The sequence below is a fragment of the uncultured Chitinophaga sp. genome, assembly GCF_937898475.1.
GTDB lineage: Bacteria > Bacteroidota > Bacteroidia > Chitinophagales > Chitinophagaceae > Chitinophaga.
Map to the genome: position 1 here is coordinate 1 of NZ_CALEJS010000016.1, position 113,104 is coordinate 113,104.

Genomic DNA, 113,104 nt, shown 5'->3' on the forward strand with positions numbered 1-113,104 from the left:
ACTGTGTTAAAGGTCTTAATTTTTTAACCTTTGACACAGTTTATTTTACAGTCTCGGCAGATGTGCGCTATGTGGTGAAGAATTGACTCCCGTTTGCTCTACCTACCCTGAAAATCGTACATTCATCATCCCTAAATAACCCTTATGTCCAAAATCTCCTTTCTTAAGAAACTCCATATCTGGTATCGCGAAAGATACTTCTGGCACTTAAAGAAGAAATCCCTGGAAGCCATCTTCTCCAATGTCTACCAGAACAACGAATGGGGCGGACAACCAGGCACCTTCTATTCAGGAGATGGCACCCACTCCCCTGCAGCAGTAACCTATATTGAAAACGTTGCGGAATTTATCAACGATCATAATATAAAATCCGTTTTAGATATTGGCTGTGGTGATTTCACCATCATGCAAAAAGTACTGGAGAAAACAAACGTACATTACACAGGCGCAGATGTAGTACCAGCACTCATAAAACACCATCAAAAGACATATACCAATGAGCAAACCTTCTTTGTCACTCTAAACGCCGTTGATGATGATCTTCCCCCTGCAGACCTGGTAACCATCAGGCAGGTACTGCAGCATCTCAGCAACGCCCATATACAAAAGATCCTTAACAAGCTGTCTGCATTTAAATATGTGCTTATTACAGAGCATATGCTGCTTGGCGATGCGGTGATACCCAACCTGGACAAAATTCCAGGGTCACATATAAGAACAAGAGTGTTTTCGAGCGTTTTTATCAACCTCCCTCCTTTCAATATATTGAATGCTAAAGTATTATTTGAAAGCAGGTCAGATGAAAAAGTGAAGTCAAAAGTATTTCCTGCTGTGCTGAGGACTTATCTGATTACCGGGAATTCAATTCATGATTCATGAATCGTGAATTGGCATTTAAACCGCCTTCCCCCCTCCCCCAACAAAAAAGCCGGCTCATTCGAACCGGCTTCTTTGCGTTATAGATCATTTACCTATTTAATTCCACTTAATAGCCTTCATTCTGTGTAAATATCTCCGTAGCATCCAGGGTAGACTGCGGGATCGGGAAGATCCTGCGGACAGGCTGTGATACGGGTTTGGCAGTACAAGCGGCTTCAAACTTACCAAAGCGGATAGCTGCCTTTCTCCTGTACATTTCCCAATACAGTTCAAAACCTGTTTCGTTGTACAGCGTTTGTGCCGTCAGCGGACCAGCAATAGCGGCGCCGGGCGCATTGTTGTACAGGGCTTCACGGGTTCTGGTAGTGCGCAGCTTGTTGATATCTGCCAACGCCAGGTCAGCCTGGCCTTTGCGGAAGTAAGCTTCAGCGCGCATGCAATAAATGCCACCCAGGCGGTACAGCGGAATGTCTACATTGCTGCTGCCATTATCCTTCTCAGGATCGAACTCGTACTTAAAGGGACGCACACCACGGTTGATCTGGTCTTGTGTGAACACCGCCTGGCTGGGATTGTCAAAATTCAGCTCAGGTGTAAAGTTCATCTCCAAAGTAGTGTTCTTTTCGCAGTAAAGCTTTACCACCTTGATACGTCCGTCAGGCGTACGTTCAAAGGTGTTGGTGGCTGAGATCAGGTTGGGACCGTATTGCTGACCCACCTGCATACCACGGTTAAAATGGAACCATACCTGGTTGTTACCGCCCACTACATTGCTGCTGGCGGGCACGCTCACATCCGTACCATCGTTCTTGAACCAGGTACCGTCATCATACTGGTAGCAACGCTGAAAACGGGGATCTTCGTGATTACCCTCCCAGGTCTGGTAGAACTCAGGCGTAATACAGGAGGCGTTGGTACCGCGGTTCAGCGGTGATGGCTTCTGGTTACGTTCCATCGGCATATAAACGAAGTCGTTATCGCTGCCGCGCAGGTTGTTGATGTCCTGTGAAACCACGAAGATCAGTTCGGGCCTTCCGTTGTTATCGATATCGAAGTTCCGGAAATAGTTTGTTTCCAAACTGAAGCGGCCGGAGTTGATCAGCTCTGTGGTGTAGAAGATCACCTTATCCATATCCGTGCCGTTGTTGTCTACCGCCGGTTCGGTGAAATTGAAGGTGGCGGCGTAACGGTTTTTGAGCACGGCGCGATTCAGGTACATATCTGCCAGGAAAGCCTGCGCAGCCTGTTTGGTGAAACGTCCGTTATGGGTGCGGCCCTGCCCCAGGTCAGCCAGATCGGGAAGCACTGTTTCTACGTCTTTGATCAGTTCATCAATAGCGGTAGCTGCCTGACGCGCCTCCAGCGGAGCGTTTAGCGTCAGCGGATCGCGGTAAGGCGCCTGGCCAAAAAGGTCCAGCGTGTGGTACGTATAGAATGCCAGCATGGCTTTGGCTTCTGCCATCAGCTGCGCCTTATCGGGCGAATCTCCGCTGTTGCTGATGGTGGTGATGGCTGTCAGCGATTTGGTGATACCGGCGTTCAGCTGGTTCCAGGTGGTGGTAAGCACCGCGTTGTCTGGCGCCCAGGTAAATTCGTGGATGGCACGCCATTTACCGCCGTCGCCCCAGTCGCTGCCACGGGTGGGCAGCAGGGCTTCGTCTGTCGTATATTCCTGCAGGGCAAATACGCTGCCGTGATCCACAAAGGTGCCGTCTCCCATTTGTCCGTAGGCGGCCGCCAGCGCGTTTTCCGGGTTAGCGTTGTTGTTACCCAGCACTTCGTCTATTACCTCTTCATTCAGGTCTGTACAGCTCACCATAGCGAGGGTGAGGAAAGCACATGTTATTTTATGCAGTTGTGTTGTCTTCATTCTCATAGCTCAATGGATTAAAATTTAACGGTTGCGCCCAGCAGGAATGTTTTTGCAGCCGGATAAGTGGCGTAGTCAACACCCAGCGACTGGTTGCCGCCCACTGTTTTGGTGGTATTTACCAGCGGATCGTAACCGGAGTAGCCAGTCAGCGTAACCAGGTTCTGCGCACTTACATATATGTTGAAAGACTGCATCCAGGGTACCTGGCGGATGGAGAAAGTGTATCCCAGCCGAACGTTGTTCAGGCGGACAAAGTCAGATTTCTCCAGGTACAGTGATGACAGCTGCACCGCATTGGCAATGTTGGCGCCATCTTCGTAATATTTCCGCAGCACGTTACGGTCTGATGCAAGGCTGTTGATATTCAGATCCAGCGCAGTGTTGTTTACCAGGTAACCGCCGGTTTGACCGATAACGGCAACAGACAGGTCAAAATTCCTGAAACGTACCTGGCTGTTGAAACCGAAGTTAAACTTAGGCAGCGCGCTCTCGAAGATCTGGCGATCGTCTGCATTGATCAGTCCATCACCGGTTTTGTCTTCAAAAATGTCTTTACCGTCTTTATCGTAACCCAGGTGTTTCAGCATGAAGAAAGAACCTGCTGCATAACCGTTCTTATAGATGTTGGCATTCACATCGCTCAGACCCGGACCTGAGATACTGCCTGAATACAGTTCAGAAACCGGCAGATCTGAGATCTTGTTAGACAGCGTAGAACCGTTCACGTCAACAGACCAGGTAAGGTCTTTGGTGTTGATGATGCGGGATCCCAGCATGAATTCAAAACCTTTGTTGATGATGCGCGCGTCCACATTCCTCCACACGGTAGTAGTAGGGCTCAGCGGTTCTGAAGGAATGTTCAGGATCGGATCTTTGGTGGTCTTGTTATAATATTCCAGTGAACCGTAGAGTTTACTGCTCCAGAAGTCGAAGTCTACACCAATGTTATACTGCTCTACCAGCTCCCATTTCAGATCGGGATTGGCGGTACGGTTTACGGTAACGCCGTTTACCAGGGTGTGATCATCATACAGGTAATAACCTGACCCGGTGGATAATGAATAACTGGCCTGTGTGATCTTATTGGGCACTTCCTGGTTACCGGTTTGTCCCCAGCTGGCGCGCAGTTTCAGATCGCTGACAGCCGTGATGTTCTTCATGAAATCTTCGCGGGAGAGGGTCCAGCCCAATGCGAAAGACGGGAAGTAACCATACTTGTTGTTCTTACCGAAACGGGTAGAACCGTCTGCACGGAGAGACGCGGTCAGCAGGTATTTATTGTCGTAGTTATAGTTTACGCGGCCAAAGTAAGACTGCAGCTCATTCTCCTGTGCATAACCGCTGGGAGAGCTGGAGGTTCCGGAATAACCCGGGTTGTATTCAGGCGCTACACCTGTACCCTGTGCGGCAATCCCCTGTACACCGAAAGCAGTACCGGAGAAGGAAAATTTCTGGTAAGAGAAACCTCCCAACACTTCAAACTGGTGTTTGTTGATGGACTTATTGTAAGTAAGATAATGATCCAGCAAGGTGGTTAAAGACGACAGGTTGTTCTGCACATAAGCGCCCAGCGGCGTACGGTCTGTAATGTTGGGATAGATAGTGGAGTTACGTTCGGAAGTAGATTTATCTATACCGTAGTTAAAGCGGTAGGTCAGTCCGGGCAGTAACCGCAGGGTAGCTTCGATATTACCCAATACGCGGAAGGTATTGGTCTTATCGTCATAAATGCTCAACAGGTAAGCGGGATTGTAGTGCGCGTTCATGTTGAAGTTGGTATACTTACCCGTAGAATCAAATACAGACCTGGTAGGATTTGCCATCAGGGCATGGATGATGAGCTGACCATCTGAACCTGCGGTATTACCGTTGGGGATGGATGTTTCCTGGATATCGCTGGCGGTCAGGTTCATTTTAACTACCAGGCGTTTGTTGTCGAAGAAAGATTCTTCGGCGTTCAGCCTGGCAGTGGTTCTTTTGAAGCTGCTTTTTTCCACGATACCATCCTGGTCAAGACGGGAAATAGAAGCCATGTAGTTACCGGTGTTGGTAGATTTGGCGAAAGACAGGTTGTGGTTCTGTACAAAGCCGTTACGGTAGATCACATCCTGCCAATCGGTGTTACCACCATGGTCATAGGCCTGGTTCTTTATCGCATTGCGATATTCGTCTGCACCCAGTACGTCCATTTTCTTAATAACGGATGATGTACCTACGTACATATCATATGTAAGGGTAGCATCCCCTTTCTTACCGCGTTTGGTGGTGATCAGCACCACACCGTTAGAGCCGCGCGCACCGTAGATAGCGGCGGCAGAGGCGTCTTTCAGGATGGTGATGGTCTCAATATCGCTGGTATTGAGGAAGTTGAGCGGGTTCTTGGGTTCAGAGCTGCCGAGACCGAAGTTGGGACCGCCGGCGCTCACATTCTCGTTGCTCAGGGGCACCCCGTCTACTACGAAGAGCGGCGTGCTTCCGCTGCGGATAGAACCTACACCGCGGATGAAAACATCCACCCCGGCGCCTGGCTCACCGCTGGATTGGGCAATACGTACGCCGGATACCTTGCCTTGCAGCATGTTATCCACGGAGATATTGACCCCCTGTTTTATGTTATCTGCTTTCAGCTGGGTCAAAGCCCCGGTTACGTCTGCTTTGGTCTGGCTGCCGTAACCTACCACTACCACCTCACCCAGCTGGCTGCTGCTTTCTAACAGGGTGATGCGCAGGGAGGAGCCGCTAACGGTTACCTGCTGCTGGTCGTACCCGATAAATGAGATAGCCAGTTTTTCGCCCCTGGCCGCCTCGATGGTGAACTCACCACGCTCGTTGGTAGTCGCTACCCGTTTGGAGGACAGCGACCTGACGGTGGCGCCGGGAATGGGATTGCCGTCTTTACCGACAACAACGCCCTTAACAGGCCCCTGTTGGGTAGCCTGGTCATAAGTGCTGTGATATGGCGCATTAGCCATGGAGGGGCTAACTACAGAAAGCCACACAGCTACCATAAAGAGTGAACGAACGTTCATAGGCAAATTCAATTTTTCTTTGTAAAAAAATCTTTGTGCATAAAAATGATGACGTGATAACGTAAAAGGCCCAGGACATTTATTCCATGTCATTATTCCCCACACATAGTTTTGACAGAACCGGGCAGCTTCCGCTACCAACGCTTACGAAATTGGGCGCAATGATAATGTGTATTTTTGATTTTGGCTATTAATTTAAAGTTATGTTTCCCTGGTGAAGGGTCTATACTTCATCTAACAATCTTCTGTGATAATTGATCTGTCCGAGATGATAACTGAGATGCATTGCCAGGTGGGTCAGGAAAAACCCGGTGGTAGTGGATGGCCGTTCAAGAACGGGCTGCGGGTACTCTTTTTCCATATCCTGCTCTGTAAGTTGGCCCAGCACCTTATCTACCATGGCGGTTGTTTCCTCCACCATCTGCAGCAGCTTTTGTTGTGGAATATTTCTGGCGGAAAATTCAAGCGGCCTGTCCCTTACGTAGCCGGTATTACCCAATGCGGCGCCGATATAGGCATTGAGGTTACCAACAAGGTGCAGGCAGAGTGTACCGCCGGAGTTGGCGATGTTTTTTTCTATGTACCAAAGTTTTTGTTCATTCCGGTAAGCCCCTATCTCCTGTTTCAGTTTGCCAAGGTCCCTGTGGAATAGTTCTTTAAGTACCAGTTTTAGCATAAGTGGTGGATAATCTTCACCAAATATAGCAAGGTATTTATTATTCTGAGCGCAAACTTTTAATTGGATTCATCACAGCGGCCCGGATAGCCTGTGTACTTACGGTGGCGAGGGCTATAATAACAGCAAAGACGCCTGCTATTATAAAGATCCATGCACTGATACTCACCTGGTAAGCAAAGGCGCCCAGCCAGCGGTGCATGAAATACCAGGCCAGCGGACTGGCAATGAGCAGGGCGATGATCACCAATCTGACAAAATCTTTGGACAGCATAGCGGTGATATTCACAACAGAAGCCCCCAGCACTTTGCGGATACCGATCTCGCGGGTACGCTGCTGAGCCGCAAAAGCGGAAAGGCCAAACAGACCCAGGCAGGAGATGAATATGGAAATGCCGGTAAACCAGCTCACGATGGCCGCCGTACGCGATTCTGCATAGTAGTTACGCTGGAAGTCCTCATCCAGGAAAGTATATTCAAAAGGCTCGTTGGGGCAAAGGTTGTTCCATTGTTTGCTGAGAAAGCTCAGCGCTTTATCCATATTAGCCGTGTTCACATGCACAATAAGGTAGTTATAATAATCGCCGGCGCCCAGGAAAAAGGTAAAGGGCTGGATAGGATGATGCAGGTCCTGGAAATGAAAATCCTTTACAACACCCACGATCTCAAATATTCCCACTTGCTGATCCTGACCGGGGCGGTTCCAGAGCAGTTTATGACCAATGGCTTTATCCAGGGGAATCTCCAGTTTCTTCAGGGTGGTTTCGTTCACCACCATCCTGTTGGCAGTATCGCCCATGAACTGCGCGGAAAACAGGCGGCCTGCCTTCAGCTCAAAGCCCATCATCTGCAGGAAGCCGGGAGACACCCAGTTGGTCTTTACGGTTTGACCTTCTTCCACGGTTTTATCGGGCCGGTGCAGCGAGAAGTCAGACGCATTGAAAATGCCGGGGTAATAGCCGGCGCCCTCGGCGCCCAGCACCAGGTTACTCCGCAATATTTCCTGTTGTAATGCCGCATATGCATTATGAGATTCGTTGCTGCGAAGGGGGATTACCACCTGCTGATCTTTATTAAATCCGAGGGGACGGGTACGGAGGTACTCCATCTGCTGCTGGATGATGAGGGTAGCGAGTACCAGGCCTATAGATACTACGAACTGGCATACCACCAGGCCTTTGCGTAAGGCGGTAGCAGCAATGGAATTTACGAAGCGGCCCTTTAATACTTCTACCGGTTTGAAAACAGAGAGATAAAAGGCAGGATAGCCGCCTGCCAGTAAGCCGGTAAGCAGTGCCAGTACGATGAATGCGCCGATGATGCCAGGCTCCAGCAAGGCGCCTGCAGCCAGCGATTTGCCGGTAAGCCGGTTGAATAAGGGCAGGGCCACGGCTACCAGTACTAAAGCCAGCACCAGTGAGATCATGGACAGGATAACGGACTCTCCTAGGAACTGTCTTACCAGGGCGCCTTTTTCTGCGCCCATAACCTTCCGGATACCTACTTCTGCAGCGCGCCTGGCAGAACGTGCGGTGGCCAGGTTCATAAAATTGATGCAGGCAATGAGCAGGATGAATGTGGCAACGCTGCCAAGTATATAGAGATAGGTTTTACTGCTGGTGGGGGTTACAATGATGCTTACTTTATCGTACAGGTGAATATCTGCCAGGGGTAAGAGGGAGATGGTTTTGCGATAACCCAAAGCCGCCAGGTCTTTGTTGGCGTATTGCTCCATGAATGCGGGAAATTTGCGCTCCAGCCGCCCGGGATCTGTGCCGGGACGCAGGCGGAGGTAGGTCACAAACATGTTGTTGAAGGAGAAATTAAGCGAGGCATTGCGCAGGAAGCCGCCTACCCATCCGGCGAACATCGGCACAATAAAACGGGCGTCTATATGTGAGCGGGCGCTTTCATCCTTGTATACGCCGCTTACTTTAAACACTTCGTCACCACCCGTGTTGCCACCTACGAAAATGGTTTTGTTCAGCGCCGGAGCATTACCAAACAGCTTACGGGCCACCGGTTCAGACAGCACAATGGCATTGGGTTCACGGAGGGCGGTAGCCGCACTGCCTTCAATGAACTGGTAGGTAAAGACATTGAAGAAATTGGAGTCTGCCTGGAAAGCGCGGGTTTCATAAAAAGAGCGGATAGGTTTTCCCGGCTCGCGCACCTGCAGGAGGGTTTTGGAATCTACCACGTTTTCCCAGATCCGGGTGGCTTCCAGCACTTCGGGAAAAGCAGCATTCAGGGCCGGGGCATAGGGCGCCGAGATGGTTATGAAATTGCGCTTATCGCCCCCGGAAGAAGAGGTTTGGGTGCTTTTGAGCAAATAGAGGTCAGCTGCCTGCTGATGGTGTTTATCAAACATCAGCTCACTGCGGATATATAACAGGAGCAACATGCAGCATGTAAGACCAATGGCCAGGCCGAATATATTGATAGCGGAAAAGAGCTTGTTCCTAAGCAGATTCCGCAAGGCAATACGGAGGTAGTTCTGGAGCATAGTACAGGTGCTTACTAAGGAAATGCCAGAATAGTATGGTTTTGATAATCAAAACAGTATGCATGAGTGTTAGCGGTGCAACTGTCCGCTTTCGCACAAGCGGTGTCCGTTTTTGGCGCCCAGGCTTTCAGGGCTGCTTTCTTCGGTTCACACCCGGTTCGTACCCGGTAAGAAGCCGGGGATGTTATGTAGATGTTATGTACATGTTATGTACATGTTATGTCTCTTAAAAGATACATAACATGTACAAAAATCTTAGATAAATACAACAGCAATAGTAGCCATGCTGAAAGACGTTTCCTCAAATATGGACTGCCTCCGGGATGTACCTTACTTCCGGGGGCAGTCCGGTTTTACCGAAGTTACTTCACAACCGGGAAATTGCCGCCATCAATAATAAGATTGGCGCCGGTGATAAAGGAGGCGGCGGGCGAAACCAGGAAGTAGACCAGTTCAGCCGTTTCTTCGGGCGCCGCCATTCTTCCCAGGGGTACGCCCCCAAGTCTCCGGAAAAGGTTTTCCGTCATTTCTTCCACCGTAATACCCCCCTGTTTTGCATAGTCTTCCAGGAAGGCGGTCATCGCCTCCGTTTTGTTTAAACCGGGCGATACGGTTACTACCCTGATGCCTTTATCGGCTACTTCTGTAGCCAATGCCTTACTATAGGTGTTCAATGCGGCTTTTGCGGCACTGTAGGCCATAGTAGACTCCCAGATGGGAAACTGGCTGCTGGTAGTGGAAATATGAATGATCACACCGTTTTTTCGTTGCAGCATGTTGGGTAGTAATGCCCTATCCAGGCGTACAGATGAAAGCAGGTTGACCTGCAGGGCATTGATCCAGTGCTCATCCGTGAGGGTACTGAATCCACCGCCCGGGTAGGTGTTTGCACCCATGTTATTGATCAGTATGTCTATGTGCCCGAATTGCCCGTTAATGATGCCGGTTACTTTGTTCACTTCTTCAGCCTGTGATAAGTCTGCAGCGATGAAGGTATAAGCAGCATCCTGTTCCTCCGGCTGGTTGCGAGCGGTGACGATAACCGTTGCTCCCGCCTGCTGTAATTTTTTCACAATTGCTTTTCCGATCCCTTTTGTTCCGCCTGTTACGAGGGCTATTTTACCGTGTAATGCTCCATTAGTTGTCTGGTTAGTTTCCATGCGCGATGTTTTTACTTCGTGATATTCGTTTACCGAAAAAATAGATTTACTTTAGTTTCGTAAAGTAACCAAAACTGTTGCCTGGGATCATTATCACAGCGCCAATAAGCGGTAACGTTTATGTAACTAACAGTCAAATACTGGTAACATCCATGTAACCATGAAGAAGTTCAAAGCACACCCATCTGCCTGCCCGATTGTTCATACGATGACCTATATTGGTGGGAAGTGGAAGCCCATTATCCTGGGACGGCTGATAAACGGGGCGGTCCGGTTTGGAAAGCTGGCGGTACAAATACCGGATATATCGCGTAAGATATTGACCGAGCAACTGAAGGAGCTGGAGGAGGACGGATTGATCATCCGGCATAGTTATAACGAGAAGCCGCCCCGTGTTGAATATGAGCTAAGCGAGATTGGCCGTACGGCCATTCCTGTTTTGATGGCGATGACGGAACTGGGCGACAAAATGCACGAAGCCATTACCAGGCATAAGCGGGGTGTTACGCAGGCTCAGTGACGGATGGTGGATTACCGCCCTGGTTTAGCGGAAGCCCGGATAAAGAAGGACATTTAACTATAAAATCAAAAAAGGCCGCCTCTTGCTGAGACGGCCTTTCCTGATTTTATTCACTTGTATTAATCAATGCGTTCTATTAGTCCGGCGATGCCTTGTCCGCCACCCACGCAGGCTGTCACCAACCCATATTTCTTATTCAGCCGTTTAAGATCGCTCAGGATCTGCACGGTAAGCTTTGCCCCTGTACAGCCGAGAGGATGTCCCAGGGCGATGGCGCCACCGTTGATGTTCACGATATCGGGGTCGATGCCCAGTTCGCGGATCACCGCGACTGACTGAGAGGCGAAGGCTTCGTTAAGCTCTACCAGGCCAACATCCTGCAGGGATTTACCTGCTATTTTCAGCGCTTTGGGTACGGCGGCTACGGGACCGATGCCCATGATGCGGGGGTGTACCCCTGCAGAGGCGCAGGCTACCAGGCGGCCGATGGGCTTGAGGCCCAGTTCTTTCACCATGGTTTCGCTCATGACGATCACGAAGGCGGCGCCGTCTGATGTCTGGGAAGAGTTACCTGCGGTAACGGAACCTCCGGCAGCGAATACCGGTTTCAATTTGGCGAGGGCCTGGGCGGAGGTGTCTGCGCGGGGGCCTTCGTCGGTATCTACGGTGTAGGTACGTTTCTGTTTTTTGCCTTTCTCGTCAACGTAAACTTCTTCTACGTTGATGGGGAGTATGCCTTCTTTAAAGTAGCCGTTCTTGATCGCTTCGATGGCCCGCTGGTGAGAGCGGAGGGCGAAAGCGTCCTGGTCTTCACGGGAAACGTTGAATTCCTTTGCTACGGCTTCGGCGGTGAGGCCCATACCCAGGTAGTAATCCGGTGTGGTGCTGGCTACGGTGAAGTTAGGGACGGTTTTCCAGCCTGCGGTGGGCACCAGGCTCATACTTTCGGTGCCGCCGGCGATGATGCAGTGGGCCATGCCCGACTGTATTTTGGCGGTGGCGATGGCGATGGTTTCGAGTCCGGAGGCGCAGTAGCGGTTCACGGTCATACCGGGCACTCCTTCGCCGAGGGCCCTGACGGATATCATGCGGCCTATTTGCAGGCCTTGTTCGGCTTCGGGTACGGCGTTGCCTACGATCAGGTCGTCTACACGATGTGGTTCCAGCTGTGGAACACTTTTCAGGAGTCCGGTGATGACGTCTACGGCCAGGTCGTCCGGGCGGTAAAAGCGGAATCCGCCGCGTTTGGCTTTACCGACGGCGGTACGGTATCCGGCAACTATATATGCTGTTTCCATGCTTTAAGCTCCTTTTTCCAGAAAAAAGTCCGGTTTTTTTATTTAAGTTAAATAACTTTTGTGAATTTTAGATCAACGCATTAAATTTGCAACCCTGTTTGAATGGGAACAGGAGATAATGACTCCGTAGCTCAGTTGGTAGAGCAGCTGACTCTTAATCAGCGGGTCTAGGGTTCGAGTCCCTACGGGGTCACCTGATGGGACAAGTCTAAAATTGATAGGCTTGTCCCATTTTCTTTTTCTACAAAAGCCTTATCCATGCTATATATTAGCTGAACCGCATAATTTACTCTGGCGGTTCGATATGCGTCACCAGTGAATACCAGTTTTTCGGGGAATATCGAACCAATGATCTTCCGCTGCGTTTCTACCTCTCCACTGTCGTACAAAATATCAAGTTGGGACAAGTTTCTCATGCCCTTTTCGAGAATACCCTCAATATTGTAATTCTTCTTCGGAATCTCAGAGAGGCGATCTTCCAGCTTTGTAATGGACAATTCATATTCCTCTTTACTTTCCTTGAAGTCCTCCGGAGTGATTTTTTGTTGAAACAACAGTTTCCGAGCCTCCCTTATCAAATCTGTATAAGCGTCGATTTGAGTGAGCAGGCTATCTCTTTCTTCGGTGGTACTTTTAGTTTGAGCCTTAAAATAGTATTCCAATGCAGGGCGAAAAATATCACGGAATGGAGATTGTGGCACAAATTTGCGTAGTTCTTTTGAAAACAGTTGATTGGCCCGTTCTGCCGGGAAACGGCAACCGCATGAAGTGATACAGTGGTAATAATGATAATGCCTGTTTCTGCCTCTTGATGCGCTGCCGGTTAGAACTCTGCCGCAACGTGGGCAGATGAGGAAGCCGCGTAAAGGCAAGCTATTATCAACTACTATCTTTGTACGCTGTTTTTTACGCCGTCCATCCAGAATCTCCTGCACAAGATAGAATAACGTAGATGAAATGATTGCCTCATGTTTACCCTGGACAAAAATGCTTTCTTCATCTTTGAATTTGGGAACGTGTATTTTTCCGCAGTAGACAGGGTTGCGTATTGCCACCCAAAAATTGTTCTTACTGCATTTCAGACCACGGTTGCGGGCCATGTGTAGAATTTGCTCAGTATTGAAACGACAAGCCGCAATTTCTTCAAAGACCCATTTCATTATGCTTGCCTCTGGCTCATTCGGGCATATATATTTAACCTTACCGGTTTCGTCGGTTCTGTTCTGATAGCCTATTGGAGCTGTACCCATCCACCGCCCTTCCTTGCGGGCGCGACGCATACCATAAAATACGTTGAGTGCGCGACGGTCGTTTTCGACTTCGGGAGTTGCCAGATACACGGCCATCATAATCTTACTTTCCGGTACTGTCATGTCGAGGGGCTGTTCAATCGCCTGCGGCTCAATTCCAAGTTTTCTGATGGTGCTTATCATTTGATAAGCATCCCCTGCATTGCGGCTGAATCTATCCCATTTTGTGAACAGCACGAAGTCAACCTGATGCTTTTTCTTCCGCCAGTCAAATAACAGTTTATTCCATTGCGGACGATTGAAAGTTTTGGCGCTGTGATCCTCAAAAATGACCTGACGAATTTGGATAAAATTGTGATCGCAGTATTTACGCAGAACTTCTTCCTGATTTCGTTGGGAGAAACCTTTGTCACGCTGGTCGTCTGTACTCACTCTGATATATAAATCTGCTACTAACATAAAAAAATTGATTTCAAATAAAAAACTAAAAGTAACATGCGTCGAATAGCCATCGCCGCATAAAAGATGTTCTAGGAGCTAGGATTTTGATACTTTTCTCTACCAATCGGACGGTTGTTCAATAGCTCGAACTCGTTATGCTGTACTTGTAAAACGAGTATTTCTATTAATCGCTCCATCGTTATTTCAAAGACATTTGTTAATGCCATCAATTCTAGCAGTCTAAATTGTTGCGGATCTTCTACTCTTGACCAAACTGTATCTGTGTTCGAATGGAAAAACGAACCGAATAAGGCCGGGCCGAGAATAATTACAACATTGTATAATGTATCGTTGGCTGTGTGATTTTTCAAAAAAAATTTAGCGGCTAAAATTTTTGCTTGCTGGCCGCCAGTTAATCCCTTCTTCATTGTATAAAGTTGTTAAAGCTCCTTGCTTCGCCATGTTCTGATTGCTGCTTCTAAGAAAATGTTTGTCTTAATCGCTTTAGCGGTTATCTGCATTCTATCAAGATTGGATTTCACAATAAGGAAATTTTCTAAATTTCTTGTGAACCTATCCCATGTAGTAAATAATATCAAGTCCGGCCAAACGGTTGAGGAAACAAGCCGATCATAATATTCCGACCAACCGGGTCTATCAAAGTTTCCGGCAGAACAGTTGTCAATTACTTTTGCCCTTATTTTAATGTTGTTGGCGATGCAGTATTCTTCAAGTTCTTTTTCCTGTAGTTGTTCCATTAACTTTTGGCGTGCAGGGTCATCGCACCTTGCACGGATATATAAATCAGCAATCTTCATGACTTAAAATTTCTGTGATTGTAATTTCTGCAAACTGGTAGATAATGTCGAGAATAGCTGCGGCTTCTTCAAGAGATACCGTAATGCCTTGTTCACTCAGTATTTTCACTGCTGTTTCAGGCTTCATTTTTTTGTCCATAACACACTCATGTTCATACTTCACAATTCCAAGTGCTATGCGGGATAATACAAATTTACAAATGAATATGCTTCATTTTAATGTCCCGCATAATGCCAGAACATCGAGAGTGGCTACTGATAAAAGCAAGATGTATCTATGTGCGACAAAAGTTTAAAATTTAGAAAGCATTCAAAAAAAAGGCAATTGGTTTAAAATTCAGTCAGGGATTTTAAGGTGGTTCAGGTGGGCGGCGTTTTGCTTTCTCTCTAAGTGCTACAACGTCTTGAATATCTTTTACGATTCCTTTATCGAAAAGGACTTTCATACCTGGGTGATCTTTGATAAGGGTCTTTTTTTCTTTTTCCATGAGGATATTATATAAATGTTCATAGAACGCGAAGTAATATCCAACCTGATAAATGAGAAGCTGCCGTTTGAACTTTTGCATAAGCGTTTTTTTTCTTACGGAATTGTAAGAGCCGATACGCTTGCCGAGATCATAGATGTGTTGCGCCATACCCTTCAATTGCTGGCGAAGCTGCTGTGAAGTCAACTTTTTATATCGGTTGCCGGGAAATAAATGAGGAAAATCTGCCATAGTCTTAAAGCTGTAATAGAAAAATACACTAAGTCCCGGATTTACAGGAATTTGTAGCTGTTGACTTTTACCACAACAAGGTTGATTTTTACCAGCGTGGGAAATGTACTGCGATAGAATTGCAGTATGCTGTTGAAGTAATAACTTCGCTGCTCCAACCAGACGTACCTCCGCGATGTTATGTATGCGTGCATTGATGCCTATATATACATATACACATACACGCACCCGTCACACAATCATGATTGCGTGACCCCGAAAAAAGATAAATGTTTACATCTAATTAACATTTGGAATTTGAATGTAACGTATTTTACATCATTCGTCATCTTAAACTAGCTATGAGTAACGCTGAAAAAACAATCGCAGAAGAATTAAAAGTTCTTGAAACAAATGTGGAGCAGGTAAAAAAGGCTTCACGTAATCCCATCGCGCAGCCTCCTGCGTTGCTGAGTATAAATGGGCAGCCGCTATTTCGCCCTTATACCATCAATGCAATACAAGGAAAAGAAGGGAGCCATAAGAGCCGATTGGCTGAGATAATCTGTACCGCTGCAATTGTGGGGAAAAATACAGTGGGGAAACCCGGCGGGAATTACCTGAATATCGTTGCAAACCCTGATATGCCCTGCCATGTTCTGTATGTTGATACCGAACGGAACATGCAAGACGAGTTTCCGACTTCGATACAATCGTTAAACAGAAATGCTGGACACAAAGCCAATACTATTTCCGCCCGTTTTACCCCGGTTCCAATATTGAATATTTCCCGTGATAATAGGCTCGAAGTTTTAAAAACATACGTAGAGAAATTACGGAAGAAAGTAAAGCAACATATGCTGGTTGTTCTCGATGTTTCTACTGATTGTATCGACGATTTCAATTCCTCCACAAGTGCAAATAAGATCCACGACTGGATGAACGTAATGCGAACTGAGTTCGATATGACATTTTTTTTATTGATCCATGAAAATTTAAGTGGTAATGACAAGGCACGGGGACACGTCGGAACGGAGCTTACTTTGAAGGCTTCGACGCAATTGCAGATACGCCGGGTGAGTGATAAAGAGGACAAGGACATATTTCAGTTGGTGTTCAAAAAAATGCGGTTCAAAAGACGCTATGCGCCTATATACATCGCATACGATGAAGAATTAGAAACATTGGTAGAGGTTGAGTATAATGATGATGGTAAAGGCGAAAAAGAAAGCTCCAGCGCAGGAAACGAACTTCATGCTGCCCTGGCTGAAGCCTTCAGCCAACAGAGGGAGTATTCTCGCGCAGCTCTAGCGTCCCTCGTTGCTAAAAAGATGAATGGAGAGTTTAACGAGAATACGATTGCGCGTAAGCTGGCCGACCTAAGCCGTGAAGATCAGTTTATATTAAACATTAACGGCGGCGGAAAATTTGCGGCAGAAAAACGTGGTCGTGAAACCTTCTACGTATTTCAACCAACAGCCGAACCGGAAGCAGAACATGCGCCAGTTGCAAACTAGATTATGCAGAGTTTTTATTTTTTTACTATTAGCCCCTCCTGCGAAGGGTCGTTTAAAACCGACTGTAAAACAGCCTCAACAATATCCTGCACGTCCTGTTTAATGATGGCATAATTGTCCATTATATCCTTACGGGTTACCGCTTTAACTATCGGAACGGGCAGATAGGTTTCTTTTTCAATTTTCAAGGCACTGTTATCAACCTTCACATGAGCATGAAACCGTTTCAATTCAATGGGCTGATCGGGTGTATCGGCAGTGATGCCTACAAACTCCCCCGAAGAAAGATTGGAAATCGTACTCACGGGCACGGCCATTTCCAGTTGTTTACTTCTGGAAATAGACGTGTCACCGCTGTTGATAGAAATGCTTTCACGGTCTTGCATTGTTTTACCGAGCCTTTCGGAAACTTGCTTTGCAAGTTCTCCGCTGGTCTGCCCGATCATAATATTTCCGCAAATATTTAGCACTACATCTGCCCACTCTTTGCCATATTGCAAACGCAATTGATGATCCGATTGCATTGCCAAGATGGTAGATATAAGGTGGCTCCTTGCACTTGCGATTTGTGTTGAGAGTTCCAAAAATGTCAGGGTGGGAAATTCATCCAGTATCACCGCCGATTTGATTTTGCCCGGTTGGTTCATGATCTTACTGATACGGGTCATGAAAAGGCTTAATAGTGGCCCATACACTTCTTGCTTCTGCGGATTATTTGCTAAACAAAGAATCTTCGGGGATGCCGGGTTATTAATGTCCAAAGTGAAATCATTACCACTAAGCAGATAGTAGATCGTAGGCGAGGAAAGTCTTGCAAGACCGATCTTTGCTGCGTCTAACTGACCTTCGAGTTGTTCCATCGTATTTTCAACGAATGCAGAAATGAAGGGTGAAATGAAGGCGGAAATTTCCGGCTCCGTTTGAAGCACCGTAAAGAGCTTATCCATTTTGACCTGCATAAACTCAATTATGTGGGGCAATGTGCAATACCGTCCATCCTCATACTTCCGCAAAAACCAAATGACTGATATAGTAAAATTGATTGCCGATTCGACAAAAAAATCCCCTTGCTTACGCAACCAGCTTTTGTTGGTTCCTAGCATTAGGATTCGCGCTGCCTCAACAGCATCGGATATGTCGTGCATCATTTCCGGATAGAGTGGATTACACCGGTTGCTGTGTGGTAGGTCGTCAAAATTTATTACATGAAATGAGGGCTTGCGCGGATAGTTCTTTCGATTCTTTAGATAGTGATTGTACGCTATGATTGTTAAATCGGGGTACTTAAAATCATATAAAACCATTGCATGATTCTTAGCCAGTAGTTGGCGGATTGCTGGCTCAATAAGGTATCTGGATTTTCCAGCTCCGGGCGAGGCCACGCAGAGCAGGCCACGAGCTGGCGATACATAATTCAGCCATGAATCCCGCTTCGCACCTTTGTAGAAATAGTATGCGGGAAGGTTTATTGAAAATTCATTCTCTAGTAGTTTCTCCTGCTGCGGGAACGTTTCGTTTTCTTTATTGAATATATCGCCGCTCAGTCTTTTTTTTAAAGACCTGGCTATTATACTACCGCCAGTAATAAGGAGTACGAATGCGAGTGCGTTTAATAGAATGTAGGTTGCTGCAACAGCCTGCGCGGGCAGTCCGTCTACCAATAAAATCAAACCACTTACAAAGTAAATAATGAGGCCGGAGAATAGCAGTGCAACGCCTGCACGCGCATCTGCTTTTTCATCCTTTCTGCCCCGCACTCCAAGCAACGAAATAAATAATAATAGGAGTGCAATTATTTTACTTTTAAAGTACCCTGTTAATAGACCGGTTTTGACGATATTTTTTAATAGCTGGTCGGATATATTGCTAGTCCATCCGATTTGCTTAAAAGCATAGTAGCAATTGTAATAGCAATGAAGAAGTAGAATAACTATTGCTATCATTCTTGTGAGGTCAATGATCTTCTTCAACCCCTGTTCGTTCTCACCTGTTCGCATTGACATAACACAAAATTTGAAAGTAAAGAGTATCTATCGGCAATCCGAGAATACCTCGCAGCTAGTGCCACCTACGGCATCTATGTCGTCGGTATCATCGAATGATAGTGTTGCTTGCTTTGTATATGCCCTGCTCTCATCCCTGATGATGGGGTTGGCAGATTGGGCCATTTGTAGAATCTCTTTGGCCGATAAGTGATTCCTGAAAAATGTAATTGGAAAGGGAATTGACTTGCCATCCTGCAATAGTTTCGCGGATCGGCTATCCGGTATAAAGTTCCCATACAGTTCCTCCATACGCTGAGGAAAGTCAAAAGCAAAAGGGGTATCTTTTGCTATACGCAGCAGCTTTCTTTTTGATTTTTTCCAGCACCATTTGCAGTTTCCTTCATAGCCTTTCAGGTTCAATCTAAACGGCATCTTTGACCAATACAGGTTAACATCGGGCTTCATGATGCCTGGAAGGAAAGTTTTGGATATTAGAGGATAAATGAGCTTCTTCTTTTGAGCAAAAGGAGATATGCGATCAACTTCGTCTGAACGGATACCGATGGCGGTATAATATGGCTTGCCAAAACGGTTTTTTGAAAATGCAGATATAGGTACTTCCTTTAGTTCACGCGAACAATGCGGCAGTGCAATATTCGGAATCCCATATTTTCGGATTACTTTTTCAAACGGTTCTCCATGCCTGGAAGCAGTTTTAAAATCAACAGACCTATATTTTTCCTTGCATCCGGGTTCGCATTCTATCCAGTTCACGGCAAACCCGAAATAGTCGCTGCAATGTTGTACAAATTCCAGTGTTTCTTCTCTTTCCTCGCCGGTATTAGCGAATACAAAAAGCATTTCATAATCGTCGGTTCTATTCTGCCATAGCCACTGCGACATAAAAGCTGAAGTTTCGCCTCCACTAAACGACACGATCAATTTCTTCTTCATACGAAACAAGGTTTAATGAAACAATCTTTTCCTTTTTTTCTTTTTTCTTTCGTCAAATTCAGCCTGTGGTGACGTTTCCTTTTCAATGTCAAACACTGATTCTACAGCACTTTTCACGGCATCCGATGGTGTTTGCTCATTCTTTTGAGAATTGGTTGTATGCTGTTTCATCATTGGCGCTTCTGGGCGCATCACGGGGATCTGCTGGATGCGTTGTTGCATTTGGTTCGAGCTGTAGGGTTTACCGAGATCAGAACCATTAAAAACTGATTGCGTTTTATGATCAACGTAGGTTAAACCGTAAACAATGCCATCCGCGTTTTGCCGTACCACAAGCGAAATCCTTTCCTTCTGTAAGTAGTTTTGTAATTCTGTTAAGGTGATGCGTCCTTTTGTTGCGATGATGTAGTCCACAGCATTGCGAACCCGCTGCATATGCGGGCGGCGTTGTACCTGATTTTTCACGAAGTTTTTCTCTAAATTTTTAAGAGTTGGTTTGTTATAGATGTGACTGGCAGGTATCGGGACACCAACCTTTTGGCCGTTCGCACCAAGCACTCTGTAGACCAGTCCGCCGGACTTATAGATGCGGGATTCCTTGTTGCCCTGGTCAGCAACAATATTGTATTGTCGGAGAACAGCATTTAACTCTGGCAATGAGGTGTATTTGTACTTCGGTAACACCGTGTCGAGTACATTTGCGATGGCCCGTTTGGTACCGGAGGCAGCATTCTTTCCATATAAAAATTTCTCAGCGTTAACTGGCTTTACTTCATATACCTGTTGCCGCTGCTTAGAATCAGCACGAACTAGGTTAAAATCCTTTTCAATTTGTTTTCGGGCTTTTTCAGACTGATTTTTTCCGATGTTGTGGAGTGCAATTCTTTTCCCGTTTCGTTTGATGTTGGTGGTAACGATGTGGATGTGGGGATGGCTTGCATCTTCATGCTTGTAAACGAGATATGGCTGATCTCCAAAGCCAATTTTTTGCAAGTATGAATCGGCTATCCGTTGAAGGGTTTCGTCGTCCAGTTTCTCTGATGGATCAAAGTTCAACGAGATATGAACGCTGTTCACTTTTGTGCGCTCATTGCGGGCAGCTAAGTTCTGAAGTGTTCCCAATTTATCGTTAATGCCGAGCTGTTGGGTGTCCTTTGCAAAATTTCTGGAATGGATAAGCACAGCGGTGGACTGCCGCACCTTATTTTCATTATAGTGCAGCGCATTTCTCAGGGATTTACTAGCGTTTACTCTTGCAACCATTTTTCGCTGATTTGAGAAATTTTGTCTTTGATTTCAGTTACTTTTTCATGCAATGCTTTACGGCCAATTTCATTGAGCGATAACCATCCGGAGAGGTCAGATTTGTCGTTGAGCATGTGCAGTTTTTTGACAACCTGGTTGTAGTTATTGGCGATGGCATTCAACTCATCTTTGAGCAGGATCAGGACTGCCATTAGGTCATCGATGGATTGATTTCTGTGATACATTTTTATCGGTTTATCCAATAGGATTTTCCGAATATGCTCGCTGAGTTTCTGACTGGAAGAAGTGGTGAATTGCTTGAATAGCTTTTGGTATTCTTCCGGGGTAAGCCGAACATGGAGATGCTTGTCACGATTGATTTTTTGCCCTTTCATTTGATAAAATTTTAATGGCTTAAAATGGATCTTTTGTCGCCTGTGGCGATTTCCGGCCCCGACTTCGGAGGAAGGCCGGCCAGATTCGGTTGAGGCTTGTGCCACAACCGTACATCTGGCCGATCATGGCGCAGCAGATGATCTCAGATTTTGTCATGGTGAACAAAATGGATATGCAGCGCTGGATGCTGTAATCGCAGATGTCAGTCATGGCCCGAAGCCCTGGAGAGCAGGAAGCCTGTGCCCGGATAGGCTACGGGCTTCGGCGTTGTTGTTGTTGGTGCTGGTGCTGCTGTTGTGGACGATTGTTCAGCATCCATTCGTTGAGGTCTTTTGATGGCGCATACAACTTGCGTTCATCGCTGAACTTATGGCAGTTTATGGCTAATGCCTGCTTGGTAAACTTGTCGCCGGACTTATCGTTGTCGAGGTATAATTTGACACGATCATGGGCTGTCATGCGGGAAATATTATTGTCGAAAAAAGAGAGAGAATTAAGCACCAAAAAATTACTTGCTGGCTGCTGTTTATTGCGTTTGATCGCTTGGTGCGAAAGGAAGTTAAAGAAGCCCTCAAATACCGCGAGTTCACGAGATTTATTATCTATAAAAGTGGAAGTTTTGGGCGAACTGCTGGCTTTGATATACTTATTGCGAAGCTCATAACCACCTGCATCATTCTTGAAGCCGAGGGCGTAATAGTTTTTGCCTTTGAGGTTGTAATGAACCTCCTTCAAATAGCGTTCTGCTGTATCTAGTGGAATACCACGCTGTCGCACATACTGAATCAGAGGAATTGAGGTTATGGGCTTTACCCGGCTGATGCTAATCTCGCCGTCTGCCCGGCTGGAAGAATCCTGCTGCGCGGAAGGTCTGAACATTGGTGTATTCACGTCCAGTTTTTGCAGAAAATCCTTCACAGAACATTTGTGAAACTGGATGCCAAAATCTATCAGATTGCCGCTGTCACCGCTTCCCCAATCCTTCCATTTGTTCATCTTGCGATTGATCTTGAAGGAGGGCGTTTTTTCCTCTGGACGCAATGGAGAGATATACCAGTAATGAGGTTCGTTGATCGTCTTCGGCTGGAAACCAATTTTGGTAAGATAATCCACCATGTCCAGCTCTTTAGCTTGCTCTATTGTCATAACTCACATTTTTCAATTCCACAAATCAATATTGCAGATACAAAAGTAGAGATGTGACACAGGCGAGAACATACCACTGCAAAGAAGGAAGTGGGTGAAGTATCAATGTGACGATGGAAGCAAATATTTTTATGGAGAAAATATTTACTCACAAAAAACAAAAGCGTATGTTAAGTGCGAAAGATGTTGTTGTAGTTTTTGAAACATTACTTGCAAGCCCTGGAATGGGCGATGCGGTGAAGGTGAGCGTTAACCAACCACGGAAGTTAATCTTGCTTCTGGTGAAGGTGATCGATTCCGGTTTAAAGAACCGCGAAGATGGACTACTTGCCGGGATGGATGAAAGCACCGCAGATGCGATTAAAAGTATCTCAGATGAATTGCTTAAAAAAGCAGGTTTAACCGAACTAAACGAGAAAATTTCTTTGTTAACGCAGAAATGATTGAGGTATGGAAAACAATGTGCTGGCGTGGGGAAAAGCCTCGCAAATGGGGCTGCGTCCAAAGGACTATCCGTATGAAAAGAAACTGGTTCCTACAGGAATGGTGGTTGCCCGATTAGATTTTAAAATTTGGGCAAAGAAGGTCATGGGGATAAATGGCTACTTCTCTCAGGAAGGAGGATTAAGATTTCAGTTAACTGTTTTCCTGAATAAGCGGTTGCGAAACTACAAGCTGAATAGTGAAGCCATAGACTTCGCCTTTTGCCCTGTTGATTGCCGATATGAATTGAAGATAGGGATAAGGAAAGACAGACCCTTTTTGGAGAGTATACGATGTTTGGAAGCATAGATTAATTTTCATTGGGCAGTGCGAAGCTGCCGCTGTGCGTCGCTGGTTAGCGATGTTGAAAAGCATGGCGGCAGCTTTTTCGCATTTAATACAATCCTTTCTTCCACATATCGAAAAGCTCTTTTTCTGCATCTTCAATAGTGGAGAAAATCGGGTGCATATATTCTGTAAGTACTTGGTATTTCACTTCTCCTCTATGAGTGATTTCGATAAAGAAATATCCATCGAGGTACACATGAAATGCGAGAACATCACCTTCTTCCATAAGATCAGGAGCGTAAGGGTATTGCTCAGGATCTGCGACTGCATCCTATGCCGTAACCCGGTTAGCTGACCGACAAAATACATTGTAGGCATTTTTTCTTTTACGTATTGACATAAGGTGTTTTTTTGGGAGTGAGAAAATGGCGGCGCCGGGAAGGACGCCGCAGGTGGGCAGTTATTTGTCGTCGTGTTCAGCCTGATAAAGTCCGGCTACCATGTAAGCATGATTTACCGCACTGTTGCTGATGAATTGTTGCCAGGCGTTACCCTCTGATCGGGAGAAGCGGAAACCACGCCCGCGGAGCCGCTTTCTTATTTCTTCACCGGGAATCTGAGGAAAGAATAATTGAACACGGTTTGCCTCTGTATTAATCACGACGCGCACCCCGTTGATGGTTTTCTCAGAAGTTTTAACCTGTTCCATCGCTTCCAGTTGTTCAATGCGGTGCTTTATTCGCCGGATATTGGCGTTGTTATTTTTGAGGGAGTAGTGAGCAAAGCCGATTGTATTCATACAATCCGGGGTTGTGATTTCCTGCCAGATTTTTTCCGATGCGTGGGGCAGTTTCATAAATGCCTCCTTATTACCGGATTTTACGCATTTGTTTGCTTCCTTCATGAAGTTCTGCGCACTCTGCAAAGAAGCCAGTTTGTTCCTGAGTTTCACGAGCGCCTGCGGGTCGTCTGATGATATGGCATCGTTGGCCTCTATCGTATCGGCCTTGCTCTCATAATACGCTGCTTTGTCACTGGCTGCAAAAGCCTTTCCGTAGGTGTTGTGTATTTTCTCACGGTAATTACGATCTCTCTTTTCTGAGTGATGGCCCACAAGAATAGGCTGCCCCATTGGTATGGCTGATGCCATGTTTTTAGCCTGATCATAAAGCTGGTTAGATTCCTTTTGCAATTTGACCGCTTTTTGTTTCGCATAATCGATGCGGTTTTGTTTTCGTTCTTCATAATTGTGTTTCATAATGATGCGAGTTTGTAGCCTGCCCTCCATGTTGTCGAAGGGCAGACCGGTTAAAAAAATGTATTAGGAAAGAAGTGTGTAAGCCGCGATTATCTTCTTACTCATGGCTTCGGCTTCAGTGAGCCGGTGTTGATTAGTATCAGGGTGCCACTGACGAATTAGTTGGCGGAATGCTTTCTTAATTTCTGCGGCGGACGCTCCCTGTTTTATTCCGAGTACCTCATGCGGAGTTTGTACAGCATCGTTAATTATTCGGGTTGCATCTTCCTTGCTCATACGTTGAGTAAAGGCATCCCGCCAGCTTTGAGGACTGCCGTAACCGCTGGCCGTGTCGTATGTTTTGTAACCATCGAGAAAACCTTTCTTTGCCATAGCTTACTCGTTTATCAGGTTTACTTCATACGGTGTGCATTTGCCGGGTAGTCCGAGGACGGAAAGGTGTTTGCAGGTACGGTGCGCTTTCCATCCCGGACAGGAGCAGGCCCAATGCCTGCCCTTTTTGTTTTGTGAGATAACATAAAGACGGTTGGAGCTTTCGCTCTTTACGTTGAATCGGTGTTGCCATTGGTCATTGTCGGGCAATGCCATATCAGGCCGTACATAAATTGTCGGTTTCATTTCGTTTGTATTTAAGCGTGAGTTAAAAAATGAGCTGATAGGCGAGTTTAAACTTCTCGTTAGTGGTCTTGTGTTCTACGTACTGTTGCAGGCAGTGACAGGTATATAAGGCTATCATGCCATCAAAAAGCTGATCTGCAAAAACCTTTGGAGATTTAGCTAATTTTTTCCCGTACTGCGTAATGATTTGGCTAGTTTCAGCGGCGTAACTCAGCCATTGATCCGGGCCGATAATTGGATTTATTTTCCACTGTTTACGGAGTTCATCAGGAGCGGCAGTAATGCCATCAGAAAAAGATTTTGCGAAGTCAAGAAAGCCGGGGATTTCTTCGGGTAAAAGTTCGCAGATTAACTTCGCCTTGTGAACGTTGTACATTTGATTAAGTGCAGGCATGTGATAAGATTTTAAAGTGAGAGAATGAGCGCAGATTGCTCCGCGCTGGTTATTATTTCAGGAAACCTTGTTGTTGGATATTTTGGAGCCAGAAGTTGGCAAAAATGCAGTGCTGATGTTGGTAGCCCGGCCAGAATGCTTTTACTGTATTGTTTTCAATCTCCATGCTTTCCTCATGTAACCCGCGATTGTCTTGCTGGTACATCTGCGGGCATATGTGGAGATTTTTATAATCTGTCGGCTCCTTCCGGCAATCAACCACTAAAAAGCACATTTCAGGATCACGCATTAGATCACCGTTTAGCTCGTAATAATGGCAAAGGCTATAGAGTGTGCCTTCTCCGGCTGCTGTAGTTATATATCTGTTCAGCAATTCCACAGTTAAAGGCATGAATCCGGAGGATTCAAGTTTTATATGGGATCGTGTACCCAACTTTTCTAAGATTTGGCTAAATACTTTCGTCGCCTGTTGATTTATCTTTTTCATGATTTAAAATTTTAAGTGAGAAAAGAAAATGAAACGGAGCGGCGGTTGTACCGCTCCGTTAGATTCATGCTTCGTTAAGTTCTTTTTTGTATTTTCCTTGCACGGTCTGAGAGCCGTATTTCGCACGGATTTTTTCAAGGGGTGCGCCGTTGCCACGCACTTTAAAGGCTTCATTTCTGTAGAACCATGCAACCTTTTTTGAGGCGAAAATGAAACGGGCATCTTTCAGGGATTCCTTTACCGGCTTGGTATCACCTGTTACCCATATCCAGTTGCCCACTAGCTCAATGGTGATACCGGGCAGGTGTATAATTTTTTCAATGACGGCGCGGTATTCTTCGGATAGTTTCAGTTCTTGGTCTACCTGTTCATCAGTCATGCCGGAACCCTTTGCAATGAATGCACAGGCAAACGCATACTCTTTGTTGATCTCCTGCATAGTGGCAGTATCTCCGCCCATGTCCGGGTGATTTTCTTTTGCGAGTTCCCGGTAGAGGGTTTTAACTTCTTCCAGCGTTTTACAGTTATTGAAGTATTTCATGACGCAATATTTTAGAAAGTGAAAAGGGAGTAATTAGCAACGGGAGCAGGTTTGCTATTTCGGGTGCTGTGCTTTTCGCGCAGGTAGCCTACGGCCACATCATCATTTTTAAAAATCACCCACGCAGACAACAGGGCTTTAGATCGGTCAGTATGACGGCGGCGCTGTATCTCCCATGACATGCGCATCAAGCGGCTAAGTGTTGTACTTTTCATGTTTAATATTTTTGATAGTGAGGAATAAGGCCGGGGGCTGTTTTCCCCCGGCGGTGGGCTTATTGATTGGTGTTTTTCAGCAGATCATTTAATTTCTGTTTCACTGCTTTTGCGGTTTCGCCCTTCCACGAATGAGCATTGCCGAGGAAGTAACAAACAATGCTGCGGGCGCTATCTTCAAAAAAATGATCGTTGATACTGTCCAGCGTTTCCATTGCTGACAGATAAGGTTTCGCGGTGTAGTGTATGTTCTTCCAGTCCGCGCGGATGATCTTTGCGATCTCTGATAAATTGTTAGGAATTTGCATAACGAAAAAGTTTTGAGTTAAACATTGCGGCTTACTATGTGCGCCGCTTTCTTCTTTTTCGCACGCAAAGCGTATTAGTGTTTTCAGGATGCCAGAGAACTGCCCGCCAGAAAAAATTTTCTACCTGAGTCCCGTAACAATAAAAGCCAACGAGGGGAGAAAAATTTTTCCAGGGCTGTTCGGCGGCATCCTGAAAACAGTACATCTATTGTCAACTTTATGGAATGGAGTGATAATCGTGTGTGCGTGGACGTTGTTGTAAAGTGGTATGGAATCCTATGCAAAAGGAGAATCTGGACATGGACATGGTGAGTAGGCTAACATGACGTACAAGAGTGCGACGCAACGGGGGGTTAATTGATGTTCCAATGCCGACTACCCAAAAACCATTAACGATTACCGGGAGTGTCCATTATCAATAAAAAAGTTTACAATTATTTATGAATTACTGTGAAATCCAATGCCACACTAGATAAATATGTGAAGGATTGTTGCAGAGCTGTATATAATTAAATGAGAGGAGTTTAGTAAATTTATAGAGGGGCAACATAACCGGACAATAACCCCATTATTCAGTAACCATTTAAAAACACGCAAGAAATGCCAGCAACTCATTAACAGGAAACCATTAATCATTTAAACCCACCCTATATGTTTACCTTATCCGAACGGACAAAGGGAATAGTTAGCTTTATGCCAAATAATCCCCAAGAATTGCCTCAGTCCTACATTCCCGGTAGCCTCGCATTCCAGTCCACCAACAATTTTGGCGATTTTTATTATCAGGAAGTGCAGCAGAAAAACTTCACCATCTGGCGAAGTTCTTATCATCCACATGAAGATGTTTCTTTGCGGGTGAAAAGAAACATGGAATGGCTCGGTTTTCGGCTCATGCTGAAGAAACACATTGCCCATGTGTTCCTGGGCAAGCCAATTGGGATCATGCAGGGCCAGATGCACTTTGCCTATTCCCCGCTGACAGATGTTGAGCTGCTCTTAAAAGGAAATGAAATTTATGAGGTAGTGGACATGCAGGTATCGCCGGCACTATTCAGTCAGATAAAACTACGGGGCCGGACGTTTGATGCCTTTTCTTCCATGATCGGTTCAGACAAGCCGGTGTGGATTTCAGAGAAGCCTGCATGGAGTGACTATACAGTATTGGAGGGAATGGAAGAACTATTACAAGATCCTACAAAGGAAGATATAGCTAAGGAAATAGTGCAACAGGTAGTGCATACGCTTATCAAAAACAACGGGCATGATAAGAAGATAACGTATGACCAGGTGGAAAATTTGTACCTCGTAAGGGAGATGATAAGAAAAAGATACCCGGAGGCAATGACATTGCAGCAATGGGCGAAGGAGACGCGGATGAACACTACAGACTTCAAATATAAGTTTCGTCAGGTGTTCGGCATTACACCCTATCGATACCTGATGTATGAAAGAATAAAAGCAGCAAAGCAGATAATGCTTTCAGACCCACAGTTACCACTAAGCGAAGTAGCAAGGCAATGTGGATTCCGTACATACAATAATCTTCGGCGGGCATTCTATCCGATGGAGAAAACAAAGTTGTCCGTATGGCGGGACAAGAATTTAGGAATGGCGTTTCAATTGCTCGTTGAGTTAATGCTGTTCGATTTGTTGTAAAAACGGCTATGTGTCAAAAAGGCAATTTTTTACATCAAAAAGGAAATTTCACTATTACCGTATTGTTATCAATGGAACAGCTTATTACCTTTAGTACAGATTTAGCAGACAAACTGGAATATTGTAGCCCGCAGCTTTAGACAATCGCAAGGAACTTTTAATTACCAACAAAAGATTAGATCAAATAAAATAAGGATCAACCTTATCAGGCATTGCTTTGCCTAAACCGAAAAATGGATATCCACAAAACATACCGCCCATCACTAACCGAAAGAACAAATTGGACATTGACCGTCGAAGCAATAGCAGCAGGGCTAATGTTCCTGTTTCTATTTACGAGCATCGATAAATTGTATAATTATAGACAGTTTAGAGATGCGTTGAGTAAGTCACCGGTATTGGCGAATGTGGCGGGCTTGGTGGCGTGGTCAGTACCAGTAGCTGAAATTTTGATAGCGACGGCACTTTTTATCCCGACTATGAGAAAGACGGGATTAAAAGCCACGATTCTTTTACTGGCGGTATTCACTATTTACCTGAGCTATATGATGGCATTTGCACCGAAGTTGCCGTGCATGTGTGCAGGGTTGCTGGAATCATTGTCCTGGAAGTCGCACATCATTTTCAATGCTGTCATGATCGTATTGGCAATTATAGGAATTGTTGCCAGCGGTAAAAGCTCCAGTGCAGGAAGTCGTGCGCCACCTACGTAACGTGGGTTTTATGTCCGGTTTGATCTAAACAATATTTATAACAGCTAAAATTTCATGTCATGAAGAAGTATTTGTTCGGCATACTTGCCGTAGTGGTAGCCTTTACAGGCGTTGCTTTCAAAGAAGCAAAAAGTTCCAAGCGTGCAGATATGTACGTGTTTGAGTTCAAAAGCTCCCAACCCTATACACAAGGTAATGTACAAAATACCTCGAACGCATATTGGGAATACAAGGGGCTGAATCTGAGTGGCTGCGCCAACATTAACCAAAAAGCCTGCCGCGTGCTGGTGAGCGCCGACTATGTAGATGATCCGGATAGCCCAACGCAGCTATCCGGCGTTTCGATCACAGCAACGCAAAGCGGAACTACGGCACACGTAACCGGAATTTCCGGTGGCGGAAATCTGTATTCCAATCAGGCAGACTGATTAATTTATGAGCAGGAAAAAAGGCTACCTTCTACAAAGGAGGTAGCCTTTTTGTCATGAGTAAGAATATTCGTATAACTGTTGTTCAGTGCGGATTTGAAGCGGATAAAATCAGTAAATTGCATACAAATAATTATAAGAACATGCGAACTACTTTCTATGCACTGATTGCACTATTGCTGGTGTCCTGCGGCTCTCAGCAGTTGACGAAGGAGAAAGCCGCAGAGATCATTTCTAAGAAGTACCCGAAAACTATCGGTTGGGAAGTATTCACCGCTGACCCGAAGCACGCAGCTCGCGCCCTGGAATCAAAGCTGGAAGATGAAGGGTATATTAAAATAACGAAAACGCAATCACTTGCCGACGCTGGAAAGCCCTTTATCAGCTTCACAGAAAGAGCAGGGCCGTACTTACTACCTGTCACAGATAAGGATAAAGAATACAGTATCCAGCGGGTTAAGGTTAGTGAGCTGCACTTCAAAGAGATCACGAACGTTATGGAGCAAGCTGACGGAAAACAAGCTGTCGTCGAGTACAGCGTAGAACATCGCCATACTACGCCATTTGCTCAACTTTCTCATTATAAATTAGAGGGTGTGAAGATGGAGCAGGCTAAATTAGCCTTAACGGATGAAGGGTGGAAAATGGTTGAGAAAAAATAATTACATAAATGAAAGGCTACTGGTCGGTAGCCCTTCTCATTAAAAGAAGAATGCTATTAAAGCGTTAAGAGGGCGGCTTTGGAGCCGCCCTCTTTGGCACTATAGCCGTATTATTCCGTATTCTTATTTCTAAGTGTAAACTGGTAACTTTTTTTACAATGCAGGTCAGCGTGCTATCTTTCAGCCAGTTTGCGTTTTAGAGCATATTCTACAGCCATTACACCTGGGTTGGTTTCAAGTACCTCTAACGGTTTTCGCCCCGACAAATCCCTACACGGCGTTCTAAGCCACAAAGTTGCTTGCTGATGAAAGGGAATAGCATTGTATAGTAAACTAAATACTTCTACATATTGAATGAACCGGTCGGCATAACAGTCTGCCAGTTTATGGTTGTCACGCCAAAGGTGCAAAGTCCGGTGAGATACTGCCAGTAAGACTGCAAGTTCTTCCCAGTTTAGTTGAACTAATTCCTTTAAAGTTGATAACTGTATCTTGCGAATGCCCTGATGCAAAATGCTCTCTTTTTCTCTCCATGACAAATTGCGAAAGCCTACTAACGTGGAGTAGTTTTGTTTCGCATTTATTTCTTCTAAGAATCTCGTCATTGTAAACCTTTTTCCTGCGATTATGGATTCTGAGGTACTCTATCACTTACTATGTCTTTAGGAAGTGGCAATGCAAAGTACCGGTCGTTCGGATTCAATTTGTAGCTGGTTCCATTCACGGTACGTTGTAGGGTAATATTCCCTCTTTCCTTGTTAAGTCGTTTTATATCCATCCATCGTACCCCGCGCATATAAAGTTCTCTGCGACGTTCTTCGAGAACCATTTGAAGTGCTTCTTGGCTGTCAGCAGGTGTAATTACCGGTGGATCGCTCGATTCATCCCAACGGGCGGTCAGTAAGACACGAAGGTCGGATACTGTCTGTTCTACCTGCCCGGTTCTGGCCGCTCCTTCAGCCCGTATTAGATATAGTTCATCAGTGGCAATGCCGGTGAAGTATTGCCATTCATTACCAGTGTAACTGCCTTTGAAGTGGTAAATGCTATCCTCTTTCATGTAGAAAGCTACAAGGCGGAGATCCTGCGGCTTATATAACTTTATGAGATTGGAATCAACGGCTATGCTGGAAGGATTGATAATGTAATTGGTGGTCGTCATTTCCGAATAGAATAATATTTCTTTGTTGAACATACGGAAAGGAACTTGCTCGTTGATGCTACCGTTTATGTCGGTATCCCCGTTGAAATTCATAAGGTCGTCTTTTATGCGAAGCGCTGCATCGGCATAGAAATAGGCGCTGTCATAGATGCGCATGGAAAGATATGTCCGGGCCAGCAGACCATATGCAGCCGCTTTCGATGGGCGCATTGGGAGCGATGGCAAGTCAGGTAGAAGTGCGGCTGCTTCTTTTGCATCTTGTAGCACCTGATCATACGACTGTTGTACATTCGCCCGTCCACTGGGATCATTAAAGTCTGAGGTTTTGCGCAATACTATGCCAAAATCGTTTGCTGCCGTGGATGCGTCATAAGCTGGTGCGAAAGTCCAGAGTAATTGCTGATAGTAGAAACTGCGAAAGAACAGGGCAGCGCCCTTTATTTGGTTCCACGCTGGCGCGTTGCCGGACGAAGGGATTTCTTGTAGCTGTTCCAGACAGAGATTAGCGATAAAGATCGGCTCGTATGCTATAGACCAATCATTTTGAAAGACGTACTCCTTTACCTTCCATGTGTAGATGCGTTGCAGCTCCACTTCAATATTGTCGAATTGTGCGCCGGGCAGAAAGTAATCATCACTGGATGCTTCACCGAAATTGGGAGTTCGTTGCATGTTCATGCGATTGGAATTGTCCAGCAGCGCCTGAAGGTCAGTTAGGCTTTTCGGAACAGTCAGCGTATCATCAGGCTGAACCTCTAAATATTTGCTGCATCCGAGAAGGCCACCTAAAAAGGCAATGAGAAATATTTGTGCAATAATTTTCATGATTATATGTTTTTTAAAATGAGGCACGGATGCCTGCGGAGAATGTTTTAGGTGTCGGTAACCCATTGGGAAAATCAGGATCAAGGTCATGGTCATTTGCTCGCCACAAGATGCCCAGGTTAGCGACATTGATGTAAAGCTGTATTTGTTTCATAGTAGAGATCCCGAAGGGTCGCACCGGTGTATACGTCAGGTTGATGTACTGTAACCTGATATGGTCGCCTTTAAGCGCGTTGATAGTGCTGTAAGCATAGAACATATCACGGGTTCCATCTGCCGGATAATTAAAAGCAGGTACAGTGGTACGGCTTTCATCGCCGGGAAGCTGCCATCGATCTGCATACTCTTTATTGCCCATCGATCCGGCAACGATACCGGAATAGGAAATAGCCGGTTTACGAAAATAGTAGCCGAGTTTGTACGCGATATTTACCGCTAATTCCAAATTGGCGTAAGAGAAGGTGTTAATCAAACTGCCGGTAGATGTTGGTATGGACGAGCCTACATAAACTATACTTGGCTGATCTCCATCTTTCCCGGAGGACGATGCCAGCATCGCTGCATAATCGGTGCTTAATGCACCATTCAAATAGCCCTGCGGGTTTCCTTCTCCGTTAAGCCCCGCCCACTGGAAGGCTGCTATTGCATACAATGGCTTTCCGATCACCGGAGTGATACTTCTGCCTCCGCTCAACAAGGTATTGACCGTTTGAGCAGATTCATCAAAGTATTTTGTCGTTTTATTACTGACGTAGTTGTATATCGCTGTGGTATTCCATTTCAGCTTTCCTTTGAGGTTATTGCTGTTCAGTATCACATCAATACCATTACCTCGCATGTCTGCGACGTTAGCGATAATGAAATTCGACGCGCCCCACGCAGTGTAATCGTATGGCATCGGCCCGTACAGATCAGAACCATGTTTGCGGTAGTAATCGATGCTGCCAGACAGGAAGTTGTTAGAAAATTGTACACCGATATTCAGTTGTTTAATGGTTTCCCAACGCAGTCGCGGGTTGTTCAACGTGGAAATCGCGGCAATGGGCAGGTTTGTGAGAGGATCAACTGAATATACGGCGACCGGCAATGCAGTGCGTGTAAGGTCAACATTACCTGATGTTCCATAGGTGGCCCTGAGTTTCAACTGTGGGAGCCACTGAAGCCTATAAAACCCTTCCTGAGAAATATCCCACCCAAAGCCCGCAGACCATAATGGTTTCCACCGATCATTTGTTTTCACTCCAAAAGCATTGCTTCCATCGCGCCGGGTACTAAGGGAGAGGCTGTATTTTGCTTGGTAGGAATAGTTCAGGTTGGCGAAAAGAGAAGCAAAGCGATTCCTTGTACTGCTCGGCAGCCCTGCATCAGAAATAATTTGGTTTCGACCTGTAATGAAAGTAGGGTACGGATTGATGAAATCCATTTTTGCGTATGATAAGGGCTGCGCGTTATATCCGTAATAGATGTTTTTGTAACTGTCTGCTTCAATATCCTGAATCTCAGCTCCGGCAAGTGCAACAATGCTGTGATCTTTCCAGCTCCGGTTGAAATCAATTTGACCACGCAGGTTTTGGCTGCTTCGGTTGGAGAAGGTTGTACGGAGAATATCGCCGACAGGTACAATATGGGTTACTTCGCCTGTGGATCGGTTGACCTGGCTAAATAGATTTATGGTGTTTCTTGCATCAAAACTATTAACCCCTGAAAGGCATTGCAGGTCGGTGCGCTGCCGCTGGTACTGATATAAGATGCTGCCCTGCAGAAATGGTAGTATTTTGTAGGTGGCTGTGATATTTGCGATTATCTCGTCTGTTCTTGTTGTAGCCCTGCGTTGGCGGTATTCATCCAGCGGGTAATATTTCCAGTCGAGTAAGTGACCTGCTCCTGCCGTATCTACATAGCTATCCCGATAGTATTTCGGAACAGACAATGATTTGCCTGCTGCATCAGCAAATGAAAGATATGGAGCATATCTTCCATTTACACTTGCTACTGTGCTGAAGCTCTCTTTGCTGCTGGTCGCCTTGCTATTTGTGTAGTAGGCGTTCACATCGACCTGTATTTTTGGGGAGAGTTTCATCGAATTGGATAGATGCAGGTTTACTTTGTCATAAGCGGCGCTCAGGTTATCGATATTTCGGTCATATGCTCCGGCGAGTAACCATGTCATACTACTGCTACCTCCTGAAAGGCTCAGTGAATATTGTTGAGTGACGGCGGGGCTGTAAAAGTGTTCTTGATACTGAGCTTTACTGTCTTGTGCTTGCAATGCTGAAACCTGCGCCGCGCTATCCGCAGCAGAGATCAATCTGCTTTTCCGCTTCTGTAGCACTTCGATTAGTGGTGGAACTGGTACGTACCGGCGAGTCAATGCAGTGTTGAAGTAGTTTTTCCCGAATAGGAATGCTTCAAGCCCCATGTAGTCTTGTATGCTCATATCCCGGAGGGTAGAAAGATCGGGCTTATCCTGAACGATCAGGCCAGAAGAAAGGGAAATGGTTGGTTTTTGATTATAGCGTCCTTTCTTGGTAGTAATGACGATCACACCATTCCCGGCCCTAGCTCCCCATATGGAAGCGGCAGCGGCATCTTTAAGAACAGTGATATTTTCAATGTCGTTCGGATTGATATTTGAAATATCACCCTGAAAAACGAAATTATCCAATACAATCAACGGGTCTAATGATCCGTTGATTGTGCTCAATCCACGGATATTTATTCCGGTTTTATTGTTGTTGCTATTGGCATTGCCGTAGCCGGGGTTAAAGTTGAGGCCCGGTGTAACATTCTGTAGCCTGTTAAGGATGTTGGTTCCGGTTTGCTGGTTCAGTACCTTGTTGTTGATAACGGCAAAAGAACCGTTGACCTGGTTGGGCTTTACTCGCTGGTAACCTGTACTGATCGTAACCTGCGAAAGCTCTGTGGCATTAACGTTCATTACAATATCTACAGATTCGCCCGGCTTTGTAATGGGCATCCGAAGTGGGCTGTAGCCGATATGTGTAAAGGTCAAGGTATCGGGTATCTGTGATATGGAGAGGCTGAAAGTACCATCGTTTAGTGTGGTGGTTCTGGCGCCGCTTTTCTGTGCCGATACCGAAATACCGGCCAGTGGCAGTTGTTCGTTTGAATAAACTCGCCCCCTGATCTCTACACGGGCTGTCGGCTGTGCCGATGCCACTACGGTAAATAAAAATAAAAATCCTACTAAAATCAATCTCATTGAAAATTGTGTTTTGGTGAAAAATGGGGTGGTGTCAGTTATCCCTGTCGTACCTGTCGCCTTTAATCGGCTCTTTTAGTATTTGTCCGTTCAGTGCTTTTCGTATGTTGGTCGCTGTGACAGCCTCAGAGCCGGTAATGGCTAACACTTTTCTATCACCTGAAATCCAAACGTAATGCGGCAGGAATATGTGAGGGAATAGTTTAAATGCGGTAGTATCATTGACAGCAGTGCGAAGGGCGAACTGCTGGCCGGTCATTTTCTGCCAGCGTTGGAAGAAATTAGATAGTTGGCGGGTGCTGTCCTGGGTGGAGCGTATGCTGTTTACCAACAGGAAGGTTACCTGTCCTTTGTACTGATTTTCTATGGAATCACTTTTCGGGAACATGCGGATGCAGCTTCCGCACCACGTAGCCCAAAAATCAAGGATCAAGAGCTTGCCTGAAAAGTCACTGAGCCTGACGGGGACATTTTCCATCCAGAGCGTAAATGAAATATCCGGTACTGTATCACCTACAGATAACGGAAAGTGTTTAGCCTGATGTAGATCCTGAGCATAGGAGTATCGTGCCGGCCACATAAGGGCCAGCGCAATGAAAAGAAAAAACTTCATGCGTGTTTGTGAATTAATTAAGAGATATTATAATATATTGGCTTTAGCCATGCCATTCTTCTTTCCCCGAGCTTCATAACTGTGATTGCGCGTATGGTTAGGGAATTAGTGTTCAAAGCAAATTATGCGATGTTATGCAACTTTTGTGCGATTTTCGGTTGACTTTAACTGGAAATTGGTTGACTTTTACTATATTGTGCTTAAAATAAAAGGTATGGTTTCAAGTTCCCCCGAGGTAAAATCGAATAAGCATCACGGAAGAAATATCCAGAAAATCAGAGTTTACATGGGCGTTAAGCAAGAAGCCCTGGCTACTGATCTTGGTTTATCCCAGCAAGGCATTTCAAGTTTGGAAAAGCAGGAGCTAATTGAAGACGAGATGTTATTGAGGGTGGCAGAGATATTGGGAGTATCGGCGGAGATGATCAAAGAATTTGACGAGAAGAATGTTATAAACAACATAAACAATGTGCGCGATTGTACCTTTTCAGACAACTCGATAAATTCAGTTGCGGGTACATTCAATCCCGTTGAGAAAATCGTCGAACTATATGAAAGGCTTTTGACAAGTGAAAGAGAAAAAGTCGAAATTTTGAAGAAAAAAGATAATGGCAACTAATTTAACGCAATATGGAAAAAACATTAAATAGTACTAATACCGCACATATAGGCCGAAAAATAGAAAGAGTGAGGCGGCTACGGGGTTTTTCTCAAACTCAACTCGGGGAAAGGCTTGGTATGTCAAAACAGGCTGTTTCAAAATTGGAGCAGACGGAAAAAATGGATGATGATAAAATAAGAAAGGTAGCCGAAGCTCTTGAGGTAACCGAAGAAGGGCTAAAAAACTTTCATGAAGAACGTGTATTGTATAATACTATTAATTTTTACGATTCAAGTGGAGTATCAGCATCAGGAATTTGCTCTAATAATATAGAGAACTTGAACACATTCGATATTCATCAAGCAATGTCATTGTACGAAAAACTCATTGCTGGAGAAAAGATAAAGGCGGATAAATTGAGAAATAAGAAATCAGGAGATCAATGACAATAGCACAGCCTAAGACTACAAAGCATTTGGGAAGGAGAATAGGAAGCATTCGCCGGTTGCGAGGCATAACAGAAAATGAATTTGGCGTAGCCCTGGGGTTAACAGCTCAGGAAGTATCAATGCTGGAACAACTTGAAAATTTGGACGTTGACAGGATCAGAGAAATTGCCTCAGCGTTGGGGGTGACAGAACAGGGTTTACTTGATTATAATGACGACTTAGCACAGTATAATACGATTAACTTTTATGAAAATTGTGGAGTGAACACAAACACTGTGGCAAATTACTATCATCATACGGTAAACAATAGTCAATTTGAAAAACTGACAGAAACACTAGAATTGATCCTTAAAAAACTCGATGCAAAGTCGAGCTAAAACAAACGCATCCTCTTCATTCCCAAATTACACTTCCCTCCAATTTATTCAGCTCACCCATTAATTGATGCAGTTCCCGCTCACTTATCAATAATCTTTCGTAAAGTTCTACAATCTTGATCATATATTCATCAGGGCAAAAATTGTCCTGTTTAGGACATTTAAGAACGATGTTGTTGAACACTGAATGGGGCATCTGAAGCAACCAGACGGGAACCTGCAATACAGCAGCAATGTGATTTAAAGTCGATATATCTATTTTCTTTCTGTTTTCCATATAGGAAACTCGTTGTTGGTTCCAGTCTTTTCCCAACTTCATTGCCATTCGGCTCTGCCGTAGCCCCATTATTAGCCTTAGCCTCCTAACATTTTCTCCTTCATTTATAGTTGAATTTGTCATAAGCGAATAAAACCTCTACAAGTATATGATTTTCAACTTTTGTAAAAGTCAACCGGTTAGTGGTAAAATACAAAATTGAAAATTCTGCTTTCAGTTTGAGAACGCCGTGATTTGCGAGAAATAAAAATCATGGTTACAACTAAATCATTTCCGAAAGCTGCATCTAATATTGTAGCAATCCCATTTGACAAAGACAAGGGCATATCAACGGAACAATTGATGAAGCGTTGCGTGGACGCTGAACTAATAAACGAGTTCCATTCTCCTTCTATTAAGTTCATTCAATACAGAAATCATCAGCTTGTATTGAAATGCACATTTTTTACAGGCGACTATGATGTAAAGTTTAAAGCGTCTGAAAAAGAACTACAGGTTACTTGTAGCTGCAAAGGAAAGCAACCCGGTGTTTGCATTCATATTTGCAAAACGGTGGCAGTAATAGTGAGTAGATATGGGAAATACTATTTCGCTCAGTTGTTGCCGAACCGCCAGTTTGATCTTGCTTTTAAATATCAATTTGGGTTTGATAAGATCGAAACTGAAAGCGGGATCTACTTAATGCAAAGGAAGGAAGTAATGCAGTTGTTTCCTTTCGATAAGCCAAATTTTCCTTTAGCCCTGGATGATATATTATCACTCAAGGTTTCCTCAGAAAAGAAGATGCCGGAGAAGCGAGAAGCGGTTGCCTTCTTATTAATGTTGCCATATGCAGGAAAACAACCACCCTTTATAGTTCCAGCATCGGGTAAAATGAGCAAGTCTAATGATAGAATCACATCATGGACTAAGTTTTTACCTGTATTGGATGAAGAAGCTGAAAAATCGATCAGTGTACATCAGCTTGACCTCGTTATAAAAGGATCACAGGTGCGAGAGCGGTCTGAAGAATTTGGGAAAGAAAATAACTATTCCAGAATGCCCAAATGGAATGAAAAAATGCTGGCAGCTTTTAATGAATGGAAAAACATCTACCCCTTGTTGCAGAATGAAGTCTTCGTTTATTCATATACATATTTCGGAATTAGAGCGATGAGAATGCGACCATCAAAATCTCATGCTAGTAGAATCACGGTTTCAGTGGAGAAACCTGAAGTGTTTTTTAAGATGGTTTATACAAAGGAACGATTTCAACTAACTATGGGGATTAAAATAAACTGCAGGCCATTATCATCATTTGATGCTCACTATCCCTTCTTTGTAATCCATCAGGGAACCTTGTATATGTTCGATACCTATCAGGACGCGGCGATTGCGCAGTGGATGGTCAATGCTGGTCACATAACAATTTATAATGAGCATAAGAAAGAAGCTACTGAGGCAATAATTAAACCGCTGGCAGAGAGATATAGACTTTTATAGAGATTTAAAAATTCCATCTAGTTATGACCGAAAAAGCTAAGGGAAAGAAAAAGAAGCATGTAAAAGAGCTGCACTATCGGCAATCAAGAATGCAGGAAAATAATGTTTTTTCTCCGTTGGAAGCTGTGGATTCATTTTTCAGCAATTTCACTTTACAGGAAGCGAGAGCGTACTTATGGGATTTTTACCACTCTTGTGTTTGCTACTATTGTAGGGAAGGAACACAACATGAGAATGCAGCGCAAGCCATTTTCTTTTATACAGAAACTGAAATGCTGATTGAAGCCGCTTGGTTAATCCGAAACGAAAAAGGCAACCCAAAACGTTAAAAAATATTCCTTATGAATTATGCTGATGATCTGGACTTCGATTACTCCGATGATTATTTGTACAGTGGTCGCAACGATAAGGAACGCCCGAAAAGGAAGCGAGGCAGACCGAGAAAGGAGAATCCAGGTGTTCCGACAAAGCCGGGTAATTGGAGATCATTAGGTGTACGGCCTAAGTATGATCCTGTAACAAATGAACCTACATCCCCCTCTACTTTGGAGGAAAGGAATCGTTATACCATTTCTCCGCTGCCTCTGCAAAGATTCCAGAATGAGCCAGTGGAAAGTGTGGAGCGAAAAAAAAGAGTGGGCCGCCCGCCGGGAAGTAATAACCGTAGCAAAAAAAGGTATGCTGTCGATTTGCCGGAAAATGGCGACTATAAGGAAGTACCCATATTCTCACCCTCGTATCGAAATCAAACAGAACGGCATCGGGAGCGTTACAATACTCCGTCAAACGCAGGATGCTCGTCACATCGAAGTGCCTACAATATATTGGGCGATTTGCAAACTACGATGGAAGATGTTTTGATAAAGATCAGAAATGAAGTAATGGAACAATGTAACTGGTCTATTTCCACTTACTATAGGAAGCAGCAAACTGATGCTAGAATATCAAATGCAGAAGCAGACATGATCGGATCGCTTGTACGTGAAAATATGGAGATACTTGGTTCACGAGTTGCTGACCTTATTGGTAAGATCAGGCCCATCAAAACGCCGGAAGGCTCTGCGTAGCTTGCTATACCTTGATAGTAAAAGGTGAAAATAGTAACAGCACATTTTAAATGTAAAATAATTGTAGACTACTCAATAATCAATTTAGATATGCGACCATTTAATTTATTCAGCACTCACAACAGTTTGTTTCAGAATCCGCAAACAGAAATTGTAAGGATCATAAAGAACTCCGTAGCCACAGAATTAATTTATTTACTCGGTTCGTCATTGTACCAGCGACGAACAGAAACGATCTTTAATTGTACATCTCCTGCATCGCATTACATGGGTGATTATTTTCTTCTCGTTATAATAAAAGATGGAGAAGGTAGACGTATGAGTGAATGGGAGGATATTTTAGAACAGCGGTGTGCGCATATAGCAAGAGTGACAATAATTGTGATGGAGCTGCTGCCGTTCGTGGAAAAGTATAAAGAGGGCAACATATTCGCGACATCCGCACATAGCGCAGGTGCAGTTTTCTATGACGCTGGAAATGTGGAGTTGCCGGATTTGAATGATATTAAAGTAAAAGCACCACGCGACGGTCAGAAAGAATACAAAAAAACTGTTCATCGAGCAAAAGAATTTCTCGCCGGTGCCGAACTCTATCTTGCTCGTGAAGAAGGCGAGCTTGCAACTTTCATGATACATCAGTGTTTTGAGCAGTCACTTAAAACACTTGTCTTAATTGGTAGCGGCTTCGTTGTAGATACCCATAGCATTGATCGGTTACTTAGGTATGCCGGATTGGTTACGTATCGTTTGCTGGAAGTTTTTCCTGTTGACCAGGCAGACAGTAAGAAGCTGCTGGAAACGTTGCAAAAATCATATGTAGGCGCGCGGTACGCTTATGACTTTTCTCCTCCTATGCTATATGTCCTGAAATTAAAGGAGAAGGCTCAACTTGTGCTGGATATACTGATAGATGCTGGAAAGTCCGGGCTTCTGGAAGTTCCTGAGCAGGAATAATATTGTAAATTTGATAGCAACATGGAAAAGCCAAATTTTCAGGGTAAGAAGTTTTCGCTATGTTTTCGGCTATCAGGAAAGCGAAAGAAGATCCTACGGACGATATTCGAGTATTTCGACCTTGATGGGATGAAAGACCAGTTGGATTACTGGAAGTATGCTGCTTTGGTAAATGAAATTGGTATGTATGATAGCGGTAACGAGCGACGGCAATTGATCGAATTTTGTGCAGATTTGGAAAAGGTAATTGAAGTTTTTTATGTTATGAGTAAGCATAAGAAAAAGCAGTTGCAGCGTATACCTGTTGAATACAAAAAAACATGGAAGAAATTTAATCGGTGTACGATTCTCACAAAGGATGAAAAGAGTAATCTTGAAGGCGTATTGAAAATGTTTTCAGAAAAGCACATTCGGTTGTATGCTTTGGCTGAGGTTACAGATATGTTGGAAGCCGTGGTTACATTAAAGGAGCCTGACGATAGAAATAGGCATTCATCTATATCGTTCTTCCTTTGCATAAACGCAATGCTGAATTTGATTTATACCTAAAGTTGCCGAATATGCAACCAAAGGATCGTAGCAATCTTTTCAGCATTGCTCCACTTAATTACCTCTTCAGTAACGTACTCAAAGGACGGCATAATGCCTCTTGCTTCGAGTAATAGTATAAATTGTTCATCTTCCTTTAGCCGCTTCATGATCCGAACTATTCGTTTCGTGAAGCGGTAATTTATTGGTGTGTTTTCCCGCATTATTTTGAAGGTAGCGTGAGGTGAAATATCTACTTTGAAGAATTTCAAAAGCTCATTGCCCAAAGCATCGCACAGCTCCATAAATCTTTCCTTACTTGGTGAGGCTATTTTTTCATTGGTGCAAATACTATAATCGGTTACAATCATTACAAATTCTATAAATTCCTCCTTACTACCTCTCCACATAATCGCTTTTTCTGGAATGTCATTGCTATTTATATTCATGTCAGGAATATTTAAGGTATATGTAGAGCATACAAAAACTATGCTTATAGCAATCTACATGCTTAAAATTTATCCACTTCTGATTTTGGTACAACTTCGTCAAAGCACCGTAACTGCCAACTGAAATTTAAGAAAATGAAGGTCAAATAAAACGCAGTAAAAAAATTGCCGATTTGCTGTTTTTAATTTCTTTTTTGCTATAGGTAAAAAGCTCATTTGCACAGCATTTGCGGTGAATACATTGTATGTAAAGTTAAAAAACTATTCCCTATGCAGAAGCAGCGATATTCAAATTATGTATCGCTCCATAGCGAAATGGTAAATGAGCTGGAAAGGATAGAGAAAGAAGGTCTTAGCCCAATTGAATATGCACGCCGTGGAATTGAAACAGCGAAATTTGCTTTGGAGCGTTTAAGGCAACACGTTATCGAACATGGGTTTGCCGATGAAGAAACGGAAATTTCTTTTTTCAAAGAAGTGAAGCCTCAGTTTATGAGCAAATTAATTTTCTTTCAGAAACTTTATGATCTGGAAGTGAAGCGACCGTTGAAGGTTGACAAGATTAATGCAGGTAAATATTTCAGGGGCGAGATCCGTAAGGTAAAGAAACATTATAAGAAAAATGCCGCTTTATACTCTTACTACAAGTCAGGACAAACGCTGATGGACAAGGTGTATTTTCTCAGGCGGTCAGGCGATTTGCAATACACGGAAGATTCCTACATGATAGTAGATACCTCTTTCCAAACTCTACATGATAGTACAATCTCAGAATTTGTTGCTGATGAAGCATACTGTGATTATCTGTATAGGCAGTTGGCTTTAGTGGATACGGTGCAACAAACTTTGGGTTTTATACAGAATCAACCGAGTAAAGGATTGCGTTGGACTGGTTCAAAAACTGCCCTTACAGAACTTATTTACGCACTGTATAGTGCAGGTGTATTAAACGATGGAAATGCGGATGTAAAAGATATCGTCGTAGAAATTTCGCAGGCATTTAATATCGACTTAGGAAATTTCTATCGCACCTTTCAGGAAATCCGGTTAAGGAAGAAGGATCGCGTTTCATTCCTAAATCAATTGATAGATCGGCTCGAAGACCGAATGAACTATTGGGATGAGAATCCGAAGCAATAGTAGCACCAGGACACTGCTGTAAATCAGTACAAAATTTAGCTTATACCACATAAAGCCGCTACTATGGCTGATTTTCGTGAAGCAATTTAAAAATCCCACTTCGGCCCGAAGTGGGATTTTTTATTGCTCCCTTCGTGACCGATGTATGCGTGTATTGTATGTATATATGGTGAGTATGGATGCACGCATTCTTTGTCCCGGCATTTTCTGCCGGGATATTCCGGCTGCTGTGTTGAGGATGTATGTGTGCGCGGCAGGGTATATATAAATATATGTATGCACGCATGTTTTCTGCTTACCTACTGATTTCTACTGATCCTGCCCAATTCTAAATATTTATTTCCACCACTTCGGTTCATAGTGTGAAAAACAGGTTGTGAACTATATCATTTTTGTGTAGCAATAAAACGATGCACTATGATAACATGGACAACTTACCTGTTGTGGCTATGCTTACTGCTGGTAATCTATTACGCAATTGTTCTCTTTTTCTTTCGCGTGAAAGGTGCTTCGATTCTGAAGAAGAAAAGAAAGGTTGAGGAGAAGAAGGCAGTTGATAGTGTTCTTTTCAAAGAGGGAGAAGGCGATGGTGAAAATCAGGATGCAGCTACTATGGCACCGGTTCACTCACTTGTAGATGAACTACAGGCTTTGGTCAGTCAAGCAGGAAAAGAAGGGATGAATAAGTGGGATTTATCCAGCAGTATAAAGATGCTGTTAAGAAAGTATCCCAGGACTAAGGGAAGCATTTACCAAAATGGAATTACGAATCTAATCGAAGTTATTGCTGAAAGTCAGTGTGGCATTCATTTCAGTGCGGATGAATTGAGTGCTATGTGGGATGAGTGAACGCCACATTAGAAATACTCGTCGGCACCAGTTGTGCAGGAAAACCAAGTGCGAGGGATAAGGTGCGGAGTGTTTCTTTCCAGTCACGCAGCTAGTAGTCTGCGTTCGGCCCTGCCGTTACCTGATAGTGTTGAATGGTTTGTGAAATCGGGTCAGGTAGTGCGCAGGGCCTTTTTATGCTCATATTTTTTTGATAACAATAAAAGCGAAGTGTGTATGGAAATGAAGATGATTGATCGCTTTGGTAAGCGGCTGCTGCATGGGTCGGTAATGACAGCAGTTTCATTAATGGTTACGGTATGCGTGTATGCGCAGGACGGTAAAGCCGGTATTCAGGAAGCTAACACCAAAGTGCGCGGATACTTTGATGTTGGATGTGATCTCATGTATGCTGTAGGCGCAATACTCGGATTGATCGGGGCCGTCCGCGTTTATCAGAAATGGTCGAACGGACACCCGGACACCGGGAGTACAGCCGCGGCCTGGTTCGGTAGCTGTGTTTTTCTCGTTGTTGTAGCGACGGTGTTAAAGTCATTCTTTGGCATAAACTGAGTGAGATGGCAAACAGTGTATACAAAATCAACAAGGGAGTTAATAATGCAATTGAGTTCAAGGGGCTGAAGGCTCAGTACATATGGTATCTCGGCGGCGGATTGGTGTTGTCGTTACTACTGTTTGCCATACTCTATTTAGCTGGCGTAAACTCTTACATCTGTATTATTCTGGTTGCCGGCCTTACAGTATTCCTCTTTATGCACGTCTACAAGTTAAGTAATAAGTATGGTGAGCATGGGATGATGAAGAAAATTGCCAGAAGGGGAATACCAAATGTCATAAAGAGTAACGACCGCATTGTTTTTAAAGGGCAATCAGTTTCCAATCAGAGATGATGCGCTTATTTCTAATGGGCGATGAAAATGATTTGTGAAGATGGAAAAGTGGCTGAAAGATATTTACCCCATAGCGGATATTGAGCATAATTGCATACTTAGTAAGCAAGGGGATATAACAATTTCGTTTCGGGTTGATCTACCGGAGATATTCACCGGTCATTCGGAGGACTTTGAAACATGGCATCAGGGGTTGATAAAGGCAATAAAGCTATTGCCGAAGAATACGGTATTTCATAAACAGGACTGGTTTGTTAAGAATCGGTATAAAGGTAGTTTCTCAGATGCAGACAGCTTCCTGATGAAACGCAGTCAGGAATACTTCAACAACCGCCCCTTTCTGGATCATCGGTGTTATATCATGATTACAAAGCGGTCGTCCGCCCGCAAAGGATCTACCTCTCTTATGTCAAACCTTATAAGGCCAAATATCGTTCCGGCACAGACGTTGAGCGAAGTTGCCCTACAAGAGTTTGAAGATGTTGCAGGACAGTTTCAAAAAGTATTGGGCGATGCCGGTATTATCTTGAACCGTTTGGGTGATGATGATTTAAAAAGCCATGATCGGAGTGCGGGCCTACCGGAGAAGTATCTTTTTCTCCTGGATAAAGACGACGAGCTGATGGTACAGGATGTTGAGCTTCGGGATAAGGTTAAAATCGGGAATAAGCGTTGCCAGCTTTTTACCCTGTCCGGTAACGATAGCTTACCCTCCTTCTGTGGTTCACGGATCAATTACGACAAGTTTAGCACCGACCGAACAAAGTTTTCAATTGGTTTTGCTTCTCACCTCGGTTTGTTGCTTCCCTGCAATCATATCTATAATCAGTATATAATCATTGATGATGCGCAGCAGACGCTTAAAAAGTTTGAGAGCAAGCGTCTACGGTTGCAGTCTTTAGCAGCATACAGCAGGGAGAATGCTATCAGCCGGGATGCCGTAAATGAGTTTTTGAATGAGGCGATCAGTCAACAGCGATTACCTGTTAAGGCGCACTTCAATGTTTTGGCCTGGTCGGAATCACCGGAGGAAGAAAAAGATATTCGTAACCTTATCACTTCGGCGTTGGCTCAAATGGATGCCGTCGCAAAACAGGAAACAATCGGGGCTGCTCAGATTTTTTGGAGTGGTATTCCCGGTAATGCTGCCGATTTCCCGGCCAACGATACGTTCGATACGTTCGCGGAGCAGGCTTGCTGCTTTCTGAATTTGGAGAGCAACTATCGCTCTGACGATCCGAAGGAAAGTATTCGTTTCTGCGATAGGCTAACAGGTAAGCCGGTATTTGTCGATCCATATACAGCGCCACGTATGAAGGGCATCAGCTCCAACATGGGAACGCTAGTCTGCGGAACGTCAGGCGGGGGTAAGAGCATGACGGTAAATCACATGCTAAATTCCATGTATGAGCAGGGAGCGCATTGTGTGATTCTGGATATTGGCGGCAGTTACCGGGGGCTGTGTGATCTTGTCGGAGGCTATTACTTTACCTACACGGAAGAAAACCCCATTCGATTCAATCCGTTTTACATTCCAGAGGGGCAGGCGCTTGACACAGAGAAGAAAGAAAGTCTGAAGTCATTGCTGGTGGCCTTATGGAAACAGGAAAGTGAATCCTTTAACCGGTCAGAATATGTCGCACTGTCCAATGCACTGACCGGCTACTACAAACATCTCGCAGGAAATGCCGATTTGTTCTCGTGCTTCAATACGTTTTATGAATATCTCCAGAACTTTTTTATTGACGAACTGAAACTCCACAGGCTTAAAGATCGTGACTTTGATATTGACAACTTTCTCTATGTGCTTCGTCCATTTTATAAGGGTGGAGAATTTGATTATCTCCTTAATGCTAAAGGGAAACAAGACTTACTGAATCAGCGGTTCACGGTCATAGAGATGGACAATATAAAGGATCATCCGGTGCTTTTTAGTGTTGTTACCCTCATCTGTATGGAGCTGTTCATTTCAAAGGTTCGCAAGCTACATGGAATCAGAAAGGTATTCGTCATTGATGAAGCGTGGAAGGCCATTGCGAAGCCATCGATGGCAGAGTTTACAAAATATGGGTTCAAAACGTTTCGGAAGTTCAATGGTGTTCCCATAGTCATCACTCAGGAGCTGGACGATTTAATTTCTTCACCCGTAATAAAGGATGCAATCATCGCCAACGCTGATGTGAAGATTCTTATGGACATGAGGAAGTTCATGAATAAGTTCGATCAATTGCAGGCAGTGCTTGGGCTTTCAGAAAAAGCGAAGTCCATTCTGTTAAGTGTGAATAAGGACAACCGTGAAATATTCATGGAGATCGGAGGACAGATTGCCAAAGTATATAAAAATGATTTATGCCCGCATGAATATTTCGCATTCACTACAGAAGGCAGGGAACGTGTGAAGGTATTGGAGTATGCCGAAAGACTTGGTAGTATGGAGAAGGCTATTGAACAAATGGTGGAGGATAGGAAAAAAATTGTGTAACGCCTAATCTCAATGTGTATGAAAAAGGTAGTTGTGGGGTTGGTTCTTTGTTTCTGTATGGTGCTTGCACCAACTAAAAAGAGCCACGCGATTATATGGGAGGTCGCCCGTCAAGCATTGATTGCTGCAATCAAAGCCGCTGACCTGGCTGTACAGAGGTTGCAGAATAAAACAATTTGGCTACAAAATGCTCAAAAGGAAGTTGAGAATATTCTTACTAAGCTCAAGCTGGATGAAATATCGGATTGGACTAAAAAACATAAAGAGCAATACCAGCAATATTTCGATGAGTTGAACAAAGTGAAGCAGGCGATCAGCGGTTACAAGCGCGTGAAGGAAATTATTAATAAGCAAATAGCAATTGTTGATGAATACAATAAAGCGTTTGCACTGTTCCGTAAGGACAAGCATTTCACTGCTAAAGAAATTGACTACATGACGCAAGTCTATACAGGTATCATTGACGAGAGTTTAAAGAATATCGATAACCTGTTTCTTGTCGTCAATTCATTTTCTACGAAAATGACGGACGGGAAAAGAATAGAGATATTGAACGGTGTCGCTGAAAGTATCGACGTAAATCTGAAGGATCTGCGATCATTTAATAATGAGAATAAGAAACTGGTATTGCAGCGGGCCAGAGATCAAAAGGATGTTGAGCAAATTAAATTGATGTACGGCATAAAATAGTGTGTTATGAAAGTGGTGGTGTTTTTATGTGCTTTTATCGCTCTACATTCTTCGGCTTATTCTCAGAACAATCAGATAAAGCTGTATATCCAGCAGATCGCAGCCAATAAGGTCTATTTAGAATACTTGCAAAAAGGCTATAAGATCGCCCGTCAAGGGTTGACTTTCATCGGCAACGTGAAGGACGGACATTTTACGCTCGATAAGAATTTTTTTCTTTCGCTAGAAACAATCAACCCCAAAATCCGGAACTATTCAAGAATAGCAGAAATAGTCAACTATGGCCTGGCTGTATCAGCGGATTTCAAAGGAGTGCTGAAGGATATGAGGGATAGCAAAGTGTTCGCCGGATCGGAAGTGGACTATGTAAGCGGTGTCCGAACGCGACTGCTGGTAAGCTGTGAGAACCTGCTGATGGATCTGGTGCCGTTGATCACCTCCGGGCAAATGGAACTAAGTGATGATGAACGCATCGAAAGGATTGATGCTATTCATTTGGATATGCAGGAATGCTATCTCTTCACGAAGAATTTCTGCACGTCCACAAAAGTGCAGGTATTGCAGCGCCAGCACGAGTTGAGGGATGTACAAATCATGAAAAAGGTAGCAGAGAAAAAATGAGGTTATGAAAAGTGTTGTGTTACGTTTTGGCATCATGGCCTGCGGGATATTCATGGTATTTGCTGCGGCGCCGCTCAGGAGCAATGCACAAGCAAAGGAGCTTGCTCAGTTGGCTTTGAATATTGAGAAGCTGGCACAATTCAAACAAATTTTATCTGATCTAAAAAAAGGATATGAAATTCTATCTGGCGGTTACAATACAATCAAGAACATCAGTCAGGGAAATTTTCAGCTACATAAGGTTTTTCTCGACGGATTAATGGAGGTGAACCCTGCAATCAAACGGTATAGTCGTGTAGCAGATATAGTGGATTATCAGATTTCGCTGGTGAAGGAATATAAGAAGGCATTTCAATACGCAAAATCATCAGGCAGTTTTACGATTAAGGAGATTGACTATATGGGAAGGGTTTATGGACGTTTATTCGATGCCTCCTTACAGAATCTGGATGATCTTTTTACTGTGATAACGGCCAGCAACCTGCGAATGACTGACGAGGAACGACTGAATGCAATAGATAAAATTCATTCAGAAATGCTGGATAAGCTAACCTTTCTGCGGCATTTCAACAGCTCCAATTCGGTTATGGCTTTGCAGCGGATGAAAGAACAGAAGGAAGTTGATCGGATGAAAGCCATTGAAGGGATTGAATAGTTTTTTTTGGATTATTGAAAACGTGATGTATGAAAGTGTGGTTAAAATCCTTGTTGGTCGTCGTATTGATGATTTCAGTGCCCGTTATAGCGTTTGCGCAATTGGGTGAGGCTGCTGGTGAGATTAAAAGCCTGCATACAGTGCTTGATGAACTGTATAAAAAGTTGATGCCATTGTGCAAAGAACTGATAAATGTGGGGCGTGGCATTGCTGGATTTGCAGCGTTATGGTATATCGCTGCAAGAGTTTGGGGGCATTTGTCCAGGGCAGAGCCGATTGATTTTTATCCGTTATTCAGGCCGTTCATAATTGGCTTTGCTATATTGATTTTTCCATCAGTGATTGCGATGATAAACGGTGTGATGCAGCCTACGGTGTTCGGTACTGCAAAAATGGTTGATAAAGCGGATGAATCTGTTGCGGCATTATTGAAGCAAAAGGAAGAAGCTATTAAGAAAACAGATGTTTGGCAGATGTATGTTGGCCCAACAGGCGAAGGTGATCGGGAACGGTGGTACAAATATACACATGATGGACAGTCAAGTGAGGATGAAGGCTTCTTAGCGAGCGTGGGGAACGACATTAGGTTTGCTTTCGCTAAAGCATCGTATAATTTCAGAAATGCGATTAAAGAAGTGATAGCCGAAGTCTTACAGCTTTTGTTTGCAGCCGTATCATTGTGCATTAATACGATGCGAACGTTTAACCTGATCATTCTTGCAATATTAGGGCCGCTCGTTTTCGGACTTTCTGTCTTCGATGGGTTCCAGCATACCCTAAAGCACTGGCTGGCCCGATACATCAATGTATTCTTATGGTTGCCAATAGCACAGATTTTCGGAGCTGTAATAGCTACGATACAGGCCGAAATGCTAAAGATTGACTTAACTCAAATTGGTCAAACAGGTGACACCTTCTTTAGCAGAACGGATTTAGGCTATATGGTGTTCCTGATAATTGGAATCTACGGCTATACAACTATTCCCAATATTGCGAACCATATAATGTTTGTTGGCGGTGATGCTCTCACCGGTAAAATGACTGCTGCATTGGGTGGTGCTGCTGGTGCGGCGGCTGGCGCTGCAATGACGGGTGCGGGAATGGTTGGTCGAGCTACTGGCGCTGCTGCCGATGGTTTCGGTCATATGATGTTTGCTGACAATAATTCCGTTGAGGCTGGTCTGAAGAATCTTTACAATGCCCCGGATAACATTAAAGAGGGATATAATTCTGGCAGTACAGGGAAAGGCATTGCAGCCAGTGCTGGCCGTGCATACGGGCATCTAGCCAATAAGTTGAAAGGGGGTGATACCTCATGAAGTAGGTGCTTGGTAAATGATGGCTTGAAACAAAGTGTTGAAAGAAAAGTGAGCGTGTATGTTTCAAAAAATGAAAAGTATTCAGGGTGCATTTTCGCATGTCCGGTTATTTACAATGGTTATTATTCTGCTGTCTTTCTGTTTATGTGGATTCACTATATATAAATCCATGTTGCTGGCATCAAAGACGCAGGATAGAATTTATGTTTTGGCAAATGGAAAAATTCTGGAAGCGTTTGCCAGCGAAAAGAAAGACAACATTCCTGTAGAAATCCGGGATCACGTCAAGATGTTTCATTTCTACTTTTTTACGTTAGACCCGGACGAAACAGTTATCAAGAATAACATTGTACGTGCATTGTATATGGCTGATGTTTCCGCAAAGAGGCAATATGAGAACTTAAAAGAAAGCGGTTATTATAATAACATTATTTCAGGCAATATTTCCCAGAAGATAGAGGTGGATAGCGTTTCTGTTAATGTAGATCAATATCCCTATTACTTCCGGTGCTACGGACACCAGAGGATTATTCGCGCTACGAGTATCGTCACTCGCACTTTAATAACGGAAGGCTTTATACGGAATATTTCCAGAAGTGATAATAATTCGCATGGGTTCTTGATCGAAAGATGGGCAACGTTGGAAAATAGAGATTTGAATACAGTAGAGCGTTAAACGTTTTTTATGTGGAAAATATTTAAGCGTAAGACCGGGCGTACTTCTATCGTTCACGCTCTTTTCGAGCGTTGCTCCGTCAAGGTAGAAGGTTATCAAAGACGCTATGCAGATTATCTGAATAGAAAGGTGGCAGGCTGGTCTGCTTTCAGGGTTAAGGTAGTGCTGGTGGTATTCATTCTGTGTTACGTTTCAGTTACTGCATTGGTACTGATAAATGCGGCGAGTTATTCAGATAGCCGTATTCGGGTACAGCCAATCTATCAGCCCAGGAATGTGATCTCTCCTGACACAAAGGACTATGAAACCGAGCCTGTTTATATGACAGGGAGGATTCGGCGGTTCCGCAAATATCTCGATAGTCTGAAAGCTGATATGGCAGGAAAGGCAGTCTATGATAGCATTGTGGCGGCAAGGCCCGGACTAATCGATAGCCTTGCGCAAATAGAAGCATTGGAAAATAAAAAATGAGTTGTATGAAAAATGAGGAAAGTGCAGTAAATGAAAAGCTGCGAAAACAAAAACAGTTTCTGATGGTGATGCCTATTCTGGTACTTCCTTTTTTAACAATTCTACTATCATCATTCGGTGTAATCAGTAGAGATGGTAAGAAGGTGATTGCAGACGTTAAAGTGCAGGGCATTAATACCGATTTGCCGGGAGCAAAAGCGTCTGCTGACAGCAGTTGGAATAAGCTCATGTACTACGAAATGGCTGATAAGGATTCGGCAAAGTTGCGTACTCTGAAGGAGAAAGATCCGTACTACACGCCGCCTGCTGTGCATGAAAATATTTTTAGCATGGATACATCAGGTAATGGTTTCGGTGGCGAAAGGACGTATAGGACGGATCGGTATAGTATTACAGGGTCAGGGAGAGATGAAAATGAGGAAAAAGTTTACCGGAAGATAGCGGCTATAAATGATGAGCTTAACCGCAGTTCAGCAAAGCATCAGGTATATCCTAATGCCCTTGATAATCCGAAGGACAAAGTTGAAGTTCAAGGCATTGACCGGCTCGAAGCGATGATGAAGGAAATGAGCGAGGACAAGCCAGATAAGCAGATGGAGCAAATTTCGGGTGTTTTGGAAAAGATACTCGATATACAGCACCCTGACCGTGTAAAAGATCGAATACAGGAGATGTCTGAAGTGAACAGAAGTCAAGTATTTACAGTAAAGACCTCGCGGGAGGATGATGTGGTATCACTGATGGAAGCCGATACCAGTAAGAAAAATTCATTCCTGGATTCATTGAGGGCAGCCCGAAATGGCACCTTAAATAAATTCTATTCACTGGAAGATGAACAGAGTGAAGTGAAGCAAAATACTGTGCGTGCTGTCATTGCTGAATCGAAGGAAGTAATGGATGGTTCAAAAGTTCAGCTTCGACTTTTGGAAGAAATATATGTGGCGGGTGTTCGTGTTCCAAAAAATTCGTTCGTTTGGGGCAAAGGTAAATTAGCTGAGGGTCGGTTTGTAATCAACATCACTACAATTCAATCCGGGAATAATATTCTGCCGGTTGATCTCAGTGTATATGATATGGATGGGATCATGGGAGTTGATGTAAATGCGAATATGGCAACTGAGGTTACAAAGCAAACAACTGATCAGGCAATTCAAAGTCTGAGTATAGCCAGCCTTGATCCAAGTATAGGGGCGCAGGCAGCAAACGCCGGTATTCAAGCGGCAAAGTCGTTAGTTGGACGGAAAATGAAAGTAGTCAAGGTAAACATCCGAAGTGGTTATGATGTGCTGCTGGTTGATAATAATGTTAAGAACCGATAATTATTAAACAAAAAAAGAGAGAATATGAAAAGGTTATGTGTTGCATGGATTGTGAGTTGTATTCTTTTAGTTACTGCCAACGCTCAGGATGTAAACGATCATCCTGAAATAAGGGCAAAGGAGATAGCCCCTTATATGTTATGGGTTAGCCTCAACCAAACGAGTAACCTCATCTTTCCCTATGAAATCAAAAGTGTTGATCGTGGTAGTAGTTCTATAATGGCACAGAAGGCGAAGGGAGCGGAAAATGTATTACAGGTAAAAGCCGCCAGCGCCAATTTTTCGGAAACGAATCTTTCCGTAATTACTGCTGACGGTAGACTGTATTCCTTCCTGTTGAATTATTCAGAAGAACCTTCTGTTTTGAATCTGCGGTTTTACAAAGTTGGTGATGACGGGCGAGGCGTATTGATTAAAGGAACAGAGCATGACAAGGAATTTTACAGATTGATAAGCTCGGAGGTAAAGCAAAATCGCAACTTCTTGCGAAAGCGGGTTTCCGAACAGATGATAACACTTGCACTGGAAAGTATCTACATGCGAGAGAACACAATGTTCTTCAAACTTGCTATTCACAATAATTCACTTATTACCTACACGCCAGATTACATAAAATTTATTGTAAAAGATAGAAAGAAGGCGAAGAAAACTGCTATTCAGGAAAAGGTGATGGTGCCCAGTTTTGTTAGCGATCAGGAAGGTGTTACTGGTAATAAAGCTGTTAGTGTTGTCTTAGCCTTCCCATCTTTTACAATCCCTAGAAATCAAGACTTGCTTATTCAGGTTGGTGAAGTGAATGGCGGTAGGACGCTGATTTTGAAGATCAAGCATAAGGTATTGCTGAAGGCTCGGCAACTGATTAAATGAAATGGCTGATAATGCAGCTTTTCCTGAAACATTAAATTTTATTTTTATGGAAGGAAATGATAGCAACCTTACGCAAAAGCACTTTATGCTTATTGGTATGAAGGAAGCGTATAACGATGATTTAATTCGGAAGATGAAAGAAGGGCATCCGTCTATTGAACACAATTACTCTAAGCAGTATGAGGATGGAAAAAGCGATACGGTTTTTCATCTGAGGAAGTCGGCAACTACAGGCGACTATTTTCTAAATAAGTTCACCATGTCCGCTCAAAAGGACGGTAGTGGAGAATCGAGAACCCACACATTCTTTATGAATCATAAAAAAGATGATGAGGGCGGGCAAAAGGTTAAGGACAACTTTACGTATAAGATGGCCTTTAACTTTCTGCAAGGCAGACCAGTTCACCATTCTAAAAGTGATTCGTGGGAAAGGATTAAGCCAAAAGAGAAATTGCAGAATGGCAATTATAACTCGGAGCGGTTTGACAAGGCATATGGATACAACTTGGGCAAGGTGATAGATGAGTATTCAGTAGTGTATAAAGGTGCGTTGAAGGAATCCCTGGAACGAGGCAATCTTCAAAAGGAAAAATTCCTTAATAAAGACGGACAACATGAAGAACTTTATGTTACACCGGGTATCAGGTCGGGAAGCCTTGTACTCCTTGATCTGGATAAAAAGCCTGTACCTCTCGATCAACAGATTGAAAAAGGATTTATTAGTGAAGATTTGGGACAAAAACTGAAGCAGCGGCAGCAAGAGCAACAGCAAAAGACAACAGTGGAGAATAAGCAGACAAATAAACAGACGGAGAAACCGGCGGACGGGAAGAAGCAATCGACAAAGAAAAGCCAGCAGCAGGAAAGTGGTGAAAAAAAAACTGAGAGAAAAAGGCAAAAACAGGGAGCGGGATGATGGCATTCGAGAATTATATCGCTGACTTCATGGATATGGTAGGTGAAGATCCGAAGATGGGGCCAAAACACGTAAGCCTTATGCTGGCAATCCTCTATTTCTTTTACCGGCAAGGGTGTATAAATCCAGTACAGGTTTTTTCTGCCCAATTACGAGAGCAGGCCAAAATTCGGTCACAAAGGATTTATTTTTATTGCATGAAGGATTTGAAGGAATGGGGTTACATAAAGATGAATCCATCATATAGGCCAGATGTAGCAAGCCTGATTACATTGCGGCCAATCGGAAATGAACGAAAATAAGCCTAGTTATAATGGAGCAGGCAACAACCTGCTCCATTATTGTATACTCTGGTATTCTTTATCGGTTACCTTTTCAAGCCAAACCGTTTCACCCTTTTCTCTTCCCGTTATAGCAATCTGGACAAAAGGGGTGTCTGCGCTGGCACCATGCCAATGCGGTATATTCGGAGGACACTTTATGGCATCTCCTTTATGGAGTATTTGTTTAGGTTTTCCTTTTTCCTGATAGTACCCAACGCCGTCAATTGCCAACAATATTTGGCCTGCCGGATGCATATGCCATTTGCTCCTTGCTCCCGGGTCAAAGGTTACACTGCCAACAGATATAGAATTAAGGCTATCCACTTCCACCAACGGTTTCAGATAGGCTGTCCCTGTAAAATTTGTATTGGTAATTTTTTCTCCTTTCGGAAAAACAACCATCTTCGGTTCTATTTTGTCCATTTGTTGATTGTTGTTACAGGCTGAGATCAGAACAATTAAAGGGAGTAGAATGTGATTTGCTTTATGGTTCATTTTTCTGTCAGTTTAGAGATTAGTTTTATAAAAAATCACCAATTTATTTACAGTCTGTGATACAAATTCTGGTTTCCAGTAAGTTTGTATATGCGTAGCGCCTTCGATAAGGAACAATTCCTTGTTTCTTGCATTGATTGCTTTCGAGAATGCCTCATCAGTCATGTATTTTGTATCGGCTTTGCTTCCGGCTATCATTAGCAAAGGTTGGGTAATTAATTCGATCTGGTCGGTAGCGTCCCAAGTCATTAGATCCATCAGGCTGCTTGTGGTATATAGAAAAGTGGAGTTAGGATGTGCATGGGTTCGGTAATAGTATTCATATCCTTCACGATATAGGTCGGTGGAGGTTTTAGCGATTTCTTCGTCAGTTATGCTTGCGACACCTGAAAAGGGAATTTTCCCACCTGCTTCTTCCTGTGCACTCTCTGTGGGTCTACCACTTGCTTTTTCCTGTTCGCGGGCGTTCGCAGCTTGTTTTAATCGTTCCTGAATAGTGTTTAATTGAGAGTTCTGAAAACCGTTACGTCTTACCTCACCGGAATTGAACATACTTAGAGTTGCCACTGCCTTAAAGCGTTTGTCAGATTGAGCTGCTTTTAAAGTATATCCGCCACCACCACAGATGCCAAAAATCCCTAAGCGATTCGCATCAACACCTGGATACTGAGAGATAAAATCTGCCATACCATGAATATCTTCAACACGGAAGAAAGGTTTATCGGTATGTCGAGGCTCTCCTCCACTAGCTCCTTGATACGCCGCGTCGGCAGCAATGGTTATAAAGCCAGCTTCTGCCAACCGCTGTGCATATAGTCCCGCAGTCTGCTCTTTAATTCCTCCGTTGGGATGAGCTACCGCTATCGCGGGGTATTTCATAGATGAATCGTAATTTGCCGGTGTGTATATATTTGCAGCGATTTCAATACCGTTCAATTTATATTTCACAGGATGGATATTTACTTTTCCTTTCTCATTTTTCGTGATAGCTCCATGATATACCAATGTATAGGGATTTGATTGATGCCCTTTTTGATCAGATTGTGCGTTTGCTAAATTATCTGTTGCTATCAATGAGGTTATTAATGCGATTGTTGATGATAACTTTTTCATTGTACACTTATTTTAGATCACTTTAAAGTATTTTTTTTCAGCACTTCGTCCAATACCTGTTGTACGACCTTTGCTTCTTTCTTGCCAATGGATGCTTTGATGACACCCACGAACTGCCGAAGCTGCGCCGCCGTTAAGCCTAGATTCAGACAAATTCGCAAATGAGATTTTAGCATAGGCTCAACACCGCCGATACTAGCAAGCACAGAAATCGTAGCCAGTTCTCTTTCGGTGTAGCTCAATACATCTCTTTCAAAAATGTCAGCAAATAGATGCTCTTTTAGAAATATTTCGATAATGGGTGCAAATGCCGAATAGCCAGTTTGTGGCCCGCTTTGCGGCGTGCCTAAAAGTGTGTCCAAGATGGATTTGCCCCGATCATATTTGGTACGTTCATCATTTATTGGAGATGCTTCAGCACCCATTATGTCATTTATGCCTTTGGCCCTCCGTTCCTCCAGCACAGTTATAAACGTTTGTAATCCCCGTATACTACGGGGAAACCCCGCATAGGCATAAACATGAACAAGGTTTTCCTTGATCTGATTGACTGTTAGTCCTGCTTCAAGCCCAACGGACAGCTCCGCTTTCAGTTTTGACAAATCACCTTTTGCAGTTAGTGCTGAAATAGATATGATGCATTGTTCCTTTGGACTTAATCTCTGATTTGTACTCTTATTGTCTTGCGCTTTCAGACTATTGGCAAAACAACATATTGTAATTAGTAACCCAGTGACTATATTTACTTTCCTTTTTTTCATACGCTGTTTTATTGCAATATTTTGATTTTACGCAGCCATTTTTTCACTTCTGTTTCTGCGTTTGCCTGTTTGTCGCCTGTAAGGGCAAGTAATATTCCATCCCTTTCCGAACCGCCTTTGATAGTAAATCCATCTAATATTTCGCTGTTCTGACATAGTTCTTTTACGGTTTCAAAGCTACTGCCAATACCATACCCGCCATTTGTATTGAACGGAATTACCTTTTTACCGCTTAAATCGTACTGGCGTAAAAAACTTTTCACAGGAGGTGGCAACTGCATTCCCCAGGTTGGAAAGCCCACGAACACCACGTCATATTTTTCAATGCTGTCAATCTTTGTCTTGAGAGGGGGTAAAAATCCTGTTGCATTTTCATTGGATACCTGATTTACAGTTGCCTGATAATTTTCGGGATATGGTGTCTGCAACTCCAACGCGACTAAAGTCCCCCCTATATTTTTGTGAATGATCTGGGCTATTGTCTTCGTGTTGTTGGTTCGGGATAAATACACAATCAATATTTTCTTGGATGACATAGATTGAGCCTTTGAACAACCCGACGATATGGATAAACCTATTATTAGGCAGCATACAATAGCACGTTTTATTTCAAATTTCATTTGTTATTGCTTTGAAGCAGCAGGGGGCTGCTGGTTATTATTGCTGTTGCTCGTTTTCACTGGACGGAGTAACCGTGAAAACGTGAGTGACCCCATTTTCCATATTCCGTTTTCTCTGACATACACTTCAGTTACCATAAAAGGATTGGTAACGGTATTGCCGCCAACCACTGCTTCCAGATCAATGTCATTTAATAGTATGGCAGTGTTGCCAATAATATTCACAATAGCAGAATATACCTCCGCCTTCTTATACCAAATGCCTCCGGTTTTTATGGTATTAAGTTCAGGCTGTTTGCCCCAGCTTCCTCCCATATGAACAAACATGGATTTGTCATCAAACAGTGCATTTAAAGAATCTACATTCTTATCCGCCATCCAATTCCATTTCTTTTTTGAAAGACTGATAAGTTCCTGCTGTTCAGGTGTATTATTCGTGGCAGTCTTGATTGTTTCAGTTGGCGGTTGTTGTGCGTCGGAAGATTGTACACTTATAGTCAATAAAAATAGTCCCAGAATAAATGCTTTCATACAGATATTTTTTATAGGTTTAATTAATTACGTTATTTATCCAATTCTTTTTCTTTTAACCATTTTGCGAGCAGGCTTGCTATTTCCTTATTGTTTAAATCTGACATGATGAAATGCGTATTCCCTTTTATACCTATTTCGGGTAAGTGAACAACAGTTGCATCGCCACCGTGCGCATTTACCACTTTTGCCCATTGCCTTGCTGTGGTAAGCACACTACGCCAAAAGTTTAGTGAGGCTGCATTGGTTTCTTCATTTGGAATGTTGTCGCCATAATATACAACGATGGGAATTCTAGTCAGCTTCTTAAACTCTTCAAGTGGTATGCCTGATCCGCCACGATTGCCTTTGGGAGCTTCACCTTCTGGAAAAACAAATCCACCGGGTTCAATAGCAATAATCGCTTTAACACGACTGTTTTTAATGGCAGTTTTCCAACCCGGCGCACCACCGGCGGAATGCGTAAACAGAATACCATCTCCCGATCTATCAAATACTGCCGACATAGCGTTCACAATTGTTGCTTCATCTACATTGCCAGTGTTAGGGGTCATCATACGGAAAAATTTATCCAGAGATAAACTGTCTTTTGGAAACTGAATGCCGTCGTAGAAATTCGGAGCTTGCCCAATACGGAATTGTGTAAACCAGGTTTGGTCATCGGGTGTTGCCGTGATTTGTATTGGCTTTGTGGTCTGTCCAGCTTCACCGCGCCCAGGTTGGTCAACGAGATATACCCCGTAACCCTTTCGCAAAAAGATATCGGCAAAGCCTTCTCGTCCGTCAGCAGTAGTTTGCCAACTGCGCCTGGATTGTCCGTAGCCGTGGAGAAACACCATTGAATTGTGTTTGGCATTTGCAGGAATTTGGTAAAACACATCAGCATGGTCTCCGTGCCGTGTTTGTCCGCCCTGTGCTTCATTCCACGGTTTGAGAGGATCAAATGTACCCTCGCTTTTGATTACCGTACCGCCTGCCGAAAATGCCCCCTGATTTTTGATAACCAAATTATCCCCCCTGTTTTCTTTTGTTGTAGCACAGGATGACATTATCACCATGACAACGCACATCAACAGGACATTTGGCGATATATTACTGTATTTTTGATTGCTGGACTTGATTTGTATACTCATTTTAGGATAATTATTTATTATTTTATATTATTTGCCAACTCGCGCTTGCAATTGTGCCGGATATCGTTCGCCAGAAATTTTGATTGTTGCCAACGCGGCATTAATGCTGTCCAATTCATCTGCGGACAAAGAAAGGTTTGCCCCACCAATGTTTTCCTGCAAACGTTGCAATTTGGTTGTTCCAGGTATGGGAACTATCCAGGGTTTTTGTGCCAGCAGCCAAGACAATGCCACTTGGGCCGGAGTAGCATTATTATGTTGTGCAATTGTAGTTACCAGGTCAACCAGTCCCTGATTAGCCACAATGTTTTCAGGTTGGAAGCGAGGCACAATACTCCTGAAATCATCGTTATCAAACTTTGTGTCTTTTGTTATTGCCCCCGTCAAAAAGCCTTTTCCCAAAGGACTGAATGGAACAAATCCAATCCCCAATTCTTCCAATGTTGGTATAATTTCTTTTTCAGGTTCACGGAAAAACATAGAATACTCACTTTGCAACGCAGTAACAGGCTGTACCAAGTGTGCCTTGCGTATGGTTGCTACACCAGCTTCAGACAAACCGAAATGTTTTACTTTACCCTCTTTTATTAATTCTTTTACCGTGCCGGCCACTTCTTCAATAGGTACATTGGGATCAACGCGGTGCTGGTAGAACAAATCAATGTAGTCGGTTTTCAGTCTTTTTAATGCAGCTTCCGCAACGGCTTTGATTGTTGCGGGGCGGCTATCCATCCCCAGGTCGGGCTTACCTTCTTTAAACCCAAATTTGGTTGCAATGACAATTTTACTGCGGAATGGTGCCAGGGCTTCGCCTAAGAGTTCTTCGTTGGCGAAAGGGCCATAGGCTTCTGCGGTATCGAAGAACGTAATACCCTGTTCATAAGCGGAACGCAATAGTTTGATTGCTTCGCTTTTTTCTGTCGGCTTTCCATATCCGAAACTTAAACCCATGCAACCCAAGCCCAATGCGGATACTTCTAAGCCACTATTCCCTAATAATCTCTTTCTCATCATTAATATTTTAATATCAAATTATTGTAGATTTAACTTCCTTTCGCTAATCCATTTTACTCTTTCCGGGTCTCTGTGATCAAAGAAAAGGCTTGCACTGGTATCTAAAGCAACAATAGACTGCATATCTTCTGTAGAAAGTTCAAAATCAAAAATGTTGAAGTTTTCTACCATTCTTTCCTTTCTTACTGATTTAGGGATGGCAATAATGCCTCTTTGCGTTAACCATCGAAGGATTACCTGCGCAACCGATTTATTATATTTTGCGCCGATACCTGATAACACTTCATTTTTAAAAATGTTATTTTTTCCTTCGGCAAATGGCCCCCAGGATTGTATTTGTACATTGTTGTCCCGTAAGAATTGCTGTGTGGCTATTTGCTGATGGAAAGGGTGCGTTTCAATTTGATTTACCGCAGGTGTAAAACCACTGTTTACAATCAAATCTATCATTCTGTCAGGATGAAAGTTGGCTACTCCAATTGCCTTAATCTTCCCTTCATGATAAAGTTCCTGCATCGCTCTCCACGAGCCGAATACATCTCCGTAAGGTTGATGAATAAGGTATAAGTCTAAATAATCCATCTGCAATCTTTCGATGGATTTCTGAAAGGCTACTTTTGTTTTTTCATATCCAGTGTCCTGTACCCAAAGTTTTGTAGTAATAAACAATTCGTCTCTGGAGATACCACTATTTTTAATAGCAGTTCCTACTGCCGCTTCATTCATATAAGAAGCGGCAGTGTCAATTAACCTGTAGCCCGTGTCTATTGCATTTAATACCGCTTGCTCACATTCGTTGGCGTCAGGTATTTGAAATACGCCGAAGCCTAAGATGGGCATCTCTATTCCGTTGTTTAATGTTACTTTTTTCATAGTAGTATACTTTGACTTTACAAAGGTGAGTCACATTTTTCGCAGAATGCTTATACTGATTACGGGTCTTATTACCATTATTACTGAAGCGAGGAACTCATGCGGAAAACAGTCTGATTATGTTGTAATTTTAACAAACAAATATAAGGGTTGTTTATGGATAATATATTGAAATTCAATAATATTAGCGAGTATAACGCTTTTAATAATAACGAAACTTTGCATCCTTTGGTTAGCGTGGTAAACCTTTCAAAGGCTAGTCCCAGGAGCGGTTCCCGCATGTATTTTGGATTTTATACCATTTTTCTGAAAGATGTCAAGTGTGGCGATATTACCTATGGACGAAATACCTATGATTATCAAGAGGGTACACTTGTGTTTTTGGCTCCCGGACAGGTAGTAGGGGTAAACAGCAATGGCGATATGTACCAGCCCAAAGGGTACGCGCTGGTATTCCACCCGGATTTAATACATGGTACATCACTGGGTCGCCGTATAAATGAATATACATTTTTTTCATATGATACGCGGGAGGCATTGCATTTATCCGAACGGGAGAGGCAAATCGTGATGGACTGTTTGTTAAAAATTGACTATGAATTACAACATGCGGTAGATAAACACAGTAGAAAGTTAATTGCCTCAAACATTGAATTGTTGCTTGATTATTGCGTAAGATTTTATGACCGGCAGTTTATCACACGGGAGCACGTTTATAAAGGGGTACTGGAAAGGTTCGAGCAATTGCTTAACGATTATTTTGAATCTGACAAATCACAGAATCTGGGATTGCCGTCAGTTGCATACTGTGCCGGTGAGTTAAATTTGTCTGCGAACTATTTTGGAGATCTCATAAAGAAGGAGACAGGGAAGACTGCGCAGGAGTATATCCAGGCTAAGATAATAGACATCGCTAAAGAAAGAATATTTAATGTGAACAAATCGGTTAGCCAGGTCGCCGGAGAATTAGGGTTTAAATATCCGGCGCATTTCACACGTCTGTTTAAACAAAAAACCGGGGTGACACCAAATGAATACAAAAGGTTAAATTAAATATATATATAATAAGGTTCCAAATTAACTTAAAAGAATATTGCCAGCTCGAACTGGCAATATTTACAATTGTAATTCGGAATATTTACTTATGTGTAGTTAACTGTAAAATTGAATTATGCGATGTTATTTTAACCTATTTATTGAGATGTTAGCTTATCTCTGCTAATTTACGCAGGTCGAAGATAAAAAGGTTCGAGTTTTGTACCATAGGGTTCACTTCTAGGTAAAGGGTTCCAACGGTGATGGTTGGAGCCCTTTGGTTTTTGGAGAATTTGAGGTCTCCCCAGTCTTGAATTGCCAAAAGTTATTTCCCATTTATCCTACTCAGAATTTGTGGTATCTCATCAAAGTCGTTGAACCAGATAATTGAAACTCCCAATTCCTTCATTATTTCTTCATTTAGCTTATGATGCCTATTTAAAAACTGTTCTGCGCCTTTAGTATTCTTTATAACCTGCCCATCGCCACCATCTTTACCACTGGAATAAACAAACATATCAAGTGTCATTCTTCGCATAAATGCAAAATGTTTAGGCCTATCAAGATTTCTTGCTGAAATATCAAGAAGCCTTCTTAGGTTGGGGTCAGTCATTGAGAGGCCAATCATAAGACAGTTGTTTTCCCTCAAATTTGTTAGCTGAACTAAGTTACTCCAATGATAAGCTTCTGTATAAATTTGGTGATAACCTTCTTCAGAAAAGACTAACGTACTTTTTTCAAGTCTTTCGTATGTTTTAACATCTTCTGGAAGAAAACCGTGTACGTGATAAATCGGCAATTCATCTGGATCATAGGCCTCATTGTCAGTGTAAATAGAACGGTGCTGAATAGATTTTAATTGAAGTCCTCTTTCAATTAAATCATCAAAGTTGTAAGTTATAACCGAACGCACTTTCGCGCCGGTCCTTCTGGGCATACAGAGATTTGCTATTGAGACGATCAAAGCTGAGTTTAAGTCTCTTTGTGTATTTCTAAGCTTATAAAGGTTATCTGTAATTATATTTGTAAACTCTCTAGCCTCTGATGCCTCTTTAGACAATCCTTTTCGAAGATAACGTGCCGCCATTAATGCTGATGGCTCGTCAATCTCATTTAACCTTATTACAATTTGTTTTATATCTTCGTCACTTATGTTTGTGTTTGTAGTAAACTCTTTTGTTAGATAGGAAACAAATAAAGAATTAAGCAAGGTATTCCAGTCTGGCATCCCTGCACTACTTGACACTCCTGCCCCAAGAAATAATGCAAACTGCCCCCTTTCATAAAAATCTATAAGTAAGCCAATTCGTTCTTCCCTTTCTTTCTCCCAATCGCCTGTTTCTTTTGAAACTGCTGTTTCTAATCTCAAAGAAAAAAGATTACTCGCAATAGTTGTTGCATGTTTTTTATGCTTGCTGACAATTTTGTTTATTTCTTCGGGTCCCCAAATTACAACCTTTAATCTTTCATTAACCTTTGATACTTCCTCGATTAATCTAGCTTTAAAACGCGCTGATACTGGCTTATAACTAATAATCAAGAAATTCTCAAATTCTTCATACTTTTCGCTCTTTGTAAGTCGGGAAACTAATTGGTCAATAAATATTCTGGAAGGGATTCTGTCAAGTGAAAACCTAATCTCAATAAGTGTTTTCCCTTTAAAACTATCAAATCCATCTTCCGCATAAGCATCCCCCAAGCCTCTAATATTCTCAACAAGCACAAATTTGTTTCCTTGTTGTTCAATATGATATTTTAAGAGATTTAGTATGAAAGTTTCGAATGAATAAAAGTTATGTTGTCCACCGCCTTCAAAATTTGTCAAGATTTCGTCGATTATCATTTTTCTGGTTTTAGGTATATTTTTTTATGGTATTGGCGCTTAGCCTTACCCTAACTTCCCGCTATCTTCACGCCCTCTTATCACGTGAATCTGCCTAAAGACTCAATGCTGTATACAGACCAGGCACTATTAGCAGCTATAAGATGCATTTCACTTGTTTCCTCATCATTACCCATAAAGTTTTGTAGTCATGTCCGGCAGCCAGAAAGTAAGATTAATGTGAAATTTTCTTTATATCATTTGCCATTGATTATCCGACACGGGGTTGTTAATATTTACCCTCAATAGTTTGAAGGTTAAATATTAGTATAAGGACTATTAAAAAACATATTAAATATAACCATTTACTGCAATTTTACATCTTTAAAAAAGAAAAAAAACTGTTGAAAGCTTCATTTTTTAAATATGTAATATTAAGAAACGGAAGGAAGCCCATGTCCAGCTAGTTACCAAACAACAACGCCTGCTAATCGCTTCAAATCCTCCATAAAAAAGTTCGAAAAACATACCTTGTAGGTCACCGACAAAGTTAAAAGTCTCCAAGTCATTTTATTTGAAGGCTTTTTTATTCTCGTACCTCTTCTTATTTATAAAATTCGGAATTAACATACTTAGCAGCATCCTTTTGTCTACCCTCAATAAGAAAATACAAATCAATTATAGAAGGCCGGATTTGACGGTTTATGGAGTATCGCTGTAATATTTGGATCATGTTAATTAAATCCCTTTCGGTTACAGGGTTACCAATAATGTTCACCTTCCTGGCTGCCCTTAATACAGTTAAATCAGGTTTTACACAATCATATCCCAGTTCAAGTAGTAAATGGTGTAACGTTGTCGTCGAGCGCAAAAAGGGAACTTTTTCGGCTTTCAAATCCTTTTTCAGTTTTTTAAATCCTCTCCAGAATTCAATTATATCTTGATCATTAGTGATTCTTTGGGAATATCTGAATTTAAAAAAATTTCAGACAAGGGTCGGCTCATTCTGTTAATTTTCCTCGCTAAGAAAACTATATAAAATAACTTGTGTACTTGGTATATATCTTTAATCTTTTCCCAATAAGTATCTGCAATATCACAAGGATTCAGCTGTCCTACTATTTCTACATTAAAATTTAAAAAAGCATTATCAAAGTATCCACTATCCAAAACCCTTCGAACACGATCTGAATTTGCATTCTGGCTATATGCAATTACGTATGCAGAAATTCTCAGCATCTTATTATTACTAAACCCATCAGGAACTTTTTTATCTAATCGCCGTCTTTTCTCAGCATCCAGCTCCTGAGTTTTATACAAATCGACCCTACGAATGACATCGTCTATTAGATCAAATATTTCATTCAAACAACAAAGGTATCTTTGGTCATTTGCACGTACCTAGCCCGCAGACAGCAAGTCCATCAATTTGTAATTAATAAAATAGGTTGTTCTTCCTATTTTCTGCGATCTGAGAATATCTGCATCTGTTAATTTTTTCAGCCAGGTGGAGGCTGTTTGCCGGTGCGCCATTTCTTTTTTCTCTAGCAGTTCGATTTTTAAATATGGTAATGTAAACATCAGTTGTAACAGATCATAACTGAAAGAGGAGCCTAAAACCTGTTTCATGATTTTTTCTGTTTCTTCTTTTAAAGAAAGCATGTTCCTTATTTTCTTTGTAGTTAGCTGTGCAGTTTCTATTATGGCTGTAAGCATATACATGATCCAATCATGCCAGTTGTCATTTTCGGTTACTCCACGAAGCAACTGGTAATATTCTGTTTTGTATTTTACAATGTAAGAACTAAGATATAATACCGGTTGTGATAACAATTCCTGCTGCACAAGGTATAGACCATTTATAATACGTCCTGTTCGTCCATTGCCATCTGAAAAGGGATGAATAGATTCGAATTGATAGTGTATAAAAGCCATTTTTATCAATGGATCTAGCGGTGAAGCTTCAGGGGAATTGATAAACCGTTCCAACGCTGCCAGCTTTTTTCTTATTACCTCTTCACAGCATGGCGGAGTATAGATTACATCACCATTGATAGCATTTTTTAACGCAGTACCTGGTGTAGTTCTAATACCAGACTTATTCCGCTTAATGATCTGAACAATTTCAACCATTAAGTTAGTGAGCAATAGATTTTGTTGTGCTCGCATTTTCTCTACACCAACATAAAGGGCTTCGCGGTAGCTCAATACCTCTTTTGCTGCATGTGTGGCGGTACTTTCTTCCGTTGCAGCTTTATACAATTCATCCTGCGTGGTAACAATATTTTCGATAGCAGAACTGTCCTTACTTTCCTGGAGGGCAATTGTATTGATCAGTAACCTGGCGTCCGGCAAAGAGGCACAAAGACCATTTAATTCGCCTAAGTACCTGGATGCTTTGGCAAGATGTCTCAGTATATTCTGAGACTCTGTAAAATCGACCGGCGGGAGATCGGGTAAGTCATTATAGGGTGTATTTCTATTATAGACCATCATGGTGAATTTTTATGATAATTTCATCATTTACTTTCGAAGTTGTTGTTTATTTCGACATGAAATCATTTTCAATGATGAAATTAATCCATTTTTTCAACATAAAAAACAGCTAATGTCCGCGTGGTCAACACAATCGATAAATCCAATGTCGAAAAAACCGCCCAAACTCGACATAAAAGCTACTATTATAGAGCTCGATAGTCGCAGATCCAGGCTGTTGAAAATAAAGGGTCACTGGAAAATTAAAAGCCTTCAAGTCGTTGAATTTGAAGGCTTTTTGATTCTCACAAACATTTTGGTAAAAATAATTCTTTAGAAAAAGAATCAGTGGAACTGCTCATTGCAAAAAAGTAGAAGACGCACTTTGTTCCTGGATATATTAGCATAAAAATGAAAAACGCTACGTGTCCTTGCTGTATATAACGGTGATATTGGCCCAGTTAAAACGGAGTATACTGGGCCAGCCCTTTCGGGAGTCATTGGGCCACTTTCCATGTACAATAATAAGAGTTTAGATTACTCAGTTCAATTTTTTTTCTTTCTTAAAGATTCCCCTTCCAGCTCTATCCTGTGAGTGGAGAATACAATTCTATCCAGTATTGCATCCGCTTTATGCAAATATTCACATAAGACTGACGTCATCCTCGATAGGATGGTCCACACGGCTCATCGACTGAAGCTAAAAAGCGAGCCTCTCAGAAAGAAATAGAATATTATTTTTGTACTACCTGATCAATACCCATGTTCATGTAGACGGCACAGATTTCGCCTTGAGTAAAGGATTATTCGCCGACAACTTCGTATCTCAGGCATTCCAAAAGACGCATCACCGTAATAAGGAAGATTTTATTGAATTTGCCCGAAGGATAGGGATAGAAACAAAACGGGCAGAAAAGTTGTTGGAACCCTTTCTGATAAAGCAACAGAGGGTAGAAGAACTGGTCAACAGGTCTTTTTTGAATAATGCCACAAAACGTGTCTATTTATTAGAATACAACACCAGGCGGAATTGTCTTAATAAAACATAGCCTTATTTGTCTGCCACTGGCTACTATCCTCAATAAGACAGCCTTTATTTTAAAATTCGGCTCCAATGTCCAGGAAAAACAACAACATACCGGTAAACTCAATGGCTGATGATCTCAGCCGGGGCATATCCATCGAAAAGCTTAGCATTAAAAGCTCCGACTTTAAAACACCCAGGCAATACGAAGAGGCAACCCGATCCCACAGGGACGAAGGACACACTTTCTATATCATCGAAAAGGGCGCTATTCTTATAGAAATTGATTTCCAGCAACACCGGGTTACCGCGCCTGCACTTGTTTACATGCACCCTAACCAGGTTCACCGCATTCTGAAATTCTACAACATAACCGTCTGCTCCCTGTCAATACATACTGAAAACGTCAATCCTCCCTATCTTCAACTGTTGGAAGACATTAACCCGGTTAAGCCCCTGGTATTGATGAAGGACACCTATACTACTATTTCGGATTGTTTTTCGTTTTGCCTGCATCTTTCAACACAAAAGAACAACAGGCTGTACCATCTCCTTTTAAAGGACGGTTGTAATGCTTTTATAGGACTGGCCATTTCGGCATTGTTACATCAAAGTGAACCATCCACCAGGTCTTCGAGGGCAGAGGTGATTACCCAGTCGTTCAAACAATTATTGGAAAAGAATTATAACAGTATTAAACGTCCGCAAGCCTACGCTGAAAAGCTAAACATCTCCACCCACTACCTGAATGAAAGCGTTAAGCAGGTTACCGGGCTACCAGTTTCGCAACACATCCAGGAGCGTATCATACTGGAAGCTAAAAGACTGCTGTTTCACACAGATAAATCCATAAAAGAAATAGCTTTTGACCTGGGTTATGAAGACTATCCCTATTTTTCAAGACTGTTCAGTAAAGCTACCGGCATTACCGCAGCAGCGTTCCGGAATAAAAGGCACGAATAGTCCAATATTTACCCCGGGTTACTCTTTCCCGCTTTTTCGCTATACAGGATTTTTGCATAAAAATCTTGAGAAATGGAACAAAGTAAAAAAGTGCTGGTATCAGGTGCTAGCTTTGCAGGCCTGGTAACCGCTTACTGGATGAATAAGCTCGGCTATCATGTTACGGTGGTTGAAATCGGGAAAGGCCTTAAAATGGGAGGCACTCCTGTTGATATAAAAGATCAAACGGTTGATATCGTAAAACGAATGGGTCTTTTTGAAAAGATAAAAGCCAGCAGACTGAAACTGGAAAGGTGGGAATTTAAAAACGCTGATGACACCACCCAGCGAACGCTTCTACAGCGGCAGCCGGGGGACGACTGGCCGGATGACGAGTTTGAAATAGAAAGGGATGTCTTACTCAACATGCTGTTTGATCTCATAAAGAATGATGTTGATTTTATCTTCTCCAATAGCATTAGCTCCCTCCAGGAAAAAGAGGACGGTATTGACGTTGTTTTTAAAGACGGCACCCAAGGTGAATATGCCTTGTTGTTTGTTTGCGATGGCATACACTCAACGGTCCGGAAGATCTGGTTTGGACCAGAAGCCCGCTATTCTAATTTCTTAGGGCAATATTTTTCAATTGCCATTGTCAACAAACTACTAATTGACGAAGGAACTTTACAGCTGTATTCAGTGCCTAACAAAAGTATTATGCTAAATGCCCACAACCAGAAGACAGACATTGTCTTTACCTTTCGGCCAGCGGAGGAAATAGCGTACGATTATCGCAACCAGGAGCAGCATAAAGATCTTATTCTGACGCATTTTAAGGATGTGGGGTGGCGAGCTACCGAACTACAAAAGGAACTGCTGCATTCCCGGTCTTTCTACTTCGATGAATTTTGCCAGATAAAAATGTCTTCATGGACAAAAGGCAGGGTTGCCCTGGTGGGTGATGCTGGCTATTGTGCTTCTCCGGCAGCTGGTATGGGTGGTTCTTTAGCGATAATAGGCGCCACCGCATTGGCAGATACTTTTGATAAACGCAATGGAAACTATGAGCTGGCTTTTGAAGAATATAATAGATCGCTTCGGCCTTTCATTGATGAAGTACAGACCAATGCTTTAGATATGCTGGGCAAATTATTGCCGCGGACAGAGGAGGAGATCGAATGGAGAAACGAACATGGGTTTTAGATGAACAATGCGTCAAAAGCTGGACCACTGCTACGAAACAAGAAAAGCCGGGGAGCCAGGTACAGGAGAAAAAATAAGTCCCGCACCTGGCTCCAGCTGGTACCCCACACTCAGGTAAAAGGAAAGTGATTCAGCTTCACCCGGTACTGCTGATCTTCCGTGAAGATAGTATCGAGCATCAATTGGATGGGCTTATTGATCTTAGCTTCTATTTTCTTTTTATTCTGTCGAACAGTGTTGCAGAGGTCTGCCCACCTTGTATCATCATGTAGCATACGGAGATCTTCATCCTTAACCAGATGATCTAGATCCGAGTAGCCTCCCCCTGATGCCACCGCCAGTAGTAGCGAAAAAGCAGTATCCTTTTCATTGACCAATGCCCAGCAGCAGGCAGCATTATACAGATCATCCGGCCTGCTGATCTTCACATCCAGGCGAAATGCCTTGGCATACAAATGTGCAGCTTCGCTGTATTGCTTCTTTTCATAGGATTCTTCTGCGGCATCTATCAGCTTTGCATAGGGTAAATACATTTGGGCGTATAAACGGAGGCTAAGCATTAATATGGAAACGAGTATAAGCATTCCCATTTTTGAACGTTTCATAAGACATAACAATTATGGCGTGCAGTAATCTATTTTTATTCAAATATAATTATTGTCAGGGCATTCCCTATTGCCCAATCTTACCATGTTGCCCATCTTCCTCCCTAATCCGTATTTTTGCATCAACAAACCAAGCCACCGTGGAACAAACAACCGGCCTCCTCGACAAAATCAGGCATCACGATAAACTACTCATCGCGCTGAATGAAAACTGCGCCATCCCACTGCCCGATGATGTGATGCGTATACTACGTAGCCCCCACCGGCTCTCCTACTATTATTTCCAGTACCTGGAAAAAGGGAATGCCACATTCAAAACTGATCTGAAAGAGTTTACCATTAACGATGGTGAACTGGTTTTCGGATTACCTAACCAGGTCTTCACCAAACTGCCCTATGATATCAATATGCGGCAATATGCGCTTTCTTTTGATGAGGAAACGCTGAGGCTGCTGCCCAGTACTTACCCCTTCCTGCTGAATCCTTTTAATGTCAATACCATTTCCTTTGATCCGGCTACCCAACAACGGGTAAAGAACCTGCTGTCTGGTTTGTTTCAGCTCCTTCATTCCCCGGGAAAGCAAAGAAAGGCGGAAGTGATACTGGCACACCTGCATGCGGTGCTGACCGAATTCAATACGGCCTATTTTGAGCAATACCAGCGCCACGAACCGGTAACAGATCCCAAATTGGCCAAATACATAGCCTTTAAACTGGCCGCGGAAACGCAACTGACCGAGCAACATGATGTACAGAGTATTGCAGACAGGTTGGCGCTGACCTCCAGCACCCTGTATGCCATTGTTAAAGAATATGCAGGGGTTTCGCCCAAAGAATGGATCACCAACCGGCTGATGTTGGAAGCACAACGAAAACTGCAGTACTCAAATACCTCCGTTAAGGAACTGGCCTATGAGCTGGGCTTTAACGATCCCCGTTATTTCTCGCGCCTGTTCAAAAAGAGCACCGGTAAGAGCATCAGCCACTACCTGGCTGAGCTGAAGGATTTGTCCCACAATTAAAAAGATTTGTCCACATCCCCCCTATCAGGGCTGGCTACCTTCGCGTATCAAAAAAATGATAAACGAAATGAAGTCAGCATTAGTAACAGGCGCCAACAAAGGCATCGGCTTTGCAGTAGCCAGAATACTTGCGCAGAAAGGGTTCTACGTGTTTGTAGGCAGCCGCCAGCTTGAAAACGGCCTGGCTGCGGTGGAAAAGCTGCAGGCGGAAGGACTCAGCCAGGTTACCGCCGTACACCTGGATGTAACCAGCCAGTCGTCCGTTGACGCCGCACGAAAAGCCATCGGCGAAAAGATACAGGTACTGGATGTGCTGGTGAACAATGCAGGTATCAGCGGGGGATTTGAACAATCTGCACTGGGCTCCCCGGTGGATCAATACCAGGCCGTTTACGACATCAATATCTTCGGCGTGATAAGGGTCACCCAGGCATTCATTGACCTGATGAGATCATCTCCTGAACCCAGGATCGTGAATGTAAGTACGGCAATGGCATCGCTGTCTATGGCGGCAGCAATTGACAATCCTAATTACCCCAAAAGATATGCGATGTACCAGTCTTCCAAATCGGCCCTGAATATGTATACGGTGCAATTAGCGTATGAACTGCGTAATACGCGCTTTAAAGTGAATGCGGTATGCCCGGGATGGACACAAACTGATTTTACCAATCACCAGGGAACGAGTACCCCGGAAGAAGCAGGACAACGCATTGCTAAATATGCGCTGATCGGGGCCGACGGACCAACTGCGAAATACATCAGCGAGGAATATTTTCCCGAACCGGCAAGCTGCCCCTGGTAAGTACCTTACTTCATACCAATGGCCTGCTTTACCTTTTCCTTGTTGTTGCGCGAAATGGGTATTTCATGCCCTTCCTCCATCAGCAGTCTGTCTCCGTCTGCCCTTATCCATCTTTTGATGTAGATGCTGTTTACCAGGTAAGATTGATGACACCTGATAAAACCATGCGGACTTAACAGCTCTTCATACTCAAATATGGGTTTTGACGAGATATGCTGCTGCTTGTTTCGCAGGTAAAAGATGGTATAGTTATTATCGGCCCTGCAGAAAAGGATCGTATCCGGACTGATAAAAACAGTCTCTTTGTACCCGGGGATGGCAATCCGCAACTGCTGCTTATTATTGATGGTGTGTACCAGGTTCTCAAGGCGTTTATTCCTTTTCTCCTTTTCTATACTGATCATCGCCCTGTCTACCGCGTTCACCAGCTCGTTGACATTCACCGGCTTCAACAGATAGTCAATTGCGGAAAACTTTATCGCCTGAATGGCATACTGGTCATAAGCCGTAACGAAAATCACCTCAAAATCAGGCGCCACAACGCTTTGCAGCAGCTCAAAACCTCCCTTGCCAGGCATCTGGATGTCCAGGAACAATAGGGAAGGATGCAGCTCCCTGATAAGGAGCAGGGCCTCGTCTACATTGGTAGCGGTACCTGCAACATTCACCTGCGGGCAATACTTATTGAGCAGGATGGTTAAGTTCTCAATATTGCCGGTTTCATCGTCTACAATAACTGCCTGTAACATTATACCCAGTTTTTAAATAATAATACAATGGTAGTTCCTTTGGCGGTGCTTTCCTGCGCTAAGCTGATCAGCGCTTCCCCATAATCCCGGTTCAACAGTTCAACCCGTTTCCTGGAAAGACTCAGGCCATAGCCTTCTTTAATGGCCGCGGTGTCAAATCCCGGACCATTATCAGCGATCCTGATCACGATATTATTGCCCTGTTGAGTGATATGCAAGTGCAGTGCACCCTGTCCATTCATTTTAGAAAAGCCGTGCTTGATGGCATTCTCTACAAATGGCTGTAGTAAAAAAGGCGGTATGGTGAGGGAAAACAGGTCTATGCTGGCATCCAGGTCCAGGTTGTAGGTGAAGGGATATCTTAACTGCTCCAGGCTGATATAGATCTCCAGGTTTTCCAGCTCCTTCGTTAATGGTATATGTTCTGTTTTGCTTTCCTTCAGCGTTTCCCGCAGCAGTTCGCCAAAGGATGAGAGATATTTACTGGCGGCTCCCACATCACCCTTATTAACAAGTCCCTGGATGGAACTAAGGGCATTGAAAGTGAAATGGGGATTTAACAGTGCATGGATATGCTTCAGTTCTTCGGCAGACTGCGCTGCTTTCCTGTTCAACATCCCTAACGTCTTTCGCTGGTTACGGTACTTAGTAAAGAAGATCAGCAATACAGCCAACAGGAGCAGCATAATGATCATGCTGCTCCTGAATGCAAATGTTTTATACCATACCGTTGATATCGAAAAACGCAGTTCAGCGATACTACTTCGTTGCCGCTTAAACCGGATGAGCACCCGGTAATCTCCGGGGTCCAGGTCTTTCAGCAGGATATAATGGGTATTAAATTCATTCGCACTCCATGTCCTGACTTCTTTCCCATCTTTAAACAGCGCGTATTCCAGCGCATCTTTCCGGTAAATCCTGGCGTTGATGTCGATCAGGAGGTTATTTTCATTATGGGATAGTTTCAGAAGACCACCTTTTCCTGACAGGCTGCGGGTGTATTGGCGATGCCATCCCAGATCCGGTAACTGACCGGCAAACGGATCTTCATTCTTTACCAGGTTTGAAAAGGCGTCGCTATTGTCTGAAGTGCTGAGTGATTTGATCTCCGGCGCCTTTTGCTTAAAGTAAATCACCCGGGAGGAAATGATCTGCCCGTCCTTATTTCTTACATGGGCTACCAGGTATTGCCCGACCGCTGCGTGATAGGGGCCTGCAATTCCGCTGCCTGCCTTCATTTGACCTACCCCTTCCTGGGTATATTGGGTGATATGCGACCAAGGGGTGATGGTTGTTTTATTATTTAATAAAACGGTGTATTCAACATCTCCTGCATGCTCCCTGTTTATGTGGGGCAGCAGGAACCAGACCCCTGCAGTATCATACACAAAGTATAAGGGGATCTGGTCATCAAGCGTTGTGTCAATACCTAATTGATATTGCGCATTCCAGTGCGAAATACCGACAATATTCCTGTCGAAGTTGTCGTAAATGCCATTATAGGGAATGGCAACGCCAAGCGAAGGCCCGTTGTCCGTTTTCCCGAAGGAAGTGGCGTAGTCGGACCAGTTAAGCTGGCTATGGGCGCTGGCCGAAATCAGCAAAAGGGATATAAAGAATAGCTTTTTCATGAAGTGAAAGTACTTCAGCCGGATCCCGTTTGAAGCCTGTATTATGCCAATAGCAGGAATTGCTGTGAATACTGCCATTATTCCCGGAATCATGTAAAAGCTTAATTTCCCTCATTCATTTGCTTTGATGCCTCAATGACCGCCTGGTTCACTTCCCTGATGCGGTCCAGCTCCATCTTCTCCACTTTACGGTCATAGGTCAGCAGGCCATTTACTTCATGCTCCACATCTGTGGTCTGGGTATAAATGGCTACGCTCAGGCCTTTGTATTTCATCAGCTGTTCTACCTGGTCCATTAAAAGAATGTAGCGGTCTGTCAATGCGGCTTTGGTAGGCTCGTAGGCATAGGCGTTATTTTCCACCGGCCACATATGGCCGCGGACAAACAGTCCAACCCCGCCAAATTCGCCTAGTGAAGCTGCCCGCTTATCATCCGGTACGGAGGCTTTATAGGGCCCTACATAAATGTGCGTGTCTACATAATCGCCGTTGCCGGGATCGCCATAGGCTTTCTGATAATGCGGGTTATTATTGAAGCCTGAATTACCGTTCACCAGGCGGGAGGGATCATATGCTTTCACCCAATCGGTAATTTCTTTGACATCGAAAGCGCCCCAGTTCTCGTTAAACGGCACCCAGGTAATAATGGAAGGCGAGTTGTAATATTCATCTATCATGGCTTTCAGCTCCCGGCGGAACTGCTTCCTGGTAACAGCGGTATCTTCATCCTGGTACCAGATGGCGGGCATGTCCTGCCAAACCAGGAGGCCCAGTTTATCAGCCCAGTAATAAAAACGCTGTGGTTCGGTCTTCATGTGCTTCCTGATAAGGTTGTAGCCGGCTTTCTTCGTGTAGACGATATCAGATTTCAAGGCCTCCTCCGTGGGCGCGGTCAGCACCCCATCCGGCCAGTAGCCCTGGTCCAGCAGTCCGAGCTGCATGAGAAATTTCCCGTTCAGGAGCGGTCTCACAACACCGTTTAGCTTGCCCAGCTTTATATCGCGCATACCGAAATAGCTCTTTACTTCATCTGCCACACTGCCATCAGGGTGGTAGAGCGTTAGCTTAAGATCGTAGAGAAAAGGCGTATCAGGCGACCATAATCTGGGTTGTTCGATGGGCAGATAAAAGGAAGTGCCTGTCCTGGCATCTGTCCGGGCAACTGTTTTTTTACCATCAGCAGCCGTGGCTACCATCTTCGCGGCTTCATCACTTTCAACGAACACTTTCAAGCGTTTACCATCCACATCAGGAAGTAAACGGATGTTCTTGATATAGTTGCTGTTCACCGGTTCCAGCCACACGGTTTGCCATATACCTGAAGTAAAGGTATAGTCGCCACGCGGGCCGTTTTTACCAGACGGTGTTTTGCCATCGTTCGGATCATGTGCGGCAACAATGAGTGTGTTGGTACCGCTTTTCAGGAACGGGGTGATGTTGAAGCTGAATGGATCATAACCACCTTCGTGGACGCCGGCTTTCTTTCCGTTCACAAACACAGTAGTACTATGGTCTACTGCCCCGAAATGGAGAATGAGCTGTTTACCTTTCCAGGAGGCAGGCAGTTCAAATGTTCTGCGATACCACATATTGATCTCCTGGTTGCGCTGAACACCGGATAAAAAAGACTCAGGGCAATAGGGCACCAATATCTTACCGGGCGTGTTGTCAAATGAGGCAGGCGCTTCCGGGTGCAGCGCTACCGGCGCGTCTTTACCACCCCGGTAGTCCCATTTTCCGTTCAGGCACATCCAATCATCCCTTTGCAGCTGCGGTCTTGGGTATTCTCCTAAAGGCACTGCCGTTTGGGCTGCATTGTTTGTCCATGCTGTAGGTAATTTTGCCTGCTGTGCTGAAACGTCAAAATATCCTGCTGTACAAAGCAGGGCTATCAATAAGGTGCTACAATATTTCATATCTTAACTATTCCGTTATAATACGAATATTTTCACTCTTTTCTAAGCTTCTATCAGCCCGCTTCTTCTGAAGCCTATGATTTCCTTTGGCTGCTGGTGCCCTGTTTTCTCCTGCTGGTTGCTGATCTCCGCAAGGGTCATGGGCTTATCTATAATGGTGTTAAAGCCCAGGTGATCGCTGAGACGTTGTGCCTTATCAGCAGGCAGCTTTCCGAATTCGTGGCGGGCAATCAGGCGGCCTTTGCGCAGCAGCGCGTTGTCTATCATTCCGAGCGAACTGTTGAAGGTACAGATCAGCTGTACATTCAGGAAGTCTGCCAGCAGGCCATCTGATATGTTCAGCAGGTTGGATACGGCAGAACTGCTGTTTTGCCGGCGGTCCATGATCACATTTTCCGCATCTTCAATGATCACCACCGTATTGGGATTGCTGACCATTAGGTTGATAAAGCCCGGGTTCATCAGATCGCCGGCAGTATCAGGCGATAAAAACAATACCCTTTTCCTGATTTTCCCGATGAGATAGCGCAGGTAGGTTGTTTTACCTGTACCCGGTAAACCATGCAGGAGCACAATACCCTTATCGTTTTGCCTGCTCAGTCTTTTGCGGATGACCTCATCGGTAGCCAGGAAATCGTCCGGGTAGTACAGGGAAAGATCCAGCCGGGTACGTTTGATCTCCATGGGTTTCAGTGCAAGGCCGTCCTCTTTCTTTACGATCAGGCTGATCTCAAAAGGCTGTTTGCGCTGCCGCTCCTTAAACTGGTTGACCAGCTCCGTTACCGCCTGTACGAATTCGGGATCACGGCCATTGTGCAGCAGTTCGCAGTAGCTGTCGTCAAATTCTACCATGCTGTTATTCTTCAATAACAGGATGGTGCGGTCAAACTGGTATTTCTTCTTTGAACGTTTGTACCAGCGGTAACTATGAACGCTTTGAATCATGCTTTCATATTTTTTAGTGAAAGCCGCAAAAGCTTTTTCACCATCCACCGCGTCTATAAAATTCAGATCGGGTATCTGCCTGAATAAATGCAGGTACAGGTTGCGTATATTGATGTAGTGACTGTCAAACAGGTCATCCGCAGCCATTACCGGTTGTGTAAATAAATTGTCCATTGTTGTGTAACCATTAAGTGATAGGGAATACGTCCCGTCAAGGCGGGGACCCATCCAATAAGAAACCCCGCAGTTGCGGGGTGTCAGCTAATATCGTTGATTGGGAAGTGATCAGGAAAATTAAATGACTGGCGATACGCAAGAGGGGTCATTTGCATTTTGCTTTAAAACAATTTACTGAAGGACTGGGGCTGCCCAAAGCCTAACTGGGGAGAACACAATCTGTCTGGGTTGCAGGAATGCCAGTCCGCCATCTTCAAAATCGTAGTAAATGTTGTAGTTCAATCTGCAGGGATGGCTATTCCTGTTTCCCCTCTACCAGGAAATACCTGATGGCGCCCAATAATACATCTGATGTGTTGGAGTTGGTAAAAAGAACATACCCCATATTCAGATCTTTATACACCTCAAACTTGCATTTAAAATCACCATTATTTCCGCCGTGACTAAAGGTTTTACCGAAGGGCGTTTCACGTATTTCGAAGCTCATGCCCATGTAGGTAGGTACCTTGGGCTTTTCTTCTCCCGGGTCAAAATGGTAGTCGGAATGCTTGGCGAACATGCTGTCATAAGTAGCGGGTTGCAGGCCTTTCTGATCAAGCAGGTATTGCATGAAGCGGGTAAAGATCTTTGCTTCGGTATGCATGGAATAAGCCATGCCCGGCGTTTCGGGCAGCTCGTCATAATTGGGCAGGCTATTGTAGTGGCCGGCAGCAACCATGCGGCGCAGTGAATCATTGCGCGAAAAGAAGGTGTGATAGAGCCCTGTGGGTGCAATCACTTCTTCCTGTAATACCTGTTCTACTTTCTTGCCGGTGATCTTCTCCACTACCAGTTTCAGGTACTCAAAGCCTTCGCCGGAGTAGCCGAAGTCTGTGCCTGGTGTAAACTTCAGGTCCAGCTTACCATCCGCGTTCATAGAACGCCAGTTGGGGAAACCGGTGCGATGGGTGAGTACATGCTTTGCCGTGATCAGCTTATAACGTTCGTCATAGGCAATATCGGGGTAAGGCAGGTAAAGGTACAGGGGTTTATCAAGATCAATGACCCCGCGTTCTGCCAGGCGCTGTACGGCAAAAGCGAATACCGGTTTGGTAACAGAAGCTGCTTCAAACAAGGTATTGCTATCTACCGGCTCCCTGGTAAAAGTATTGCGAACGCCATAGGTTTGATGGTATACCGGTTTCCCGTCTTTTATCAGGGCAAAGGATACACCGGGTATCTCGTAGTATTGCTGGTAGGTTTTAATAAAATGATCGATCTGCCGCGCCACCGTCTCATTAAAATCACCCAGCGCTACGCCTTTGTCGGGGATCAGGTTGGGCACGGGGGTAGCCGGCAGCACAATGGGTGAGGCGCTTGCTTTTCCATTGGCGGGAACATTCACGAGCAGCGGCTGACCGGGCATAGTGGCGTATACGGTATCATGCCGGTGAAAGTAAGGTTCGGGAAAATCAACGGCATATTGCCCGGCGGGGACAGCTGCGGTGTAATTACCTGTACTGTCCACAGCGGTAGTCAGCCAGCGCTGCGCATCATCCATATTCAGCAGGCGCACGCGTTTGGGGAGCGGTACATTAGCGGGATGATCCCATGCAATGCTGCCGGATAGTGTTGACAATTTTGCTTTAGCGGGCATCAGGATCACATCTGAAAGGCTGCGCGGGTTTACATACTTCATATCCCCGGCGCCCCAGGAATTATAGGAAAAGCTTTTGTCGCCATCCAGGTCAAATGCCTGGAAATCGATACCGATGGATTTGCCTACTTTGAACTGATCACCCAGCATAATGCGCCACTCGTAATAACGGGTATTGCCTTTCTTTACGAAGGCCACTTCAATGATATTCCATTTGGCATCTTTCGCAAAAGGATCGTAGTAGGCGTTATTGGTGTTGCGCAGCTTTTTGCTGTACATGAAGGAGGCCACACCTGATCCAGCGGGCAGGTGACGGGCATCCAGGTATATCTCAAGCCCGTCCTGTGAGTTCCAGCGAACATTGGCCGATGTGTCTTCTATAAAATCATCGTCTGTCAGCTGCAGGGCAACATATAAAGAACGGTCTTCCATACGGTAACCGATGCGGAAGGAGCCGCTGAAATCAGCCTCATTGAGTGGTTTGGTATCTGAAGCGGTTACGCCGAGCTTATACTGCACCATATCTTTAGGCCATTCGGAGAAATTGCCGTCAATTGTAATCTTGCCAAGCGGATAGGCATAACCTACTGTACCATTATGTGCCAGGAGTTGCTGGCAGCATATAAGGTAGCAGGAAAGCAGGGCGACAAATTTGGCGGTTAAACGGGATGTATGCATAGCTTTAGGATTAATCAGCACGTGTTAGTCTGGTAAAACTACTGCATTAATACGGTTTTTTGATAGCCAGGCCTGGCTTAATTATCAAAAAGCTATCCAGTAAGCCATTACTTTACCAGGGTAGCTTCCAGTTCTACCTTCAATGTTTCAAAAAGTACCGGCACTTCATAACAGGTGGTTGCCTGCTTAATGCCATGTTTAGCGATCCAGTCCTGGAAGATGTTAAAGCTGGCAAAAAATTCTTCCGAAGAAGTGGTAAGGATATTCAGGCGCACAATATTCCCGGGTTCATAGCCTGCTTCGGCAATCACTTTTTCAAGGTTCTGTATGGCCAGCAGTAATTGTGTTTTCATGTCATCTGTACTGGAACGGCCATCTGCATGCACTGCTGCCTGTCCGGCAACATAAAGTGTAGCTGCTGCTCCTTTTACTTCTACCGCCTGTACATAGCTGCGTTCGTTCTGCCATTGCCAGGGATTAATGATCCGTTTTTCCATGTTACTTTGCATTTTGTGTTATTGATTTAAAACTACACTGCAAAGTTGCGAAGACGCTCATCATCCCAACAGGACCTGCCTCACAAATTCAGCGTGATAAATGTCACACTATACCGGCAATCGGCTCAGGGTTTCGCGGGAAATACCCAGGTAAGACGCCAGCAATGTTTTATTGATGCGTTGCACCAGTGATGGATACTGCCGCAGGAACTGCTCATAGCGTTCTTTGGCGCTGGTGCTCAGCAAAGAGATAATGCGTTGTTGCGATGCGATATAACTAAGGTTCGATTTCTGCAGGAAGAAGTGTTCCATTTTCGGAAATGCCGCCATTAATTTGTTGTGGTCTTCCAGCGTAATGGCAAGTACTTCGGCATCCTCCATACAGTCCAGTGACATGGTAGCTTTCGTTTTATTGAACCAGGCCTGGTAATCGCTCACCCACCAGTCTTCTGTAGCGAAATGCAGGATATGCTCTTTGCCGTTGGCATCGATATGCGCCAGCTTTAAGAGGCCGGATACCACAAAATAGGAGTAATGCACCGGGTCGCCTTCCTGGATAAGGAACTGGTGCTTTCTTACCTTCCTGGAGGTAAAGTGAGCGCTGATGGTGGAGAACGCTTCATCTGTGAGTGGTACTATTTGTTGTATATGGTCTCTTAGTTTATTGTGCATTGATTACTGTTTACTTATTCATTCGCGGCAGGTTACACCTTGGTCTTCTTGCGAAGATACCATTTGGCTGGGGTGAACCCAAGTCTGTCCGGAGCTACCTCTGCAATTGTATGCCATTTCTCCTGCACAAATAACATCCGGAATTGCCTGTTCTACGGTGCAATTTGGCTGTTTCACCCATTACAGCTCGGTAACCGGGGCAGCCTGAAATAGCTTTGTACCATCAAACCACTTAAAAACCTAACTAAATATGAACTTAAACACAACAAAAGTAATTTACCGCACAGGCGTTGTATTGACCGCTTTATGGTTTGGCGCAAGCGGATTTTTCGAACTTACAAGGAATCCAATTGTATGGGACATCACAGTAAAGCTGGGTTACCCGGCACACTTTATCTACATTCTTGGTGTTGCCAAACTTTCAGGTATCGCGGTGCTGTTAATGCCCAACAGGCTGCCCCGGTTAAAGGAATGGGTGTTTGCAGGAATATACTTTGACATCATCTTTGCATTCTTCTCCAAACTGGCTGTACTGGATTTTATGGCTACCATTGATGCGATCATCGCCTTCACAATGGTTACCATTACTTACAGCATGTTCAGGAGATTGTATCCTGCCATTTATGCTCATCACAGTACACCATTCAATCCAATCAATGTTTAAAAAAAATCAAAACGTATATGATCATGAAAAATTATAAACATACCGCCAGGCGCCGCTTTCTAAGCATAATTGCCCTCACACTAGCAGCAGGCTTTTTTACTATTTCCCAACCCTTAAAAGCTGATAACATGAAAGATACGGAGATTGTAAACCATGATACATTAGGCCCCATCAAACAGATCAAAGCAGGCGTGCTGGATGTTGGCTATGCGGAAGCGGGCCCGGCAACCGGAACGCCGGTGATCCTGCTGCACGGCTGGCCTTACGACATCTATAGCTATGCTGAAGTATCCGAGCTGCTGGCGGCTAAAGGTTACCGCGTATTGATACCTTACCTGCGCGGTTATGGCAGCACCCGGTTTCTTTCTGCAGCAACGCCCAGGAACGGGCAGCAGTCTGCATTAGCCGAAGATGTGATCGCTTTTATGGATGCGCTGAAAATCAGGCAGGCCGTGATCGGCGGGTTTGACTGGGGCGCACGTACGGCAGACATCGTGGCTGCCCTCTGGCCAGAACGTGTGAAGGCACTGGTATCCGTGAGCGGTTACCTCATTGGCAGCCAGCAGGCCAATAAAGCGCCGCTGCCCCCCAAAGCGGAACTGTCATGGTGGTACCAGTTCTATTTTGCTACAGAGCGCGGCCGCGAGGGCTATGACGCCAACAGGAAGGAATTCAGCAGGCTGATCTGGCAAACGGCTTCGCCTACCTGGCAGTTTGACAATGCTACCTTTGAGCGTTCAGCAGCTGCTTTTGACAACCCGGATCATGTGGCCATTGTGATCGATAACTACCGCTGGCGGCTGGGCCTAAGCCGGGGAGAAGCAAAATATGATGCACTGGAAAAGCAACTGGCCGCAGCGCCCGCTATTACAGTGCCCACCGTTACCCTGGAAGGAGACGCCAATGGCGCCCCTCATCCGGATCCATCTAAATACGCAGCAAAATTTACGGGTAAATATGTGCACCATACCATTAGCGGGGGCATTGGCCATAACCTTCCACAGGAGGCGCCCCAGGCTTTTGCAGCCGCTGTTATAGAGGCCGATGGTCTTGCTAAATAGGGTAATGTTACTGCAAGCCGGTTGGCGAATATCCAAAGTGCTTTTTGAAGGCAAAGGAAAAATGAGACAGGTCTTCAAATCCTACTTCGAGGTATACATCAACCGGTTTTCTTTTTTTCTCTCCTATTTCGTAATGCGCCAGCTCCAGTCTTTTCTGCGTAAGCCATTTCTGCGGCGAGGTATTGAAATGCTTTTTAAAGTCCCTGTTGAACGTAGAAAGACTACGGCCCGTGAGATAACCAAACTTTGCCAGGGGCATGTTGAACATGAAGTTCTTTTCCATAAAGGTGACCAGGTCTATTTTTCCCGGCTCTTCGAAGTTGGTCAGCACAGCATCAATTTCCGGGTCTATCGTCCGCAGTATATTCACTGCTTCGCTGATCTTGATGGCCGCGATGTTTTCCGGGAAGGGATCCTGCATTTCAAAGTAAGGGATCAGCGAAGCCAGGCAGCTCTTCAGCAGCGGATGGTTGTTAAAGCAGCGGATCTTTCCCGATACAGCTGCCTTAGGTTTTATATGAAGGTTGGCATAGCACTCCCTGAGGCGTTCGGGCGACAGGTGCATGACCACTGTTTTATGCGGAAGGCCGTCTTTAGGGTAGTTAATAACGGTGGCCAGCTGGTTTCTCGGGATCAGGAAAATGTCTCCCGGTCCGAAGAGGAAAGCCGCTTCTCCCTGTATGATCTTTGTTTCGCCGGAGATGAACCATACCAACATGTGTTGGTCAAACAGCACTTCTGTTTTGAAGGGCTTATCGTCATAGCAGGATAACTTGATGTCCGGCGTGATGTATTTGGCTTTGAATTCCATATTACGGCAGCATGCTACAAAGGTAACTGATTCATTAATCTGCATTGAATACGATACCGGTCATTTCTTCGCTTAAGCGCCAGAGCCGTTTTGCATTGGCTTCATCCAGGGAATAGGGCTGTACACCCCGCATAGTGGATGGATCTTCGGGTTTGTGCTCAATGTGGCCCAGATCCAGTTCGGCAATGTCAGCATCTTCGCAATATACGCCGCCTATGCCATCCAGCCGGTGACTGGTAGCGCACCATACCGTAGTAGCGGCGCCCTGGGAAATGGTTTTCAGCTTTTCCACCACTTCTGCCCGGAGATTACCATCGGCATCCAGCAGGCCCATTTGCTGAAAGAGTTCACGGGAAGCTTCCCTTCCCAGTTCTGTGCCGTTAACGGAGCCGGGACTCAGTGAAAATGCACGGACATTTGATGCGCTGGCGCGGCTGTCCAGCTCAAGGGCAAACAGGTTATTGGCTGTTTTTGACTGGCCATACCCCTGCAGAGATTCATAGTTCCGCTGCTCAAAATTGGGATCATCGAAATTGAATGGCGACAGCTGGTGGCCAAAAGAAGATACGCTTACTACCCTTGCACCATTTGCTTGTTTAAGCGTGGGCCATAATCTGGCGGTGAGCTGGAAATGCCCCAGGTGGTTGGTAGCCAGCTGTGATTCATAGCCGCGCTGATCCCTGCGCAGGGGCACCCACATGATACCGGCGTTGTTGATAAGCAAATGAAGCGGCCTGCCGGATGCCAGGAAGGTTGCTGCAAAGGCATCAATGGAGGCGGGGTCCATCAGGTCCATGGGATAGACTTCAACGTTAGCGATGCCTTTTACATTATTTTTTGCTTTCTCAATATCACGGGCAGGAACGATCACGGTAGCGCCGGCGGCAGCAAATGTGCTGGTGGTTTCGAGTCCGATACCTGCATAGCCGCCGGTAACGATGGCTGTTTTACCGGAAAGATCAATTCCTTTAATAACATCACTGGTAGTTGACGTTGCATGGAAGCCGGATGGCAGTGGTTTTTGCAGGGCGCCCTGGTAGTTGTTGTGTTTCATTTCCAAATTTGTTTTGCTGCAACAAAATTACTTCGCCGGCTGATGGGCGGCTTTGTTTAGCGTGTCATTGTTACTTTGTTTAAAATGTCAGCTACAGGATGTATTTTTATAGCCTGTAAATAAGTTCTCACTCAAAAAAGCATACGGTATGAAAGCATTCCTCGGTATGGGGCTCTTAGGCTCGAACTTTGTAAAAGCAATGATCAGGAAAGGCAACCAGGTACAGGTATGGAACCGGACCCCTGCAAAGGCAAGCGCCCTGGAAGCAGCAGGTGCTAAAGCATATCCCACACCGGAGGAGGCTGTACGCAATGCTGATATTGTCCATCTCGCCTTAAAAGACGATCATACCGTAGATGAAGTACTGGCGATGGCGGCTGCGGGGTTGAAGCGCGGCGCTATCATTGTAGATCATACCACCACATCAGCGGCGGGCGCTGTAAAAAGGACACAGGAATGGAAAGCCCGCGGGTTTACCTATCAGCATGCACCTGTATTTATGGGGCCGCAGAATGCATTGGAAAGCACGGGTTTTATGCTGGTATCCGGTGACCAGGCGGTTATCCGTCAACTGGAACCCGAACTGGCGGCCATGACGGGGAAAGTGATCAATTTCGGCGAGGAAACCGGCAAAGCTGCGGGCATGAAACTGATCGGCAACCTCTTCCTGGTAGGTATGACCGCAGGCCTGGCGGATGCGCTTTCCCTGGCGAAGGCGCTGAACATCCCGGTAGATGATCTGACAACGTTGTTCGGTTCCTGGAACCCGGGCGCAGTATTACTGGGCAGGTTGCAGAGAATGAGCAGCGGGAATTATGATCAGCCATCCTGGGAGCTGGCAATGGCGCGGAAGGATACACAGCTGTTCATGGATGCAGCCGCCGCAGGGGGCAGTGATTTAGCAGTGATTCCGGCGATTGCAGCGGAAATGGATAAGTGGATTGCAAATGGGCATGGGAATAAGGACTGGACAGTGATTGGGAGTGGGAAGTAAACAACGAACCTATTAGTGGCCGACCGCCTTCTTCAGCCACTCCATCTCTATCCATTTTACATCCCGTTCACTGCTAAAGAAGAAATACCTGCCATCCGGGGAAATGTACGGACAAAAATCCCGTGCCCTGGTACTAAACGGACTCCCCAGGTTTACTGCCTGCTGCCAGTTGCCCTCTCCTTCTTTCCTGGAATAATACAGATCTGCACCACCTAAGCCATCCTCCCGGTTGGAAGATGCAAAAATAATCAGCTCCTCATCCGCTGCAACACCGGGATCAAACTCAGACTTTGCGGTGTTAACAGCAGGCCCCAGGTTAACAGGTGTTGTATATTTATCATTCACCAGTTTACTTACATAAATATCTTCCTGGCCGTATCCGCCTTGCCGGGAAGAGGCAAAATAAAGGTTACCGTTCCTGGCAAAGGAGATGTAGAATTCGCTGCTATCTGTATTGAGGATCTTCATCGGCTCCGGGGCAGACCAGCTGCCGCCAGGCAAGGGCTTTACGAACCAGATGTTAAAGTCCCGAAGTGTATCTGCTGCCGTTAGCGGCCTGTCTGAGATAAAATAAAGTTTACCGTCCGGAGAAAAAGCAGGATCCGCCTCCGAGTATTTACTATCCAGGAAGGGCACAATCATTGGCAATGACCAGCTGCCGCCCTCATGATGGGTAACATAGATCTTGGTTTGTTGATTGATGGAGCGCGTAAAGTAATAAGATCCTCCATCCGGAGAAAAACAGGCATTAAAATCCATGGAGTCTGATGAAACGATACCGGGCAGAAAACGAAGCGCTGCAGTATCGGGGAGTGGCTGCGGATATGGAATACCGGATCCGGGTTGTGCGCCGGCATGTAATACTGCCAGTACGCACAGGAAACAGGTGATGGCTACAGATCTCATGTAAAGAAATTTAATGAAACAATAAGCTTACACAGCGACCAGGTCCACGTTGTATGTTCCAAAGATAAGGGAATGCCTACAATAAGCAGGCCGTCTCAAACAATTTGAGACGGCCCTTTCTGCTGATCCGTTATCAATATAAAGCGGCGGCAGCCTGCTTATCTTTTGTAGATAAAACCGTTGCTCCGCTACCGCATTGTCCACCGTTCATGAGGGATGCAGCATCTGTACCACCCACACCAGGTACCGCGGTGGCAGAAGATTCGCCGATAGCAGCCCAGTTGGTATGCCTGAAAGAAACGTTATGTCCCATTTCATGACAGATGGTACGTGCACGTTGTGCAAAGCTGTTACCCGCAATATAGGCCTTGTTGATCCTGATCAGGTTACCGGCGCGGCCACCTGAGGGAAATGTGCCCGAGCCGCAAACACCGTTGCCTAAATTGGCGTTCACAATACGTACATCATAGGGAGCGGCAGCCACCACTACCCAGTTGATGTTGCAATTGGCAACAGCATTCCACTGCGCGATAGCAGAGTTGATCTCCGACATCATGGATGTCATGGAGGGATCTACAAACAGGCGGATATTCGACACGTTGGCGGGAGATACCAGGCTACCGGTATAATACTGTTCTGTTCTCAGCTTGCCTTCGGGCACCTGCATATTCTTGGGAAAGCTGATGTCTTCTTCAACAATAAATTCTGTAGGTTGCTCAACAATGCTGCCGGCGGGGAATCCCAGCTGTTTAATGTAAGCCAGTACTTTCACTGCATTGTCCTGCGACGGGGTTACTGCAGGATCGGCAGGTGCATCGGTTGTTTTGCTACATGCAGTGAAAACAATGATCAACAGGGCTACCAATGGGAAAAATGTGCTCTTTTTCATGTTAGTTTAATTTAGGGTGAAGTAAAGAAAGGTCAGCGGCGCTTAATCAGGGCCATAGGACAATTGTTAATGCGCTCAATATGGTTTTCGCGATGCTGCTTTTTATCTATCGATAAACGGGGATTACAGATTTTGGTTATGCGCGATATTACAATGTTCAACTGCTTTTAGGTTGCAGCGGAATTCAGTATATGTATTATTTATGTGCTGATCAGCCTACCATGAAACGTTCTTCCTGGTGTGTGGCCACAACAGTGATGACATCTCCTACGCTTAACACACCTGTTCCTTCATGGATCAGGTTCTGGCCAAACATGATCTTGTTATTCTTTGTGCGATAGGTGGCAAGGGTCTTTAACGGCTCTTTACCTTTCTGTGCGGTTTGCTGATTGATCGTGGTAAGTACGCAACGGGCGCAAAGCTTTACGCCGTAAAAGCTGATGCCTGCTATCTGAATATGTTTGAGGATATCTTCCTGGTAAGGCGTGCCGCCGGTAAAAACAATGTTAGGCCTGAACCTGTTCATGGGCAGGGACGCTGCCATGCGGCTATTGAGATCGTCCAGTGAAGCCTGCCCGATCAGCAAAAAAGGATAGGCATCTGCAAAAGAAGTAATGAAGCCCTCAGGCGCATAGGTAAGATCTACCTGGCGGCGGGTGTTTTCAGGCATATGTACCAGTCGGCAGCGGATGCCTGTTGCTTCCGTGAACCAATGATCCAGCTCAGCGCTTACGAATACGCCGCTGCAGGTATCATTCCAGATCGTTACTTCCTGCGCCGACAGTGCAGGCTGTTCAAAAGGAATGCGTACAGCGCCTTTATCCGGATGGGTGACCCGCAGGCTATCCTCTTCCAGCTGCACTTTCAGCAGGGCCAGCTGCGGAAACTCACGCTGGGTGATGAAACGGTTTTGCGCATCCACCAGCATCCAGCGGCGGTCATATTGAAGACCGCGGTCTGTTACTACAGCGGAACCAAGCGATATACCGCCGAGTGATTTTATTGGATAGATATGCAGTTCGCCTATGGTCAGCATGGGTTCAGATTGATGTACGGCAGCAAAAATATCCTCTTTTTTTGTATCTTCTGTCAATATTTGAACCCATCTCATTAAAACCCTTCCACGTATGAAAACAAGGAATAGCATCACCCGCCGTCAGTTTATTGATGCCGCCGCCAAAGCCTCTCTTTCATTTACTATTGTGCCCCGCAGTGTACTGGGCGGCCGCGGTTATATTGCTCCCAGCGATAAACTGAACATTGCCTATATAGGTTGCGGTACACAGGGATTACGTGAAATGTGCGAACTGCTTCCGCTGCCCGACTTACAGATCGTTTCGGTATGCGATCCCAATAAAATGAGCACCAATTATGTTGACTGGTCGCCCAACGGTATCCGGGACGACATCCGCAAAACATTAAACGATCCCGGCTGGGGAGCTGCTTTCAAGGGTATTCCCGGCGGGCGGGATATTGGCCGGGAGCTGGTGGAGAAGTATTACAGCAAACAACGCAACACCGGTTATAAAGGCTGTACATCGTATGCCGATTTCCGTGAGTTGCTGGAAAAGGAAAAGGATATTGATGCGGTGAAGATCATGACACCGGATCACCTGCACGGCTATATTTCCATTGCAGCCATGAAAAAAGGCAAGCATGTGGTGATACATAAACCGTTGGCCAACCGCATGTATGAAGCCAGGCAGGTAATAGCGACTGCGCGCAACACCGGTGTGGGCACCCATCTCCTGGCCTGGAGCAAGCGCCCGGGAGCCGAACAGGTGAAGCAATGGATCGCGGAAGGGCGTATCGGGAAATTACGCGAGATCCATAACTGGTCTAACCGCCCCGTATGGCCGCAGTGGACCTCCAACCCTACTGACACGCCCCCTGTTCCTGAAGGTTTTGACTGGCAGCTATGGCTGGGCCCTGTGCCTGACCGTCCCTATCATCCCAATTACACGCATAATGTTTTCAGGGGATGGTATGACTTTGGGGCAGGCAGTATTGCAGAAATGGGTCATTACAGTTTATGGCCGCTGTTCCTGACACTGGGTATTAATACCGCTCCTTATTTTGCAGAGGCCTGTGGCACGACTACCAGCGCAATAGATCATCACGTAAGTCATGGTGTAAGGAATGATGTGGCCTTTCCCTATTCCTGTATGGTACGTTTCAAGTTCCCGGAGCAGGCTACGCTGCCCCCCTTTGAGCTGTTCTGGTATGACGGCGGTATGCGTCCGCACACACCCGATGAACTGGGCGCGGGTTCACTGGAACGGGAAGGGATGATGTTTGTGGGAGATAAGGGCAGGATCATTGCAGGCTTCCGCTGTGATAACCCAAGAATACTGGGCGCTACGGATCTTGCGGCAACATCCCAAAAAGCCGAAGCAGACCGTAGCGATCAATACTGGATAGATGCGTTCAGGAATAAGACACAGTCGCCCGGCAGCTTCCTCCTGGCCGGACCAGTTACAGAAACCATTCTACTTGGCGGTGTGGCCATACGATCCAGGAAAAGACTGGAATATGACGCCCGTAGTATGAAGATCACCAACGATGAACAGGCTAACAAATATTTTCATCGTGAATACCGCCCGGGCTGGGAGTTGTAGGTAATTGTCAGTTGTCAGTACCGTTAGCTTATTAAGCCCCCGGCCACTGACAACTGACCAATCAGTTATGCCGTTGTCAGATCAACCGGCAGTTTATAGATCCTTTTACCGGTGGCGGCAAAAATAGCATTGCATAGCGCCGGTGTAAAGGGCGGCACCGGAGGTTCACCTACCCCGGTAGGTTTCTCCTCGCTGTCTATGATATGTACATGGATCTGTTTGGGAGACTCCGGCATGCGGATGATCTGGTAAGTATCGAAGTTGTTCTGTTCTACGGCGCCGTTCTTTACCGTGATGGCGCTCTTCAGCGCGATACTGGTGGAGAACTGTGCTCCGCCTTCAAACTGCGACCTGATACGGTCTGTATTCACTGCAACACCGCAATCTATGGCGTAGTGCACATTGGGAATGGTGATCCTGTTATTGCTGTCTACATTTACTTCCACTATGCAGGCTACATAGGTGAGGAAGCTGCGGTGAGCGGCAAAGCCGAGCCCTGAGCCGGCGGGCATTTTTTTACCCCAGCCTGCTTCTTTAGCCACGCGTTCTATTACACGTTTCATGCGGCTTGTATTCCAGGGATACACGGCGATATCTTCGTTATAGTTGGGATACTTACCGTTTATCAGCTCTTCGTTAAAGGTGATGTTCCTGTCTTCGCCCAACAGGTCCAGCGCATTGGCAACGGCATCCATGCCACGTGCTGCGGCTACTTCATCCAGCATGGTCTGTATGGCGAAAGCCTGCGGAATGTTGCGCACGGATCGCAGCCAGCCTATACGCATGTGAGATACACAGTCGTATGTTTCAATCTGGATGTTGGGCACATTGTAGGGAAAGTCTGTAGCGCCCAGTCCCAACTCGCCATCAGAAGGCTGGACCACCTTGGCATCAAAAGTAGAGCCGATGGAAGGATAGGCGATATGATGACTCCAGCCGCTCAGTTTATTATCCGCATCGATAGTGGCTACGATGCGTTGTGCGCTGAGCGAATGGTGGAAATCATGATGCAGGTCATCTTCACGTGTCCACTGTACCCTGACGGGCAGGCCTGATTCTTTGGCCAGCAGGGCAGCTTCTACGATAAAGTCGGGTTTTGATTTGCGGCCAAAGCCACCGCCCAGGAGGGTAACATTCACCCTTACTTTGGCGGCATCCATGCCCAGCGCTTCGGCAACGGCATCGCGGGCGCCCTGCGGGTTCTGTGTACAGGCCCATACTTCGCAGCTGCTGTTTTTGATCACGGCCAGCGCGCTGGGTGGTTCTATGGTAGCATGGGCCAGGTGCGGCGCCAGGTAGGTATGTTCTATCACTTTTTTAGCGCCGGAACGTGCCTTGCTGAATTCACCGCGTTTTCTTCTTACCGTACCGCTGTGCTTTATCTTTTCTGCCAGCTCTTCCAGCTCTTTGGCAGAATCGTAGGTAGCATTAGGGCCCAGGTCCCATTCAACTTCCAGGGCATCGCGTCCTTTGATGGCGGCCCAGGTATTTTCTGCGATCACTGCTACGCCGCTTAGCGGCTTGTGGACGGTGGGCGGATTATCGCCCCCCTTGATCGGGATCACCTTCAGCACGCCGGGAATGGCTTTTGCTTTGGCGTCGTCGAAAGACTTTATCTTTCCGCCTACAACGGGGCAGTGTTTGATCACGGCTACTTTTGTATTCTCCACATCTGCATCGATACCGAAAACCGCTTTGCCGGTAACAATGTCGTGCAGATCGAAGATGGGTGTATCATGACCGATCATTTTAAACTGGCTGCGGTCTTTCAGCTTCAGCTGTTCGGGCTTGGGCACTTCCAGTGCGCTGGCAGCAGCAACGAGATCACCAAAGGGAGTGCTTTTACCGGAGGCTTTGTGCACTACCTGACCGTTTTCTGTATCGCATTCATCTGCAGCTACGTTCCATTCTTTGGCGGCAGCCTGTATGAGCATGTAGCGGGCAGCGGCGCCGGCTTCGCGCATGGGTTTATAGAACATACGAACGGAGTAGGATCCGTCTGTATTCTGATCGCCATATTTCTTTTCGTCGCCTTCTGCCTGTACGATGCGTACCCGGCTCCAGTCGGCGCCCAGTTCATCGGCTATTATCAGCGGAAGGCCGGTACGAATACCGGTACCCATTTCTGAGCGGTGAGCAACGATGATTACTTCACCATCTGCATTGATGGTGAGGTAAACGTTGGGGGCCAGTGAGGCCACCTTCTTCCCTTTGTCATTGCAGCTGAAGAAGCTGACGCCCAGTACCAGTCCGCCGGCCAGCACGCCGCCAATCTTCAGGAAGTCTCTCCGGGAAGCTTTAAACAGCTCGGAGCTTACATCTTCCTGTTGTTCTATCTTCTTATGAAAAGGTGATGATATTTTCATTGGTCAGCTTTATTTAGGATGACATTACTGCCTCCGGCCGCAGTAATAATAGCCTGTTTAATACGGTTATAGGTACCACAGCGGCAGAGGTTTCCCTGCATGGCCTGTTCTATCTGCTCTTCCGAAGGTTTGGGATTGCGTTTCAGCAGGGCAGCTGCATTCATGATCTGGCCTGTCTGGCAATAACCACATTGCGGTACCACGTGTTTTTCCCATGCCTGTTGCAGGGGATGATCGCCATTTTCAGACAAGCCTTCAATGGTAGTGACCTTACCTTTTCCGACAGCGGACACCGGGACACTGCAGGAGCGTATGGCTACATCGTCCAGATGCACGGTACAGGCGCCACATTGGGCCATACCGCAGCCGAACTTAGTGCCTTTCATTCCCAGTACATCCCTTAAAACCCAAAGCAGCGGCATGTCTTCCATGACGTCTACTTCATGTGTTTTACCGTTGATCTGGATGGAGTATTTAGACATAGTTGATGTGTTTGTTAAATAAATGTAAGATGGTTTCCGCATGTGACCAACAAAGCGAATACTAATTTAATAAATAGCGCCCTGGTTTCCGAGGATAGGACAGACGCTTCCAGCACCACTCCAGCGGGCCTGCCTGCATCTTCCCCAGCCACCATCTGCTGATCAGCACCTGCACCACAAACACAAAGATGCTTACAAAAAACAAGGTAAGCGCCCCGCAGCCGCGAAGGTGAAATCCCGGGAGCCATCCGTAAAAAAGCACAATGCAAATAATGGTTTGCAGGATGTAGTTGCTGAGGGCCGTCCTGCCTACATACATAAAAGGCGTGAACAATATTTTCCAGCGGTCCTGTTCAAAGAGCTTAATAAATAATGCTACGTACATGAGGCTATGCAGGATCAATCCACCGGCTACTACAAAGGACACCCAAAGCAGGTAATATTCATCTATCGAAAAATATCCCTTTTTAAGGGCCCAGAAAGCAATGCTGGAGGGTATGCCCAGTATCAGTCCCCAGGTGATCCATTTGCGGCGCATGGCGGCAAAATTACCGGGAGCCGTAAAAAAGGCGCTGCGGCCCAACCAGTAACCGAGTAATATCTTCCCGAAAACGGAGATGATGGTAACCGGCGAATCCTGTAAAAAATTATGAAAGGGGTCTATCCGCCAGTTCATGATAAAGGCATCGGTATAACTGCCCATCGTGAAGGCAAGACGGATCTCTTCCAGGCCAGGGTAACCCGGCGTACTGATACCCAGCATGGATTGGAGAATGAACGCGATGGCTGTCAGCGGCACACAAAATATGACGGCCCAGCGGAGGATGCTTTTGATGCTGCTGCCCGTAAATAGCAATAACAAAAAGCCCGAGAGGGCGTAATAACGGATAATATCTCCGAACCACAGCAAATAAGCATGGAGGCAGGCGATGAGCAGGAGAATGAACATTCTCTTGCTGAAGTACTTCGGGAAGGAAACGCCCGCGGCTACCGCCCGCTGTTGCAGGATGGCGAAGCCTGTTCCGAACAGAATGGAAAAGAGGGTAATGAATTTGGTATCTACCAGGATATTGATGACCGTATCCACCAGGCGATCGGCAGGATAGGTGGGCAGGGCCTGTTGCTGTTCAGGGGTAAGCCAGCCGTAATCGGCAAAGCCCCGGATATTGACCAGGATGATACCAAAGGAGGCAAAACCGCGGAGGGCATCCAGCAGATGATTACGTTCCGTTCCGCTAAGCGGTTGGAAAGATGGAAGATGGGCAGACATAGATCAGTGATTTTTTTGCGGGCTAAATTCGGCTGCTGTGAGTGCAAGCCCAATTTTCAGCGCCGTTTATCCGGCGAAGCAGGTAAAATTCCGGCTGAAGTATGAAAAATACGTCGTGGAAGACAGTAGTTATTGACCGTTCAGGAGCCAGCTTTTGAAAACGGGGGCTTTTTTCTGGCTGACGATGACGGGTTCTCTGAAGGCGGGTTCCAGCTGCAGGGAGAGTTTTCCGAATTCCCGGGGAGAGAAGGAGTGCACCGCTTTGCGCTGTACGATCAGCTGGCGGTTGGCCCGGAAGAAATGGCTTTCGTCCAGCATCGCCTCCAGATCGTCCAGTGAATATGACACCAGGAAGTGATCCCCGCCGAAGGATTGCAGGTAGGTATAATCCCCGTTCTTATAGGCATAAGCCACCTGCTCTACCGGAAGGGGAAGATTACGGGCACCCCTGTTCACCAGGATAACGGCAGGTTTAGGAGCGGGAGCGGGCGAAGGCGCTTCCACAAAAGCCTGCACAGGGGCAGGTGTTGCCCTGTGGTATAAATACCAGGTAAAGTAAGACATGTTGATCAGGACAATGAGCACACAGGAGACGGGGAACTCGTAGAGCAGGTAGCTTACCTGCTCAATGTCCTGGTTGAAAAAGATGCGCATCTGCAGCAGGGTGAGCACATATAATAAGATGGCCGTAAGGATCACGCCAAAGATGGCCTGCAGAAAGACCCGGGCAAGGGGTTTGACGAACCAGTCATAATGTACATCCAGCCACGCGGAGATCCTGCTGATCAGCTCCCACAACAAATAAGCGATCACGAAACCGGACAACAGGGCCAGTTGATAACTTTTACGGGGCAGCAGCTGGAAGAAACTTTCTTCTCTTCCTATCGCCTCGATAAAGTGAGCGCAGAAAAGGGAGCCGGTGATCTTCAGCCAGCGGTCCTGATATTTGGGGGATACGGCAAGCATCATAATAGAAAACCAGGAGTAATTTATAAAAATTTACCTTTACTGCCATAAACTACCCCATCATGGATGCTGCAACACTGAAAGCATTACAGGCCCCGCTGAAAGAGCAGTACAGGAACGACCCCGCTGCCGCCATCATCACATTAAAAGCTACGGGTAAAACAGGAGAAGACATTTCCTGCAATATAGAAACCGGGCGCAAACTGGTAGCAGCAGGACTGCATCCGGCCACCGGGGGCAGCGGACTGCTGGCCTGCTCGGGAGACCTGCTGCTGGAAGCACTGGTAGCCTGCGCAGGAGTTACCCTGAAGGCCGTAGCCACGGCTATTGGCGTTGAAATCAGGAATGCTGCCGTAGTGGCCGAAGGAGATCTGGATTTCAGGGGCACACTAGGGGTGTCGAAGGAAGTGCCGGTGGGGTTCAGCAGGATACGGCTGGAGTTTGTGGTAGATAGTCCTGCAACTGCGGAACAGCTGGATAGTTTGTTAAAATTGACGGAAAGATATTGTGTGGTGTACCAGACTTTGAAAGCGGGGGCGGTGGTAGAGGGAAGGGTGGTGAGGAGGGGAACTTAACTGCAGGTGGCATTTTATTTGTACGGAATATTTCCGTACATTTATGAAAGACAATGAACCCTTAAATCTTTAAAATATGAAAGCAGCAAGTACGACCAGGTTTGACACCAGGTTGTCAGTTGAGATGAAAGAATTTTTTGAACAGGCCGCAGATTTAGGTGGATTTAAAACCCTATCTGAGTTTGTAATATATTCAGTTAAACTTCAGGCTGAAAAAATCGTTGATAAGCACAATGCAATTCTGGCTTCCAAAAAAGACCAGGAAATTTTCTTTAAAGCAATAATGAACCCGGATGAACCCAATAAAAAGTTAAAAGCAGCTGCTGAACGGTATAAAAAAACAAAAAAAGGGAATGAATTATCTAACAGTTCCACTAAAAAATAGTCACAGAAAAAGTGATTTTAGTTGTGAAAAGCAGTTGCTTGATAAATACATACGCGAGCAAGCGAGCCAGGATATTAAAAGAAAGCTATCAGCATGTTTCGTTATTGAAGGAGATGAAAACCTGATTAAAGGATATTATACCTTATCGGGTTCATCTGTTAAAAGAGAGCTGATCCCTAAGCATGTTAGAAAAAAAATGCCCCCTGCCTACCAGGATCTGCCGGTTACTTTACTTGGCCGATTAGCCATTGATAAAACCTGTAAAGGTCAGGGACTTGGTGAATTGATCCTGATTGACGCTTTGAGTAGAAGTTATGACAACTCTAAGGTCATAGGTTCGATAGCTGTAGTTGTTGATCCATTGGACCATGATGCTGTGGCTTTCTATAAAAAGTATGGCTTTATTTCATTACCTGATAGCAATAAGATGTTCCTCGCCATGAAAACAATCGAAAGTCTGCTTAACAATTAAAACCCCTCACCCCTTCCCCCCCGGCAAAAAATACAACAACCCGCAACACACCACAAACAAAATAAACGAAGCCACCAGCGCAGGTATTGCTATCCCCCGGTTATGCTCCAATGCATTATTCAACCCACTATACAACAACCATATCTGCATGGTGACCAGCAACACCTGTATCACAATAATAGCCAGTGTAAGCGTGCTGGTTTTATTGGGATGCGCTTTCTCCTGGGCATTTCTGAAAGTACTCATGATATTTGTATTAAACGGTCTTTGTTCCCGGGCCGAGTACAAAAATATGATCCTCCTCCTCTACTACCTGTAAAGCGGGCAAAGGCCTTGGCGGCGGACCCTGTAATACATCGCCGGTGTTGGCGTCGAACCATCCGTTGTGGCAGGGACATTCTATCTTACCCGTACCTGCTTTATAAAATACGGCACAGGAAAGATGTGTGCACTTCTGTTCATATGCCTTGAACACACCGCTTTCCAGGTGGATCAGGATATACGGCGTATTGTCGCCGGGTAAACGGAAGGTACGTGTGCCGCCTGCCTCCAGTTCATCGCGTTTACATACCAGGAACCGTCCTGCATGGTGGGCGCCCTGGGGCCAGAATGCCCGGGCCACAACATAAGCGCTGCCGGCTACCATAGCCCCGGATATCAGGCATAACATGCGGGAGAACTCCCGCCGGGTGACCAGCCGGGCTTCATCCTGCCGATAGGGAAAATCACGTTGCCAGTCGGGCAATGTTTGTTCTTTACTCATAATTGAAAATTATCGTTTAATCAGCCGCCAGCCCCCGGCCGCCAATAGCCAACAGCTAACAGCTATTTACCCATGTACCTTCAGCATTGTAGCGCCTTTAGGCATCATGATATTCACTTTGGTAGTCACCGCTTCCTTGCCAAAAAGGAAATGGTTGACCGGATCGCTCTGCGGCCGCATTTTCCGCATACCTTCACGGGTGCCGTAGTATAGCGCGCCACTGGGACAAACGGTAGCGCACATCGGTTTTTTTCCAGCGCTGGTACGATCGTAGCAGAGATTGCATTTCATCATCAGGTCATACTTTTCCTGTTTGAAAGGCACGCCAAAGGGACAGGCCATCACACAGTTGGAACAGCCAATGCAGCGGGCTGTGTTGGCCGTATGCACTACCCCGAATTCGTCCTTGCTGATAGCATCCGCTGGGCATACCCTTGCGCAGACGGGATCCTCGCAGTGCATGCACACCTGCACGGTGGTCTGGATGGTATGGGCGCGGTCTACATAATTTACGTGGATCATGGAGTCCTGCCCGTTGGTCTCACATTCTGCACAGGCCACCACACAGGCCTGGCAGCCGATGCAACGCTGCATATCGATGAAGAACTCCATTTCTGTCTTATAAAAATTGGCTGTTTCCATATAATGAGCGTTAAGGGTGATGAGTGATGAATATGTTTTCGCTAACGGCCGTTGATCGTTCCTGAAGGTTCCAGGCGACAGGCGCATACCTTGAACTCCGGTATCTTGGAGATAGGGTCCAGCGTACCGGGCGTAAGCTGGTTGGCAGATTTATTACCCGCCCAGTGGTAAGGTATGAACACCGTATCCTTACGGATGGTTTCTACAATATTGGCGGGAAATTCCGCTGCTCCCCTGCGGGTAGTTACTTTGACGATCTCGCCCTGCTGTATACCATACCTGGCGGCCAGCTGCGGATGTATCTCCAGTAAAGGTTCGGGATACTGGTCTACCAGCTTGCCGATCCGCCTGGTTTGTGAACCGCTTAAATATTGAGACACTACCCTGCCCGTGGTGAGCACTACGGGATAGTCATCATCCGTTACCTCTCCCGGATCACGATAAGGCGTTGGATTGAAATGCGCCTTCCCATCCGCCGTAGCAAATTTCCGGTCCTCCCACAGGCGGGGCGTACCCGGATGCTCCAGCGTGGGGCAGGGCCAGAAAACGCCCATGTTCTTTTCTATCTTTTCGTAGGTAATGCCGTAATAATCCGCCGTTCCGCCTTTGGAGGCGATGCGCAGCTCATTAAAAATATCTTCACTGCTTTGGTAACTGAATTTATCTGCAGCGCCCAGCCGGGCGGCCAGTTCCAGGATGATGGCAGTATCCGTGCGCGCATTACCCGGCGGTGTAACCGCCTGCCTGATGCGGGTAACACGCCCCTCTGCCGTGGTCACCGTCCCTTCCTCTTCTTCGTGCAGGGAACCTGCCAGGATGATGTCTGCATGGCGGGCCGTTTCATTCAGGAAGAAGTCGATCGCCACATAGAATTCCAGTTTTTCCAGGGCTTCCCGTACATAGTTATTATTGGGCAGGGACACCAGCGGATTGAAGCAGATGGAGAGCAGGCCCTTTACTTCACCGCGGTGAATCGCTTCTATCAGCTCATAGGCAGTGTACCCCTGCATCGGCAGTTCCGATAGTTCAATGCCCCATACGTCTGCAATATATTTCCGATGCTCGGGATTATTAATATCCCGGTTGCCGGGCAGCTGATCACATTTATGGCCATGCTCACGGCCGCCTTGCCCGTTACCCTGGCCTGTGATAGTGGCATACCCGCAATAGGGCTTGCCAATACGGCCGGTAGCCAGCACCAGGTTGATACAGGCCATCACATTCTCCACGCCTTTGGAATGATGTTCTATACCACGTGCATGCAGCAGGAAACTGGTTTTGGCGGTACCCCACCATTGTGCGGCCTGTTTGATCTTTTCTTTTGCGATACCTGTAATGGACTCCGCCCATTCCAGCGTATAATCTTTTACGATATCTATGGCAGCATCGAAGCCGGATGTATGTTCACGAATAAAATCCTGGTCTACCAGGTTGTTATCCACCAGGTATTTGAGCATGGCGCCATAGAGGGCAGAGTCGGTACCCGGACGAATATCCAGGTGCAGATCTGCCGTACGGGCCAATGGTATCAGGCGGGGATCTACCACGACCAGTTTGGCGCCCAGATCACGGGCCTGCCATATCCAGTAGGTCAGCGTGGGAAATGTTTCACTCACATTAGCGCCGCATACCATGATCACTTCTGCATGCTTCAGATCGGAGTAGTTATTGGATCCGCGATCCAGTCCGAAAGCCTTTTTATTACCAGCGCCCGCGCTCACCATGCAAAGACGCCCGTTGTAATCCAGGTTTTTTGTTTTAAGCGCTACCCTGGCAAATTTGCCCATGAGGTAAGACTTCTCATTGGTAAGTGACACACCGGAAAGCACGGCAAATGCGTCTTTACCATATTTTGATTGTATGTGTTGAATGGAGCTGACAGTGGTGTCCATGGCTTCATCCCAGCCCACGGGCACAAAGCCTTTGCCCTCTACCCTGCGCAGCGGGTCCAGCAGGCGGTCGGGATGATTGTTCTGCAGGTAGCGTTGTACGCCTTTGGGACAAAGTCTTCCTTCATTGAAAGGAAATTCCATCCAGGGCTCAAAGCCTACCACCTTGTTCTCTTTCACCAGCAGTTTGATACCGCACTGCATGCCGCAGAAACAGCAGTGGGTCTCCACCACTTTATCGGGTTCATCGCGGCCGGTGTATCCTTCCTGTGGCGCGTAGTGCAGATGCGGACCGTATTGCTGGATCAGCGCTTCCTGGCTGACGGGTAATTTTGACATAAGGTAGCTGCTTTTAATGGCTATCCGAAATAACGGCCACTGGACTCACGCGCCTTTAAATGCGCCTGAGCCAGGGCCGACCGCTTGCCTTCAGGACTATAGTCCAGGTGTGATGTATTTTCGTTTATCGTAAAATCAATACCTAATTCTTTGGTGAGGGCTTTTAGATCATCCACATGCTGTTTGGACGTAAATTCTTTACCGGTGTGACGGCACACTGCCATTCCCTTACGGCGCCCTTCTGCGTGATAGAGATAGACGCCTATCTGCGCGGGGCGCTGAATAATATGGAAGAACTTTCCGAAAGGAATCCATACCAGGAAGATGATCACGGTAACAGCATGGGTAACCGCCATGAACTCGTAGGCAGTGCCGCCCAGGAAACTGTAATCATATGCTAATCCCAGTCCTGTAACGGAGATGGCTACCAGCAGTACCAGCGGCAGCCAGTCGCCCCCAAAGCTCTGCGTAGCTATCAGTCCGCCATTGGTAAAGCGGCGGAACATGAACAGCGCCACGCCGATGATCACCAGCCAGGAGCTCCAGCTCAGTATATTAAATACCAGTGAAGCGATGATGGACCCTAATTTGAAAGTAAAGACCCTGAAGCCGAATACATGTGCTTCGTATAGTTTAACCCCTGCGGGATCAAGCCCGGTTGCAGGGTCCATAGTAAAATGGATCCATCCCAGGGTAAGCGGAATAGTAACTGCAAAGGCCAACATACAGCCGGTAGCCATCAGGAAATGGCCCCACCAGCGCCGGGCGCCACGCGAACGGATAAAATACTGGAAGCCGATATTGCGCACTGATTTCCGGAGAAACAGCCAGAGGTACGGCAGGAATCGCCCGCTGAACAGTATCTGCCAGGTACGTTTGAAGTAAAGCCAGGTAGGCGGCCGCTGCAGCCATACGGCATAGCGGTAAACAATTCCGAAGGTGGCGAAGACCGTACCGAAAAGGTAGGCTATCAGCGCAGCATCGAAATTCTGCAGCTTACGCGACCCGATAAACACGAGGGCTACCAGTAAGAGGGTGGCCGCCGTGGCAATCGCAAAAGCTTTTTTGTTAAGATGATAACTAAACATGGGTTTTGCTTGTTTATACTTATCATTTTATTCTTAACACAACATTAGCCATAAGGTTTAGAAAAATTAATGAAAAAGATCATGTCAAAACAGGACAGAAATCATGTTTCGTTAAGATCCGTACCATTAGCTTCACATCAAACTGCTTACCCTATGCAGCAACAACCCACGCTTACTGCTTATCGTATACTGATATTCAACACCCTGGCCTTCACGGTTTGCTTTGCAGGCTGGGTATTAAATGGCGTATTGGTAGCCTTCCTGATTGACAATGGCATCGTAAACTGGACACTGGTGCAGGCGGGCTGGCTGCTGGGCATTCCTGTACTGACCGGGTCGGTGATGCGTTTGCCCCTGGGACTGTTAACTGATAAACTGGGCGGCCGCTGGGTGTTCAGCGGACTGATGTTGTTCTGCGCCATTCCCCTCTTCCTCTTATCTAAAACTACCGACTATACGTTATTTCTTATTCTTAGTTTTCTATTCGGCCTGCTGGGCGCCAGCTTTGCGGTGGGTGTAGGCTTTACCTCGCTGTGGTTTCCGCCGCAGTGGCAGGGCCGCGCATTGGGCATCTTTGGGATGGGCAATACGGGATCGGCGCTCACGACCATGGTGGCGCCATCCCTCCTGCTGCGCCTTACCGATAACGGCGCCAACCCCGGCGGCTGGAAAACGCTTCCCATGATCTATGCCGGGGCCCTCGTGGTAATGGCCTTACTATTTATGCTGTTTACAGAGAACAAACAAACCGCATCATCGGGTAAAACGCTGCAGGTAATGCTGAAGCCCCTGAAAAGTGTGCGCGTATGGCGCTTTGGCCTGTACTATTTTCTTGTATTTGGCTGCTTTGTTACCTTTTCGCAATGGCTGCTGTCTTACTTCCTGAATGTATATACTATTACACTTGTCACAGCCGGTTTGCTAACGGCCTGTTTCAGTCTGCCTGCGGGGCTGTTCCGCGCGGTGGGCGGATGGCTGTCTGACAAATTCGGCGCAAGGGTGGTGATGTACTGGGTATTGGGCAGCTCGCTTGTGCTGAGCGCCCTGCTGCTTATTCCACGGATGGAAATCTACTCTCCCGGCGCGGGACTAATGTCCCAGGAGGCAGGTACGGTGAGCAGTGTAGATAAGGACCAGATCGTGGTGGATAATAAAACCTATCCGCTTGTAGCCAGGCCTCCGGTAAAGGGAGATGAAGGCACGCCGCACCTGGTTTTCCCTACCAAAGAAAGCTGGCAGGAAGCGGTAGTGCACCCGGGCGATAAGATCAGGAAGAAACAGATGTTGGCCCAGGGCGTTACGCGCATTTATTTCCAGGCCAATATCTCGGTATTTACCATACTGATCATGTTGCTGGGCATGTCATGGGGTATTGGCACGGCAGCCGTATTTAAACACATTCCCGAATACTTCCCGGATGAGGTGGGCATTGTAGGCGGCATGGTTGGTATGATAGGCGGCCTGGGCGGCTTTGCAGGACCTATATTGTTTGGCTACCTGCTGAATTTGAGCGGCCTGTGGACCAGCTCCTGGTTCTTTGTATGCCTGCTTTCTGCGGTTTGCCTGATCTGGATGCACCGGGTGATTACGAAGATAATGGCAAAGAATGCACCGCATTTGAAGAATAAGTTTGAGGTACCGCATCAGGCTTAGCAAAAAAAATTTTACGCTGGGTGTCCAGTTCTGGAAATGCCGATCCTTATATAGGAAACAGGCACTATGGACACTTTACTTGCTCCGATTGAAAAGCCCCGGGGGCTAATGATGAAACTGGTCTATTACTTTACCCGTAAGCAGTTCGGGAAAGTGCTGATGCTGCTGAAAGTACATTCTGCCCGCCTGCCCGCCGCCTTCGCCATGTTCTACGGCAAGGTGAGCCAGCTGGACAAAAAGCTGCAGTTACATGCAGAAACTGTGGCGCTGATCCGTCAGCAGGTAGCACGGCTCAACATCTGCCTGTTCTGTATGGATGCCAGCCGCTGGTAAGCCATTAAGAAATCCATGAACATCTCCAAATTCGAAGCACTTGATAATTATGTCAATAACCCGGTCTTCAGCGCGGGAGAACGCGCCCTGAGCGAACACCTTTACAACATCACCAATCTAGGGCTTAACATCCACTCTGATATGCTGTGCGACATCAGCAAAAGAAAAATCGAAATGAAATTCATACATTCAATCACTATTTAACCATCAGACAACATGCAAAGCACATTTTGAACAGGCATACAAGCTGACGAAAACAGAAACAGAAAGGCAGGGCATACGGGAGAAGATTGGGGGGATGGAGTGACGGCATAACGCATATACAAACATGCAGCAGGCTGACTGGCCACCTGCTGCATGCCTGCTGCACCTTACTAATCTGCTTTTAAACTGGCTACAGGGTTCATCATGGCAGCCCTGATGGCTTGCGTGCTGACGGTTAGCAGCGCTATCGCCAGTGCAGCTATACCTCCAGCAGCAAACACGCTCCAGTTAATATCTACCCTGTTCACGAAATTATTGAGCCAGTTATGCATAAAATACCATACCAGGGGCGCTGCTATTATAAACGCGATACCGATGAGCAGGATAAACTCCCTTGAAAAAAGATATACAATATGTGCAGGCGTTGCGCCCAACACTTTGCGCACCCCTACTTCCTTTACACGCTGTACCGCCATGAATGATGCCAGGCCGTATAAACCCAAGCAGCTGAGGAAGATGGCTATACCTGCAAACATCTCGTACAAATGCGCCAGCTGTCGTTCTTCCTTATAATATTCCGCTATCCGCTGGTCCAGGAACTGGAATTCGAAGATCTGTTCAGGAAAGGTTTCGTTCCAAAGCTTTTCAATTGCTTTCAGTGAAGCCTGTGCGTTGGCGCCAGCGGCCAGTCTGACGCCCACGCTGTTAAAACGCTGTTTTATGTTGCTCATGAACACCGGGGCAACAGCCTCTTTCAGCGTGCCGGCAGAAAAATCGTTTACCACTCCTACTATCGGACCTTTAATCTGCCCGTTCCATACATCAATTTCTTTATTGAGCACATCTGCGGGTTTTAAGCCTAGTTTCTGTACCAGGGTTTCGTTCACCAGGAACTCGCGTACAGAATCTGTGCTGGTGAGGTTACGGCCGGCTATGAGCCTGATTTCATAGGTGTTGAGAAAGTGATGATCCACCCAGCGCGTGACGGCCGGGAATCTGGTTTCCTCCGCCTGGTGATCAAATCGGAAACCTGTCCACCAGTTATCATTATTGGAAGGCGCTGCGTTGGAAAAACTCAGCTCCCGTACGCCTTTGATCTGTTGCAGCTGATCGCGGAGATAGGCGATCTTATCATTACCCCCATTTTTGTTAGAGAAGGGCACATTCACAATGGCATCGCGGGTAAAGCCCATAGACTGGTTGTGAAAGTAATTCATCTGCTGCAGGATGATGAGTGTGCCAATGATCAATGCCTGTGCAATAATGAACTGGAAAACCACGAGACTGCGGCGAAGAGATACACCGCTGGTATGTTTACTGGCCGCTATCTTACTCTTCAACGCATTAACAGGATTGAAGGCCGACACCACCACAGAAGGATAAAAGCCCGCCAGCAAGGTGACCATCAAAAAGATGGCTAACAATAATACATATACGTTACCGGCCGCCAGCATGCCTGCACTCAAAGGCAGGTTCATCACCTGGCTGATGAAGGGAAGTACGCATAATGCCAATACCACGGCCAACAGCAAAGCACTCAGCACCAGCATGGCTGTTTCCGAAAGGAACTGTATTTTAAGCTGCCAGCCGTTACTGCCCAACACCTTGCGTACCCCTATCTCCCGCGCGCGGTTCACCGCCTGCGCAGTGGCCAGATTAATGAAATTCACACAGGCTATGAGCAGAATAAACGTGGCAATCATCCAAAGCATCCTGATCCGCTCGGGCGATGCCACTCTGCCAATGAAGTTCTTTGTGCGTGTATCTGCGTGCACACCGGCTAAGGACTGGAGCATATGTGTGGCCTTGTTCTTCGGATCCTTGTATTTTCTGGAGAATGCAATGAGCCGCTCATTGATCTTTGCCACATCCTGTCCGGGGCGCAGCAGCACGTAGCAATTATGGATATCGTCTATCGTTACCCAATCCTTTATCTCGTTTATTTTAAGCAAGGCATATGTGGCCACCATCTCAAACTGAAATTCGGTATTCTTCGGCGGATCATCCAGTACACCCGTTACTGTAAGATTGAACTGCTGATCCAGTTTGATGACCTTACCTATTGCCTTGTGCCAGTCGCCAAAATACTTCTCAGCAGTAGAGCGTGCGAGAACGGTGGAATTGGGGTCGTTAAGAGCAGTGGCTTTATTGCCTGCCAGCCATTTGTAATAGAATATGTCGAAGAACGAAGGTTGCAGGAAATATACCAGTGGCTTGAATTTCTTCTGCACCTTGCCCTGTTTGTCTTCCAGGATTACCAGTCTTTGCCCCATCTGTATTATACCGGTTACTTTTTCGAACTGGGGAAAATCGTTTGGCAGTGTAGTGGGCACGGGAAAAGGCACAGCCTGTGTATAGTTGATCTTGCCACTCTCTTCCGGCATTACCGTCAGCACCCTGTATATGCGGTCTTTCTTTGTATGGAACCTATCAAAACTTTGCTCATATTGAATGATCACATAGATGACCAGGCAAACGGTGATACCCAGGGTAAGGCCGGTGATGTTGAGCAATGCATAGCGCTTGTTGCGCCACAGACTCCGGAAAGCCGTTTTAAGATAGTTCTTTAGCATATAGGAGGGGATTAATGCAGGGGCATGCAGCAAAAACAGTACAAAATTAATAAAGCGTTCGTATTTAAGCAGTTAGCGCACGGGAGAATACAGGGGAATGTCCGCTTTCGGTATTATCATGTCCGCTTTTGAACATCATGCGAGGAAGGCGCCTGATGTGTCCTATTGTTGCATACGTAAATGCAGATAAACCTGCCCGCAACCCACATTAAACTATTATTAATTTTTTATACAACAATTGCGCCCCCAGCCCCCTTTTCAGCTGGTAATTTTTTCGTATTATAAAAATGTTCCGGATAAAAATAAGTGACGAATAATTCCTAAGTTCGTTCCATGGATCTGATAGAAATTGCGAATAGCCGTCAAGCCCGGGCCTTTATCAAACTGCCAGCTACTTTATACAAGCACGACCCACACTGGATATGCCCTCTCGAAGCTGACGTGGAAGCGGTATTTGATCCTTCCCGCAATGTTTTCTTTTCCCATGGTGTTTGTACCCGTTGGCTGCTGCAGGACAACAGCGGTCAGATCATAGGCCGCATAGCGGCGTTCATCAACTACGAAAAATGTCATAAAAATCCACAGCCCACCGGCGGCATCGGTTTCTTTGAATGCGTGAACAACCGGCAGGCTGCCCATTTACTGTTTGATACCGCCAAAGCCTGGCTGCAGGAAAAAGGCATGGAGGCGATGGACGGTCCGATAAATTTCGGAGAGAATGATAAATTCTGGGGACTGCTGGTGCATGGGTTTAAACCGCCCAGCCTGGGAATGAATTATAACCCGCCCTACTACCAGGATTTCTTCGAGTCTTATGGCTTTCAGAAACTATACGATCAGTTCACCAATTTCCTGGATGCCACCATCCCATTACCCGAGCGCTTCACCAAAATATCCGACTGGGTGATGCGCAAATCCGGGTACAGCTTCCGGCATTTTGATAAGAAGCAGTTTGATAAATTTGCCGCCGATTTTATTGAGATCTATAATGATGCCTGGAGTACCTTCGAAAACTTCAGTCCGCTGGAATCAGGCACCGTAAAAGAATCCTTCCGGCAGATGAAGCCGATCATGGATGAGAAGATCATCTGGTTTGCTTACTATAATGAGGAACCCATAGCCGCCATCCTGTGTTTGCCGGATGTGAACCAGCTGCTGAAACATGTAAACGGTAAGCTGGACCTCTGGGGCAAGCTGAAGTTTTTCTGGTACTCCAAAACCACTACGGTAGACCGGCTGCGGATCATTGTGATGGGCTGCAAACGCAAATTCCAGAACCATGGCATTGAATCGGCCCTGATCCGTTGCCTGCAACAGGAAGTATTGCCACGCCGTCATGTGATCAAGGGCGTGGAACTGGCCTGGGTGGGCGACTTCAACGATAAAATGCTGGCCCTGCATGAAGCCACAGGCGCCACACTGGATAAGATACACAGAACCTACCGTTATATCTTTAACAGTAAGCCGGAACAACCCTGAGCTACATCGTTTCCTCGAAGATATCTTCTGTTACCCCATTCTGTCTCAACAAGCGGTAGTGCCTGCCCAGAGAGCCGCCCAGGGTATATGTACGATACGGCCACTGGTGCCTGTCGGCATACTGCCTGAGCAGTGCCGTTACTTCCGGGTAGTAAACATGATTCACATTCGGGAACAGGTGATGCACCACATGGAAATTAAAGCAGCCCATGAAAAAGCGGGTAAACCAGTTATCATGGGTAATGTCATTGGTGGTGAGCAACATGTGCATCATCCAGCTGTGGGGCAGCTGGTTGCCATCACCAGGTAGCGGGAATTCAGATTCCGTATTGGCATGCGGACTTAACAATACCATTAAAGACAATATGCTGGCGGTGAATAACATGAGCAGAAATCCGGCGATTGCCTGGACCCATGCAATACCCAATACCAGTTTGGGTAGCAGGATGAGGTAAAAAAGGAAAAAGGCCTTGAAGAAAAACAACTTTACATATTCAAAGCGCGGGATAGTGGCCAGTTTCCAGATGGTCTTTTGCTTATTAAAGAAATCCTTGAAATCACGTATCAGCAGCCAGTTGAACAGGTAGAGCGGATACAACAAAGGCAGGTAAATATGCTGATAACGGTGAAAGAACAGGGCCTTCCCGGTGGGAAAGATACGGGCCAGGCTGCTTTGCTCAATATCCGTATCCCATCCGTTTACATTGGGATAGTTGTGGTGAAAACGTACATGCCGCAATCGCCAGATATAGCTGTTGGCGCCCATGAGATCAAACAGGTACACATAAGCGTCATTCAGCCATTTGCGGTTGAAAATAGTGCCATGTACAGCGTCGTGGATGGTGTTCAGGAACATCATAACGAGCCATACACCCAGTAGAAAATAAGCCGCGTAGAAGATACCAGTGTGCTGCCCTGCAAACAGGATGGCCCCATAGGTGAGGCCGTATAATACGGGAAACAAAACCGCTTTGACAATAATGCTACGTTTCCGTTTGGGCTCCAGCTGCCGGACAAGGTTATTTACATCCAGCCGTAATTGATGAAAAATGGTCTCTTCACCGCTTCTTGCAAAGCGAGGTTTCAATGTCTTCTCCATTATTCAAGCTTTTAGGTCAAATCCTTGCTAAACAGTGCTGGTAACAGTTGTGGTTCTGGAAAAGTCAGTACAAATTTACAATAATTGAATTATTTCAAAATACATGCCGTTTTAGAGGTAGAATAATCTGCTATTTACCATGCAATTTCTCCAAAGAACTGCTGTTTGTCACTCTTTCTTTGTACCAGTGGCTGAATAGCCGTTGCCGCTTCAATAGAACGATCTGCTTCTATCAGGCTGGCGCCATCCCTGATAATGGCTTTATACGCCGCATCACGCTCCTGCGAAGAGGGCAGCTTATCATAGCTAGGCGCGGTGGAGATCATACACATTACGCCGCGCTGGTTCAGCTGCTGGTATAAGGATTTCAGTTCCGGTTTATTATCGGGCCCTACGTAGGCCATGATGTGGGTCCAGGGAATGCCCTGGGCTTCATACTCTTTCATCGCTTCCGTTGTTTTCACGAATGCCTCGAATACGATCTCCGGGTTACGGTCATGGTAGAACTTTGCCTCTTTGGCATTGTGCACGGTAACCATCACATGGCTTTCTGCCTGCAACTCTTTAATAAGCCGGGCTGTCATCTCAAAGGGAACATCTTTTTTATCAAGTATAAGCACCGTTTTGCCTTTAGCCCAGCGAATGGCTTCTTCCAGGGTAGGAATGCGGTAGGGGGTAACATTGCCTTCCACATCTTTAAGGTGCAGTTTTTTCAGTTCTGCCAGGGTGTAATCTCCTACTTTACCCGTGCCCGTGGTAGTACGGTCTAATGTAGCATCGTGCATGAGTACAATGATACTGTCTTTGGTCAAACGCGGGTCGATCTCGAAAGTGGCAGGCGTATGGAGCAGGGTGTTTTCAAACGCTTCAATGCTATTTTCCGGGAAGCCTTTGTTCACCCCGCCCCGGTGCCCGCTGATAAAGGGCACATCTTTCCCGGTGTAGTGGAAGAATGCCCTTAGTGCTGCTGCATCTTTGATATTGAGTACATGCAGCCTGCCCTTTTGGGCCAGTACAGATGATAGGTTCATGGTAAAGGCGACAGTCAGCGCCAACAGACTCTTATACATATCAGAATTTTGAATTCAGGTGTTGTAATGTAAATGCTCCTTCAGCAGAGAGGGTGAATACCGTAACCGAGGCATTATCCTGCACCAACATACGGTAGTTCTTTAAAGGCATGCCCAGCTTATAGGCCAGGTACAAACGGTTTACCCCATTATGCGCAGCCACCAGTATGTTACCGGAGCTGTGCCACAGCAGCAGCTCGCGGAAGAAATCATCCACACGGGTAACGACCTCCATACCTGTTTCGCCGGTGCCGCCGGCGCGGTGCGTTCCGGGATCCGCCATCCAGTTATCCCAGGTCTGCGGATCTTCTGCAATGAACTCTTCTTTTGTTTTACGTTCCCACTGACCGAAATCAGCTTCTATCAAACGCTCGTCTTTAGTAACAGCTGCGCCGGTAGCGATGGAAGCGGTATTGTACGCCCTTTCCAGGGGCGAGGAGTATACACTGGAGAACGTAATACCTTTCAGCTGTTCACGCACCGCTTCCGCCTGGCGTATACCCTTTTCCGTGAGGGAAATATCAGTACGGCCGCAGTAGCGGTTATTATCCTTGTTCCAGGCGGTTTGTCCGTGCCGTAATAAAAAAACATTAAGCATAGATCTGTTCAGGGATGTATCCCTTTTGTTTAAGTGTTTGAATAAACCGGAAATAGTGTGCATTGTAAGCCGCCGCCATTGCGGGGTCGGGATGCAACTCCTTTTCTACCTGCGTCATGGCAGCGGCAGCTTCCATGATATTGGTAAAAGAGGTTTTGGAAGCCGCCAGTATAGCGGCGCCCACTGCCCCGGTGATGTGTTTCATTTTATACAGCGGCAGGTTCAGCACATTACTGCGGATGCGCAGCCAGCTGGGACTGTTACTGGCCCCGCCAGCTGTATACACCGCTTTTACGGGCTCTCCGCTCAGCTGTGTTATCATGGTATAGGCATAACGTTCTATGTAGGCAACACCCTCCATACCGGCGGCAAAACGTACTGCCGGCGTAAGGCCGGGATCTTCAAATCCCCTGGCCTGGGGTGCAATGAAGGGGAAGCGTTCTCCCTGCTGCATCAGCGGCCAGGACAAGTGCCCCGTGGGAATGATAGCAGCAGCCTGTGTTTCCAGTGCAGACAGCTGCTCCTTAAAATCGCGGGTGATCCAATCAGCGCCGGTGTTGCTGGCGCCGCCGGGCATCCAGTAGCCTTCAGGATGGCGGTGGTTGTACAGGCGTCCTGAAGGGTCATGTATAGCGGTGGTGGTTACTCCCTTCACTACCAGGGTAGTGCCGATGGTGGTGTTCCAGTCGCCCGGGTTCACTGCCCCGGAGGCGATCTGAGATGCACATCCGTCTGTCATACCGGCTACTATCAGCACCTCTTCTGATAAGCCCAGTTGTGCAGCCAGCGCAGGGTCTATATTACCAACAGGCGTACCGGAGGGTATTACCCGCTGCAGCCATTGCTGTTGCAGGGGCAGCTGCTGCCAGATGTATGCAGGCCATTGGCCCTGCTGCACATCATAGCCGGATTTCAGTACGTTGGTAAGATCCGTTACATCATAACGGCCGGACAGCCTTCCGGTAATGAAGTCGGCCGCGTGAATGAACTTGTATATATGCGGGGCCTTGTCCGGGTAATGATGCAGGAACCACATCATTTTAGGCAGGCCGCTGGATGTATTAAAAGCCGTATATCCATCCGGGTTATGGGTCAGCGCCGCCTCGCGGCAGGCCCTTCCCTCCTGCTCCTGCCGTGTATCACTATACATAATGGCATTGTGCAGGGGCTGATGATGATGATCTATGGGGATGATGGTGCCGGAGGTGGAAGTTACCGAGATGGCGCGGACATGCCGCAGGTCAATGCTACGGGACGCCTGCGAGAGCAGTTGTTGTAATGAGCGAAGGCAGGCATCCCACCATGCCAGGGGCGACTGTTCTTCCCTGGATTGCCCGTTGAGGGCAAAAGCTTCTTCTGCGCTGCCCAGCAGGTTACCGCGGGCATCCAGCAGTACCACCCGCTCTCCCTGTGTGCCAACATCTATCCCGATAAAGCATGCATTGTTATCTGGCATGAAATAAAATTTGCAGGTGATCAGTTCATATTCCTGAAATAGTTGCGGGTCTTTTCCCACTCCGTATATAATGTGGCATAGTATTCCGTTTCCTGCGGGGATACCACTTCTATCCGCTCATCCATTGCTGCGTTTACCTGCAATGCTTCATTGCAGATCAGGGCGCCGCCAACAGCGGATGATTGCTGAAACTCATGCCGCATCTGCACCTTCTTCCCGGTGAGGTTGGCGATGAGCTGCCGCAGCACCCGGCTTTGCAAACCGCCGCCGCAACCCCAGATATAATCGGGATCGTGACCGGCTACCGCCGCCAGTACGCGATAGTTCTTTACGATGGAGCAGGCAATATCCAGCATGGTAGCCC

The 113,104-nt window shown here is 45.6% G+C and carries 118 protein-coding genes and 1 tRNA gene (1 of these 119 cut by a window edge); 50 read left to right on the forward strand and 69 right to left on the reverse strand.

What is annotated here, in order from left to right; genetic code table 11:
* Nucleotides 1–144: 144 nt before the first annotated feature.
* Nucleotides 145–879: a class I SAM-dependent methyltransferase gene (locus tag Q0577_RS09785; RefSeq protein ID WP_298735499.1), complete on the forward strand. Its 735-nt coding sequence runs from the start codon at nt 145–147 to the stop codon at nt 877–879.
* A 106-nt stretch (nt 880–985) separates the two neighbouring features.
* Here Q0577_RS09785 and Q0577_RS09790 read toward each other — a convergent pair whose 3' ends face one another.
* The 5 genes from Q0577_RS09790 to Q0577_RS09810 all read right to left on the reverse strand — a co-directional run bounded on the left by Q0577_RS09790 (nt 986) and on the right by Q0577_RS09810 (nt 10,123).
* Nucleotides 986–2,755, reverse strand: coding sequence for a RagB/SusD family nutrient uptake outer membrane protein (locus tag Q0577_RS09790; RefSeq protein WP_298735501.1), 1,770 nt, complete (start codon nt 2,753–2,755; stop codon nt 986–988).
* 11 nt (nt 2,756–2,766) lie between these two features.
* Nucleotides 2,767–5,781, reverse strand: coding sequence for a SusC/RagA family TonB-linked outer membrane protein (locus Q0577_RS09795; RefSeq protein ID WP_298735504.1), 3,015 nt, complete (start codon nt 5,779–5,781; stop codon nt 2,767–2,769).
* Nucleotides 5,782–6,004: 223 nt separating this feature from the next.
* Entirely contained in the window at nt 6,005–6,457 is a 453-nt protein-coding gene (locus tag Q0577_RS09800; RefSeq protein ID WP_298735506.1) for a DUF1572 family protein, read from the reverse strand.
* A gap of 40 nt (nt 6,458–6,497) precedes the next feature.
* Nucleotides 6,498–8,963: an ABC transporter permease gene (locus tag Q0577_RS09805; RefSeq protein WP_298735507.1), complete on the reverse strand. Its 2,466-nt coding sequence runs from the start codon at nt 8,961–8,963 to the stop codon at nt 6,498–6,500.
* Between the two features lie 362 nt (nt 8,964–9,325).
* Nucleotides 9,326–10,123: an SDR family oxidoreductase gene (locus Q0577_RS09810; RefSeq protein WP_298735508.1), complete on the reverse strand. Its 798-nt coding sequence runs from the start codon at nt 10,121–10,123 to the stop codon at nt 9,326–9,328.
* A 160-nt stretch (nt 10,124–10,283) separates the two neighbouring features.
* On the opposite strand from Q0577_RS09810, the gene Q0577_RS09815 reads away from it, so the two are divergent.
* A complete protein-coding gene (locus Q0577_RS09815; RefSeq protein WP_298735510.1) occupies nt 10,284–10,643 on the forward strand; it encodes a helix-turn-helix domain-containing protein in 360 nt (119 codons plus the stop codon).
* A gap of 119 nt (nt 10,644–10,762) precedes the next feature.
* On the opposite strand, the gene Q0577_RS09820 is transcribed toward Q0577_RS09815, so the two are convergent.
* Entirely contained in the window at nt 10,763–11,941 is a 1,179-nt protein-coding gene (locus tag Q0577_RS09820; protein ID WP_298735512.1) for an acetyl-CoA C-acyltransferase, read from the reverse strand.
* Between the two features lie 120 nt (nt 11,942–12,061).
* Here Q0577_RS09820 and Q0577_RS09825 point away from each other — a divergent pair.
* Nucleotides 12,062–12,134: transfer RNA gene (locus Q0577_RS09825), tRNA-Lys, on the forward strand.
* Here Q0577_RS09825 and Q0577_RS09830 read toward each other — a convergent pair.
* The 5 genes from Q0577_RS09830 to Q0577_RS09850 form a co-directional block, all read right to left on the reverse strand.
* Nucleotides 12,124–13,650, reverse strand: coding sequence for a recombinase family protein (locus Q0577_RS09830; protein WP_298735514.1), 1,527 nt, complete (start codon nt 13,648–13,650; stop codon nt 12,124–12,126). The two genes, Q0577_RS09825 and Q0577_RS09830, sit on opposite strands and share 11 nt — an antisense overlap.
* Before the next feature lie 71 nt (nt 13,651–13,721).
* Complete coding sequence (locus tag Q0577_RS09835) at nt 13,722–14,060, reverse strand: hypothetical protein (RefSeq protein WP_298735516.1); 339 nt, start codon at nt 14,058–14,060, stop codon at nt 13,722–13,724.
* Between the two features lie 12 nt (nt 14,061–14,072).
* On the reverse strand, nt 14,073–14,450 hold the full coding sequence (locus Q0577_RS09840; protein WP_298735518.1) for a recombinase family protein: 378 nt from the start codon (nt 14,448–14,450) through the stop codon (nt 14,073–14,075).
* Nucleotides 14,437–14,589, reverse strand: coding sequence for a hypothetical protein (locus Q0577_RS09845; protein ID WP_218376599.1), 153 nt, complete (start codon nt 14,587–14,589; stop codon nt 14,437–14,439). The genes Q0577_RS09840 and Q0577_RS09845 overlap by 14 nt, the downstream gene beginning before the upstream one ends.
* 211 nt (nt 14,590–14,800) lie before the next feature.
* A complete protein-coding gene (locus tag Q0577_RS09850; RefSeq protein WP_298735526.1) occupies nt 14,801–15,397 on the reverse strand; it encodes a hypothetical protein in 597 nt (198 codons plus the stop codon).
* Nucleotides 15,398–15,510: 113 nt separating this feature from the next.
* Here Q0577_RS09850 and Q0577_RS09855 point away from each other — a divergent pair, with 113 nt between their 5' ends.
* Nucleotides 15,511–16,665, forward strand: coding sequence for an AAA family ATPase (locus Q0577_RS09855; RefSeq protein ID WP_298735528.1), 1,155 nt, complete (start codon nt 15,511–15,513; stop codon nt 16,663–16,665).
* A 14-nt stretch (nt 16,666–16,679) separates the two neighbouring features.
* On the opposite strand, the gene mobC is transcribed toward Q0577_RS09855, so the two are convergent.
* From mobC to Q0577_RS09880, 5 genes are all read right to left on the reverse strand, one after another.
* Entirely contained in the window at nt 16,680–18,668 is a 1,989-nt protein-coding gene (gene mobC / locus Q0577_RS09860; protein WP_298735530.1) for a conjugal transfer protein MobC, read from the reverse strand.
* A 27-nt stretch (nt 18,669–18,695) separates the two neighbouring features.
* Nucleotides 18,696–19,604 (reverse strand): phosphoadenosine phosphosulfate reductase family protein, encoded by a 909-nt coding sequence (locus tag Q0577_RS09865; RefSeq protein WP_298735532.1) that lies wholly within the window; start codon nt 19,602–19,604, stop codon nt 18,696–18,698.
* Between the two features lie 12 nt (nt 19,605–19,616).
* Nucleotides 19,617–20,867, reverse strand: a complete 1,251-nt coding sequence (locus Q0577_RS09870) for a relaxase/mobilization nuclease domain-containing protein (protein WP_298735534.1) — start codon at nt 20,865–20,867, stop codon at nt 19,617–19,619.
* Entirely contained in the window at nt 20,852–21,244 is a 393-nt protein-coding gene (locus Q0577_RS09875; protein WP_298735536.1) for a plasmid mobilization relaxosome protein MobC, read from the reverse strand. Before Q0577_RS09875 ends, Q0577_RS09870 begins: the two co-directional genes overlap by 16 nt.
* 253 nt (nt 21,245–21,497) lie before the next feature.
* On the reverse strand, nt 21,498–22,391 hold the full coding sequence (locus Q0577_RS09880; RefSeq protein WP_298735538.1) for a toprim domain-containing protein: 894 nt from the start codon (nt 22,389–22,391) through the stop codon (nt 21,498–21,500).
* Nucleotides 22,392–22,522: 131 nt separating this feature from the next.
* Between Q0577_RS09880 and Q0577_RS09885 the strand changes: the two genes are divergently transcribed.
* The 3 genes from Q0577_RS09885 to Q0577_RS09895 all read left to right on the forward strand — a co-directional run bounded on the left by Q0577_RS09885 (nt 22,523) and on the right by Q0577_RS09895 (nt 23,517).
* Nucleotides 22,523–22,834, forward strand: a complete 312-nt coding sequence (locus Q0577_RS09885) for a hypothetical protein (RefSeq protein ID WP_298735540.1) — start codon at nt 22,523–22,525, stop codon at nt 22,832–22,834.
* A 7-nt stretch (nt 22,835–22,841) separates the two neighbouring features.
* Complete coding sequence (locus Q0577_RS09890) at nt 22,842–23,183, forward strand: hypothetical protein (RefSeq protein WP_298735541.1); 342 nt, start codon at nt 22,842–22,844, stop codon at nt 23,181–23,183.
* Nucleotides 23,184–23,379: 196 nt separating this feature from the next.
* On the forward strand, nt 23,380–23,517 hold the full coding sequence (locus Q0577_RS09895; protein WP_298735543.1) for a hypothetical protein: 138 nt from the start codon (nt 23,380–23,382) through the stop codon (nt 23,515–23,517).
* A gap of 105 nt (nt 23,518–23,622) precedes the next feature.
* Here the strand turns inward: Q0577_RS09895 and Q0577_RS09900 are convergent, their stop codons facing one another.
* The 8 genes from Q0577_RS09900 to Q0577_RS09935 form a co-directional block, all read right to left on the reverse strand.
* The gene (locus Q0577_RS09900) at nt 23,623–24,420 is read right to left on the reverse strand and encodes a DUF3560 domain-containing protein (protein ID WP_298735544.1); all 798 of its coding nucleotides are present in this window, start codon (nt 24,418–24,420) and stop codon (nt 23,623–23,625) included.
* A gap of 63 nt (nt 24,421–24,483) precedes the next feature.
* Nucleotides 24,484–24,792, reverse strand: coding sequence for a J domain-containing protein (locus Q0577_RS09905; protein ID WP_298735547.1), 309 nt, complete (start codon nt 24,790–24,792; stop codon nt 24,484–24,486).
* A gap of 3 nt (nt 24,793–24,795) precedes the next feature.
* Complete coding sequence (locus tag Q0577_RS09910; protein ID WP_298735550.1) at nt 24,796–25,038, reverse strand: hypothetical protein; 243 nt, start codon at nt 25,036–25,038, stop codon at nt 24,796–24,798.
* 22 nt (nt 25,039–25,060) lie between these two features.
* Nucleotides 25,061–25,432 (reverse strand): hypothetical protein, encoded by a 372-nt coding sequence (locus tag Q0577_RS09915; protein ID WP_298735553.1) that lies wholly within the window; start codon nt 25,430–25,432, stop codon nt 25,061–25,063.
* A 52-nt stretch (nt 25,433–25,484) separates the two neighbouring features.
* Nucleotides 25,485–25,919 (reverse strand): hypothetical protein, encoded by a 435-nt coding sequence (locus Q0577_RS09920; protein WP_298735556.1) that lies wholly within the window; start codon nt 25,917–25,919, stop codon nt 25,485–25,487.
* Between the two features lie 64 nt (nt 25,920–25,983).
* The gene (locus tag Q0577_RS09925) at nt 25,984–26,460 is read right to left on the reverse strand and encodes a hypothetical protein (protein WP_298735559.1); all 477 of its coding nucleotides are present in this window, start codon (nt 26,458–26,460) and stop codon (nt 25,984–25,986) included.
* A gap of 11 nt (nt 26,461–26,471) precedes the next feature.
* Nucleotides 26,472–26,675, reverse strand: a complete 204-nt coding sequence (locus Q0577_RS09930) for a hypothetical protein (RefSeq protein WP_298735561.1) — start codon at nt 26,673–26,675, stop codon at nt 26,472–26,474.
* A gap of 59 nt (nt 26,676–26,734) precedes the next feature.
* Complete coding sequence (locus Q0577_RS09935) at nt 26,735–26,983, reverse strand: hypothetical protein (protein WP_298735564.1); 249 nt, start codon at nt 26,981–26,983, stop codon at nt 26,735–26,737.
* Nucleotides 26,984–27,634: 651 nt separating this feature from the next.
* Between Q0577_RS09935 and Q0577_RS09940 the strand changes: the two genes are divergently transcribed.
* The 4 genes from Q0577_RS09940 to Q0577_RS09955 all read left to right on the forward strand — a co-directional run bounded on the left by Q0577_RS09940 (nt 27,635) and on the right by Q0577_RS09955 (nt 30,442).
* Nucleotides 27,635–28,639: an AraC family transcriptional regulator gene (locus Q0577_RS09940; RefSeq protein WP_298735566.1), complete on the forward strand. Its 1,005-nt coding sequence runs from the start codon at nt 27,635–27,637 to the stop codon at nt 28,637–28,639.
* Between the two features lie 233 nt (nt 28,640–28,872).
* A complete protein-coding gene (locus Q0577_RS09945; protein ID WP_298735569.1) occupies nt 28,873–29,352 on the forward strand; it encodes a MauE/DoxX family redox-associated membrane protein in 480 nt (159 codons plus the stop codon).
* A gap of 59 nt (nt 29,353–29,411) precedes the next feature.
* Entirely contained in the window at nt 29,412–29,780 is a 369-nt protein-coding gene (locus Q0577_RS09950; RefSeq protein WP_298735571.1) for a hypothetical protein, read from the forward strand.
* A gap of 56 nt (nt 29,781–29,836) precedes the next feature.
* Nucleotides 29,837–30,442: a hypothetical protein gene (locus tag Q0577_RS09955; RefSeq protein ID WP_298735573.1), complete on the forward strand. Its 606-nt coding sequence runs from the start codon at nt 29,837–29,839 to the stop codon at nt 30,440–30,442.
* Nucleotides 30,443–30,615: 173 nt separating this feature from the next.
* On the opposite strand, the gene Q0577_RS09960 is transcribed toward Q0577_RS09955, so the two are convergent.
* The 4 genes from Q0577_RS09960 to Q0577_RS09975 are packed head-to-tail and all read right to left on the reverse strand — an operon-like array spanning nt 30,616 to nt 36,265.
* Entirely contained in the window at nt 30,616–31,047 is a 432-nt protein-coding gene (locus tag Q0577_RS09960; RefSeq protein WP_298735574.1) for an antitoxin Xre/MbcA/ParS toxin-binding domain-containing protein, read from the reverse strand.
* Between the two features lie 20 nt (nt 31,048–31,067).
* A complete protein-coding gene (locus Q0577_RS09965) occupies nt 31,068–32,429 on the reverse strand; it encodes a RagB/SusD family nutrient uptake outer membrane protein (protein WP_298735576.1) in 1,362 nt (453 codons plus the stop codon).
* Between the two features lie 13 nt (nt 32,430–32,442).
* On the reverse strand, nt 32,443–35,652 hold the full coding sequence (locus Q0577_RS09970; protein WP_298735578.1) for a SusC/RagA family TonB-linked outer membrane protein: 3,210 nt from the start codon (nt 35,650–35,652) through the stop codon (nt 32,443–32,445).
* Nucleotides 35,653–35,686: 34 nt separating this feature from the next.
* Complete coding sequence (locus Q0577_RS09975) at nt 35,687–36,265, reverse strand: TlpA disulfide reductase family protein (RefSeq protein WP_298735579.1); 579 nt, start codon at nt 36,263–36,265, stop codon at nt 35,687–35,689.
* A gap of 214 nt (nt 36,266–36,479) precedes the next feature.
* Here Q0577_RS09975 and Q0577_RS09980 point away from each other — a divergent pair, with 214 nt between their 5' ends.
* The 3 genes from Q0577_RS09980 to Q0577_RS09990 are packed head-to-tail and all read left to right on the forward strand — an operon-like array spanning nt 36,480 to nt 37,692.
* Nucleotides 36,480–36,884 carry a helix-turn-helix transcriptional regulator gene (locus Q0577_RS09980; RefSeq protein WP_298735581.1) on the forward strand — a complete coding sequence of 135 codons (405 nt, stop codon included), beginning with the start codon at nt 36,480–36,482 and terminating at the stop codon, nt 36,882–36,884.
* Nucleotides 36,885–36,895: 11 nt separating this feature from the next.
* Complete coding sequence (locus Q0577_RS09985) at nt 36,896–37,312, forward strand: helix-turn-helix transcriptional regulator (RefSeq protein WP_218376571.1); 417 nt, start codon at nt 36,896–36,898, stop codon at nt 37,310–37,312.
* Nucleotides 37,309–37,692, forward strand: a complete 384-nt coding sequence (locus Q0577_RS09990) for a helix-turn-helix transcriptional regulator (RefSeq protein WP_298735582.1) — start codon at nt 37,309–37,311, stop codon at nt 37,690–37,692. The genes Q0577_RS09985 and Q0577_RS09990 overlap by 4 nt, the downstream gene beginning before the upstream one ends.
* 16 nt (nt 37,693–37,708) lie before the next feature.
* Here Q0577_RS09990 and Q0577_RS09995 read toward each other — a convergent pair whose 3' ends face one another.
* On the reverse strand, nt 37,709–37,969 hold the full coding sequence (locus tag Q0577_RS09995) for a hypothetical protein (protein ID WP_298735583.1): 261 nt from the start codon (nt 37,967–37,969) through the stop codon (nt 37,709–37,711).
* A gap of 252 nt (nt 37,970–38,221) precedes the next feature.
* On the opposite strand from Q0577_RS09995, the gene Q0577_RS10000 reads away from it, so the two are divergent.
* From Q0577_RS10000 to Q0577_RS10020, 5 genes are all read left to right on the forward strand, one after another.
* Complete coding sequence (locus Q0577_RS10000) at nt 38,222–39,451, forward strand: hypothetical protein (RefSeq protein WP_298735586.1); 1,230 nt, start codon at nt 38,222–38,224, stop codon at nt 39,449–39,451.
* Nucleotides 39,452–39,474: 23 nt separating this feature from the next.
* Entirely contained in the window at nt 39,475–39,780 is a 306-nt protein-coding gene (locus Q0577_RS10005; RefSeq protein WP_298735588.1) for a hypothetical protein, read from the forward strand.
* A 12-nt stretch (nt 39,781–39,792) separates the two neighbouring features.
* A complete protein-coding gene (locus Q0577_RS10010; RefSeq protein WP_298735590.1) occupies nt 39,793–40,518 on the forward strand; it encodes a hypothetical protein in 726 nt (241 codons plus the stop codon).
* A gap of 90 nt (nt 40,519–40,608) precedes the next feature.
* On the forward strand, nt 40,609–41,472 hold the full coding sequence (locus tag Q0577_RS10015) for a HEPN domain-containing protein (RefSeq protein ID WP_298735592.1): 864 nt from the start codon (nt 40,609–40,611) through the stop codon (nt 41,470–41,472).
* A 21-nt stretch (nt 41,473–41,493) separates the two neighbouring features.
* Nucleotides 41,494–42,021: a hypothetical protein gene (locus tag Q0577_RS10020; protein WP_298735594.1), complete on the forward strand. Its 528-nt coding sequence runs from the start codon at nt 41,494–41,496 to the stop codon at nt 42,019–42,021.
* Here Q0577_RS10020 and Q0577_RS10025 read toward each other — a convergent pair.
* Nucleotides 42,018–42,449, reverse strand: a complete 432-nt coding sequence (locus Q0577_RS10025) for a hypothetical protein (protein WP_298735595.1) — start codon at nt 42,447–42,449, stop codon at nt 42,018–42,020. The two genes, Q0577_RS10020 and Q0577_RS10025, sit on opposite strands and share 4 nt — an antisense overlap.
* A 270-nt stretch (nt 42,450–42,719) precedes the next feature.
* Here Q0577_RS10025 and Q0577_RS10030 point away from each other — a divergent pair, with 270 nt between their 5' ends.
* The 15 genes from Q0577_RS10030 to Q0577_RS10100 all read left to right on the forward strand — a co-directional run bounded on the left by Q0577_RS10030 (nt 42,720) and on the right by Q0577_RS10100 (nt 55,646).
* Nucleotides 42,720–43,589 (forward strand): RteC domain-containing protein, encoded by an 870-nt coding sequence (locus tag Q0577_RS10030; protein ID WP_298735596.1) that lies wholly within the window; start codon nt 42,720–42,722, stop codon nt 43,587–43,589.
* Nucleotides 43,590–44,006: 417 nt separating this feature from the next.
* Nucleotides 44,007–44,438 (forward strand): hypothetical protein, encoded by a 432-nt coding sequence (locus Q0577_RS10035; RefSeq protein ID WP_298735597.1) that lies wholly within the window; start codon nt 44,007–44,009, stop codon nt 44,436–44,438.
* Nucleotides 44,439–44,708: 270 nt separating this feature from the next.
* Complete coding sequence (locus tag Q0577_RS10040; RefSeq protein ID WP_298737334.1) at nt 44,709–44,990, forward strand: DUF4134 domain-containing protein; 282 nt, start codon at nt 44,709–44,711, stop codon at nt 44,988–44,990.
* 5 nt (nt 44,991–44,995) lie between these two features.
* Nucleotides 44,996–45,328, forward strand: coding sequence for a DUF4133 domain-containing protein (locus Q0577_RS10045; protein WP_298735598.1), 333 nt, complete (start codon nt 44,996–44,998; stop codon nt 45,326–45,328).
* Between the two features lie 40 nt (nt 45,329–45,368).
* Entirely contained in the window at nt 45,369–47,810 is a 2,442-nt protein-coding gene (locus Q0577_RS10050) for a TraG family conjugative transposon ATPase (protein WP_298735599.1), read from the forward strand.
* 18 nt (nt 47,811–47,828) lie between these two features.
* Nucleotides 47,829–48,500, forward strand: coding sequence for a conjugal transfer protein TraI (locus Q0577_RS10055; RefSeq protein ID WP_298735600.1), 672 nt, complete (start codon nt 47,829–47,831; stop codon nt 48,498–48,500).
* Between the two features lie 6 nt (nt 48,501–48,506).
* Nucleotides 48,507–49,121 (forward strand): hypothetical protein, encoded by a 615-nt coding sequence (locus Q0577_RS10060; protein WP_298735601.1) that lies wholly within the window; start codon nt 48,507–48,509, stop codon nt 49,119–49,121.
* Between the two features lie 4 nt (nt 49,122–49,125).
* Nucleotides 49,126–49,776: a TerB family tellurite resistance protein gene (locus tag Q0577_RS10065; RefSeq protein ID WP_298735602.1), complete on the forward strand. Its 651-nt coding sequence runs from the start codon at nt 49,126–49,128 to the stop codon at nt 49,774–49,776.
* Between the two features lie 29 nt (nt 49,777–49,805).
* Nucleotides 49,806–51,095, forward strand: coding sequence for a conjugative transposon protein TraJ (gene traJ / locus Q0577_RS10070; RefSeq protein WP_298735603.1), 1,290 nt, complete (start codon nt 49,806–49,808; stop codon nt 51,093–51,095).
* A gap of 70 nt (nt 51,096–51,165) precedes the next feature.
* Entirely contained in the window at nt 51,166–51,771 is a 606-nt protein-coding gene (gene traK, locus Q0577_RS10075) for a conjugative transposon protein TraK (protein WP_298735605.1), read from the forward strand.
* 9 nt (nt 51,772–51,780) lie between these two features.
* Nucleotides 51,781–52,242 (forward strand): hypothetical protein, encoded by a 462-nt coding sequence (locus tag Q0577_RS10080; protein WP_298735606.1) that lies wholly within the window; start codon nt 51,781–51,783, stop codon nt 52,240–52,242.
* Nucleotides 52,243–52,247: 5 nt separating this feature from the next.
* On the forward strand, nt 52,248–53,561 hold the full coding sequence (gene traM, locus Q0577_RS10085) for a conjugative transposon protein TraM (RefSeq protein WP_298735607.1): 1,314 nt from the start codon (nt 52,248–52,250) through the stop codon (nt 53,559–53,561).
* 24 nt (nt 53,562–53,585) lie between these two features.
* Complete coding sequence (gene traN / locus Q0577_RS10090; protein ID WP_298735608.1) at nt 53,586–54,428, forward strand: conjugative transposon protein TraN; 843 nt, start codon at nt 53,586–53,588, stop codon at nt 54,426–54,428.
* A 1-nt stretch (nt 54,429) separates the two neighbouring features.
* Entirely contained in the window at nt 54,430–55,344 is a 915-nt protein-coding gene (locus Q0577_RS10095) for a hypothetical protein (protein ID WP_298735609.1), read from the forward strand.
* Complete coding sequence (locus tag Q0577_RS10100) at nt 55,341–55,646, forward strand: hypothetical protein (RefSeq protein WP_298735610.1); 306 nt, start codon at nt 55,341–55,343, stop codon at nt 55,644–55,646. The genes Q0577_RS10095 and Q0577_RS10100 overlap by 4 nt, the downstream gene beginning before the upstream one ends.
* Before the next feature lie 36 nt (nt 55,647–55,682).
* Here the strand turns inward: Q0577_RS10100 and Q0577_RS10105 are convergent, their stop codons facing one another.
* The 8 genes from Q0577_RS10105 to Q0577_RS10140 form a co-directional block, all read right to left on the reverse strand.
* Nucleotides 55,683–56,162 (reverse strand): cupin domain-containing protein, encoded by a 480-nt coding sequence (locus Q0577_RS10105; protein WP_298735611.1) that lies wholly within the window; start codon nt 56,160–56,162, stop codon nt 55,683–55,685.
* Nucleotides 56,163–56,174: 12 nt separating this feature from the next.
* Nucleotides 56,175–57,275: an alpha/beta hydrolase gene (locus Q0577_RS10110; RefSeq protein ID WP_298735613.1), complete on the reverse strand. Its 1,101-nt coding sequence runs from the start codon at nt 57,273–57,275 to the stop codon at nt 56,175–56,177.
* A 17-nt stretch (nt 57,276–57,292) separates the two neighbouring features.
* Entirely contained in the window at nt 57,293–58,036 is a 744-nt protein-coding gene (locus tag Q0577_RS10115) for a carboxymuconolactone decarboxylase family protein (RefSeq protein WP_298735616.1), read from the reverse strand.
* Between the two features lie 8 nt (nt 58,037–58,044).
* Nucleotides 58,045–58,572 (reverse strand): flavodoxin, encoded by a 528-nt coding sequence (locus Q0577_RS10120; protein WP_298735618.1) that lies wholly within the window; start codon nt 58,570–58,572, stop codon nt 58,045–58,047.
* Nucleotides 58,573–58,659: 87 nt separating this feature from the next.
* Nucleotides 58,660–59,187: a nuclear transport factor 2 family protein gene (locus tag Q0577_RS10125; RefSeq protein ID WP_298735620.1), complete on the reverse strand. Its 528-nt coding sequence runs from the start codon at nt 59,185–59,187 to the stop codon at nt 58,660–58,662.
* A gap of 32 nt (nt 59,188–59,219) precedes the next feature.
* Entirely contained in the window at nt 59,220–60,320 is a 1,101-nt protein-coding gene (locus Q0577_RS10130) for an alpha/beta fold hydrolase (RefSeq protein WP_298735622.1), read from the reverse strand.
* 27 nt (nt 60,321–60,347) lie between these two features.
* Nucleotides 60,348–61,331: an aldo/keto reductase gene (locus Q0577_RS10135; RefSeq protein WP_298735624.1), complete on the reverse strand. Its 984-nt coding sequence runs from the start codon at nt 61,329–61,331 to the stop codon at nt 60,348–60,350.
* Nucleotides 61,332–61,352: 21 nt separating this feature from the next.
* Nucleotides 61,353–62,207, reverse strand: a complete 855-nt coding sequence (locus tag Q0577_RS10140; RefSeq protein ID WP_298735626.1) for an aldo/keto reductase — start codon at nt 62,205–62,207, stop codon at nt 61,353–61,355.
* 156 nt (nt 62,208–62,363) lie between these two features.
* Here Q0577_RS10140 and Q0577_RS10145 point away from each other — a divergent pair, with 156 nt between their 5' ends.
* Nucleotides 62,364–63,260: a helix-turn-helix domain-containing protein gene (locus tag Q0577_RS10145; RefSeq protein ID WP_298735628.1), complete on the forward strand. Its 897-nt coding sequence runs from the start codon at nt 62,364–62,366 to the stop codon at nt 63,258–63,260.
* A 307-nt stretch (nt 63,261–63,567) separates the two neighbouring features.
* Here Q0577_RS10145 and Q0577_RS10150 read toward each other — a convergent pair whose 3' ends face one another.
* From Q0577_RS10150 to Q0577_RS10160, 3 genes are all read right to left on the reverse strand, one after another.
* Nucleotides 63,568–65,085 (reverse strand): SIR2 family protein, encoded by a 1,518-nt coding sequence (locus Q0577_RS10150; protein WP_298735630.1) that lies wholly within the window; start codon nt 65,083–65,085, stop codon nt 63,568–63,570.
* 912 nt (nt 65,086–65,997) lie between these two features.
* Nucleotides 65,998–66,432 carry a hypothetical protein gene (locus Q0577_RS10155; RefSeq protein ID WP_298735633.1) on the reverse strand — a complete coding sequence of 145 codons (435 nt, stop codon included), beginning with the start codon at nt 66,430–66,432 and terminating at the stop codon, nt 65,998–66,000.
* A gap of 33 nt (nt 66,433–66,465) precedes the next feature.
* Nucleotides 66,466–67,560 carry a Fic family protein gene (locus tag Q0577_RS10160; RefSeq protein WP_298735634.1) on the reverse strand — a complete coding sequence of 365 codons (1,095 nt, stop codon included), beginning with the start codon at nt 67,558–67,560 and terminating at the stop codon, nt 66,466–66,468.
* Nucleotides 67,561–68,653: 1,093 nt separating this feature from the next.
* Between Q0577_RS10160 and Q0577_RS10165 the strand changes: the two genes are divergently transcribed.
* Both Q0577_RS10165 and Q0577_RS10170 read left to right on the forward strand, forming a co-directional pair.
* Nucleotides 68,654–69,526, forward strand: a complete 873-nt coding sequence (locus tag Q0577_RS10165; protein ID WP_298735636.1) for an AraC family transcriptional regulator — start codon at nt 68,654–68,656, stop codon at nt 69,524–69,526.
* A 72-nt stretch (nt 69,527–69,598) separates the two neighbouring features.
* On the forward strand, nt 69,599–70,708 hold the full coding sequence (locus Q0577_RS10170; RefSeq protein WP_298735638.1) for an FAD-dependent monooxygenase: 1,110 nt from the start codon (nt 69,599–69,601) through the stop codon (nt 70,706–70,708).
* 110 nt (nt 70,709–70,818) lie between these two features.
* On the opposite strand, the gene Q0577_RS10175 is transcribed toward Q0577_RS10170, so the two are convergent.
* Nucleotides 70,819–71,313, reverse strand: coding sequence for a hypothetical protein (locus Q0577_RS10175; protein WP_298735639.1), 495 nt, complete (start codon nt 71,311–71,313; stop codon nt 70,819–70,821).
* Nucleotides 71,314–71,453: 140 nt separating this feature from the next.
* Between Q0577_RS10175 and Q0577_RS10180 the strand changes: the two genes are divergently transcribed.
* Together Q0577_RS10180 and Q0577_RS10185 are read left to right on the forward strand one after the other, a co-directional pair.
* Nucleotides 71,454–72,335 carry a helix-turn-helix domain-containing protein gene (locus Q0577_RS10180; protein WP_298735640.1) on the forward strand — a complete coding sequence of 294 codons (882 nt, stop codon included), beginning with the start codon at nt 71,454–71,456 and terminating at the stop codon, nt 72,333–72,335.
* A 67-nt stretch (nt 72,336–72,402) separates the two neighbouring features.
* Nucleotides 72,403–73,140 carry an SDR family NAD(P)-dependent oxidoreductase gene (locus Q0577_RS10185; RefSeq protein ID WP_298735642.1) on the forward strand — a complete coding sequence of 246 codons (738 nt, stop codon included), beginning with the start codon at nt 72,403–72,405 and terminating at the stop codon, nt 73,138–73,140.
* Between the two features lie 5 nt (nt 73,141–73,145).
* Here Q0577_RS10185 and Q0577_RS10190 read toward each other — a convergent pair whose 3' ends face one another.
* From Q0577_RS10190 to Q0577_RS10220, 7 genes are all read right to left on the reverse strand, one after another.
* The gene (locus Q0577_RS10190; protein ID WP_298735643.1) at nt 73,146–73,889 is read right to left on the reverse strand and encodes a LytTR family DNA-binding domain-containing protein; all 744 of its coding nucleotides are present in this window, start codon (nt 73,887–73,889) and stop codon (nt 73,146–73,148) included.
* Complete coding sequence (locus Q0577_RS10195; protein ID WP_298735645.1) at nt 73,889–75,520, reverse strand: histidine kinase; 1,632 nt, start codon at nt 75,518–75,520, stop codon at nt 73,889–73,891. The genes Q0577_RS10190 and Q0577_RS10195 overlap by 1 nt, the downstream gene beginning before the upstream one ends.
* A gap of 101 nt (nt 75,521–75,621) precedes the next feature.
* Complete coding sequence (locus tag Q0577_RS10200; protein WP_298735648.1) at nt 75,622–77,436, reverse strand: sugar-binding domain-containing protein; 1,815 nt, start codon at nt 77,434–77,436, stop codon at nt 75,622–75,624.
* 42 nt (nt 77,437–77,478) lie between these two features.
* The gene (locus Q0577_RS10205; protein WP_298735650.1) at nt 77,479–78,555 is read right to left on the reverse strand and encodes an AAA family ATPase; all 1,077 of its coding nucleotides are present in this window, start codon (nt 78,553–78,555) and stop codon (nt 77,479–77,481) included.
* Between the two features lie 298 nt (nt 78,556–78,853).
* Nucleotides 78,854–80,872, reverse strand: a complete 2,019-nt coding sequence (locus Q0577_RS10210) for a serine hydrolase (protein ID WP_298735652.1) — start codon at nt 80,870–80,872, stop codon at nt 78,854–78,856.
* Between the two features lie 107 nt (nt 80,873–80,979).
* Nucleotides 80,980–81,369, reverse strand: a complete 390-nt coding sequence (locus tag Q0577_RS10215) for a RidA family protein (RefSeq protein WP_298735653.1) — start codon at nt 81,367–81,369, stop codon at nt 80,980–80,982.
* Between the two features lie 108 nt (nt 81,370–81,477).
* Complete coding sequence (locus tag Q0577_RS10220) at nt 81,478–82,041, reverse strand: Crp/Fnr family transcriptional regulator (protein ID WP_298735654.1); 564 nt, start codon at nt 82,039–82,041, stop codon at nt 81,478–81,480.
* Nucleotides 82,042–82,291: 250 nt separating this feature from the next.
* Between Q0577_RS10220 and Q0577_RS10225 the strand changes: the two genes are divergently transcribed.
* On the forward strand, nt 82,292–82,705 hold the full coding sequence (locus Q0577_RS10225; protein WP_298735656.1) for a DoxX family protein: 414 nt from the start codon (nt 82,292–82,294) through the stop codon (nt 82,703–82,705).
* Between the two features lie 23 nt (nt 82,706–82,728).
* The gene (locus Q0577_RS10230; RefSeq protein ID WP_298735657.1) at nt 82,729–83,766 is read left to right on the forward strand and encodes an alpha/beta hydrolase; all 1,038 of its coding nucleotides are present in this window, start codon (nt 82,729–82,731) and stop codon (nt 83,764–83,766) included.
* A gap of 7 nt (nt 83,767–83,773) precedes the next feature.
* On the opposite strand, the gene Q0577_RS10235 is transcribed toward Q0577_RS10230, so the two are convergent.
* Together Q0577_RS10235 and Q0577_RS10240 are read right to left on the reverse strand one after the other, a co-directional pair.
* Nucleotides 83,774–84,577 carry an AraC family transcriptional regulator gene (locus Q0577_RS10235; RefSeq protein WP_298735658.1) on the reverse strand — a complete coding sequence of 268 codons (804 nt, stop codon included), beginning with the start codon at nt 84,575–84,577 and terminating at the stop codon, nt 83,774–83,776.
* Between the two features lie 34 nt (nt 84,578–84,611).
* On the reverse strand, nt 84,612–85,631 hold the full coding sequence (locus tag Q0577_RS10240; protein WP_298735660.1) for an SDR family NAD(P)-dependent oxidoreductase: 1,020 nt from the start codon (nt 85,629–85,631) through the stop codon (nt 84,612–84,614).
* A 148-nt stretch (nt 85,632–85,779) separates the two neighbouring features.
* Between Q0577_RS10240 and Q0577_RS10245 the strand changes: the two genes are divergently transcribed.
* Nucleotides 85,780–86,625 (forward strand): NAD(P)-dependent oxidoreductase, encoded by an 846-nt coding sequence (locus Q0577_RS10245; RefSeq protein ID WP_298735662.1) that lies wholly within the window; start codon nt 85,780–85,782, stop codon nt 86,623–86,625.
* 12 nt (nt 86,626–86,637) lie between these two features.
* Here the strand turns inward: Q0577_RS10245 and Q0577_RS10250 are convergent, their stop codons facing one another.
* The 3 genes from Q0577_RS10250 to Q0577_RS10260 form a co-directional block, all read right to left on the reverse strand.
* Entirely contained in the window at nt 86,638–87,531 is an 894-nt protein-coding gene (locus Q0577_RS10250; RefSeq protein WP_298735664.1) for a hypothetical protein, read from the reverse strand.
* 133 nt (nt 87,532–87,664) lie between these two features.
* A complete protein-coding gene (locus tag Q0577_RS10255; RefSeq protein WP_298735667.1) occupies nt 87,665–88,420 on the reverse strand; it encodes a M57 family metalloprotease in 756 nt (251 codons plus the stop codon).
* Nucleotides 88,421–88,631: 211 nt separating this feature from the next.
* Nucleotides 88,632–89,531 carry an MOSC N-terminal beta barrel domain-containing protein gene (locus tag Q0577_RS10260; RefSeq protein WP_298735668.1) on the reverse strand — a complete coding sequence of 300 codons (900 nt, stop codon included), beginning with the start codon at nt 89,529–89,531 and terminating at the stop codon, nt 88,632–88,634.
* Nucleotides 89,532–89,547: 16 nt separating this feature from the next.
* On the opposite strand from Q0577_RS10260, the gene Q0577_RS10265 reads away from it, so the two are divergent.
* Entirely contained in the window at nt 89,548–91,038 is a 1,491-nt protein-coding gene (locus Q0577_RS10265; protein ID WP_298735669.1) for a Gfo/Idh/MocA family oxidoreductase, read from the forward strand.
* Nucleotides 91,039–91,103: 65 nt separating this feature from the next.
* Here the strand turns inward: Q0577_RS10265 and Q0577_RS10270 are convergent, their stop codons facing one another.
* From Q0577_RS10270 to Q0577_RS10285, 4 genes are all read right to left on the reverse strand, one after another.
* A complete protein-coding gene (locus Q0577_RS10270; RefSeq protein WP_298735670.1) occupies nt 91,104–93,404 on the reverse strand; it encodes a xanthine dehydrogenase family protein molybdopterin-binding subunit in 2,301 nt (766 codons plus the stop codon).
* Nucleotides 93,401–93,886 (reverse strand): (2Fe-2S)-binding protein, encoded by a 486-nt coding sequence (locus Q0577_RS10275; RefSeq protein ID WP_298735671.1) that lies wholly within the window; start codon nt 93,884–93,886, stop codon nt 93,401–93,403. Before Q0577_RS10275 ends, Q0577_RS10270 begins: the two co-directional genes overlap by 4 nt.
* A gap of 61 nt (nt 93,887–93,947) precedes the next feature.
* Complete coding sequence (locus Q0577_RS10280) at nt 93,948–95,156, reverse strand: DUF418 domain-containing protein (protein ID WP_298735672.1); 1,209 nt, start codon at nt 95,154–95,156, stop codon at nt 93,948–93,950.
* 129 nt (nt 95,157–95,285) lie between these two features.
* Nucleotides 95,286–96,125, reverse strand: a complete 840-nt coding sequence (locus Q0577_RS10285) for a LytTR family DNA-binding domain-containing protein (RefSeq protein WP_298735674.1) — start codon at nt 96,123–96,125, stop codon at nt 95,286–95,288.
* A gap of 59 nt (nt 96,126–96,184) precedes the next feature.
* On the opposite strand from Q0577_RS10285, the gene Q0577_RS10290 reads away from it, so the two are divergent.
* The 3 genes from Q0577_RS10290 to Q0577_RS10300 all read left to right on the forward strand — a co-directional run bounded on the left by Q0577_RS10290 (nt 96,185) and on the right by Q0577_RS10300 (nt 97,554).
* Nucleotides 96,185–96,697, forward strand: coding sequence for an OsmC family protein (locus tag Q0577_RS10290; protein WP_298735676.1), 513 nt, complete (start codon nt 96,185–96,187; stop codon nt 96,695–96,697).
* Nucleotides 96,698–96,773: 76 nt separating this feature from the next.
* Nucleotides 96,774–97,082 (forward strand): DUF1778 domain-containing protein, encoded by a 309-nt coding sequence (locus Q0577_RS10295; protein ID WP_298735678.1) that lies wholly within the window; start codon nt 96,774–96,776, stop codon nt 97,080–97,082.
* Nucleotides 97,051–97,554 carry a GNAT family N-acetyltransferase gene (locus tag Q0577_RS10300; protein ID WP_298735681.1) on the forward strand — a complete coding sequence of 168 codons (504 nt, stop codon included), beginning with the start codon at nt 97,051–97,053 and terminating at the stop codon, nt 97,552–97,554. The genes Q0577_RS10295 and Q0577_RS10300 overlap by 32 nt, the downstream gene beginning before the upstream one ends.
* A 6-nt stretch (nt 97,555–97,560) precedes the next feature.
* Here the strand turns inward: Q0577_RS10300 and Q0577_RS10305 are convergent, their stop codons facing one another.
* The 5 genes from Q0577_RS10305 to Q0577_RS10325 form a co-directional block, all read right to left on the reverse strand.
* Nucleotides 97,561–97,800, reverse strand: coding sequence for a DUF6755 family protein (locus Q0577_RS10305; RefSeq protein ID WP_298735683.1), 240 nt, complete (start codon nt 97,798–97,800; stop codon nt 97,561–97,563).
* 10 nt (nt 97,801–97,810) lie between these two features.
* A complete protein-coding gene (locus Q0577_RS10310; RefSeq protein WP_298735686.1) occupies nt 97,811–98,317 on the reverse strand; it encodes a Rieske (2Fe-2S) protein in 507 nt (168 codons plus the stop codon).
* A gap of 66 nt (nt 98,318–98,383) precedes the next feature.
* Nucleotides 98,384–98,959 (reverse strand): 4Fe-4S dicluster domain-containing protein, encoded by a 576-nt coding sequence (locus Q0577_RS10315; RefSeq protein WP_298735689.1) that lies wholly within the window; start codon nt 98,957–98,959, stop codon nt 98,384–98,386.
* A 41-nt stretch (nt 98,960–99,000) separates the two neighbouring features.
* Nucleotides 99,001–101,187 (reverse strand): molybdopterin oxidoreductase family protein, encoded by a 2,187-nt coding sequence (locus Q0577_RS10320; protein ID WP_298735691.1) that lies wholly within the window; start codon nt 101,185–101,187, stop codon nt 99,001–99,003.
* A gap of 20 nt (nt 101,188–101,207) precedes the next feature.
* Nucleotides 101,208–102,275, reverse strand: a complete 1,068-nt coding sequence (locus tag Q0577_RS10325; RefSeq protein ID WP_298735694.1) for a hypothetical protein — start codon at nt 102,273–102,275, stop codon at nt 101,208–101,210.
* 153 nt (nt 102,276–102,428) lie between these two features.
* On the opposite strand from Q0577_RS10325, the gene Q0577_RS10330 reads away from it, so the two are divergent.
* From Q0577_RS10330 to Q0577_RS10340, 3 genes are all read left to right on the forward strand, one after another.
* Nucleotides 102,429–103,928, forward strand: coding sequence for an MFS transporter (locus tag Q0577_RS10330; RefSeq protein WP_298735696.1), 1,500 nt, complete (start codon nt 102,429–102,431; stop codon nt 103,926–103,928).
* A gap of 108 nt (nt 103,929–104,036) precedes the next feature.
* Nucleotides 104,037–104,261 (forward strand): hypothetical protein, encoded by a 225-nt coding sequence (locus Q0577_RS10335; protein ID WP_298735698.1) that lies wholly within the window; start codon nt 104,037–104,039, stop codon nt 104,259–104,261.
* Nucleotides 104,262–104,276: 15 nt separating this feature from the next.
* The gene (locus Q0577_RS10340) at nt 104,277–104,465 is read left to right on the forward strand and encodes a hypothetical protein (protein WP_298735701.1); all 189 of its coding nucleotides are present in this window, start codon (nt 104,277–104,279) and stop codon (nt 104,463–104,465) included.
* 170 nt (nt 104,466–104,635) lie between these two features.
* On the opposite strand, the gene Q0577_RS10345 is transcribed toward Q0577_RS10340, so the two are convergent.
* Nucleotides 104,636–107,038, reverse strand: coding sequence for an ABC transporter permease (locus Q0577_RS10345; protein ID WP_298735703.1), 2,403 nt, complete (start codon nt 107,036–107,038; stop codon nt 104,636–104,638).
* 333 nt (nt 107,039–107,371) lie between these two features.
* Between Q0577_RS10345 and Q0577_RS10350 the strand changes: the two genes are divergently transcribed.
* Entirely contained in the window at nt 107,372–108,517 is a 1,146-nt protein-coding gene (locus tag Q0577_RS10350) for a GNAT family N-acetyltransferase (protein WP_298735705.1), read from the forward strand.
* Nucleotide 108,518: 1 nt separating this feature from the next.
* Here the strand turns inward: Q0577_RS10350 and Q0577_RS10355 are convergent, their stop codons facing one another.
* From Q0577_RS10355 to Q0577_RS10375, 5 genes are all read right to left on the reverse strand, one after another.
* Nucleotides 108,519–109,616: a fatty acid desaturase gene (locus tag Q0577_RS10355; RefSeq protein WP_298735707.1), complete on the reverse strand. Its 1,098-nt coding sequence runs from the start codon at nt 109,614–109,616 to the stop codon at nt 108,519–108,521.
* A 134-nt stretch (nt 109,617–109,750) separates the two neighbouring features.
* The gene (locus Q0577_RS10360) at nt 109,751–110,686 is read right to left on the reverse strand and encodes a glycerophosphodiester phosphodiesterase family protein (RefSeq protein WP_298735710.1); all 936 of its coding nucleotides are present in this window, start codon (nt 110,684–110,686) and stop codon (nt 109,751–109,753) included.
* Nucleotide 110,687: 1 nt separating this feature from the next.
* Complete coding sequence (locus Q0577_RS10365) at nt 110,688–111,284, reverse strand: histidine phosphatase family protein (RefSeq protein WP_298735713.1); 597 nt, start codon at nt 111,282–111,284, stop codon at nt 110,688–110,690.
* Nucleotides 111,277–112,740 carry an FGGY-family carbohydrate kinase gene (locus Q0577_RS10370; protein ID WP_298735716.1) on the reverse strand — a complete coding sequence of 488 codons (1,464 nt, stop codon included), beginning with the start codon at nt 112,738–112,740 and terminating at the stop codon, nt 111,277–111,279. The genes Q0577_RS10365 and Q0577_RS10370 overlap by 8 nt, the downstream gene beginning before the upstream one ends.
* A 20-nt stretch (nt 112,741–112,760) precedes the next feature.
* Nucleotides 112,761–113,104: the 3' end of an FGGY family carbohydrate kinase gene (locus Q0577_RS10375; protein WP_298735717.1), read on the reverse strand. 1,102 nt of this gene lie beyond the right edge of the window; 344 of the gene's 1,446 nt are visible here — the last part of the coding sequence; its start codon lies off the right edge, out of view; it ends in the stop codon at nt 112,761–112,763.

What these genes read in the sequence shown, in the direction of transcription:
- traM (WP_298735607.1), top strand. Translation starts at nt 52,248, where the DNA reads ATGAAAAATGAGGAAAGTGCAGTAAATGAAAAGCTGCGAAAACAAAAA.
- Q0577_RS10210 (WP_298735652.1), bottom strand. Translation starts at nt 80,872, where the DNA reads ATGCATACATCCCGTTTAACCGCCAAATTTGTCGCCCTGCTTTCCTGC.
- Q0577_RS10150 (WP_298735630.1), bottom strand. Translation starts at nt 65,085, where the DNA reads ATGATAATCGACGAAATCTTGACAAATTTTGAAGGCGGTGGACAACAT.
- Q0577_RS10220 (WP_298735654.1), bottom strand. Translation starts at nt 82,041, where the DNA reads ATGCACAATAAACTAAGAGACCATATACAACAAATAGTACCACTCACA.
- Q0577_RS10015 (WP_298735592.1), top strand. Translation starts at nt 40,609, where the DNA reads ATGCGACCATTTAATTTATTCAGCACTCACAACAGTTTGTTTCAGAAT.
- Q0577_RS10315 (WP_298735689.1), bottom strand. Translation starts at nt 98,959, where the DNA reads ATGGAAACAGCCAATTTTTATAAGACAGAAATGGAGTTCTTCATCGAT.
- Q0577_RS10355 (WP_298735707.1), bottom strand. Translation starts at nt 109,616, where the DNA reads ATGGAGAAGACATTGAAACCTCGCTTTGCAAGAAGCGGTGAAGAGACC.
- Q0577_RS10370 (WP_298735716.1), bottom strand. Translation starts at nt 112,740, where the DNA reads ATGCCAGATAACAATGCATGCTTTATCGGGATAGATGTTGGCACACAG.
- Q0577_RS09920 (WP_298735556.1), bottom strand. Translation starts at nt 25,919, where the DNA reads ATGAAAAAGATAAATCAACAGGCGACGAAAGTATTTAGCCAAATCTTA.
- Q0577_RS09890 (WP_298735541.1), top strand. Translation starts at nt 22,842, where the DNA reads ATGGAAAACAATGTGCTGGCGTGGGGAAAAGCCTCGCAAATGGGGCTG.
- Q0577_RS10310 (WP_298735686.1), bottom strand. Translation starts at nt 98,317, where the DNA reads ATGAGTAAAGAACAAACATTGCCCGACTGGCAACGTGATTTTCCCTAT.
- Q0577_RS09940 (WP_298735566.1), top strand. Translation starts at nt 27,635, where the DNA reads ATGTTTACCTTATCCGAACGGACAAAGGGAATAGTTAGCTTTATGCCA.
- Q0577_RS09905 (WP_298735547.1), bottom strand. Translation starts at nt 24,792, where the DNA reads ATGGCAAAGAAAGGTTTTCTCGATGGTTACAAAACATACGACACGGCC.
- Q0577_RS09865 (WP_298735532.1), bottom strand. Translation starts at nt 19,604, where the DNA reads ATGAAGAAGAAATTGATCGTGTCGTTTAGTGGAGGCGAAACTTCAGCT.
- Q0577_RS10125 (WP_298735620.1), bottom strand. Translation starts at nt 59,187, where the DNA reads ATGAAAGCATTTATTCTGGGACTATTTTTATTGACTATAAGTGTACAA.
- Q0577_RS10275 (WP_298735671.1), bottom strand. Translation starts at nt 93,886, where the DNA reads ATGTCTAAATACTCCATCCAGATCAACGGTAAAACACATGAAGTAGAC.
- Q0577_RS10215 (WP_298735653.1), bottom strand. Translation starts at nt 81,369, where the DNA reads ATGGAAAAACGGATCATTAATCCCTGGCAATGGCAGAACGAACGCAGC.
- Q0577_RS09895 (WP_298735543.1), top strand. Translation starts at nt 23,380, where the DNA reads ATGAGTGATTTCGATAAAGAAATATCCATCGAGGTACACATGAAATGC.
- Q0577_RS09815 (WP_298735510.1), top strand. Translation starts at nt 10,284, where the DNA reads ATGAAGAAGTTCAAAGCACACCCATCTGCCTGCCCGATTGTTCATACG.
- Q0577_RS09855 (WP_298735528.1), top strand. Translation starts at nt 15,511, where the DNA reads ATGAGTAACGCTGAAAAAACAATCGCAGAAGAATTAAAAGTTCTTGAA.
- Q0577_RS09970 (WP_298735578.1), bottom strand. Translation starts at nt 35,652, where the DNA reads ATGAGATTGATTTTAGTAGGATTTTTATTTTTATTTACCGTAGTGGCA.
- Q0577_RS10200 (WP_298735648.1), bottom strand. Translation starts at nt 77,436, where the DNA reads ATGAAATATTGTAGCACCTTATTGATAGCCCTGCTTTGTACAGCAGGA.
- Q0577_RS09795 (WP_298735504.1), bottom strand. Translation starts at nt 5,781, where the DNA reads ATGAACGTTCGTTCACTCTTTATGGTAGCTGTGTGGCTTTCTGTAGTT.
- Q0577_RS10005 (WP_298735588.1), top strand. Translation starts at nt 39,475, where the DNA reads ATGACCGAAAAAGCTAAGGGAAAGAAAAAGAAGCATGTAAAAGAGCTG.
- Q0577_RS10110 (WP_298735613.1), bottom strand. Translation starts at nt 57,275, where the DNA reads ATGAAAAAGTTATCATCAACAATCGCATTAATAACCTCATTGATAGCA.
- Q0577_RS09980 (WP_298735581.1), top strand. Translation starts at nt 36,480, where the DNA reads ATGGTTTCAAGTTCCCCCGAGGTAAAATCGAATAAGCATCACGGAAGA.
- Q0577_RS10020 (WP_298735594.1), top strand. Translation starts at nt 41,494, where the DNA reads ATGGAAAAGCCAAATTTTCAGGGTAAGAAGTTTTCGCTATGTTTTCGG.
- Q0577_RS09990 (WP_298735582.1), top strand. Translation starts at nt 37,309, where the DNA reads ATGACAATAGCACAGCCTAAGACTACAAAGCATTTGGGAAGGAGAATA.
- Q0577_RS10360 (WP_298735710.1), bottom strand. Translation starts at nt 110,686, where the DNA reads ATGTATAAGAGTCTGTTGGCGCTGACTGTCGCCTTTACCATGAACCTA.
- traK (WP_298735605.1), top strand. Translation starts at nt 51,166, where the DNA reads ATGAAAAGTATTCAGGGTGCATTTTCGCATGTCCGGTTATTTACAATG.
- Q0577_RS10095 (WP_298735609.1), top strand. Translation starts at nt 54,430, where the DNA reads ATGGCTGATAATGCAGCTTTTCCTGAAACATTAAATTTTATTTTTATG.
- Q0577_RS10300 (WP_298735681.1), top strand. Translation starts at nt 97,051, where the DNA reads ATGAATTATCTAACAGTTCCACTAAAAAATAGTCACAGAAAAAGTGAT.
- Q0577_RS10345 (WP_298735703.1), bottom strand. Translation starts at nt 107,038, where the DNA reads ATGCTAAAGAACTATCTTAAAACGGCTTTCCGGAGTCTGTGGCGCAAC.
- Q0577_RS10175 (WP_298735639.1), bottom strand. Translation starts at nt 71,313, where the DNA reads ATGAAACGTTCAAAAATGGGAATGCTTATACTCGTTTCCATATTAATG.
- Q0577_RS09935 (WP_298735564.1), bottom strand. Translation starts at nt 26,983, where the DNA reads ATGCAAATTCCTAACAATTTATCAGAGATCGCAAAGATCATCCGCGCG.
- Q0577_RS09885 (WP_298735540.1), top strand. Translation starts at nt 22,523, where the DNA reads ATGGAGAAAATATTTACTCACAAAAAACAAAAGCGTATGTTAAGTGCG.
- Q0577_RS10000 (WP_298735586.1), top strand. Translation starts at nt 38,222, where the DNA reads ATGGTTACAACTAAATCATTTCCGAAAGCTGCATCTAATATTGTAGCA.
- traJ (WP_298735603.1), top strand. Translation starts at nt 49,806, where the DNA reads ATGAAAGTGTGGTTAAAATCCTTGTTGGTCGTCGTATTGATGATTTCA.
- Q0577_RS10050 (WP_298735599.1), top strand. Translation starts at nt 45,369, where the DNA reads ATGGAAAAGTGGCTGAAAGATATTTACCCCATAGCGGATATTGAGCAT.
- Q0577_RS10115 (WP_298735616.1), bottom strand. Translation starts at nt 58,036, where the DNA reads ATGAAAAAAAGGAAAGTAAATATAGTCACTGGGTTACTAATTACAATA.
- Q0577_RS10170 (WP_298735638.1), top strand. Translation starts at nt 69,599, where the DNA reads ATGGAACAAAGTAAAAAAGTGCTGGTATCAGGTGCTAGCTTTGCAGGC.
- Q0577_RS10025 (WP_298735595.1), bottom strand. Translation starts at nt 42,449, where the DNA reads ATGAATATAAATAGCAATGACATTCCAGAAAAAGCGATTATGTGGAGA.
- Q0577_RS10255 (WP_298735667.1), bottom strand. Translation starts at nt 88,420, where the DNA reads ATGAAAAAGAGCACATTTTTCCCATTGGTAGCCCTGTTGATCATTGTT.
- Q0577_RS10285 (WP_298735674.1), bottom strand. Translation starts at nt 96,125, where the DNA reads ATGATGCTTGCCGTATCCCCCAAATATCAGGACCGCTGGCTGAAGATC.
- Q0577_RS10165 (WP_298735636.1), top strand. Translation starts at nt 68,654, where the DNA reads ATGTCCAGGAAAAACAACAACATACCGGTAAACTCAATGGCTGATGAT.
- Q0577_RS10120 (WP_298735618.1), bottom strand. Translation starts at nt 58,572, where the DNA reads ATGTCATCCAAGAAAATATTGATTGTGTATTTATCCCGAACCAACAAC.
- Q0577_RS10100 (WP_298735610.1), top strand. Translation starts at nt 55,341, where the DNA reads ATGATGGCATTCGAGAATTATATCGCTGACTTCATGGATATGGTAGGT.
- Q0577_RS09995 (WP_298735583.1), bottom strand. Translation starts at nt 37,969, where the DNA reads ATGGAAAACAGAAAGAAAATAGATATATCGACTTTAAATCACATTGCT.
- Q0577_RS09830 (WP_298735514.1), bottom strand. Translation starts at nt 13,650, where the DNA reads ATGTTAGTAGCAGATTTATATATCAGAGTGAGTACAGACGACCAGCGT.
- Q0577_RS10235 (WP_298735658.1), bottom strand. Translation starts at nt 84,577, where the DNA reads ATGGAATTCAAAGCCAAATACATCACGCCGGACATCAAGTTATCCTGC.
- Q0577_RS09870 (WP_298735534.1), bottom strand. Translation starts at nt 20,867, where the DNA reads ATGGTTGCAAGAGTAAACGCTAGTAAATCCCTGAGAAATGCGCTGCAC.
- Q0577_RS10140 (WP_298735626.1), bottom strand. Translation starts at nt 62,207, where the DNA reads ATGAAAAAAGTAACATTAAACAACGGAATAGAGATGCCCATCTTAGGC.
- Q0577_RS10105 (WP_298735611.1), bottom strand. Translation starts at nt 56,162, where the DNA reads ATGAACCATAAAGCAAATCACATTCTACTCCCTTTAATTGTTCTGATC.
- Q0577_RS09930 (WP_298735561.1), bottom strand. Translation starts at nt 26,675, where the DNA reads ATGAAAAGTACAACACTTAGCCGCTTGATGCGCATGTCATGGGAGATA.
- Q0577_RS10250 (WP_298735664.1), bottom strand. Translation starts at nt 87,531, where the DNA reads ATGAGATCTGTAGCCATCACCTGTTTCCTGTGCGTACTGGCAGTATTA.
- Q0577_RS09845 (WP_218376599.1), bottom strand. Translation starts at nt 14,589, where the DNA reads ATGGACAAAAAAATGAAGCCTGAAACAGCAGTGAAAATACTGAGTGAA.
- mobC (WP_298735530.1), bottom strand. Translation starts at nt 18,668, where the DNA reads ATGTCAATGCGAACAGGTGAGAACGAACAGGGGTTGAAGAAGATCATT.
- Q0577_RS09875 (WP_298735536.1), bottom strand. Translation starts at nt 21,244, where the DNA reads ATGAAAGGGCAAAAAATCAATCGTGACAAGCATCTCCATGTTCGGCTT.
- Q0577_RS10030 (WP_298735596.1), top strand. Translation starts at nt 42,720, where the DNA reads ATGCAGAAGCAGCGATATTCAAATTATGTATCGCTCCATAGCGAAATG.
- Q0577_RS09955 (WP_298735573.1), top strand. Translation starts at nt 29,837, where the DNA reads ATGAGTAAGAATATTCGTATAACTGTTGTTCAGTGCGGATTTGAAGCG.
- Q0577_RS10245 (WP_298735662.1), top strand. Translation starts at nt 85,780, where the DNA reads ATGAAAGCATTCCTCGGTATGGGGCTCTTAGGCTCGAACTTTGTAAAA.
- Q0577_RS10010 (WP_298735590.1), top strand. Translation starts at nt 39,793, where the DNA reads ATGAATTATGCTGATGATCTGGACTTCGATTACTCCGATGATTATTTG.
- Q0577_RS09800 (WP_298735506.1), bottom strand. Translation starts at nt 6,457, where the DNA reads ATGCTAAAACTGGTACTTAAAGAACTATTCCACAGGGACCTTGGCAAA.
- Q0577_RS10320 (WP_298735691.1), bottom strand. Translation starts at nt 101,187, where the DNA reads ATGTCAAAATTACCCGTCAGCCAGGAAGCGCTGATCCAGCAATACGGT.
- Q0577_RS09810 (WP_298735508.1), bottom strand. Translation starts at nt 10,123, where the DNA reads ATGGAAACTAACCAGACAACTAATGGAGCATTACACGGTAAAATAGCC.
- Q0577_RS10240 (WP_298735660.1), bottom strand. Translation starts at nt 85,631, where the DNA reads ATGAAACACAACAACTACCAGGGCGCCCTGCAAAAACCACTGCCATCC.
- Q0577_RS09790 (WP_298735501.1), bottom strand. Translation starts at nt 2,755, where the DNA reads ATGAGAATGAAGACAACACAACTGCATAAAATAACATGTGCTTTCCTC.
- Q0577_RS10045 (WP_298735598.1), top strand. Translation starts at nt 44,996, where the DNA reads ATGGCAAACAGTGTATACAAAATCAACAAGGGAGTTAATAATGCAATT.
- Q0577_RS10260 (WP_298735668.1), bottom strand. Translation starts at nt 89,531, where the DNA reads ATGAGATGGGTTCAAATATTGACAGAAGATACAAAAAAAGAGGATATT.
- Q0577_RS10185 (WP_298735642.1), top strand. Translation starts at nt 72,403, where the DNA reads ATGAAGTCAGCATTAGTAACAGGCGCCAACAAAGGCATCGGCTTTGCA.
- Q0577_RS09820 (WP_298735512.1), bottom strand. Translation starts at nt 11,941, where the DNA reads ATGGAAACAGCATATATAGTTGCCGGATACCGTACCGCCGTCGGTAAA.
- Q0577_RS10270 (WP_298735670.1), bottom strand. Translation starts at nt 93,404, where the DNA reads ATGAAAATATCATCACCTTTTCATAAGAAGATAGAACAACAGGAAGAT.
- Q0577_RS09945 (WP_298735569.1), top strand. Translation starts at nt 28,873, where the DNA reads ATGGATATCCACAAAACATACCGCCCATCACTAACCGAAAGAACAAAT.
- Q0577_RS09950 (WP_298735571.1), top strand. Translation starts at nt 29,412, where the DNA reads ATGAAGAAGTATTTGTTCGGCATACTTGCCGTAGTGGTAGCCTTTACA.
- Q0577_RS09840 (WP_298735518.1), bottom strand. Translation starts at nt 14,450, where the DNA reads ATGAAGATTGCTGATTTATATATCCGTGCAAGGTGCGATGACCCTGCA.
- Q0577_RS10230 (WP_298735657.1), top strand. Translation starts at nt 82,729, where the DNA reads ATGAAAAATTATAAACATACCGCCAGGCGCCGCTTTCTAAGCATAATT.
- Q0577_RS10205 (WP_298735650.1), bottom strand. Translation starts at nt 78,555, where the DNA reads ATGGACAATTTATTTACACAACCGGTAATGGCTGCGGATGACCTGTTT.
- Q0577_RS10035 (WP_298735597.1), top strand. Translation starts at nt 44,007, where the DNA reads ATGATAACATGGACAACTTACCTGTTGTGGCTATGCTTACTGCTGGTA.
- Q0577_RS10365 (WP_298735713.1), bottom strand. Translation starts at nt 111,284, where the DNA reads ATGCTTAATGTTTTTTTATTACGGCACGGACAAACCGCCTGGAACAAG.
- Q0577_RS10225 (WP_298735656.1), top strand. Translation starts at nt 82,292, where the DNA reads ATGAACTTAAACACAACAAAAGTAATTTACCGCACAGGCGTTGTATTG.
- Q0577_RS10065 (WP_298735602.1), top strand. Translation starts at nt 49,126, where the DNA reads ATGAAAAGTGTTGTGTTACGTTTTGGCATCATGGCCTGCGGGATATTC.
- Q0577_RS10145 (WP_298735628.1), top strand. Translation starts at nt 62,364, where the DNA reads ATGGATAATATATTGAAATTCAATAATATTAGCGAGTATAACGCTTTT.
- Q0577_RS09985 (WP_218376571.1), top strand. Translation starts at nt 36,896, where the DNA reads ATGGAAAAAACATTAAATAGTACTAATACCGCACATATAGGCCGAAAA.
- Q0577_RS10130 (WP_298735622.1), bottom strand. Translation starts at nt 60,320, where the DNA reads ATGAGTATACAAATCAAGTCCAGCAATCAAAAATACAGTAATATATCG.
- Q0577_RS10295 (WP_298735678.1), top strand. Translation starts at nt 96,774, where the DNA reads ATGAAAGCAGCAAGTACGACCAGGTTTGACACCAGGTTGTCAGTTGAG.
- traN (WP_298735608.1), top strand. Translation starts at nt 53,586, where the DNA reads ATGAAAAGGTTATGTGTTGCATGGATTGTGAGTTGTATTCTTTTAGTT.
- Q0577_RS10305 (WP_298735683.1), bottom strand. Translation starts at nt 97,800, where the DNA reads ATGAGTACTTTCAGAAATGCCCAGGAGAAAGCGCATCCCAATAAAACC.
- Q0577_RS10330 (WP_298735696.1), top strand. Translation starts at nt 102,429, where the DNA reads ATGCAGCAACAACCCACGCTTACTGCTTATCGTATACTGATATTCAAC.
- Q0577_RS10265 (WP_298735669.1), top strand. Translation starts at nt 89,548, where the DNA reads ATGAAAACAAGGAATAGCATCACCCGCCGTCAGTTTATTGATGCCGCC.
- Q0577_RS10040 (WP_298737334.1), top strand. Translation starts at nt 44,709, where the DNA reads ATGACAGCAGTTTCATTAATGGTTACGGTATGCGTGTATGCGCAGGAC.
- Q0577_RS10335 (WP_298735698.1), top strand. Translation starts at nt 104,037, where the DNA reads ATGATGAAACTGGTCTATTACTTTACCCGTAAGCAGTTCGGGAAAGTG.
- Q0577_RS09805 (WP_298735507.1), bottom strand. Translation starts at nt 8,963, where the DNA reads ATGCTCCAGAACTACCTCCGTATTGCCTTGCGGAATCTGCTTAGGAAC.
- Q0577_RS10195 (WP_298735645.1), bottom strand. Translation starts at nt 75,520, where the DNA reads ATGAAAAAGCTATTCTTTATATCCCTTTTGCTGATTTCGGCCAGCGCC.
- Q0577_RS10190 (WP_298735643.1), bottom strand. Translation starts at nt 73,889, where the DNA reads ATGTTACAGGCAGTTATTGTAGACGATGAAACCGGCAATATTGAGAAC.
- Q0577_RS09915 (WP_298735553.1), bottom strand. Translation starts at nt 25,432, where the DNA reads ATGCCTGCACTTAATCAAATGTACAACGTTCACAAGGCGAAGTTAATC.
- Q0577_RS09785 (WP_298735499.1), top strand. Translation starts at nt 145, where the DNA reads ATGTCCAAAATCTCCTTTCTTAAGAAACTCCATATCTGGTATCGCGAA.
- Q0577_RS10055 (WP_298735600.1), top strand. Translation starts at nt 47,829, where the DNA reads ATGAAAAAGGTAGTTGTGGGGTTGGTTCTTTGTTTCTGTATGGTGCTT.
- Q0577_RS10290 (WP_298735676.1), top strand. Translation starts at nt 96,185, where the DNA reads ATGGATGCTGCAACACTGAAAGCATTACAGGCCCCGCTGAAAGAGCAG.
- Q0577_RS10350 (WP_298735705.1), top strand. Translation starts at nt 107,372, where the DNA reads ATGGATCTGATAGAAATTGCGAATAGCCGTCAAGCCCGGGCCTTTATC.
- Q0577_RS10135 (WP_298735624.1), bottom strand. Translation starts at nt 61,331, where the DNA reads ATGAGAAAGAGATTATTAGGGAATAGTGGCTTAGAAGTATCCGCATTG.
- Q0577_RS09880 (WP_298735538.1), bottom strand. Translation starts at nt 22,391, where the DNA reads ATGACAATAGAGCAAGCTAAAGAGCTGGACATGGTGGATTATCTTACC.
- Q0577_RS10160 (WP_298735634.1), bottom strand. Translation starts at nt 67,560, where the DNA reads ATGATGGTCTATAATAGAAATACACCCTATAATGACTTACCCGATCTC.
- Q0577_RS10080 (WP_298735606.1), top strand. Translation starts at nt 51,781, where the DNA reads ATGTGGAAAATATTTAAGCGTAAGACCGGGCGTACTTCTATCGTTCAC.
- Q0577_RS09910 (WP_298735550.1), bottom strand. Translation starts at nt 25,038, where the DNA reads ATGAAACCGACAATTTATGTACGGCCTGATATGGCATTGCCCGACAAT.
- Q0577_RS09900 (WP_298735544.1), bottom strand. Translation starts at nt 24,420, where the DNA reads ATGAAACACAATTATGAAGAACGAAAACAAAACCGCATCGATTATGCG.
- Q0577_RS09835 (WP_298735516.1), bottom strand. Translation starts at nt 14,060, where the DNA reads ATGAAGAAGGGATTAACTGGCGGCCAGCAAGCAAAAATTTTAGCCGCT.
- Q0577_RS09925 (WP_298735559.1), bottom strand. Translation starts at nt 26,460, where the DNA reads ATGAAATACTTCAATAACTGTAAAACGCTGGAAGAAGTTAAAACCCTC.
- Q0577_RS10340 (WP_298735701.1), top strand. Translation starts at nt 104,277, where the DNA reads ATGAACATCTCCAAATTCGAAGCACTTGATAATTATGTCAATAACCCG.
- Q0577_RS10325 (WP_298735694.1), bottom strand. Translation starts at nt 102,275, where the DNA reads ATGTTTAGTTATCATCTTAACAAAAAAGCTTTTGCGATTGCCACGGCG.
- Q0577_RS09975 (WP_298735579.1), bottom strand. Translation starts at nt 36,265, where the DNA reads ATGAAGTTTTTTCTTTTCATTGCGCTGGCCCTTATGTGGCCGGCACGA.
- Q0577_RS09960 (WP_298735574.1), bottom strand. Translation starts at nt 31,047, where the DNA reads ATGACGAGATTCTTAGAAGAAATAAATGCGAAACAAAACTACTCCACG.
- Q0577_RS10060 (WP_298735601.1), top strand. Translation starts at nt 48,507, where the DNA reads ATGAAAGTGGTGGTGTTTTTATGTGCTTTTATCGCTCTACATTCTTCG.
- Q0577_RS09965 (WP_298735576.1), bottom strand. Translation starts at nt 32,429, where the DNA reads ATGAAAATTATTGCACAAATATTTCTCATTGCCTTTTTAGGTGGCCTT.
- Q0577_RS10280 (WP_298735672.1), bottom strand. Translation starts at nt 95,156, where the DNA reads ATGTCTGCCCATCTTCCATCTTTCCAACCGCTTAGCGGAACGGAACGT.